This is a genomic window from Streptomyces tritici (genome assembly GCF_048500665.1).
GTDB classification, from domain to species: Bacteria; Actinomycetota; Actinomycetes; order Streptomycetales; family Streptomycetaceae; genus Streptomyces; species Streptomyces tritici.
The window spans coordinates 1-110,922 of record NZ_CP183183.1 but is presented as its reverse complement, the minus strand read 5'-3'; the positions used below and the strand labels follow the sequence as shown (position 1 = coordinate 110,922).

The 110,922-nt window shown below is 71.6% G+C and carries 105 protein-coding genes, 12 pseudogenes and 1 riboswitch (1 of these 118 only partly in view); of the genes and pseudogenes, 57 read left to right on the top strand and 60 right to left on the bottom strand.

All coding sequences use genetic code 11. From position 1 onward, the window contains the following. Together ACNJ93_RS00585 and ACNJ93_RS00580 are read right to left on the bottom strand one after the other, a co-directional pair. Positions 1–1,691, bottom strand: partial view of an HSP90 family protein gene (locus ACNJ93_RS00585; RefSeq protein ID WP_418955291.1) — the 5' portion only. 172 nt of this gene lie to the left of the window's left edge; 1,691 of the gene's 1,863 nt are visible here — the first part of the coding sequence; it begins with the start codon at positions 1,689–1,691; its stop codon lies off the left edge, out of view. 133 nt (positions 1,692–1,824) lie between these two features. After that, a complete protein-coding gene (locus ACNJ93_RS00580; protein WP_418955290.1) occupies positions 1,825–2,445 on the bottom strand; it encodes a hypothetical protein in 621 nt (206 codons plus the stop codon). Between the two features lie 527 nt (positions 2,446–2,972). On the opposite strand from ACNJ93_RS00580, the gene ACNJ93_RS00575 reads away from it, so the two are divergent. From ACNJ93_RS00575 to ACNJ93_RS00565, 3 genes are read left to right on the top strand one after another with little or no spacing between them, the layout of a single operon-like run. Further along, a complete protein-coding gene (locus tag ACNJ93_RS00575; protein WP_418955289.1) occupies positions 2,973–3,893 on the top strand; it encodes a squalene/phytoene synthase family protein in 921 nt (306 codons plus the stop codon). Positions 3,894–3,903: 10 nt separating this feature from the next. Beyond that, positions 3,904–4,641, top strand: coding sequence for a VOC family protein (locus ACNJ93_RS00570; protein WP_418955288.1), 738 nt, complete (start codon positions 3,904–3,906; stop codon positions 4,639–4,641). Between the two features lie 19 nt (positions 4,642–4,660). Continuing rightward, positions 4,661–5,101 carry a hypothetical protein gene (locus ACNJ93_RS00565; protein ID WP_418955287.1) on the top strand — a complete coding sequence of 147 codons (441 nt, stop codon included), beginning with the start codon at positions 4,661–4,663 and terminating at the stop codon, positions 5,099–5,101. A gap of 56 nt (positions 5,102–5,157) precedes the next feature. Here the strand turns inward: ACNJ93_RS00565 and ACNJ93_RS00560 are convergent, their stop codons facing one another. Both ACNJ93_RS00560 and ACNJ93_RS00555 read right to left on the bottom strand, forming a co-directional pair. Continuing rightward, entirely contained in the window at positions 5,158–5,964 is an 807-nt protein-coding gene (locus ACNJ93_RS00560) for a crotonase/enoyl-CoA hydratase family protein (RefSeq protein ID WP_418955286.1), read from the bottom strand. Positions 5,965–6,023: 59 nt separating this feature from the next. Further along, positions 6,024–7,277 (bottom strand): FUSC family protein, encoded by a 1,254-nt coding sequence (locus tag ACNJ93_RS00555; RefSeq protein WP_418955285.1) that lies wholly within the window; start codon positions 7,275–7,277, stop codon positions 6,024–6,026. A 332-nt stretch (positions 7,278–7,609) separates the two neighbouring features. Between ACNJ93_RS00555 and ACNJ93_RS00550 the strand changes: the two genes are divergently transcribed. Both ACNJ93_RS00550 and ACNJ93_RS00545 read left to right on the top strand, forming a co-directional pair. After that, a complete protein-coding gene (locus ACNJ93_RS00550) occupies positions 7,610–8,533 on the top strand; it encodes an NADP-dependent oxidoreductase (protein ID WP_418955284.1) in 924 nt (307 codons plus the stop codon). Positions 8,534–8,625: 92 nt separating this feature from the next. Next, complete coding sequence (locus ACNJ93_RS00545; RefSeq protein WP_418955283.1) at positions 8,626–9,270, top strand: dihydrofolate reductase family protein; 645 nt, start codon at positions 8,626–8,628, stop codon at positions 9,268–9,270. A gap of 106 nt (positions 9,271–9,376) precedes the next feature. Here the strand turns inward: ACNJ93_RS00545 and ACNJ93_RS00540 are convergent, their stop codons facing one another. Further along, on the bottom strand, positions 9,377–11,038 hold the full coding sequence (locus ACNJ93_RS00540) for an FAD-dependent oxidoreductase (RefSeq protein WP_418955282.1): 1,662 nt from the start codon (positions 11,036–11,038) through the stop codon (positions 9,377–9,379). Positions 11,039–11,337: 299 nt separating this feature from the next. Between ACNJ93_RS00540 and ACNJ93_RS00535 the strand changes: the two genes are divergently transcribed. From ACNJ93_RS00535 to ACNJ93_RS00505, 7 genes are all read left to right on the top strand, one after another. After that, complete coding sequence (locus ACNJ93_RS00535; protein ID WP_418955281.1) at positions 11,338–12,465, top strand: SchA/CurD-like domain-containing protein; 1,128 nt, start codon at positions 11,338–11,340, stop codon at positions 12,463–12,465. A 70-nt stretch (positions 12,466–12,535) separates the two neighbouring features. After that, positions 12,536–12,979, top strand: coding sequence for a cupin domain-containing protein (locus ACNJ93_RS00530; protein WP_418955280.1), 444 nt, complete (start codon positions 12,536–12,538; stop codon positions 12,977–12,979). Further along, positions 12,976–14,256 carry a beta-ketoacyl-[acyl-carrier-protein] synthase family protein gene (locus ACNJ93_RS00525; RefSeq protein ID WP_418955279.1) on the top strand — a complete coding sequence of 427 codons (1,281 nt, stop codon included), beginning with the start codon at positions 12,976–12,978 and terminating at the stop codon, positions 14,254–14,256. The genes ACNJ93_RS00530 and ACNJ93_RS00525 overlap by 4 nt, the downstream gene beginning before the upstream one ends. Further along, positions 14,253–15,533, top strand: a complete 1,281-nt coding sequence (locus tag ACNJ93_RS00520) for a ketosynthase chain-length factor (RefSeq protein WP_418955278.1) — start codon at positions 14,253–14,255, stop codon at positions 15,531–15,533. Before ACNJ93_RS00525 ends, ACNJ93_RS00520 begins: the two co-directional genes overlap by 4 nt. After that, positions 15,530–15,790: an acyl carrier protein gene (locus ACNJ93_RS00515; protein WP_418955277.1), complete on the top strand. Its 261-nt coding sequence runs from the start codon at positions 15,530–15,532 to the stop codon at positions 15,788–15,790. Before ACNJ93_RS00520 ends, ACNJ93_RS00515 begins: the two co-directional genes overlap by 4 nt. Position 15,791: 1 nt before the next feature. Beyond that, positions 15,792–16,274 (top strand): SRPBCC family protein, encoded by a 483-nt coding sequence (locus ACNJ93_RS00510; RefSeq protein WP_418955276.1) that lies wholly within the window; start codon positions 15,792–15,794, stop codon positions 16,272–16,274. A gap of 23 nt (positions 16,275–16,297) precedes the next feature. After that, complete coding sequence (locus ACNJ93_RS00505) at positions 16,298–16,630, top strand: TcmI family type II polyketide cyclase (RefSeq protein ID WP_418955275.1); 333 nt, start codon at positions 16,298–16,300, stop codon at positions 16,628–16,630. Between the two features lie 78 nt (positions 16,631–16,708). On the opposite strand, the gene ACNJ93_RS00500 is transcribed toward ACNJ93_RS00505, so the two are convergent. The 3 genes from ACNJ93_RS00500 to ACNJ93_RS00490 form a co-directional block, all read right to left on the bottom strand. Beyond that, a complete protein-coding gene (locus ACNJ93_RS00500; protein ID WP_418955274.1) occupies positions 16,709–17,737 on the bottom strand; it encodes a methyltransferase in 1,029 nt (342 codons plus the stop codon). A 50-nt stretch (positions 17,738–17,787) separates the two neighbouring features. Beyond that, positions 17,788–18,864 (bottom strand): right-handed parallel beta-helix repeat-containing protein, encoded by a 1,077-nt coding sequence (locus ACNJ93_RS00495; RefSeq protein WP_418955273.1) that lies wholly within the window; start codon positions 18,862–18,864, stop codon positions 17,788–17,790. Positions 18,865–19,035: 171 nt separating this feature from the next. Further along, positions 19,036–19,434, bottom strand: coding sequence for a hypothetical protein (locus ACNJ93_RS00490; protein ID WP_418955272.1), 399 nt, complete (start codon positions 19,432–19,434; stop codon positions 19,036–19,038). Between the two features lie 153 nt (positions 19,435–19,587). On the opposite strand from ACNJ93_RS00490, the gene ACNJ93_RS00485 reads away from it, so the two are divergent. Beyond that, positions 19,588–20,403, top strand: a complete 816-nt coding sequence (locus ACNJ93_RS00485) for a DUF4389 domain-containing protein (protein WP_418955271.1) — start codon at positions 19,588–19,590, stop codon at positions 20,401–20,403. Here the strand turns inward: ACNJ93_RS00485 and ACNJ93_RS00480 are convergent. Continuing rightward, on the bottom strand, positions 20,378–21,421 hold the full coding sequence (locus tag ACNJ93_RS00480; protein WP_418955270.1) for a hypothetical protein: 1,044 nt from the start codon (positions 21,419–21,421) through the stop codon (positions 20,378–20,380). The two genes, ACNJ93_RS00485 and ACNJ93_RS00480, sit on opposite strands and share 26 nt — an antisense overlap. A 114-nt stretch (positions 21,422–21,535) precedes the next feature. Next, a riboswitch (cobalamin riboswitch) is annotated at positions 21,536–21,623 on the top strand. 127 nt (positions 21,624–21,750) lie between these two features. Between ACNJ93_RS00480 and ACNJ93_RS00475 the strand changes: the two genes are divergently transcribed. The 3 genes from ACNJ93_RS00475 to ACNJ93_RS00465 are packed head-to-tail and all read left to right on the top strand — an operon-like array spanning position 21,751 to position 24,661. Continuing rightward, a complete protein-coding gene (locus ACNJ93_RS00475) occupies positions 21,751–22,848 on the top strand; it encodes a FecCD family ABC transporter permease (protein WP_418955269.1) in 1,098 nt (365 codons plus the stop codon). Continuing rightward, positions 22,848–23,642, top strand: coding sequence for an ABC transporter ATP-binding protein (locus tag ACNJ93_RS00470; protein ID WP_418955268.1), 795 nt, complete (start codon positions 22,848–22,850; stop codon positions 23,640–23,642). Before ACNJ93_RS00475 ends, ACNJ93_RS00470 begins: the two co-directional genes overlap by 1 nt. After that, positions 23,639–24,661, top strand: coding sequence for an ABC transporter substrate-binding protein (locus ACNJ93_RS00465; protein WP_418955267.1), 1,023 nt, complete (start codon positions 23,639–23,641; stop codon positions 24,659–24,661). The genes ACNJ93_RS00470 and ACNJ93_RS00465 overlap by 4 nt, the downstream gene beginning before the upstream one ends. Positions 24,662–24,732: 71 nt before the next feature. On the opposite strand, the gene ACNJ93_RS00460 is transcribed toward ACNJ93_RS00465, so the two are convergent. Beyond that, positions 24,733–25,074: a DUF190 domain-containing protein gene (locus ACNJ93_RS00460; RefSeq protein ID WP_418955266.1), complete on the bottom strand. Its 342-nt coding sequence runs from the start codon at positions 25,072–25,074 to the stop codon at positions 24,733–24,735. Between the two features lie 113 nt (positions 25,075–25,187). Further along, positions 25,188–25,793 carry a L,D-transpeptidase family protein gene (locus ACNJ93_RS00455; RefSeq protein WP_418955265.1) on the bottom strand — a complete coding sequence of 202 codons (606 nt, stop codon included), beginning with the start codon at positions 25,791–25,793 and terminating at the stop codon, positions 25,188–25,190. Between the two features lie 256 nt (positions 25,794–26,049). Between ACNJ93_RS00455 and ACNJ93_RS00450 the strand changes: the two genes are divergently transcribed. Further along, positions 26,050–26,961 (top strand): peptidoglycan-binding protein, encoded by a 912-nt coding sequence (locus ACNJ93_RS00450; protein ID WP_418955264.1) that lies wholly within the window; start codon positions 26,050–26,052, stop codon positions 26,959–26,961. A gap of 73 nt (positions 26,962–27,034) precedes the next feature. Here ACNJ93_RS00450 and ACNJ93_RS00445 read toward each other — a convergent pair whose 3' ends face one another. Next, entirely contained in the window at positions 27,035–27,667 is a 633-nt protein-coding gene (locus ACNJ93_RS00445) for a response regulator (protein ID WP_418961271.1), read from the bottom strand. After that, on the bottom strand, positions 27,667–28,887 hold the full coding sequence (locus ACNJ93_RS00440; RefSeq protein WP_418955263.1) for a sensor histidine kinase: 1,221 nt from the start codon (positions 28,885–28,887) through the stop codon (positions 27,667–27,669). The genes ACNJ93_RS00445 and ACNJ93_RS00440 overlap by 1 nt, the downstream gene beginning before the upstream one ends. Before the next feature lie 109 nt (positions 28,888–28,996). Between ACNJ93_RS00440 and ACNJ93_RS00435 the strand changes: the two genes are divergently transcribed. Both ACNJ93_RS00435 and ACNJ93_RS00430 read left to right on the top strand, forming a co-directional pair. Further along, the gene (locus ACNJ93_RS00435; protein WP_418955262.1) at positions 28,997–29,791 is read left to right on the top strand and encodes an ABC transporter ATP-binding protein; all 795 of its coding nucleotides are present in this window, start codon (positions 28,997–28,999) and stop codon (positions 29,789–29,791) included. Next, complete coding sequence (locus ACNJ93_RS00430; RefSeq protein ID WP_418955261.1) at positions 29,791–32,175, top strand: FtsX-like permease family protein; 2,385 nt, start codon at positions 29,791–29,793, stop codon at positions 32,173–32,175. The genes ACNJ93_RS00435 and ACNJ93_RS00430 overlap by 1 nt, the downstream gene beginning before the upstream one ends. Before the next feature lie 26 nt (positions 32,176–32,201). On the opposite strand, the gene ACNJ93_RS00425 is transcribed toward ACNJ93_RS00430, so the two are convergent. Then, the gene (locus tag ACNJ93_RS00425) at positions 32,202–33,074 is read right to left on the bottom strand and encodes a helix-turn-helix domain-containing protein (protein WP_418955260.1); all 873 of its coding nucleotides are present in this window, start codon (positions 33,072–33,074) and stop codon (positions 32,202–32,204) included. A 177-nt stretch (positions 33,075–33,251) separates the two neighbouring features. Between ACNJ93_RS00425 and ACNJ93_RS00420 the strand changes: the two genes are divergently transcribed. Beyond that, positions 33,252–34,049, top strand: a complete 798-nt coding sequence (locus ACNJ93_RS00420) for an SDR family oxidoreductase (protein WP_418955259.1) — start codon at positions 33,252–33,254, stop codon at positions 34,047–34,049. Between the two features lie 541 nt (positions 34,050–34,590). Beyond that, positions 34,591–35,427, top strand: coding sequence for a helix-turn-helix domain-containing protein (locus tag ACNJ93_RS00415; RefSeq protein ID WP_418961270.1), 837 nt, complete (start codon positions 34,591–34,593; stop codon positions 35,425–35,427). 39 nt (positions 35,428–35,466) lie between these two features. On the opposite strand, the gene ACNJ93_RS00410 is transcribed toward ACNJ93_RS00415, so the two are convergent. Together ACNJ93_RS00410 and ACNJ93_RS00405 are read right to left on the bottom strand one after the other, a co-directional pair. Continuing rightward, positions 35,467–35,949, bottom strand: coding sequence for a MarR family winged helix-turn-helix transcriptional regulator (locus tag ACNJ93_RS00410; protein WP_418955258.1), 483 nt, complete (start codon positions 35,947–35,949; stop codon positions 35,467–35,469). 115 nt (positions 35,950–36,064) lie between these two features. Then, positions 36,065–36,454: a VOC family protein gene (locus tag ACNJ93_RS00405; RefSeq protein WP_418955257.1), complete on the bottom strand. Its 390-nt coding sequence runs from the start codon at positions 36,452–36,454 to the stop codon at positions 36,065–36,067. Positions 36,455–36,844: 390 nt separating this feature from the next. On the opposite strand from ACNJ93_RS00405, the gene ACNJ93_RS00400 reads away from it, so the two are divergent. From ACNJ93_RS00400 to ACNJ93_RS00390, 3 genes are all read left to right on the top strand, one after another. Next, on the top strand, positions 36,845–37,381 hold the full coding sequence (locus ACNJ93_RS00400) for a hypothetical protein (RefSeq protein WP_418955256.1): 537 nt from the start codon (positions 36,845–36,847) through the stop codon (positions 37,379–37,381). 131 nt (positions 37,382–37,512) lie between these two features. Then, positions 37,513–38,049 carry a phosphoribosyltransferase family protein gene (locus ACNJ93_RS00395; protein WP_418955255.1) on the top strand — a complete coding sequence of 179 codons (537 nt, stop codon included), beginning with the start codon at positions 37,513–37,515 and terminating at the stop codon, positions 38,047–38,049. Positions 38,050–38,150: 101 nt separating this feature from the next. Next, complete coding sequence (locus tag ACNJ93_RS00390; RefSeq protein WP_418961617.1) at positions 38,151–38,285, top strand: hypothetical protein; 135 nt, start codon at positions 38,151–38,153, stop codon at positions 38,283–38,285. A gap of 23 nt (positions 38,286–38,308) precedes the next feature. Here the strand turns inward: ACNJ93_RS00390 and ACNJ93_RS00385 are convergent, their stop codons facing one another. Continuing rightward, a complete protein-coding gene (locus tag ACNJ93_RS00385) occupies positions 38,309–38,794 on the bottom strand; it encodes a hypothetical protein (protein ID WP_418955254.1) in 486 nt (161 codons plus the stop codon). A gap of 431 nt (positions 38,795–39,225) precedes the next feature. Between ACNJ93_RS00385 and ACNJ93_RS00380 the strand changes: the two are divergent. Further along, positions 39,226–39,399 (top strand): annotated as a pseudogene (locus ACNJ93_RS00380) (IS5/IS1182 family transposase); the annotation flags it as partial. Between the two features lie 15 nt (positions 39,400–39,414). Here ACNJ93_RS00380 and ACNJ93_RS00375 read toward each other — a convergent pair. After that, on the bottom strand, positions 39,415–39,879 hold the full coding sequence (locus ACNJ93_RS00375; RefSeq protein WP_418955253.1) for a hypothetical protein: 465 nt from the start codon (positions 39,877–39,879) through the stop codon (positions 39,415–39,417). Positions 39,880–39,953: 74 nt separating this feature from the next. Beyond that, the gene (locus tag ACNJ93_RS00370; RefSeq protein ID WP_418955252.1) at positions 39,954–40,199 is read right to left on the bottom strand and encodes a hypothetical protein; all 246 of its coding nucleotides are present in this window, start codon (positions 40,197–40,199) and stop codon (positions 39,954–39,956) included. Between the two features lie 338 nt (positions 40,200–40,537). Between ACNJ93_RS00370 and ACNJ93_RS00365 the strand changes: the two genes are divergently transcribed. Beyond that, positions 40,538–41,068, top strand: coding sequence for a GNAT family N-acetyltransferase (locus tag ACNJ93_RS00365; RefSeq protein WP_418955251.1), 531 nt, complete (start codon positions 40,538–40,540; stop codon positions 41,066–41,068). Between the two features lie 678 nt (positions 41,069–41,746). Beyond that, positions 41,747–42,034, top strand: a complete 288-nt coding sequence (locus ACNJ93_RS00360; RefSeq protein ID WP_418955250.1) for a hypothetical protein — start codon at positions 41,747–41,749, stop codon at positions 42,032–42,034. A 70-nt stretch (positions 42,035–42,104) separates the two neighbouring features. On the opposite strand, the gene ACNJ93_RS00355 is transcribed toward ACNJ93_RS00360, so the two are convergent. The 3 genes from ACNJ93_RS00355 to ACNJ93_RS00345 all read right to left on the bottom strand — a co-directional run bounded on the left by ACNJ93_RS00355 (position 42,105) and on the right by ACNJ93_RS00345 (position 43,642). Then, the gene (locus tag ACNJ93_RS00355; protein ID WP_418955249.1) at positions 42,105–42,647 is read right to left on the bottom strand and encodes a DapH/DapD/GlmU-related protein; all 543 of its coding nucleotides are present in this window, start codon (positions 42,645–42,647) and stop codon (positions 42,105–42,107) included. A 138-nt stretch (positions 42,648–42,785) separates the two neighbouring features. Then, positions 42,786–43,169 (bottom strand): hypothetical protein, encoded by a 384-nt coding sequence (locus ACNJ93_RS00350; protein WP_418955248.1) that lies wholly within the window; start codon positions 43,167–43,169, stop codon positions 42,786–42,788. 77 nt (positions 43,170–43,246) lie between these two features. After that, on the bottom strand, positions 43,247–43,642 hold the full coding sequence (locus tag ACNJ93_RS00345) for a YunG family protein (RefSeq protein WP_418955247.1): 396 nt from the start codon (positions 43,640–43,642) through the stop codon (positions 43,247–43,249). Between the two features lie 301 nt (positions 43,643–43,943). Between ACNJ93_RS00345 and ACNJ93_RS00340 the strand changes: the two genes are divergently transcribed. The 3 genes from ACNJ93_RS00340 (at position 43,944) to ACNJ93_RS00330 (ending at position 46,933) form a co-directional block, all read left to right on the top strand. Continuing rightward, positions 43,944–44,351: a hypothetical protein gene (locus ACNJ93_RS00340; RefSeq protein ID WP_418955246.1), complete on the top strand. Its 408-nt coding sequence runs from the start codon at positions 43,944–43,946 to the stop codon at positions 44,349–44,351. 78 nt (positions 44,352–44,429) lie between these two features. After that, complete coding sequence (locus ACNJ93_RS00335; protein WP_418955245.1) at positions 44,430–45,548, top strand: serine hydrolase domain-containing protein; 1,119 nt, start codon at positions 44,430–44,432, stop codon at positions 45,546–45,548. A 176-nt stretch (positions 45,549–45,724) separates the two neighbouring features. Further along, on the top strand, positions 45,725–46,933 hold the full coding sequence (locus tag ACNJ93_RS00330) for a hypothetical protein (RefSeq protein WP_418955244.1): 1,209 nt from the start codon (positions 45,725–45,727) through the stop codon (positions 46,931–46,933). Between the two features lie 53 nt (positions 46,934–46,986). Here ACNJ93_RS00330 and ACNJ93_RS00325 read toward each other — a convergent pair whose 3' ends face one another. Then, positions 46,987–48,669 (bottom strand): carboxylesterase/lipase family protein, encoded by a 1,683-nt coding sequence (locus ACNJ93_RS00325; protein ID WP_418955243.1) that lies wholly within the window; start codon positions 48,667–48,669, stop codon positions 46,987–46,989. Positions 48,670–48,801: 132 nt separating this feature from the next. Between ACNJ93_RS00325 and ACNJ93_RS00320 the strand changes: the two genes are divergently transcribed. Further along, positions 48,802–49,695 carry a GNAT family N-acetyltransferase gene (locus tag ACNJ93_RS00320; RefSeq protein WP_418955242.1) on the top strand — a complete coding sequence of 298 codons (894 nt, stop codon included), beginning with the start codon at positions 48,802–48,804 and terminating at the stop codon, positions 49,693–49,695. 68 nt (positions 49,696–49,763) lie between these two features. On the opposite strand, the gene xdhC is transcribed toward ACNJ93_RS00320, so the two are convergent. The 9 genes from xdhC to ACNJ93_RS00275 all read right to left on the bottom strand — a co-directional run bounded on the left by xdhC (position 49,764) and on the right by ACNJ93_RS00275 (position 60,727). Next, positions 49,764–50,579 (bottom strand): xanthine dehydrogenase accessory protein XdhC, encoded by an 816-nt coding sequence (xdhC, locus tag ACNJ93_RS00315; RefSeq protein WP_418961269.1) that lies wholly within the window; start codon positions 50,577–50,579, stop codon positions 49,764–49,766. Between the two features lies 1 nt (position 50,580). Beyond that, on the bottom strand, positions 50,581–52,959 hold the full coding sequence (gene xdhB / locus ACNJ93_RS00310) for a xanthine dehydrogenase molybdopterin binding subunit (RefSeq protein WP_418955241.1): 2,379 nt from the start codon (positions 52,957–52,959) through the stop codon (positions 50,581–50,583). Then, entirely contained in the window at positions 52,956–54,446 is a 1,491-nt protein-coding gene (locus ACNJ93_RS00305; protein WP_418955240.1) for a xanthine dehydrogenase small subunit, read from the bottom strand. Before ACNJ93_RS00305 ends, xdhB begins: the two co-directional genes overlap by 4 nt. A gap of 570 nt (positions 54,447–55,016) precedes the next feature. Next, a complete protein-coding gene (locus tag ACNJ93_RS00300; RefSeq protein WP_418955239.1) occupies positions 55,017–55,850 on the bottom strand; it encodes a pectate lyase in 834 nt (277 codons plus the stop codon). Positions 55,851–55,936: 86 nt separating this feature from the next. Then, positions 55,937–56,860: a hypothetical protein gene (locus ACNJ93_RS00295; protein ID WP_418955238.1), complete on the bottom strand. Its 924-nt coding sequence runs from the start codon at positions 56,858–56,860 to the stop codon at positions 55,937–55,939. After that, positions 56,857–57,423: a SigE family RNA polymerase sigma factor gene (locus tag ACNJ93_RS00290; protein WP_418955237.1), complete on the bottom strand. Its 567-nt coding sequence runs from the start codon at positions 57,421–57,423 to the stop codon at positions 56,857–56,859. Before ACNJ93_RS00290 ends, ACNJ93_RS00295 begins: the two co-directional genes overlap by 4 nt. Positions 57,424–57,633: 210 nt before the next feature. Then, positions 57,634–58,701 carry a type III polyketide synthase gene (locus tag ACNJ93_RS00285; RefSeq protein ID WP_418955236.1) on the bottom strand — a complete coding sequence of 356 codons (1,068 nt, stop codon included), beginning with the start codon at positions 58,699–58,701 and terminating at the stop codon, positions 57,634–57,636. Positions 58,702–58,794: 93 nt separating this feature from the next. Beyond that, complete coding sequence (locus ACNJ93_RS00280; protein WP_418955235.1) at positions 58,795–59,652, bottom strand: helix-turn-helix domain-containing protein; 858 nt, start codon at positions 59,650–59,652, stop codon at positions 58,795–58,797. A gap of 406 nt (positions 59,653–60,058) precedes the next feature. Continuing rightward, positions 60,059–60,727 carry a hypothetical protein gene (locus ACNJ93_RS00275; protein ID WP_418955234.1) on the bottom strand — a complete coding sequence of 223 codons (669 nt, stop codon included), beginning with the start codon at positions 60,725–60,727 and terminating at the stop codon, positions 60,059–60,061. 121 nt (positions 60,728–60,848) lie between these two features. On the opposite strand from ACNJ93_RS00275, the pseudogene ACNJ93_RS00270 reads away from it, so the two are divergent. Further along, a pseudogene (locus ACNJ93_RS00270) lies at positions 60,849–61,187 on the top strand (hypothetical protein); the annotation flags it as partial. 22 nt (positions 61,188–61,209) lie between these two features. Here ACNJ93_RS00270 and ACNJ93_RS00265 read toward each other — a convergent pair. The 3 genes from ACNJ93_RS00265 to ACNJ93_RS00255 all read right to left on the bottom strand — a co-directional run bounded on the left by ACNJ93_RS00265 (position 61,210) and on the right by ACNJ93_RS00255 (position 64,643). Then, positions 61,210–62,049 carry a DUF4253 domain-containing protein gene (locus ACNJ93_RS00265; RefSeq protein ID WP_418955233.1) on the bottom strand — a complete coding sequence of 280 codons (840 nt, stop codon included), beginning with the start codon at positions 62,047–62,049 and terminating at the stop codon, positions 61,210–61,212. Positions 62,050–62,176: 127 nt separating this feature from the next. Beyond that, positions 62,177–63,355 (bottom strand): Cmx/CmrA family chloramphenicol efflux MFS transporter, encoded by a 1,179-nt coding sequence (locus ACNJ93_RS00260; RefSeq protein WP_418955232.1) that lies wholly within the window; start codon positions 63,353–63,355, stop codon positions 62,177–62,179. Between the two features lie 286 nt (positions 63,356–63,641). After that, complete coding sequence (locus tag ACNJ93_RS00255) at positions 63,642–64,643, bottom strand: DUF5937 family protein (RefSeq protein WP_418955231.1); 1,002 nt, start codon at positions 64,641–64,643, stop codon at positions 63,642–63,644. A gap of 115 nt (positions 64,644–64,758) precedes the next feature. Between ACNJ93_RS00255 and ACNJ93_RS00250 the strand changes: the two genes are divergently transcribed. Then, positions 64,759–65,385 (top strand): isochorismatase family protein, encoded by a 627-nt coding sequence (locus ACNJ93_RS00250; RefSeq protein ID WP_418955230.1) that lies wholly within the window; start codon positions 64,759–64,761, stop codon positions 65,383–65,385. Between the two features lie 167 nt (positions 65,386–65,552). Beyond that, positions 65,553–66,758 carry an alpha/beta hydrolase family protein gene (locus ACNJ93_RS00245; protein WP_418955229.1) on the top strand — a complete coding sequence of 402 codons (1,206 nt, stop codon included), beginning with the start codon at positions 65,553–65,555 and terminating at the stop codon, positions 66,756–66,758. A gap of 36 nt (positions 66,759–66,794) precedes the next feature. Here the strand turns inward: ACNJ93_RS00245 and ACNJ93_RS00240 are convergent, their stop codons facing one another. From ACNJ93_RS00240 to ACNJ93_RS00230, 3 genes are all read right to left on the bottom strand, one after another. Continuing rightward, positions 66,795–68,072, bottom strand: coding sequence for an MFS transporter (locus tag ACNJ93_RS00240; RefSeq protein ID WP_418955228.1), 1,278 nt, complete (start codon positions 68,070–68,072; stop codon positions 66,795–66,797). Next, a complete protein-coding gene (locus ACNJ93_RS00235) occupies positions 68,069–69,448 on the bottom strand; it encodes an MBL fold metallo-hydrolase (RefSeq protein ID WP_418955227.1) in 1,380 nt (459 codons plus the stop codon). Before ACNJ93_RS00235 ends, ACNJ93_RS00240 begins: the two co-directional genes overlap by 4 nt. 140 nt (positions 69,449–69,588) lie before the next feature. Beyond that, the gene (locus ACNJ93_RS00230; protein ID WP_418955226.1) at positions 69,589–71,280 is read right to left on the bottom strand and encodes a protein kinase domain-containing protein; all 1,692 of its coding nucleotides are present in this window, start codon (positions 71,278–71,280) and stop codon (positions 69,589–69,591) included. A gap of 332 nt (positions 71,281–71,612) precedes the next feature. On the opposite strand from ACNJ93_RS00230, the gene ACNJ93_RS00225 reads away from it, so the two are divergent. After that, positions 71,613–72,287 (top strand): DUF5701 family protein, encoded by a 675-nt coding sequence (locus ACNJ93_RS00225; RefSeq protein WP_418955225.1) that lies wholly within the window; start codon positions 71,613–71,615, stop codon positions 72,285–72,287. A 226-nt stretch (positions 72,288–72,513) separates the two neighbouring features. Here the strand turns inward: ACNJ93_RS00225 and ACNJ93_RS00220 are convergent, their stop codons facing one another. Continuing rightward, positions 72,514–72,975: a hypothetical protein gene (locus tag ACNJ93_RS00220; protein ID WP_418955224.1), complete on the bottom strand. Its 462-nt coding sequence runs from the start codon at positions 72,973–72,975 to the stop codon at positions 72,514–72,516. Between the two features lie 391 nt (positions 72,976–73,366). On the opposite strand from ACNJ93_RS00220, the gene ACNJ93_RS00215 reads away from it, so the two are divergent. Both ACNJ93_RS00215 and ACNJ93_RS00210 read left to right on the top strand, forming a co-directional pair. Next, positions 73,367–74,929, top strand: a complete 1,563-nt coding sequence (locus tag ACNJ93_RS00215) for a globin domain-containing protein (RefSeq protein ID WP_418955223.1) — start codon at positions 73,367–73,369, stop codon at positions 74,927–74,929. Between the two features lie 110 nt (positions 74,930–75,039). Then, on the top strand, positions 75,040–75,753 hold the full coding sequence (locus ACNJ93_RS00210) for a pyridoxamine 5'-phosphate oxidase family protein (protein WP_418961268.1): 714 nt from the start codon (positions 75,040–75,042) through the stop codon (positions 75,751–75,753). 12 nt (positions 75,754–75,765) lie between these two features. Here the strand turns inward: ACNJ93_RS00210 and ACNJ93_RS00205 are convergent, their stop codons facing one another. The 4 genes from ACNJ93_RS00205 to ACNJ93_RS00190 form a co-directional block, all read right to left on the bottom strand. Beyond that, positions 75,766–76,812 carry a mechanosensitive ion channel family protein gene (locus tag ACNJ93_RS00205; RefSeq protein ID WP_418955222.1) on the bottom strand — a complete coding sequence of 349 codons (1,047 nt, stop codon included), beginning with the start codon at positions 76,810–76,812 and terminating at the stop codon, positions 75,766–75,768. A 308-nt stretch (positions 76,813–77,120) separates the two neighbouring features. Beyond that, positions 77,121–77,342 carry a hypothetical protein gene (locus ACNJ93_RS00200; RefSeq protein WP_418955221.1) on the bottom strand — a complete coding sequence of 74 codons (222 nt, stop codon included), beginning with the start codon at positions 77,340–77,342 and terminating at the stop codon, positions 77,121–77,123. A gap of 308 nt (positions 77,343–77,650) precedes the next feature. Next, a complete protein-coding gene (locus ACNJ93_RS00195; RefSeq protein WP_418955220.1) occupies positions 77,651–77,965 on the bottom strand; it encodes a hypothetical protein in 315 nt (104 codons plus the stop codon). Positions 77,966–78,016: 51 nt separating this feature from the next. Next, positions 78,017–78,592 (bottom strand): TetR/AcrR family transcriptional regulator, encoded by a 576-nt coding sequence (locus ACNJ93_RS00190; protein WP_418955219.1) that lies wholly within the window; start codon positions 78,590–78,592, stop codon positions 78,017–78,019. Positions 78,593–78,735: 143 nt separating this feature from the next. Here ACNJ93_RS00190 and ACNJ93_RS00185 point away from each other — a divergent pair, with 143 nt between their 5' ends. Further along, on the top strand, positions 78,736–79,554 hold the full coding sequence (locus ACNJ93_RS00185) for an SDR family NAD(P)-dependent oxidoreductase (protein WP_418955218.1): 819 nt from the start codon (positions 78,736–78,738) through the stop codon (positions 79,552–79,554). Beyond that, on the top strand, positions 79,551–80,699 hold the full coding sequence (locus tag ACNJ93_RS00180; RefSeq protein ID WP_418955217.1) for a DMT family transporter: 1,149 nt from the start codon (positions 79,551–79,553) through the stop codon (positions 80,697–80,699). The genes ACNJ93_RS00185 and ACNJ93_RS00180 overlap by 4 nt, the downstream gene beginning before the upstream one ends. 4 nt (positions 80,700–80,703) lie before the next feature. On the opposite strand, the gene ACNJ93_RS00175 is transcribed toward ACNJ93_RS00180, so the two are convergent. The 3 genes from ACNJ93_RS00175 to ACNJ93_RS00165 all read right to left on the bottom strand — a co-directional run bounded on the left by ACNJ93_RS00175 (position 80,704) and on the right by ACNJ93_RS00165 (position 81,814). Continuing rightward, positions 80,704–80,937, bottom strand: coding sequence for a DUF5133 domain-containing protein (locus ACNJ93_RS00175; protein WP_418955216.1), 234 nt, complete (start codon positions 80,935–80,937; stop codon positions 80,704–80,706). A gap of 44 nt (positions 80,938–80,981) precedes the next feature. After that, the gene (locus ACNJ93_RS00170; protein ID WP_418955215.1) at positions 80,982–81,209 is read right to left on the bottom strand and encodes a DUF6458 family protein; all 228 of its coding nucleotides are present in this window, start codon (positions 81,207–81,209) and stop codon (positions 80,982–80,984) included. 269 nt (positions 81,210–81,478) lie between these two features. Then, positions 81,479–81,814, bottom strand: a complete 336-nt coding sequence (locus ACNJ93_RS00165; RefSeq protein ID WP_418955214.1) for an alpha-amylase — start codon at positions 81,812–81,814, stop codon at positions 81,479–81,481. A 399-nt stretch (positions 81,815–82,213) separates the two neighbouring features. Here ACNJ93_RS00165 and ACNJ93_RS00160 point away from each other — a divergent pair, with 399 nt between their 5' ends. Further along, the gene (locus ACNJ93_RS00160) at positions 82,214–82,717 is read left to right on the top strand and encodes a hypothetical protein (RefSeq protein WP_418955213.1); all 504 of its coding nucleotides are present in this window, start codon (positions 82,214–82,216) and stop codon (positions 82,715–82,717) included. 33 nt (positions 82,718–82,750) lie between these two features. Here ACNJ93_RS00160 and ACNJ93_RS00155 read toward each other — a convergent pair whose 3' ends face one another. Continuing rightward, positions 82,751–83,197, bottom strand: coding sequence for a MarR family winged helix-turn-helix transcriptional regulator (locus ACNJ93_RS00155; protein WP_418955212.1), 447 nt, complete (start codon positions 83,195–83,197; stop codon positions 82,751–82,753). Positions 83,198–83,310: 113 nt separating this feature from the next. Between ACNJ93_RS00155 and ACNJ93_RS00150 the strand changes: the two genes are divergently transcribed. The 4 genes from ACNJ93_RS00150 (at position 83,311) to ACNJ93_RS00135 (ending at position 86,625) form a co-directional block, all read left to right on the top strand. Beyond that, positions 83,311–84,243, top strand: a complete 933-nt coding sequence (locus ACNJ93_RS00150; protein WP_418955211.1) for an alpha/beta hydrolase — start codon at positions 83,311–83,313, stop codon at positions 84,241–84,243. Positions 84,244–84,413: 170 nt separating this feature from the next. Continuing rightward, positions 84,414–85,181 (top strand): SDR family NAD(P)-dependent oxidoreductase, encoded by a 768-nt coding sequence (locus ACNJ93_RS00145; protein ID WP_418955210.1) that lies wholly within the window; start codon positions 84,414–84,416, stop codon positions 85,179–85,181. Positions 85,182–85,207: 26 nt separating this feature from the next. Next, positions 85,208–85,579 (top strand): MerR family transcriptional regulator, encoded by a 372-nt coding sequence (locus tag ACNJ93_RS00140; RefSeq protein ID WP_418961267.1) that lies wholly within the window; start codon positions 85,208–85,210, stop codon positions 85,577–85,579. Positions 85,580–85,800: 221 nt separating this feature from the next. Continuing rightward, the gene (locus ACNJ93_RS00135; RefSeq protein ID WP_418955209.1) at positions 85,801–86,625 is read left to right on the top strand and encodes a hypothetical protein; all 825 of its coding nucleotides are present in this window, start codon (positions 85,801–85,803) and stop codon (positions 86,623–86,625) included. Between the two features lie 60 nt (positions 86,626–86,685). Here the strand turns inward: ACNJ93_RS00135 and ACNJ93_RS00130 are convergent, their stop codons facing one another. Together ACNJ93_RS00130 and ACNJ93_RS00125 are read right to left on the bottom strand one after the other, a co-directional pair. Continuing rightward, positions 86,686–88,176 carry a pyridoxal phosphate-dependent decarboxylase family protein gene (locus ACNJ93_RS00130; protein WP_418955208.1) on the bottom strand — a complete coding sequence of 497 codons (1,491 nt, stop codon included), beginning with the start codon at positions 88,174–88,176 and terminating at the stop codon, positions 86,686–86,688. A 1,109-nt stretch (positions 88,177–89,285) separates the two neighbouring features. Next, complete coding sequence (locus ACNJ93_RS00125) at positions 89,286–90,182, bottom strand: transposase (protein ID WP_418955207.1); 897 nt, start codon at positions 90,180–90,182, stop codon at positions 89,286–89,288. A gap of 337 nt (positions 90,183–90,519) precedes the next feature. Between ACNJ93_RS00125 and ACNJ93_RS00120 the strand changes: the two are divergent. The 5 genes and pseudogenes from ACNJ93_RS00120 to ACNJ93_RS00100 form a co-directional block, all read left to right on the top strand. Next, a pseudogene (locus ACNJ93_RS00120) lies at positions 90,520–90,660 on the top strand (SUKH-4 family immunity protein); the annotation flags it as partial. 319 nt (positions 90,661–90,979) lie between these two features. Continuing rightward, positions 90,980–91,279: pseudogene (locus ACNJ93_RS00115) on the top strand (transposase); the annotation flags it as partial. 42 nt (positions 91,280–91,321) lie between these two features. Further along, positions 91,322–91,615, top strand: a complete 294-nt coding sequence (locus ACNJ93_RS00110) for a hypothetical protein (protein WP_418955206.1) — start codon at positions 91,322–91,324, stop codon at positions 91,613–91,615. Between the two features lie 168 nt (positions 91,616–91,783). Then, positions 91,784–92,056, top strand: coding sequence for a hypothetical protein (locus ACNJ93_RS00105; RefSeq protein ID WP_418955205.1), 273 nt, complete (start codon positions 91,784–91,786; stop codon positions 92,054–92,056). A gap of 152 nt (positions 92,057–92,208) precedes the next feature. Continuing rightward, positions 92,209–92,499, top strand: coding sequence for a hypothetical protein (locus ACNJ93_RS00100; RefSeq protein ID WP_418955204.1), 291 nt, complete (start codon positions 92,209–92,211; stop codon positions 92,497–92,499). A 251-nt stretch (positions 92,500–92,750) separates the two neighbouring features. Here ACNJ93_RS00100 and ACNJ93_RS00095 read toward each other — a convergent pair whose 3' ends face one another. The 3 genes from ACNJ93_RS00095 to ACNJ93_RS00085 all read right to left on the bottom strand — a co-directional run bounded on the left by ACNJ93_RS00095 (position 92,751) and on the right by ACNJ93_RS00085 (position 95,427). Continuing rightward, the gene (locus ACNJ93_RS00095; RefSeq protein ID WP_418955203.1) at positions 92,751–93,347 is read right to left on the bottom strand and encodes a hypothetical protein; all 597 of its coding nucleotides are present in this window, start codon (positions 93,345–93,347) and stop codon (positions 92,751–92,753) included. Positions 93,348–94,079: 732 nt separating this feature from the next. Further along, complete coding sequence (locus ACNJ93_RS00090; RefSeq protein ID WP_418955202.1) at positions 94,080–94,481, bottom strand: hypothetical protein; 402 nt, start codon at positions 94,479–94,481, stop codon at positions 94,080–94,082. Between the two features lie 49 nt (positions 94,482–94,530). After that, complete coding sequence (locus ACNJ93_RS00085) at positions 94,531–95,427, bottom strand: hypothetical protein (protein ID WP_418955201.1); 897 nt, start codon at positions 95,425–95,427, stop codon at positions 94,531–94,533. 438 nt (positions 95,428–95,865) lie between these two features. Here ACNJ93_RS00085 and ACNJ93_RS00080 point away from each other — a divergent pair. The 3 pseudogenes from ACNJ93_RS00080 to ACNJ93_RS00070 form a co-directional block, all read left to right on the top strand. After that, positions 95,866–96,252: pseudogene (locus ACNJ93_RS00080) on the top strand (transposase); the annotation flags it as partial. A gap of 25 nt (positions 96,253–96,277) precedes the next feature. Continuing rightward, positions 96,278–96,796, top strand: a pseudogene (locus tag ACNJ93_RS00075) (helix-turn-helix domain-containing protein); the annotation flags it as partial. An 87-nt stretch (positions 96,797–96,883) separates the two neighbouring features. After that, a pseudogene (locus ACNJ93_RS00070) lies at positions 96,884–98,120 on the top strand (IS110 family transposase). Here ACNJ93_RS00070 and ACNJ93_RS00065 read toward each other — a convergent pair. Beyond that, entirely contained in the window at positions 98,117–98,509 is a 393-nt protein-coding gene (locus tag ACNJ93_RS00065) for a hypothetical protein (protein WP_418955200.1), read from the bottom strand. The pseudogene ACNJ93_RS00070 and the gene ACNJ93_RS00065 overlap by 4 nt on opposite strands. A gap of 589 nt (positions 98,510–99,098) precedes the next feature. Next, a pseudogene (locus ACNJ93_RS00060) lies at positions 99,099–99,625 on the bottom strand (GNAT family N-acetyltransferase). A 182-nt stretch (positions 99,626–99,807) separates the two neighbouring features. On the opposite strand from ACNJ93_RS00060, the gene ACNJ93_RS00055 reads away from it, so the two are divergent. Next, positions 99,808–100,640 (top strand): IS5 family transposase gene (locus ACNJ93_RS00055; RefSeq protein WP_418955199.1). Its coding sequence is split into 2 segments (ribosomal slippage): positions 99,808–100,150 and positions 100,150–100,640, totalling 834 coding nucleotides; the frame shifts between segments, so codons are not numbered across the junction. Between the two features lie 64 nt (positions 100,641–100,704). Then, a complete protein-coding gene (locus tag ACNJ93_RS00050) occupies positions 100,705–101,580 on the top strand; it encodes an IS5 family transposase (RefSeq protein ID WP_418955198.1) in 876 nt (291 codons plus the stop codon). A 25-nt stretch (positions 101,581–101,605) separates the two neighbouring features. Here ACNJ93_RS00050 and ACNJ93_RS00045 read toward each other — a convergent pair whose 3' ends face one another. Together ACNJ93_RS00045 and ACNJ93_RS00040 are read right to left on the bottom strand one after the other, a co-directional pair. Continuing rightward, positions 101,606–101,947 (bottom strand): DUF5713 family protein, encoded by a 342-nt coding sequence (locus ACNJ93_RS00045; protein ID WP_418955197.1) that lies wholly within the window; start codon positions 101,945–101,947, stop codon positions 101,606–101,608. Between the two features lie 228 nt (positions 101,948–102,175). Next, positions 102,176–102,698: pseudogene (locus ACNJ93_RS00040) on the bottom strand (VOC family protein). Between the two features lie 243 nt (positions 102,699–102,941). On the opposite strand from ACNJ93_RS00040, the pseudogene ACNJ93_RS00035 reads away from it, so the two are divergent. Together ACNJ93_RS00035 and ACNJ93_RS00030 are read left to right on the top strand one after the other, a co-directional pair. Beyond that, positions 102,942–103,353, top strand: a pseudogene (locus ACNJ93_RS00035) (DNA helicase); the annotation flags it as partial. Between the two features lie 160 nt (positions 103,354–103,513). Continuing rightward, the gene (locus tag ACNJ93_RS00030) at positions 103,514–104,176 is read left to right on the top strand and encodes a hypothetical protein (protein WP_418961266.1); all 663 of its coding nucleotides are present in this window, start codon (positions 103,514–103,516) and stop codon (positions 104,174–104,176) included. 50 nt (positions 104,177–104,226) lie between these two features. Here ACNJ93_RS00030 and ACNJ93_RS00025 read toward each other — a convergent pair. After that, positions 104,227–105,061, bottom strand: a pseudogene (locus ACNJ93_RS00025) (IS5 family transposase). Between the two features lie 86 nt (positions 105,062–105,147). Here ACNJ93_RS00025 and ACNJ93_RS00020 point away from each other — a divergent pair. Continuing rightward, a pseudogene (locus tag ACNJ93_RS00020) lies at positions 105,148–105,983 on the top strand (IS5 family transposase). 897 nt (positions 105,984–106,880) lie between these two features. On the opposite strand, the gene ACNJ93_RS00015 reads toward ACNJ93_RS00020, so the two are convergent. From ACNJ93_RS00015 to ACNJ93_RS00005, 3 genes are all read right to left on the bottom strand, one after another. Beyond that, positions 106,881–109,595: a Helicase associated domain protein gene (locus tag ACNJ93_RS00015; protein ID WP_418955196.1), complete on the bottom strand. Its 2,715-nt coding sequence runs from the start codon at positions 109,593–109,595 to the stop codon at positions 106,881–106,883. Beyond that, positions 109,544–110,017, bottom strand: a complete 474-nt coding sequence (locus ACNJ93_RS00010; RefSeq protein WP_418955195.1) for a hypothetical protein — start codon at positions 110,015–110,017, stop codon at positions 109,544–109,546. Before ACNJ93_RS00010 ends, ACNJ93_RS00015 begins: the two co-directional genes overlap by 52 nt. A gap of 121 nt (positions 110,018–110,138) precedes the next feature. Next, positions 110,139–110,660, bottom strand: a complete 522-nt coding sequence (locus ACNJ93_RS00005; RefSeq protein WP_418955194.1) for a hypothetical protein — start codon at positions 110,658–110,660, stop codon at positions 110,139–110,141. Positions 110,661–110,922 lie beyond the last annotated feature (262 nt).

The window sequence follows — 110,922 nt, the reverse complement described above, 5'->3', positions numbered from 1 at the left end:
AGACCGCGCTCGGAGATCGTGATCGCCTGGCGGACCAGCGGGTTCAGGTGGTTGAGGACCAGCTGGGCGCGGGGCGTCTCGTGCCGCAGGGAGCCCAGGATGTCGGCCCACAGCCCGTCGCTCTCGGCGGCGAGGCTCGACCGGCTGCGCTCGTGCCGCGCCTCCCGGTTGTCGAGCAGCAGCGCCGGCGCGGTCACCGGCTGGAAGTCGCGCAGCACGACGTCGCAGTCGTGCACGCCGATCGTCTCCCGGGCCACGGCGAGGAACGCCGCCGCGCGCAGCTCGGCCGTCGGGTCCACCGCGTCGAGATGCGCGGTCACCGTGGCCGGGTCCAGGTCGGAGACGGTCGTGCCGGGGCGGATCTCCGGCAGCCGGTGCACCAGGTCGCGGTCGTACGTGTAGCCGCCGTTGACGACGCCCAGGCCGGCCGCCGCGGCGATCGGGGCGACCTGCCGGAACTCCTCGACGCTGCGGGTGACCAGCAGCGTCGGATGCGTCCGCGCGAACTCCTCCAGGGTGATGTTGCCGTCGGTGGTCTCGAACGGCAGCCACGGCAGCACCACGCGCAGCAGCTCGTCGTCGTACCGGGCGAGGGCCTTCACCGCGAGGTGGTGCGTGTCGATGAACCGGTGCAGCAGCGCCGGGTCGCTGGCCGCGAGCCCGGTGAGCCAGTCCCGGATCCGGTCGCCCAGGGCGTCCCGTACGGCGGACAGCGTGCCGTCCTCGTACAGCGACTCGCGCGAGGCCGTCGGCCGCAGGCTGGTGGTGTCGACCACGCAGCGCACGAAGAACGCCCAGTCGGGGAGCAGTTCGGGCGCCCGGTCGGTGAGCAGCATGCCCTTCAGGTGCACCCGGTGACCGGCGCGCTGCGCGGGGCTCACGGCCGTCGGCAGCACGTACGCGACACCGCGCAGCCCGGCCGCCGGCAGGTCCAGCTCGATGCTGTCCAGCGGGGTGAAGTCGAACAGCTCGCGGCAGTACGCGGTCAGCGCCTCGCGGCGGGCGAGCGGGGAGCGGTGCGTCCGCTCCCACGGCGGAGTGTCGTTGATCCGCACCTTCTCGCCCTGCGGGTCCACGACGGTGACCTCGTGCCGCAGCAGGCCGCCGTAGTGCCGGGCCAGCTCGACGACCTGCCGGGGAGACGTCCATTCGGCGTTGTCGGCGCGCGGGACGAGCCGCACGGTCGTGCCCGGCTCCGGCACGGCCGAGGACGGCAGCGTCCGGATGGTGTACCGGCCGTCGGAGTGGCCCCGCCACTCGACCGCGGGCGCCGCCGGGTCGCTCGCGGACCGGCTGAGCACGGTGATCTCGTCGGCGACGACGAAGCAGGCCAGCAGGCCGATGCCGAACTGGCCGATGAACTCGCCGCGGGCGGACTCCAGCCCGGCGCCGTCGAGGGCGCCCTCGGCGGTCCGCTTGGAGCTGCGGCCGATGGTGGCGAGGAAGCGGTGCACGTCGGCCTCGGTCAGACCGATGCCGGTGTCCGTGACGGTGAGCGTGTCACCGGTGCGCACGGTGATCGTGCCGGGCGCGCCGGGGGACGCGGCCTGGCGGGCGGTGATGGCGTCCACGGCGTTCTGCAGCAGCTCGCGCAGATAGACGCGGGGACTCGAATAGAGGTGGTGGGACAGCAGGTCGACCAGGCCGCGCAGGTCGACCTGGAAGGTGTGGGCGGTCTCGGAAGGGGACACCTGACGGAATCCTTCACTGGCGCGTCGGCGCCGGCGCGCGGCGCGGACGGGAAGTCGGACGGAGGAGTACGGGGGCGACGGGCGGGACTTCAGGGGCGGGCGGGACGCTCGTCGCGGCGCGCCGCCGCCCGGGTCAGCGCCCGGCGGCCGCGCGGTGCTTGCGGTAGGCGGCGACGGGATCGGAGCCGTTCAGGTAGTCCCACGGGGACTCCGTGACGCGCCCCTCCGTGGCCTGGAAGCACTCGCGGGCCGAGGCGCGGTCGCCGGCCAGCGAGAACGCCATCGCGAAGCTGTTCAGCAGGCCCAGCCAGGAGCCCTCCCGGACGAAGTCCGGGTGCCGGTACGAGTGGTCCGCCGCCTGCCGCAGGGACTCCACCACGTCGGGCCGGCGCATGTACGCCTCGTCCGGGCCGGCGTCGAGCGACAGCCACTCCTCGATGTGCGCGTCCGCGACGAGCTGACCGAGCGGCGTGCCGCCGGGAGCCTTGAACACGGACTCGCGGGCGAAGGCGTGCATCTCCTCGTGCGAGCCGCCCCACTTCTTGCAGATCTGCTGCAGCTGCTGCTCGTGCGCGCCCAGGTGGTACGGGTCGCGGCGCACGGTCGCCTCGAACCGGCGGCGTGCCGACACCTGGCCGACCTGCAGACCGCGGCCGGTGACCTGCAGCACGTACCAGGGGGAGGTCCAGCCCGGCTCGAGCTCCGCCGCGCGGTACAGCCACTCCTCGGCCTGGCGCAGCCGCTCGTGGAACACCTCGAACTGCTCGCGCGAGACGTCCTTCGCCCGCGCCGGGTCCGGGCCTCCCAGCCCCAGCTGACGTAGCGGATGCCGGCGACGGTCAGCGCCAGCGCCGACTCGGGCTCCGCCTTCAGGACCTCGCCGATCCAGCGCTCCACGCCGGCCGTGTCGGCCACGGCCCACAGCAGCCCGGTCCGGTCCCGGCTCTCCGGCCGCGCCTCCAGCACGGTCCGCACGGTCGCCCAGTCCGCCGCCTCGGCGGCCGCCCGGATCCGGGCCACGTCCGGATCGCTGGACCCCTTCTCCAGCCGCGCCTCCGGCCGGCTGGTCCATCGTCCCAGCGTGAGCCCCCAATCACGGAGCAACGCCATGTCCCCACCCCTTGGTGTTCTCGAACGGGGAGGCCAGTGATCACCCCCCTCGTGGAGGTAGTGACTATCACGCACGACTGACATTCGCACATCCGTTTACCGACGCCCCGCCTCGGCTCGGCGATGATGGTGCCGGCCGTCCGCAGGGGCGGCGGCGACAGGAGGTCGGACATGTGGAATCGGGTCCTCGACCGGGCCGGGGTACCGGATCCCGGGCTGCGGCGGGACTACACGCTGCAGCGCCGGGCGGTGCGGCGGTACAGGCCGGCCGAGTACACGGCCGCCCGACTGCTGCTGCCCGCCGCGCTGCTGCCGGACGTCGTGGCCGCCGTCGCCTTCATGCACGAGACCGACGACCGCGTCGACCGCGGCGCCCGTGACGAGCGGGCCGCCGCGCTGGCGGCGTGGGACGGGCACGTCCGCAAGGCGCTCGACGGCGGCGACGCCGAACTGCCGGTCCTGCGCTGCCTGGTCCGCACCGTGGAGCGGACCCCCGCCCTGCGCGCGCATGTCGAGGAGTTCCTGCGGGGGGCCGAGCGCGAGGCGGAGTGGCGCGGTGTGGCGGACGAGGACGACTTCGCCGCGTACGTACGCGCGTACTCCCTGCCCGGTCTGATGCTCACCGCCTGCCTGCTGGCCCCGGCCGACCCGGTGCGCCGGGCGGCCTTCACGGACGGCTGCCACCGGATCATCGCCGGCATGCAGCGCCTGGACTTCCTCGAGGACCTGTCCGAGGACCTGCGAGAGGGCCGCCCCGGCGTCCCGGCCGACGCCCTCGCCCGCCACGGCGCCGAACCCTCCCGCCCCGACGCGGCGCTCGGCCGGGTCGTCGCCGAGCAGGCGGACCGCGCGGCGGCGGAACTGGCGGGCGGGGAAGGGGTGGAAGCGGCGGTGGACGACGCGTTCCGTCCGTTCGTCCGCGCCCTGCTCGGCGTCCAGCGGCTCCGCCTGGACGCGGTGCGCCGCGCCGGGGCGTCCCTCGCGGTGCGGACCTCCGGGCCGGCACCGGCCGCGGCCGCCGCGCTGCTGCTGAGGGAGTGGAGAGCACGGCGGGCCGGGAAGGGGCCGAGGGCCCCCGACCGGCCCTTCTAGGATCTGCGGCATGGCAACAAGGCTTGTGCAGATCAACATGAAGGCGCAGGACGACTCCGCGCTCGGCCGGTTCTGGGCGGAGGCACTCGGCTGGGGCGTCGACAGCGAGGGGCCCGGCGTCACCAACGTCGAACCCGTGGGCTTCGACTACCCCGACCCCTCGGCCGTCTGCATCGACATCATCGCCCGCCCGGAGCCCAAGACGGTGAAGAACCGGGTGCACGTCGACCTGGCCACCACCTCCACCGCCCATCAGACGGAACTGGTCGCGCGCCTGAAGGACCTCGGCGCGACGCTCGCCGACATCGGCCAGGGCGACGTCCCCTGGACGGTCATGGCCGACCTGGAGGGCAACGAGTTCTGCGTCCTGGAGCCCCGCCCGGTCTACCGGGACACCGGACCGATCGCCGCGGTGGTGGTCGACTGCACCGACCCCCGCGAGATGGCCCGGTTCTGGGGCCGGGCGATGGACTGGACGGTGCACGAGGTCACCGACGACCAGGCGACCCTGCGCTCCGCCCAAGGTGTCGGCCCCTACCTGGAGTTCGTCCGCACCCCCGACACCAAGCGCGTCTGGAACCGCGTCCACCTCGACGTCAGCCCCTACCCCGGCGACGACCTGGAGACGGAGGCGGCCCGGCTGCGCGCCCTGGGCGCCACCGACCCCGGGATCGACCAGTCCCAGATCGCCTGGACGGTGCTGGCCGACCCGGAAGGCAACGAGTTCTGCCTCCTCACGCCTCGCTGACCTCGAGAAGGAGTTCTCCGTGAACCGTGACCTGCGTCGCCCGGCCGTCGTGGCGCTCGGCGCACTCGCGCGCGGCGACGACTGGCGCGACCGGGCGGATGCGGGTCACGGCCTGGCGGCGTTCGCCGAGATGCCGGAGGCCGTCGAGCCCCTGCTCGCACTCGTGCTCGATCCTCACGACACCTTCGTGACGCGACGGACCGCGGAGAGCCTGTTGCGGCGGAAGGACAGGGCGGGGCTGGCGATCGTCGCGTCCGCGCTGGCGGTCGCCGACGACAACCACGCCGACTGGATCCACACCGCCGTCGTCGATGTCTTCGGCTTCTTCTGGGCCGACCTGGCGCAGGCGCTGCGACTCTGCGAGGAGATGACGGGCGACGCCGACGACGATGTCGCGCGCGGGGCCCGCCGGCTGCACGAGAGCCTGGCAGCGATCGACCCCGTTCTCCGCCCCGCGTAGCACCGCGTCCGGTGGCGCTGCTTCCGCCGGCGGTACCTGGTCCGCCGGACAGGCCCCTAGTCGTCGAACGAGCCGTGCCGGCCCGCGCCGGAGGTGAAGCGGGTCGCGCCGGCGAGGGTTTCGCCGGTGGTCAGGGGGACCATGCCGTGGCGGAGTTCGGCGGCGAGGGCCTCGGGTTCGGGGAGGCCGTGCTGTTCGAGGACGGACAGCCGGTCGTGCCGGAGGCAGAGCTGCGGGAACGCGGCGATCTCGCGGGCCAGCTCCTCCGCCGCCCGCCGGGCCCGCCCGGTCGGGACGACGCGGTTCGCGAGCCCGATGGCGTGCGCCTCGGACGCGGGGACGGGGCGCCCGGTCAGGATCAGATCCATGGCGCGGCTCTCGCCGATCAGCCGGGGCAGACGGACGGTGCCGCCGTCGATGAGCGGCACGCCCCAGCGCCGGCAGAACACCCCCAGCACCGCGTCCTCCTCGACCACCCGCAGGTCGCACCAGAGGGCCAGTTCCAGACCGCCCGCCACCGCGTGGCCGGCGATCGCGGCGATGACGGGCTTGGTCAGGCGCAGCCGCGTCGGGCCCATCGGCCCGTCGCCGTCCGGCGCGACCCGGTTGCCGCGCCCGGTGCCGACGGCCTTCAGATCGGCGCCCGCGCAGAACGTGCCGCCCTCGCCCCACAGCACCGCCACCGACGCCGTCTCGTCGGCCTCGAACGCCCGGAACGCGTCCGCCAGTTGCCGCGCGGTCGGCCCGTCGACGGCGTTGCGCGCGGCGGGCCGCGCCAGCACCACGGTCGTCACGGGCCCGTCCCGCTCGACGCGGACGGTGGGGTCCTGGCATTCGCCGGTCGTCCCGGAGGTCACAGTCACCCCGGCATTCTCACGCCCCGACGCCCACCCGGCCAGAGCGCGACCGGTACGCCCGGCGGTCAGCGTTCCGCCGAGCGGCCCGTCAGGGAGAAGACACGGCGCCGGCGCTCCTCGCGGCTCCGCGTGGTGCGGTCCAGCTCCTCCATCAGACGGCGGCCCCGGTGGTCGGGGTCGAGTTCGTCCAGGACACGGTCGATCTCGGCGAGCAGCGCCCCGTACAGCTGCCACAGCTCCGGGTGCCGCGCGTCCTCCCGCAGCAGCACGGCGGCGCGGTCGCGGGCGGACCGCGCGGACGCCAGGTCGCTCGTGAGCCGGTGCTCCGCGGCCTCCGCGCCCTCGCTGACGTTCGAGGTGACGAGCACGGCGAAGCTCACCAGCGCGTCCCCGAGGTCGCGCAGCGTCTCCTCCAGCGCCGCGCTCGTGTCGGCGCGGAAGAGCGCCGCGCCCCGCCGGTGCTTGGCCAGGTCCGTCAGCGTGCGGGCGAGCACACGCAGCACGACGGCCGAGATCTCCAGCGTGTCGAGCCCGGTCCGCAGCACGATGCGGTGCAGCAGCCCCTCCTTCACCCGCGGGTTGAACCGCAGACTGTCCTCCGCCTGCCGCAGGGCCGCGTCCACGTCCGCCACGTCGTTGTCGAGCCGCCGCGCCTCGTGGAGCCGCGCGGCCGCGCGCTCGAAGGACGCGGTGGACGGCACCGGACCCGCGTCCGCCCGGTCGTCCTCCTCGGTCTCCGGCGAGGTCAGCTCCTCCCCGATGTCCAGCAGCAGCCGGCGCATCTGACGGGCCAGGTCCACGATCGACTCCCCGGCGGTGTCCACCCAGACGGGCGGCACGAGCACCACGTTGAACAGCAGCCCCACCACCGCGCCGATGACGGTCTCCAGCACGCGGTCCCAGGCGGTGTCGGCGACCTGCGTGACCCCGAGTACCAGCATCGCGCTGATCGCCACCTCCGGGACGAACTCCTCCACCCGGACGAACCGCCCCACGACCAGCGACGCCAGGATCACCAGCGCGAGGCTCCACCAGGTCAGTCCGACGAGCACGCTGAACGCGATCGCGATGAGGACGCCCACGACGACCGAGTTCACCCGTCGCAGGCTCGTCGTCAGCGTGGAGTACAGCGTCACCTGCACCACCAGGAGCGCGGTGAGCGGCGCGGTCAGCGGCACCGGCTCCGAGCTGAGGCCGAGCGCCACGACGTACGAGATCGTCGCCGCGGCGGTCGAACGCACCGTCTGCACCACCGCCGGGTCCCGCCGCCAGCGCTGCCATACGCGGACGGGCGAGAGCAGGGGCGAGCGCTCCGCCATGGGTACTCCTCCTCGGGTGAGCCGAAGTGCCGGACCGCCGGCGAGCCGGTGACCCCGGGAGCGGATCGCGGGCCGACGATCGGATGGGCGGCGTACCCGCACACGCCTTCCCGTCCCGCGCCCGGCCGAATCGTGCCGATCCGGGCATCACCCCGTTCCCCCGCCCGCCGGTCCCGCACACCCCCAGGCCCTGGCCGGCCCGCACACCACCCGGATGGCCCCGGTGCGTCGCCGCCCCGAACCGCCGGCCGTCCCGGGGGCCGCCCCCGGGGCCGTCCCCAACGACGGGCCCCTGGGAATGAACTCCCGCGGGTCCGTCGTTGGGCACGATCATGAAGGCAATCACCTATGACGCATACGGAACGACCGGCATTCTCAAGCTCGTTGAGCGTCCGGAACCCAAGGTCGCCCCCGGCGAGGTGCTCGTCCGCGTGAAGGCCGCGGGAGTCAATCCGGTCGACTGGAAGCTCGCCGCCGGCTACCTCGACCCGGTCTTCGAGGTCCGGTACCCCGTGGTGCCCGGCTGGGACGTGGCCGGCGTCGTCGAGGCCGTCGGGCCCGACACCCACGAGTTCGCCGTCGGCGACGAGGTGTTCGGCTACGTCCGCAAGGAGTGGGTCGAGCTCGGCACCTACGCCGAGTTCGTCAGCGCGCCCGTCCGCACCCTCGCCCACAAGCCCCGCGCCCTCAGCTTCGAGCAGGCCGCGGGCGTCCCGCTCGCCGGTCTGACCGCCTACCAGTCCCTGACCCGTCTGAACGTCTCCGCCGGCGAGACCGTGGTGATCCACGCGGCGGCCGGCGGCACCGGCTCGCTCGGCGTGCAGACGGCCGTGGCGCTCGGCGCCCGGGTGATCGGCACCGCGGGGGAGCACAACCACGACTTCCTGCGCGGCCTCGGCGCGGAGCCCGTGACGTACGGGGACGGCATGGCGGACCGGATCCGCGCGCTCGCCCCGGAGGGCGTCGACGCGGCCCTGGACTTCCACGGCGGCCCCGGCGCGGTCGAGACCCTGCGGTCCGTGGTCCGGCAGCAGGACCGGGTGCTCACCATCGCCGACCCGGAAGCCGCCGCCAAGGGCGTGCCGTTCCTCTGGGTGCGCCCCGACACCGCCGACCTCGCGCACCTGGCCGCCCTCGCGGACGCCGGGAAGCTGACGGTCGACATAGCCCACGCGCTGCCCCTCGCCGAGGCCGAACGGGCGTGGGAACTGAGCGCTTCCGGCCGTACCCGGGGAAAGATCGTCCTGACCGTCTGACGCCACCTTCGTGTCCGCCGATGAGTTCCGTCCGCCGCGACGGTCTCCACCTCGTCGGACACGACCCCGCGACTCAGGAGGAGTACCACCCCGTGGTTCAGCTACTGCGCGTCCAGAACTTCAATGTCTCGAGCGACGGCATCGCCGCCGGCGAGGACCAGACTTTCGAGCGGCCGTTCGGCCACGTCGACCCCGAGCGGCTGTTCTCCTGGGCCGGCGCCACGGCCAGCTGGCCGATGCGCACCGACCCCGGAGGCAGCCGGGGGCTCGACGACTACCTGACCCGCGACTTCGCGCACAACATCGGCGCCGAGATCATGGGCCGGAACAAGTTCGGACCGCAGCGCGGACCCTGGGAGAACGAGGAGTGGCGCGGCTGGTGGGGTGACGAACCGCCGTTCCGCACGCCGGTGTTCGTCATGACCCACCACCCGCGTCCCTCGTTCACCCTCTCCGACACGACGTTCCACTTCGTCGACGCCGACCCGGCCACCGTGCTCGCGCAGGCCCGGGAGGCGGCCGACGGCAAGGACGTACGGCTCGGCGGCGGGGTCACGACGATCCGCGAGTTCCTGGACGCGGACCTCGTGGACACCCTGCACGTCGCCGTGTCGCCGGTGAAGCTCGGCTCCGGGCTGAAGCTGTGGGACTCGCCGGAGGACCTGCTCGACCGCTTCCACCTGGACGTCGTGCCGAGCCCCAGCGGCGTCACGCACCACCTGTTCTGGCGCAAGTGATCCGAGGCGCCCCAGGGGCCCCTGACCCGCCCCGCCGCGCCCGCTGACGCGCCCCGGGGCAGCCGCGGATCCGTCTCCGCGCTGCCCCGGGGCCGGACGCCGGGCGTCAGGACCTGCTCAGGACCGCCTTCAGCACCTCGCCCAGCGCCGCCTCTGGATCCTCCGACGCGCCCTCCGACCGCCACGCGACGAACCCGTCCGGACGCACCAGCACCGCGCCGTCCCGCGTCACCCCGTACGTCTCCGCCCAGTCCTGGCCGTCGGCGGGGGAGAGGTCCGCCTCCGGCTCCGTGCCGATCCGGTACGCCTCCAGCGGCACCGACAGCCGCCGCGCGACCGCCTCCGCCGCTGTGTGCCAGGCCCGGCCGGCCGGCGACGCCGAACTCAGGAACACCAGGGACCGCTCGTACAGGTCCAGCGCCGACACCCGCGCGCCGGCCCGGTCCAGCCACAGGTGCGGCGCCCGCGTCCCCGGCTCGCCCGTCAGCCGCAGCCCGTCCGGCACCACCGGCACCGACCCGTCCGCGCCCACGACCGCGCCCCGCGGATAGCGGTAGCCCAGCACCACGTTGAGGATGCCGCCCTTCCGGCCCGTCGCAGCGCCCGTCCCCGGCGCGTACCCCGGGTGGCTGTGCTCCACCGAGCGGGCCGACGCCCGCTCGCTGGTCGCCTCCGCGACCGGCCGGCGCTCGGCGTCGTACGAGTCCAGCAGCGCCGGGCCCGCCCAGCCGCCGATCACCGCGGCCAGCTTCCAGGCCAGGTTGTGCGCGTCCTGGATGCCGGTGTTCGAGCCGAACGCGCCGGTCGGCGGCATCTCGTGCGCCGAGTCGCCGACGAGGAACACCCGGCCGTCCGCGTACCGCTCGGCGACCCGCTCGGCCGCGTGCCACGGCGCCCGGCCGGTGATCTCCACGTCCAGGTCCGGCACGCCGACCGCCCGCCGGATGTGCTCCCGGCACCGCTCGTCGGTGAACTCCTCCAGCGTCTCGCCCCGGTCCGGGTGCCACGGCGCGTGGAACACCCAGCGCTCCCGGTTGTCGACCGGCAGCAGGGCCCCGTCGGCCTCCGGGTTCGTCAGGTAGCAGACGATGAAGCGCCGGTCGCCGACGACGTCCCGGAGCCCGCGCGAGACGAACGTGACGCTCACGTTGTGGAACAGGTCGCCCGGACCGCTCTGCGCGACGCCGAGGCGTTCCCGGACGGGGCTGCGCGGGCCGTCCGCCGCCACCAGGTAGTCCGCGCGGATCGTTTGGTGCTCGCCCGTCTCACGGCTCTTGACCTGCGCGGTCACCCCGTCCGCGTCCTGCTCGAAGGACATCAGCTCCGTGGAGAACCGCAGGTCGCCGCCGAGCTGCCGGGCCCGCTCCAGGAGCACCGGCTCCAGGTCGTTCTGGCTGCACAGGCACCAGGAGGCCGGGCTGAAGCGGGAGAGCCCGCCGCCCGGGTCGATCTCCCGGAACAGCCACTCGTCGTCACCGCCGCCGCCCGCCAGGACGGACGTCTGCAGGATGCCGTCGTTGCCCGCCAGGACGGCCGCGGCCTGCTCGATGCGCTGCTGGACCCCGGCCGACCGGAACAGCTCCATCGTGCGCACGTTGTTCCCCCGGCCGCGCGGGTGGATCGACGTGCCCGCATGGCGCTCGACGAGCACGTGCGGGACTCCCAGGCGGCCCAGGAAGAGCGAGGTCGACAGGCCCACCAGTGAGCCGCCGACGATGAGGACGGGGGTGCGGTGACCGGCCTCGCCGGCCCGATCGAGTGGGTTCATTGCTTGCCTCCGGCGTCGTGCGCGACGCCACCTCGGGGGTGGGACGCCTATGCCTTCCCGTTCGAGGCGCCGTCCGCATGCCCGGAGCACCCGGTTGAGCCGCAGTTCACTCGTCCGCCCCGTGGGGCTCGCGCGCGGAAGCGCCTCATGTCGACCATCGGCACATGACGACCCCGGCCTCCCCGACGGGCAGCGCTCCCCTCCCGGACGGCCCGGTACCCCACGGACGGCCCGGTCCCCCAGGGACGGCGCGGTCGTCCACCCCCCGACTCTCCTGACCAAGAGAAGAGGTGCGCCGGATGACCAACTCGGGACGCGTGTCGCAGTCGGCGTTCGACGGAAGCAGGCTCCGGGTGATCCTGCTGCTCGACCTGTACGACGGAGCCCAGGAGCAGTTCCTGGAGGCGTACGAGACCATGCGCCGCCAGGTGGCCTCCGTGCCCGGCCACATCAGCGACCAGCTCTGCCAGTCCATCGAGAACCCGTCGCAGTGGCTCATCACCAGTGAGTGGGAGAGCGCCCCGCCGTTCCTCGCCTGGGTGAACAGCGAGGAGCACGTCGAGACCGTCAAGCCGATGCACGCCTGCGTCAGGGACACCCGGTCGATGCGCTACAGCATCCTCCGGGAGACCGGCGCGGACCACCGGCCCACGGCGGGGCGGGCGGGGAGCGCCACGGAGGCGGCCCCGCGCGTCGGCGACGGGGTGGCGCGCCACGCGCTCACCTTCACCGTCAAGCCCGGCTCCGAGTCCAAGGTCGCGGAGATCCTGGCCGGTTACCGGTCGCCCAAGGCCCAGGTCGACGAGAAGACGCGACTGCGCCGCACCTCCCTGTTCATGCACGGCAACCGCGTCGTGAGGGCCGTGGAGGTCGAGGGCGACCTCCTCGCCGCGCTGCGGCACGTCAGCCGCCAGCCGGAGGTCCGGGCGGTCGAGGAGGCCATCAACCCGTACCTGGAGCAGGACCGCGACCTCACCGACCCCGAGTCCGCGCGCGTCTTCTTCACCCGCGCCGCGCTCCCGGCCGTCCACCACGTGACGGCCGGCCGGCCCGCACCCGGCGGGGACCTGCGGCGGCACGCGCTGTACTACCCGGCCAAGCAGGGCCGCGGCACGGACCTGGCCCGGCTGCTCGCCGCCCAGGACGCGGCCGCCGCCGACGACCCGGACAGCCCGGTCCACGCCAGCACCGTCTTCCAGCGCGACGACATCGTCGTCCGCCTCATCGACGTCACCGGCGACCTCGACCTCGACCCGCTCGCCGCCCTCGGCCTCCACGGCCCCCGCAAGGCCGCCGTCCTCGAACGGCTGCTCGACGGCGCCTCGATCGGCGTCGAGGGCTCGCTGCAGACGGACCGCAACATCAACCGGCTCCTGTCGCACGCCGACATGCTGCCCATCACCGACCGCACCGCGGCGGACTCCTGACGGAGGGCCGCGGCTCCGGCCGCGGCCCTCCGCACCCCAGTACGCCCTGCCACACCCGGAGGTAACAAGCATGCTCAAGCAGCGTCCGCGCATCGTGAACCTGAGCGAGACCGAACCCAACCGCAGGCGGGGAGGCGACCTCAGAGCCATGCTCACGCCCGCCACCGTGGGTTCCACCAGCGGCTTCATGGGGCTGGCCATCATGCAGCCCGGCGAGCGCATCGGCGAGCACTACCACCCGTACTCCGAGGAGTTCGTGTACGTGGTCTCCGGCGACCTCGAGGTGGACCTGGACGGCGAGACCTTCGCGCTCCGGCCCGACCAGGGACTCCTCATCCCGATCGACATGCGCCACCGCTTCCGGAACGTCGGCGACGTGGAGGCCCGCATGGTGTTCCACCTCGGCCCGCTGGCCCCCCGGCCCAGCCTCGGCCACGTCGACACGGAGGAGACCGACACGGCCGCGACGGCAGCCGTCGGCGACCCCGTGCACGCCCCCGGGGCGCTGGAGTGACCCGCCGCGTCGCCGTGACCGGTGTCGGGGTGGTCGCCCCGGGCGGCACCGGAGCCGCGGCCTTCTGGGACCTGCTGGCCAACGGCCGCACCGCGACCCGCGGGATCACCCTGTTCGACCCCGCGGGCCTGCGGTCCCGCATCGCCGCCGAATGCGACTTCGACCCGCGCGCGCACGGCCTCGACCCCGATCTGTGCGAACACGCCGACCGGTACATCCAGTTCGCGGCCGTCGCCGCCGACGAGGCGGTCCGCGACTCCGGACTGGAGTCCGCGCTCCGGGACGGCACCCAGGATCCCTGGCGGGTCGCCGTCTCCCTCGGCAGCGCGGTCGGCGGCACCACCCGACTGGAGCACGACTACGTGCAGGTCAGCGAGAGTGGCCGGCGCTGGGACGTGGACCACCGGGCCGCCGACCCGAAGCTGCACCTGGCGTTCTCGCCGAGCACCCTCGCCTCGACGGTGGCCGAACGGTTCGGCGCGCGCGGACCCGTGCAGACCGTCTCCACCGGCTGCACCAGCGGCCTCGACGCGGTCGGCTACGCCTACCACACCCTCGCCGAGGGCCGCGCGGACGTGTGCATCGCCGGCGCCTCCGACTCCCCGATATCCCCCATCACCATGGCCTGCTTCGACGCCATCAAGGCGACGTCGCCGGACAACGACGACCCGGAGCACGCCTCCCGCCCCTTCGACGCGGACCGCAAGGGCTTCGTCATGGGGGAGGGCGCCGCGGTGCTGGTCCTGGAGGAGTACGAGCACGCCCGCGCCCGTGGCGCCACGGTCTACTGCGAGATCGGCGGCTACGCCACGTACGGCAACGCCTACCACATGACCGGACTGACCGCCGAGGGCCTGGAGATGGCCCGCTCCATCGACGCCGCGCTCGACCAGGCGCGGCTCGACCCCACCCTCGTCGACTACGTCAACGCGCACGGCTCCGGCACCCGCCAGAACGACCGGCACGAGACCGCCGCCGTCAAGCGCTCGCTGGGCGCCCACGCCTACGACACGCCGATGAGCTCCATCAAGTCCATGGTGGGGCACTCGCTCGGCGCGATCGGCGCCATCGAGGTCGCCGCCTGCGTCCTCGCGCTGCGGCACCAGGTCGTCCCGCCGACCGCCAACTACGAGACCCCCGACCCCGAATGCGACCTGGACTACGTCCCGCGCACGGCCCGCCCCCGGAAGCTGCGTCATGTGCTCTCCGTCGGCAGCGGCTTCGGCGGGTTCCAGTCCGCGGTGCTCCTCAGCGGGGCGGGCGGGAGGACACCATGAGCAGCACAGGGCACCCACCGAACGCGGTCGTCACCGGCATGGGGGTGATCGCCCCCAACGGCCAGAACGCCGACGCCTTCTGGAAGTCCGTCCGCGAGGGCCTCGGCGTCCTCGACCGGATCAGCCGCGAGGGCTGCGAGCACCTGCCCCTCAAGGTCGCCGGCGAGGTACGGGGCTTCGACGCCTCCGCCCTCATCGAGGAGCGCTTCCTCGTCCAGACCGACCGGTTCAGCCACTACGCCATGGCCGCGGCCTCCCTCGCCCTGAACGAGGCCGGCCTCGGCCCGGACTCCGCCCCCGAGGACCCGTACTCCATCGGCGTCGTCACGGCCGCCGGGTCCGGCGGCGGCGAGTTCGGCCAGCGGGAGCTGCAGAAACTGTGGGGCCAGGGCTCGAAGTTCGTCGGCCCGTACCAGTCCATCGCCTGGTTCTACGCGGCCTCCACCGGCCAGATCTCCATCCGCGGCGGCTTCAAGGGCCCCTGCGGCGTGGTCGCCAGCGACGAGGCCGGCGGCCTCGACTCGCTGGCCCACGCCGCCCGGGCCGTGCGCCGCGGCACCGCCACCATGCTGGTCGGGGCGGCCGAGGCGCCCCTCGCGCCGTACTCGATGGTGTGCCAGCTCGGCTACCCCGAGCTCAGCACCGTCGAGGACCCCAGCCGCGCCTACCGGCCCTTCACCTCCGCGGCCTGCGGCTTCGTCCCCGCCGAGGGCGGCGCCGTGCTCGTCGTGGAGGACGAGAACCGGGCCCGCGACCGAGGCGCCGCCGTCCGGGCCACCATCGCCGGCCACGGCGCCACGTTCACGGGCGGCTCCCGCTGGGACCGGTCCCGCGAAGGGCTCGCCCGTGCCATCCGGGTCGCCCTCGACGAGGCCGCGTGCGCCCCCGAGGAGATCGACGTCGTGTTCGCCGACGCCCTCGGCGTGCCCGAGGCGGACCGCGCCGAGGCGCTGGCCCTCGCCGACGCCCTCGGCGCCCACGCCGCGCGGGTGCCCGTCACGGCGCCCAAGACCGGCATCGGGCGCGGCTACTGCGCGGCGCCCGTGCTCGACACCGTGGCCGCGGTGCTCGCGATGGAGCACGGCCAGGTGCCCCCCACCCCCAACGTGTACGACATCTGCCACGACCTCGACCTGGTGATGTCCCGTGCTCGGCCCGCCGAGCTGCACACGGCCCTCGTCCTCAGCAGGGGACTGATGGGTTCCAACGCGGCGCTGGTCGTGCGCCGCGGCGGCGAGTCCGCCCGGCCGAGCCGGGCGGGAAGGAGAAACACATGATCACCACCGAAGTGACCTACGACGAACTGGCCACGCTGATGAAGCAGGCCGCCGGCGTCACCGTCGACCCGCGAGAACTGGAGGAGTCCGCGCAGACGCCGTTCTCGGTCCTCGGCATCGACTCGCTCGGCCTGCTCGGCATCGTGGGCGAGCTCGAGAACCGGTCCGGCCGCTCGCTCCCCAACGACGCCGAGCGCTGCAAGACCCCCGCCGAGTTCCTCGCCCTCGTCAACGACACCCTCAGGAACGGAAACTGACATGCCCGGCCACACCGACAACAGCATCACCATCGACGCCCCGCTCGACCTCGTCTGGGACATGACCAACGACATCGAGAACTGGCCCCGCCTCTTCAGCGAGTACGCCTCCGTCGAAGTGCTCGCCCGCGAGGGCGACTCCACGACCTTCCGGCTGACCATGCACCCGGACGAGTCCGGCAAGGTCTGGAGCTGGGTCTCCGAGCGCACCGTGGACCGCGCCGCCAGGACCGTGCGGGCCCGCCGCGTCGAGACCGGCCCCTTCGCCCACATGAACATCATGTGGACGTACGAGCAGCTGCCCGGCGGCGTCCAGATGCGCTGGGTGCAGGACTTCGCGATGAAGCCCGACGCCCCGGTCGACGACGAGTGGATGACCGACAACATCAACCGCAACTCGCGCACCCAGATGGCCCTCATCCGCGACCGCATCGAGCAGGCCGCCCGCGACCGCCGCCAGACGGCCCCGGTCGTCTCCGGCTGACCACGCCCCAGGAAGGACGCTCGATGCACCACACCCTCATCGTCGCCCGCATGGCGCCCGGCTCGGCGCCGGCGATCGCCGACGTGTTCGCCGAGTCCGACCGGGGCGAACTGCCGCACCTGGTCGGCGTCGACCGGCGCAGCCTGTTCCAGTTCGGCGACGTGTACCTGCACCTCATCGAGGCCCAGCAGGACCCGGGGCCCGCCATCGCGAAGCTGGCCGGCCACCCCGAGTTCCGCGGCGTCAGCGACCGGCTGGCCGCGTACGTCAGCGCCTACGACCCGCAGACCTGGCGCAGCCCCAAGGACGCGATGGCGCAGTGCTTCTACCGCTGGGAGCGCTCGCCCCGCGGCTGAACAGGCACCGAGAAGTCCCGAGGCCGCCGGCCCCGCGTCACACGCGGAACCGGCGGCCTCGGGACGTTCCCCCGGCGACTAACCGGGGACGGTGCACTCGAAGGCGTGCAGATACGCGTTGACCGGCCGGATCTCGCCGATGGCGAGCCCCGCCCCGGTCAGCCGCTCGACCAGGCTCTCCCGGGTGTGCTTCGCACCCCCGACGTTCAGGAGCAGCAGCAGGTCCATGGCGGTGGTGAACCGCATGGAGGGCGAGTCGTCCACGAGGTTCTCGATCACCACGACCCGCGCGCCCGGACGCGCCGCCCTGCGGACGTTGGCCAGCGCCCGGCGGGTGCTGTCGTCGTCCCACTCCAGGATGTTCTTGATGATGTACACGTCCGCCCGGACCGGGATGTCCTCACGGCAGTCCCCGGCCACCACCCGCACCCGGGAGGCGAGCGCCCCGCCGTCCCGCAGCCGCGGATCGGCGTTCTCCACCACGCCCGGCAGGTCGACCAGCGTGCCCTGCAGCGCCGGGTGCTTCTCCAGCAGGCTCGCCAGGACGTGCCCCTGCCCGCCGCCGATGTCCGCCACCGAGGACACGCCCCGCAGATCGAGCAGGTCGGCGACGTCCTGCGCCGACTGCCGGCTCGACGTCGTCATGGCCCGGTTGAACACGTGGGCCGACTGGGGCGCGTCCTCGTGGAGGTACGGGAAGAACTCCTTCCCGTACACGTCCTCGAAGACCGGGCGGCCGGACCGCACCGCCTCGTCCAGCTGCGGCCACACGTCCCACGTCCACGGCTCGGTGCACCACAGGGCGATGTACCGCAGACTCTGCGGATCGTCCTCGCGCAGCAGCCGGGACATCTCCGTGTGCCCGAACGCGCCGTCGGGCTGCTCCGCGAACACACCCTGGCAGGCCAGGGCGCGCAGCAGCCGGCGCAGGGTCCGCGGCTCGGTCTTCACCGCCGCCGCCAGATCCTCCGCCGTCATGGGCGAGTCGCCCAGGGCGTCCGCGACGCCCAGCCGGGCGGCCGCGCGTACGGCGGCGGCGCACGCCGCCCCGAAGACGAGCTCCCGCAGCCGCATGGGCGGCGGGGGAGCCGGATCGATCGTCGTCATCTGTGGCCTTGCCTTTGCTGTGCGCGGGGAGGGGTCGGTGGGGCGAGAGGTCAGCACATCCCGGCCGGCTCGGAGACCGCGCACCGGTTGCCGGTGAACGCGTTGCCCTTGCCGGTGTCGCGGTCGGCGAGGTCGGCGGTGCTGTTGCCGAGCACCACGTTGTCGCGGATCTGGTTCTGCTCGTTGACCGCGCCGACGAAGCTCTTGAACAGCACGATGCCGCCGGAGAGCGGGGACGCGCCCACGTTGTCCACGACCCGGTTCCGCTCCACCAGCGTCTCCTCGGCGCCGGTGAGCACGATCCCCGAGCCCTGCAGGAACGGGAGCCGCGGCGTCGCCGGGCAGTGCTTGTTGTTGGCGCGCACCTCGTTGCGGAGCACCTTCGCCGCCGCCCGGGGCCGCGACTCGTCGCCCACCACGAACACGCCGGCGCAGTTGCCGGTCACCACGTTGCGCTCGACGGTCACGTCGCGCAGCCGGCGCACGGTCACGCCGATCCGGTTGCCGGTGATGCGGTTGCGGCCGATCGTGGTGCCCTCGGCGTCGGTGGATCCGTGCTCCCGGTCGACGGTGTTGGCCACGAACAGCCCTGCGTCGCCGTTGTCCCGGGCCACGTTGTGGGTGAACGAGCCACGGACGGACCGCTCCTGGCCCAGGCCCCACTTGCCGTTCTTCTCGGCGACCACCTGCCGCACCTTCAGCCCGTCGGTCCGCGTGGCCCACAGGCCGCTGGCCGTGTAGCCGCGCAGCGTCAGCCCCCGCACGGTCACGCCCGTGACCGGCGCGCCCTCCTTCCCGGTCACGCAGATGCCGTTGCCGGCCTTGGCGCACGCGTCGTCCGCGGCCGCGCCGGTGGCGGGCACGAGGACGGTGGCCAGCGCACCGGAGCCGCGCAGGGTCAGGTTCGAGGTGGTGATGCGGACGCTCTGGCGGTACGTGCCGGGCGCGAGCAGGACGGTGTCGCCGGGCTGCGCCGCGTCCACGGCCTTCTGGATGGAGGCACCGGCCTTGACCAGGTGCACCTTCGGACCGGCGGGCAGGGCGACGGCGGTCGGGACGGCGGCGGCGAGCGCCGTGGCCACGACGGCCGTGGCGCAGGCCAGGCAGGAGATCTGTCGTTTCGTCATAGGGCCGAAGCTAAGAGCGCCGCAACCGCCCTGCCACCGCTGCTCGCCCAGCCGGGCCCACGGGTACGCCCCCGCGCGCGGGAAAGGGCGCCGCCCGGCCCCGTCCTCGGTGCGCGCGCCGCGCCGGCTCCCGCCGCCGGACCGTGCCGCGCCGCCGGCCGAAGCCGCCGGTCAGAGGGCGGCGAACACGTCCTCGGGAACGTCGCCGAGCACCAGACCGTTGTCCAGACGGACGCGGAGCGTCGATCCGGGACGCCTCCGCTCCTGGTACGCCTCCCACGCGGGCTTCAGCGACGCCAGCTCCTCCACGAGCCGCTGCCGGCTCGCCGGCGGCATCTGGGAGCCGTAGCCGTCCAGGAGCGAGGCGAGCCGCTCGTACTCGCGCACGTCGTGGCCCGGCTCCGCCTCCCTGGGCTCGTCCACGCGCTCGACCGTGCCCTCGGCCCCGGCCGCCAGGGACAGCGACCCGGCGAACGCGGCCGCCTCCGGCGCGTCCCCGGCCGGGACCACCGCCCCGGCCAGCCTGAGTTCCGCCACCAGCCGCACCCGTCGGCCCGCTTCCAGCGTCATCGGTCCCTCGCCCCTCCGTCGATCCGCCGTCATTATCCCGGCCGCCCGCGCTCCCACGGCACCGGCCGTGACCCCTGTGGCCCCCGCGGCGGTGCGGGCGGCGCCCGACCGGGCCAGCATCGAGGCAACCCCTGGACCCCTGCGGAGGCCGCCGTGACGACAGCTTGGGAACCGCGCTCCCCGGACGGCGCCGACAACGGCGAATGGCGCCCCGCGCTCGACGTGCCCGCCCCCGGCCGGCAGCGGCGCTGGACGATCCTGCTGCGCTGGCTGCTGCTCCTGCCCCAGTTCGTCGCCGTCGTCCTGCTGTCCCTGGCCGCCTTCTTCGTCACCGTCGCCGGCTGGTTCGCCGCCCTGGTCCTCGGCCGGCTGCCCGACCCGATCGCGCGCTTCCTCGGCGGATTCCTCGCCTACCAGACCCGCGTCTCGGCCAGTGCCGCCCTCCTCGTCGACCGCTACCCGCCGTTCGCCTTCGACGCCCCCGATCATCCGGTGCGGATCGAGCTGCGCCAGAGCCCGCTGAACCGGCTCGCGGTGTTCTTCCGGCTGATCCTCGTGATCCCCGCCGCGATCGTCAGCAGCCTCGCCTCGACCGGCTGGCTCACGATCTGCTGGGTGTTCTGGCTGATCGCCCTGGTCCTGGGCCGGTTGCCCGGCCCGGTGTTCGGCGCCACGGCCGCCGTCGTCCGGTACCGGATGCGGCTCTCCGCCTACCTGTCCCTGCTGACGCCCGTGTACCCCAAGGGCATCCTCGGCGACCCGCCCGCGCCCGCCGCCCACCGCGCCCCCTCCGCGACCCGGCCGCTCGTCCTCGGCACGGGCGCGCAGGCCCTGGTGTGGCTCCTGCTGCTGCTCGGCCTCGGCGGCCACCTCGCCTCGGGCACCGCCGACTACGACGCCGACCGGTACGACACCGGCTCCGCGAGCGCGCGTCGGGGGCCCGTCAGCCCAGCGGAACGACCGGCCTGACGAGCGTGCCCCGCGTGTGCGGACGCCCGCCGACGTACGCGCCCTGCTCGGGATCGCGGTACGCGCTCGCGAGGATCAGGAACTGCCCGAACTCCGTCTCCCCGCCGCAGGACGCCCCGCCGCCGGCCGCGCCGCGCACCTCGCGGCGGTCGGTGGTCAGCTCCCACTTGTACGAGCTCTGCGCCATGTACAGCGCCGGCGCGTCCGCCGCGAAGTGGACGCCGTCGGGCGTGACGAGGACGTTCTCGTCCTCCAGCCACTGCGTCGGCACCCGGTCCCCCCAGGGAAACAGACCGCGTGACCCGTACGCGTAGGCGTGCTCCCACTCGTCCGGGGTGGGCAGCCGCCGGCCGGCCTGGGCGAGCCCGTGGGTGACGCCCTCGTACGTCGTGTGGGCCGCCAGCCAGGCGGCCGTGGGACGGCCTTCGTCGTCGAACCGCACCCGCCCGCACGTGCGGGTGTCGTCCTCCGGCAACGCGAAGTCGCCGACGCGCTCCTGGAGTCCGGGCCGCCACTCCTCGACCAGCCGGGCGATCACCGGGTGGTCGAAGGGGGCCGGTGTCACTCCGGCCTCGTGCGCCCGGGGAGCGGCGAGGAACGCGTTCAGGGACACGACGCGCGGCGGCGACGTGAGGGCGGCGACATGGGCCCGCATCTCGTCGACCGTCCCGTCGTCCCACAGCGCCCGCGCCTCGTCCCGGTCGTCGACGGTCTCGTAGCCGTACGCCGGCAACGGGTCGAGGGCGCGGTAACTCCCCAGGTACGACAGGACCTCGTCGTCGGTCGGCGTCCAGGCGGCCGCGTCGAACCCGAGCCGCACCTCCCCGCCCGGGACGAAGACGAACGGCTCCCCGCCGACCTCGATCTCGGCCCGGAACGCGGCCCGGCCGGCCCACTCCCGGCGGCTCACGGACATCACCGTCCCGCCCACCCGCCGCGCGGCGGCCTTCGCGATGGTCAGGGCGGCACCGTGCTCGCAGCGGAGCCACTCGTCGAGGGACACGTCGGAGACGGACATGCGGGGCAGTATGCCGAAGCCCACCTGCGGGCGGCCCACGGGGGCGCTGTAGATCACACCGCGCTCGGACGGGTACCGCTCCCCGCCCTTGCTACGCTGCGAGCGCGTCCCGTGGGGGAAGTCCGGTGAGAATCCGGCGCTGACCCGCAACGGTGTGTACGAGCGGCCGCACGACGACCGCCCCGTACGAGCCCGATCGCCCGGGGGACGGCAGCATTTCCCACCACTCGCCGTGGACTGCGACCGGGGATGCCTCGCGGACCTCCCCGTCCCCACGGGCCGCGGGCCGCCTCGTACGTCCGGACGCGGCCCGAGACGAAGGACCGCCCGTGACGACGTCCGCGCCCCCCGAGGCCGGTCCCGCCCCTCCCGACCCGCCTGCCGCTCCTCTCCGGCGGTTCCGGACGGCGCCCCTGACGACGGGTCTGGCGGCGGCCCTGCTGCTCTCCGTGCTGTGCGCCGTCGCGCTGGGCGCGTCGGACGTGACCCCGGGAGAGGCCCTCGCGCTCCTCCGCGCCGGGCTGACCGGCGGGACGATCCGCGCCGACGAGGTGGCCGCGTACACGATCGTCTGGGAGATCCGGCTGCCCCGCACCGTCCTCGCCGCCGTCGTTGGCGCGGGCCTGGCCGTGGCCGGCGTCGCGGTGCAGGCCATGGTCCGCAACGCGCTCGCCGACCCCTTCGTGCTCGGCATCTCCTCCGGCGCGGCGGTCGGCGCGAACGCCGTGATCCTCCTCGGCGCCTTCGCGGCGCTCGGCGTCTGGGCCCTGTCTGTCGCGGCGTTCGGCTCCGCGCTCGCCGCCATGGCCCTGGTGTACGCCGCCGCGCGCACCGCACACGGCCTCACGCCCCTGCGTCTCGTCCTCACCGGCACGGCCATGAGCTACGGCTTCTCCGCGGTGACCACGCTCATGGTGTTCGGCGCGGAGCACGGCGAGGCGGCCCGCGCCGCGATGATGTGGCTCCTGGGCAGCCTCGGCGGCGCGACCTGGGGCTCGGTGCCGATCGCCGCCGCGACGGTGCTCGCCGGCACCACGTACCTCCTGCTCGCCGCCGGACGGCTGAACGCCCTCGCCATGGGCGACGAGACCGCGGCCGCGCTCGGCGTGGACGCCGGACGGCTGCGCCGCGAACTGTTCGTCGTCACCGCCGGCGTCACCGGGACGGTCGTGGCCGTCAGCGGCGCGATCGGCTTCGTCGGCCTGATGGTCCCCCACCTCGTCCGGATGCTCGTCGGCGCCGACCACCGGCGGGTCCTGGCCGTCGCACCCCTCGCCGGCGCGGTCCTGCTGGTCTGGGTGGACGTCGTCTCCCGGCTGCTGCTCGCCCCCGCCGAACTGCCGGTCGGCGTGATCACGGCGGTGATCGGCGTGCCGTGCTTCCTGCTGCTCCTGCGCCGCCGCGGCTACGCGTTCGGAGGCCGCTGATGCGGATCGACATCGACGACCTCTCCGTCGAGGTCGCGGGGGCGCGCCTCGTGCGGGACGTCACCCTGCACGCCGCCGCCGGACAGGTCGTGGGCCTCGTCGGGCCCAACGGCAGCGGCAAGTCCACACTCCTGCGCTGCGTGTACCGGGCGCTGCGCCCCGCCGCCGGCGCCGTCCGCCTCGACGGCGAGGACCTGCACGCGATGGACCCGCGGGAGGGCGCCCGGCGTCTCGCCGCGCTGCCGCAGGACTCCTCCTCCGAGTTCGACTTCTCGGTGGCCGAGGTGGTCGCCATGGGCCGGCTGCCGCACCGCCGAGGGGCCATGGGCCGCGCCGGCGCGGACGACGCGGTGATCTGCGGGCGGGCCCTGGAACGGGTCGGCGCCGCCCACCTGGCGGACCGCGGCTTCCTCACCCTCTCCGGCGGCGAGCGGCAACGCGTGCTCATCGCCCGCGCCCTCGCCCAGCAGCCCCGGGTCCTCGTCCTCGACGAGCCGACCAACCACCTCGACATCGCCCAGCAGCTGGAGGTCCTGACGCTCGTCCGCGGCCTCGGCCCGACGGTCCTGGTGGCCCTGCACGACCTCAACCTCGCGGCGCGGCACTGCGACCTCCTGTACGTGATCGCCGACGGGCGCCTCGTCGCCTCCGGCCCGCCGCACGACGTCCTCGGGCCGGAGCTGCTCGCCGAGGTGTTCGGCGTCCGCGCGCACCGCGTACGGCACCCGGAGACCGGCGCCGTCCAGCTCCTCTTCGACCGCCTCACCGACCACGAACAGGTGGAAACCCCATGACCCGTCCCGCTTTCCGGCCCACCGCGTGCGCGGCGGCGGCCCTCGCGCTCGCCCTCACCCTGACGGGCTGCGGCGCGCGGGTCGCACCCCCGGAAGGAGCCGCCCGCGACGACCGCCCGGCGGCGGTCACCCTCGAGAACTGCGGCCGCGCGGTCACGTACGCCAAGCGCCCCGAACGGGTCGTCACCAACGACGTCGGCATCACCGAGCTCATGTTCGCCCTCGGCCTGGAGGACCGGATGGCCGGCTACGTGATGCCGGACGACCGCGGCGACCTGTCGAAGGTGCCCTGGAAGGGCGGGTACGACCGGGCGAAGTGGCTGTCAAAGGACGCCATCACCAAGGAACTCGTCCTCGACGCCCGCGCCGACCTGGTGTTCGCCGGCTGGAACTACGGCTTCGGCGAGGACAACGGCCTCACCCCCGACTCCCTGCGCCGCCTCGGCGTCGACACGTACGTCCTGACGGAGTCCTGCCGCAACGGCCCGGGCGCGACGCGCGGCATCATGCCGCCCCTCGACGCGCTCTACACCGACCTGACCAACCTGGGGAAGCTCTTCGGCGTCGAACGGCGCGCCCAGAAGCTCGTCGCGGACTTCAAGCAGCAGGTCGCCCGCGCCCAGGCCGAGGCCCCGCGCGGCGCGGCCCGCCCCACCGTCTTCCTCTACGACAGCGGCCAGGACAAACCCTTCACCTCCGGCCGCTACGCCGCCCCCCACGACATCATCACCAAGGCCGGCGGCAACCACCTCATGGCCGACCTCGCCGACTCCTGGACGACGGTCGGCTGGGAGACGATCGTCGCCCGCGACCCGGACGTCATCGTCATCAACGACTACGGCGACACCACCGCCGCCCAGAAACGCGCCTTCCTCCTCTCCCACCCGCCCCTCGCCCAGGTCTCCGCCGTCAAACACCGCCGCATCGTCACCCTCGACTACGTCGACCTCGTCGAAAGCCCCCGCAACCCGGCGGCCATCACGACCCTGTCCGCGTACTTGTCGGGGGTCCGACGCTGAGGAGCCGTCAGAACGCCGCCGGCATGTCCGCGATCGGCCGCGGGCAGCCGGCCGCGTAGCCGGGCGGGTGGCTAGTCCTCGCGTGCGGTGTGGTGGACGACCTCGCAGGTGTCCAGCGTCACCAGGGCCCCGCCGACGAGTTCGTCCAGCTGGGGGAGGAACGCCCGTACCCGGCGCTCCTCGTCGACGATGACCACCGCCACCGGGAGGTTCTCGTTCAGCGACAGGAGGCGGGCGGTGTGGACCCGGGAGGAGGCGCCGAACCCCTCGACGCCCCGGAACACCGACGCGCCGGCGAGGCCCGCCTGATGGGCGCGGTGCACGATCTCGGTGTACAGCGGCCGGTGGTGCCAGAGGTCGTTGTCCCCGAGGAAGATCGTCACACGCAGCGCCCGCCCGCTCAGCCTCGTCACGCCGCACATCCTCCCAGAACCCCCGGCTCGAACCCGGGGCCTGGCGCGACCGGCGTGCCGCCACGCCCGAGGGGTGCGCCCGCCGCCGTACGGGCGCACCCCGGACCTCCGGCTCAGACCACCGTCAGCCGCGTGGGCGCCGGATAGCGGCTGAGGTTCCGGAACAGCTTCTTGATGTCGTTGGGGGCCAGCTTGATGCAGCCCGCGGACTTGTAGTCGCCGACCCCGTCCCAGCGCCGGCTCTCCGTACGGCCCTGCCCTCCGTCCCGGGTCATCTCGCTGTGGATGAACAGCTCGGTCCGCGGCGTGCGGCCGTCGTTGCACTTTTTGTCGCTCAGCGGGATCGCGTAGCCCTTGATGACGTTCCCGTTGTAACGCGTCTGCGCCCTGCCGACCTTGTACGTGCCGCGAGGCAGCCAGCCCTGGCCTCGCTTGCACTCCTTGCGGCCGTTCGCGTGCGCCTTGCCGAGACCGGACCCCGCCCGGAACTCGGCCACGGACCGGCCGCCCCGCACGACGTAGAGCCGGGAGTTCTGCGGGTCGCTCCCGTTCCTGACGAACTTCAGCGTCGTGACGACGCCGGCCGCCGCGGGCCGGCCCCGCTCCGCCGGCGCGGCGGCCTGCCCGCCGGGAGCCGCGGCGACGGCCGTGGTGACGAGGGCCAGGGCGCCGAGCCCGATCGCGGTGGCACGGACACGCAGAGGTGACGACACGGACATGGTGATCACTCCTTAGGGGGTTTGCGGGAGAGGCGACGCGCGCCGGCCACGGCAATTCCGACAGCACTTGCCACGGGCATATCGCCCTGTCGTCGGGCCTTCCGGACCGGTCGGTGCGAGCCGCCGAGGACAACCCTGCCCGCCGCGGACCGCCCTGCGGCGCGCCATGCGGCATGCGCCGATGCGTGATGATGCATGCACAGATGCAGGGCGCTGACGTGCGGTGATGCACGTACGGCGAAGCTCGGAGGAACCGATGGTCGAGGCACGGCCGCACCGCACGGCGGGCGGCGCGGGGCAGGAACTGGCACTGTTGTTACGCGCGTGGTGGGAGGCCGCCGCGGACGAGGGCGGCAGGAAGCCCACGCAGGAGTCCCTCGCCCGCAGGGCGGGCGTCAACCAGACGACCCTGTCCCGCTACCTGAACCCGGCGCACCCCTCGACCGCCCCCAAGGACGTCGTCCAGGCGCTGCACGCCTCACTGGCCGCGCCGCCCGACGAACTGCCCAGGGCCCTGGCGCTGGCCGAAGCGGCGTCCGGCGGGCACCTCACGTTGGAGCCGCCCGCGTTGGCGGAGCCCCCGTCCCCGCTGCCGCGCGTCTGGACCGCGCCGCACCACCTGTGGCGCGCGGCCCTGGTGACGGCCGTGACGGTGAGCATCGCCCTCGCCTCCTGGGCGGTCCTCAGCTACCGGCAGCCGCCCACCGGCCCGCATGACCGCCCCGTCGCCGCGGCCGCGGGACCGGCCGCTCTCTCCCGCTGGCCGCTGGTGAGACTGGGGGAGAAGGGCTCGCTCACCTGGACGGTCCAGCGCCTCCTCCGCGCCGACGGTCACCGCCTGGACGCCGACGGCATCTTCGGCCCGGAGACCCGCCGGCAGGTGATCGCCTTCCAGCGCACCCGGGGCCTGCAGCCGGACGGCAAGGTGGGGGAGCGGACCTGGCCCATGCTCGTACGCCCGGTCGCCCCGGGCGACAAGGGCCCCGCGGTCGAGGCGGTCCAGGACCTCCTGGCCCGGGCGGGTCTCCCCGCCGACATCACCGGCGTCTACACGACGGCCACCCACCGCGCCGTCTCCGACTTCCAGACCCGGAGCGGCCTGCCCGCCACCGGCACCGTCGACACCCCCACCTGGCGCGCCCTCACCGCGGCCGTACCCCGCCCCTGATCCGGCCCGCCTGGGAGGAGGTTGGCGCCCCGGTCCCGTCGGCAGGCAGGCAGGCGCGGTCGAGGAGGCCCCGTCACGCCCGCAGATAGGCGAGGACCGCGAGCACCCGCCGGTGGCCGTCCGTGTCCACCGGCAGGTCCAGCTTCGCGAAGATGTTGCCGATGTGCTTGTTCACGGCCGCCTCGCTGATGAACAACTGCGCCGCCAGGTTCGCGTTGGAGCGGCCCTCCGCGATCAGCCCGAGCACCTCGCGCTCCCGGGCGCTCAGCCGCTCCAGCGGGTCCTGGCGCAGCCGCACCAGCTGGAGGACGACCTCCGGGTCCACCGCCGTCCCCCCGGCGGCCACCCGCTCCACCGCGGCCATGAACTCGGCGACCGCGCCCACCCGTTCCTTCAGCAGATAGCCCACCCCGGCCCCGCCGCCCGAGTCGAGCAGCCGCAGGGCGTACGAGCGTTCCACGTACTGGCTGAGCACGAGCACCGGCAGTCCCGGGAACTCCTCGCGCAGCCCCACCGCGGCGCGCAGCCCGTCGTCGCCGAGCGACGGCGGCATCCGCACGTCGGTGACGATCAGATCCGGCCGCTCGGCGCGCACCGCCTCGACCAGCGCGTCCGCGTCCCCGACCGCCGCCACCACCCGGTGGCCGACCCGTTCGAGGAGTCCGACCAGGCCCTCGCGCAGCAGGACGGCGTCCTCGGCCACGATCAGACGAAGCGACACGGCACCTCCACGTGCAGCAGGGTGGGACCGCCCACCGGGCTCGACACCCGCATCCGCCCGTCGAGCGCCGTGACCCGGTCCGCGAGCCCGGTCACGCCCGTGCCGGATGCGGGATCCACGCCGCCGCGACCGTCGTCCGTGATGTCGAGGATCAGCAGGTCGGCATGGTGGCGACCGCGCACCTGGGCGCGGCTCGCCCCGCTGTGCCGGGCGATGTTCGTCAGGGCCTCGTTGATCAGGTAGTACATCGTCGTCTCGAGCTTCCTCGGCAGCCGCTCGGGCAGCTTCAGGTCCACCGTCACCGGGATCGGGAACCGTCCGGCGTAGTCCTCGACCGCCGCGACCAGCCCGTGGTCGGCGAGCACCGGCGGATTGAGCCCGCGGATCAGCGCCCGCAACTCCCGGTGCGCCGTGGACAGCTGGTCCTCCGCCCGGGTCAGCAGTTCCGCCTGCGGGGAGCCCTCGGCGACCTCCAGGCGCATCAGACCCAGTGTCATCCCCAATGACACAAGCCGCTGTTGCGCCCCGTCGTGCAGGTCCCGCTCGATGCGCACCCGTTCCGCGTCGAAGGAGTCCAGCAGCCGCGCCTGCGAGGCCCGCACCTCGCGCAGCTCCTCGCCGAGCTCCCTGTCGCGCGGGGCCAGGAACGTACGGGACATGGCGGCCCGCGCGCCGGCCCAGGAGGTCACCGTGTACGGCGAGGCGAGCAGCACGACCGCCCCGAACACCGTCCACGGCCAGGTGTGCCGGTCGGTCGCGGCGAACGTCACGGCGGGCACCCCGAAGGAGAAGAGCAGCACCAGCAGGTCCAGCCACCACAGCGCCGCAGCCGACAGCATCGTGAACATCAGCTCCCGCCACGTCGCCTGCTCCTTCAACCGCGTCGCCGCCCAGGCCCGCAGGCCCGGGCCGTTCGGCGTCCGGTGCGGGTCGGCCACCACGTCCAGGTCCACGAGGCGCAGCCGGTGGCGCTCCACCCGGGCCACCGCCGTGGACGCCAGCACCAGTCCGGCCAGCGGCGCGACGCCGATCAGCACGACGAGCAGGGCGACACCCGCGGCCAGCCCGAGACCGAAGACCAGCACCGCCGCCGCGCCGACCACGACGCCGCCGACCAGGTAGGCCAGCGACCGCCAGGGCCAGCTCGACGTGAGGAAGCTCAGGGGACGCTGAGCCATGGCCTGCCAGGCCGTTGTAGGACGCATGGGGTTCACCGTAGCCGGGCCGCTCCGGCGGCGCGGTAGAGCTGGCTCTACCTCCGAGGTGGAGTGCGGATCAGTGCGCCGGCCCGCCCCCGGGCCGTGGAATCGACCCATGACGACGACAACACGAACCCCCGAGCGGAACGCGGTCGAACTCCACGGCGTACGCAAGGTCCACGGCGCCGGCGACCACCGCGTGACCGCCCTCGACGACGTCTCCCTCGCCTTCCCCCGTGGCACCTTCACCGCCATCATGGGCCCCTCCGGCTCCGGCAAGTCGACCCTGCTGCAGTGCGCCGCCGGACTGGAGCGGCCGACCGAGGGCCGCGTGATCCTCGCCGGAGCGGACATCGGCCGGCAGAGCGAGACGCAGCGGACCCGGCTCCGCCGCGACCACGTCGGATTCGTCTTCCAGGCCTTCAACCTCGTCGAATCCCTCACCGCCGCGCAGAACGTCGAGCTGCCGTCCCGGTTCGCCGGCCGCAGGGTCGGCCGCGAACAGGTCGCGCGGGCGCTCGCCGCGGTGGGCCTGACCGAGCGCGCCGGGCACCGCCCCAGCGAGCTGTCCGGCGGTCAGCAGCAGCGCGTGGCCCTCGCCCGGGCCCTCGTCACCCGCCCCGACGTCCTGTTCGCGGACGAGCCGACCGGCGCCCTGGACACCGTCACCTCCCACGAGGTGCTGCGGATGATGCGGATGCTCGTCGACGAGGAGGGCCAGACCACCCTCATGGTCACCCACGATCCCGTGGCCGCGGCCACCGCCGACGTCGTGGTCTTCCTCAAGGACGGCCGCATCGCCGACCGCCTCCCGCTCGACCGCGGCGCGGACGGTGCGGGCGGCGCGGACGGCGCAGGCGGCGCGGACGCCGCCCGGATCGCCGCCCACATGGCCCGGCTGGAGGCGTGATGCTGATCCTCGCGAACGTACGCGAACGCCGCTCCGCGTTCCTCGGCGCCTTCGTCGCCGTCCTGGTCGGCGTCGCCCTCATCACCGCCACCCTCGTCGTTCACGACTCCGCCCGTCCCCGGGTCCAGCCGCGCCACGCCGGCACCGCCGCCCTGGCCCTGCCCCCGCAGGCCCGGGACCTCGACGGCAGCCCCGAGGACCGCATCCCGTGGAGCGCGGCCGAGGCCGGACCGCTGCTCACCGCGCTCGACCGGGTCCCGGGCGTCGCCGCCGCCGTACCGGACCGCGCCTTCTACGCCCAGGCGATCGTGGACGGCGAGCCCGTCGCCGACGACGGCGCCCTGGAGGCCGGCCACGGCTGGTCCGGCGTACGGACCGCGCCGTACGAACTGGTCGTCGGCCGGGCCCCGCGCGGCGAGCACGAGGTCGTCGTGGACCAGGCCCTCGGAGTGCCCGTCGGCGGCGCACTCACCGTCAACCTGGCGCAGGGCCGCACGCGGTTCACCGTCGTCGGCACCGTGGACGGCCCCGGCTACTACTTCAGCGAGACGTTCGCCGCCCGGCAGCAGCCCGGCGTCCGCGCCGTCGCCCTGATCGCCGAACCCGGCGCCGACACCGGCGCGCTCGCCGCCGCCGCCCGCAGGGCGCTCGGCGGGAGCGGCAGCCTCGTCGTCGGCGACGCCCGCGCCGAACTCCAGCCCGCGCACGTCGAGCACCGCCGCTTCCTGGGCACCCAGCTCATCGGCGCCATGGCCGTACTCGCCCTGTTCACCACGGTGTTCGTCGTCGCCTCCATGCTGGTGCTCGCGACCGGGCTGCGCCGCCGCGAACTCGGACTCCTGCGCACCCTCGGCGCCGCCCCGGGCCAGATCCACCGCATGATCCTCGGCGAGGCGGCGGTCGTCGGCCTGCTCGGCTCGCTCGCCGGCTGCGCGGCCGGCGTGGCCGGCGCCCCGCTTCTCCGGTCGATTCTCGACCGGTTGGACGTGATCCCGCCGGACATGCGGCTCACCGTCGCCGCCTGGCCGCTGCTCACCGCCTGCGCCATCGGCGTCGGGGTCAGCACGGCGGGGGCCTGGGCCGCCGGGCGGAGGGCCGCCCGCGTCGCCCCCGTCGAGGCGCTGTTCGAAAGCCCTGACGCGCAGCGGGGGATGGGACGCGGCCGGTGGATCGCCGGCCTCGGGGTCCTCGGCACCGGTGTCCTGCTGGCCCTCGGCACCGCCGTGGCCAGTGCCGAGAACCGCATCAGCGCGGCGCTCGCCGCCACCATGGCCCTCATCGTCGCGGCGGCCCTGCTCGCTCCCGTGCTCGTCGGGCCCCTCGGCCGTCTGCTGACCGCGCCGTTCCGGCGCTCCGGCGCCGCCGGGCCGGTCCTGATCCGGGCGGAGCCGACCGCCCACCCCGGCCGTGCCGCCTCCTTGGTGGCCCCCGTCGTCGCCGCCGTCGGCTTCGCGGTGCTGCTCAGCGGCATGGTCGAGACGATGCGGGTCGCCTACCCGGCGGGCGAGGCGCTCAAGGTCGCGGGGCAGACGATCGTCACCCCGGACGGCACCCCCGGCCACACCGACGAGGTGGTCGCCGCCCACCCGGTGGGCAAGGCCGCCCTGCCGACGCGCGCCTTCGTCCTCGGAGGGGCGGAGGGGGACGCGACCGTCCTGGACGTCCTGGGCAGCCGGGACCGCAGGTGGAGCAGGCCGGGCGAGGCCGTGCTCGGCGCACGCGTCGCCGGTCAACTGGGCTTGAAGCAGGGCCAGTACGTCTCCGTCCGCTTCGCCGACGGCGCCGTCGTCGGGCTGCGCGTCGGGGCGGTCCTGCCGGACGATCCGGCCCGCGGCGACTTCGTGGTCGCCCGCGACCTGGTCCGGGCCCACGACCCGGCCGCCCTCACCGACGACATCTTCGTCCCCGGCGACGCCGAGGCCACCGACTCCGTCCCCGGCACCGCGCTGCACGACGCCGCCGCGTACGCGCTGGCCGACTACGAGACCGACGCCCGGCTGACCGACAGCCTCGCCGCCCTGCTCATCGTGATCGCGGTCGGCTACGGCGTCATCGCCGTGGCCAACAGCATGGCCATGGCCGCCCACGGCCGGCGCCGCGACCTCGCCGTGATGAAGTCCGCGGGCGCCACCGACCGCCAACTCCTGCTGCTCTCCGCGGGCGAGACGGCCCTGATCGTCACCGTCGGCGCCGCCCTCGGCCTCCTCGTGCCGCTGGCCCCGTTGGCCGGCATGGCGTCCGGCCTCGCGGAGTCCACCTCCTCCGACGTGACCCTGCACCTGAACGCCGCCACCCTGGCGACCGCCGTCGCCGGCACCCTCCTCGCGGCGGTGACGGCGGGGCTGGCGGTCACGACGCGGACGCTGCGCCGGATGGTGTCGTGACGCCGGCGCGGGCGTGCGGTCCGGCGTCAGCCGGGCCGCGACGCGTCGGGCGCCGGGACCTCGGGGGCGGTCCAACTGGCCAGGACCTGCAGGGCCTGCGCGGTCTCGGAACCGGGCTCGACGCTGTACACGCACAGGGTCTGCTCCGCGTCGCCGGGCACCTGGAACGACTCGTACGCGAAGTGCAGGTCCCCGACCAGCGGGTGCCGGTAGTGCTTGGCGCCGTGCGTGCGGCGCAGCACCCGGTGGTCGTTCCACCAGCCGCTGAACTCCGGCGAACACAGGGTGAGTTCGCCGACCAGATCGGCGAGCTGCCGGTCCTGCGGATACCGGCCCGCCTCCAGCCGCAGGATGGCCACCGTCTCCGCGGCGATCCGCTCCCAGTCGCCCACCCGCTCGCGGGCCCCGGGGTCCAGGAGGTAGTAGCGGGCCAGGTTGCGGCGGTTGGCGGGCAGCGCGTCGAAGTCGGTGAGCACGGCGCGGGCGAGCCGGTTGGAGGCCAGGACGTCGGTGCGGCGCCCCAGGACGAAGGCCGGCACGTGCTGGAGGGTCTCCAGCATCAGGTGCAGGCCCGCCCGGACCCGCGGGGCCCTCGCGGGAGCACGGCGTACGGCGGCGGCGCCGGTCCGCAGCAGGTCGGTGAAGTGCTCGCGCTCGGTCTCGTCCATCCGCAGCGCGACGGCGATCGCCTCCACGACCTCGGGGGAGGGGTTGCGCGCCCGCCCCTGCTCCAGGCGCGTGTAGTACTCGGTGCTCACCCCGGCCAGGCGGGCCACCTCGTCCCGGCGCAGCCCGGGAACGCGGCGTACCCGCTCGTCGGCGGGCAGCCCGGCCTCTCCCGGGGTGATCGCCGCGCGCCGCGAGCGCAGGAAGCCGGAGATTTCCTTGGTGCGGTCCATGGCTCCAGTGTGCGCATGTCGGCGGGGCCGTGTCCGCTCCAGGGTGGCCCTGCCAGTACCAGCCCGACCAGGGCCAGTTACGCCGTCCCGAGGGGCCGCGGCGGGTGGTGTTCTGGATGTGCGGCCGGCGGGACCGACCGCGAACCCCCTTCTCCCCGCTTGTGAAAGGCACCCAGCATGTCCACGAACACCACCCTCTCCACCTCGACCTCCGCCTCCCAGCCCCTGGCGGGTCGCGTCGCGGTCGTCACCGGCGCCTCCAGCGGCATCGGCGAGGCCGCCGCCGAGCAACTGGCCGCCCTGGGCGCGCGCGTCGTCGTCCTCGCGCGCCGGGCCGAACGGCTGGCGGAACTGGTCGCCCGCATCGAGAAGATCGGCGGCAGCGCGGTGGCGATCGCCGCCGACGTGACCGACGCGGCGGCGCTGCAGGCCGCCGCCGACCGGGTGGAGGCCGAACTCGGCGGCGCCGACCTGCTCCTGAACAACGCCGGCGTCATGCTTCCCGCACCGATCGAGGAGCTCGCGACCGACCAGTGGAAGCGGCAGATCGACCTGAACATCACCGGACTGATGAACGCGATCGGCGCGTTCACCCCGCAGTTGGTCAAGGCCGCCGCGGAGCGAGGCGTCGCCGACCTGATCAACACCTCGTCGATCGCGGCGCAGAACATCTTCCCCCACTTCGCCGTCTACTCCGGCACGAAGGCGTACGTCACCCACCTCTCCCGTCACCTGCGGGCCGAGCTGGGCGCCAAGAACGTACGGGTCTCCGCAGTCGAACCGGGCATCGTCGGCACCGAGCTCCAGAGCCACGTCACCGACCAGGGCGCCCTCGACTGGCTGGCCGGCTCCAAGGAGACCATGGAGTGGCTCACGGCGCAGGACGTCGCCGAGACCATCGGCTTCATCGCGGCCCTGCCGCCACGGGTGAACCTGCAGCAGGTCACCATCATGCCGACCGGCCAGCCGAGCTGACCCCCGGCACGCCCCGTTGCGCGACACCGCGGGAAACGGGCCGGGCCCGGGCGGCAGGGGGATGCCGACCCGGGCCCGGCCTCGGGGTAACCGGAAGGCTGGGGAGCCGTACCGGTCGTTCAGGCGGCCGGCGTCCGAGGACGCTACGCGATGGCGATTGTCGACCGCCGGCCGCTGTACCTGGGGTTCGCCGAAGCCCGGCCGACGGGCGAAGCGGAATCGGCACCCTGCGCGAAAATCCATGCGGAGCACGGAATATGACACCGATCCTGCGACACCCCGCCAGAGCACCGACGAGAGCATCAGAACATTCCCGACCCGGGCGATTTGACGGATTCCCGCAGACTGCCCGGCCGTTCGGCCCCGATGTGCCACAGCGTGACCGCCGACCCGCTTCCCGGCAGGTCAGCAGCGCCACACCCACAGCTTCGCCCGTCGCCGGTTGGATATCTACGCATGGTTTCTAGTACGAATGACAGCGCCAGTATTTAGACTCCGAGGCGACCGATGCGTAGTACACGGGGGTTCCACCTGCATGGCCATGAACAAGAAGGCGCTCAAAGCTCTGTTGTCCGAGCGCCGGGAACTGATAGACCCCACCTCGCACGGTTTCGAACGCCCCCAGGGCCGCGGCCGCCGCGCCCGCGGCCTGTCCCAGCAACAGGTCGACGAACTCACCCGCCGCGCCACGCACACGTACAACCGGCTCGAGACCGGCGCGATGCCGAACCCGCCGACCGACTACCTCCGCCAGGTCGCCCGCCTCTTCGGCCTCAACGAGCAGGAGTGGGTGTCGCTGTGCCGGTACGCCGGCATCGGCGACCCGCCCGGCCCCCTCAACCAGGACTCCGGCCTCGAGGTACCCGGCGTCTGGCAGGAGGCCGTCGACGGCCTCTCCCACATGGCGTACGTCACCGACGCCTCCTGGAATGTCCTCGCCCACAACGAGCCCTTCGCCAGGCTCTTCCCCGGCGGCCGGATCCCGCCCAACACGATGCGGTGGATGCTCCTGGACCCGGACGCGCGCACCACCCTCATGGAGTGGAAGACCGTCTGGGCGCCGCTCGTCCTGCCCCAGCTGCGCGCCGCCCTCGCTGTACGCACCGATGACGAAACGCTTCACCAGATCGCCAAGGAAGTCCTCGCCGACCCGGACCTGGGCCCCATCTGGGAGGCCGGCGGCGCGAACATCCACCCCGACGGCGACGAACGCCCCCTCCTCCACGCGGTCGAAGGCCCCGGCCACGTCACCATGTGCGCCGCCCAGCCCCTGACCGCCCCCGGGGCACGCCTGATGATCCTGCTGTGGCACCCCGGCAAGAAGAAACAACACCGGCGCGTCCCCATGCTCCGCGCCTCCCGCCTCCCGGACGCGTGAGCGAGGGACGGCGGGAAACCGCCGACGGAGAACTCGGCCTCAGGAGGGGGCCACGTTGGCCAACATCCTGCGCAGCACCTTGAGCGCGGCGACGTACTCCTCGTCACTGATGCCCTGATGGACCACAGCACGCACCTCGCTCGCAAGCTCCCGGATCCGCACCCTGCCAGCCTCCCCGGCGTCAGTGAGCCATAGCCGCTCCTCGCCGTCGACCCGCAGCCACGCCCGATGCAACAACTGATCGACGGCCCGGCCGATTTCATGCGGCCCGTCGGCAAGATGCGACAGCTGCGCGACGACCTCGTCCCGACTCGGCGGTGTGGGGCCGCCGTTGACGCGGTTGAGCACCCAGTACTGCGGCTGCGTGACGTCGATCCTGGCCATGGCGTCCCGCAGCGGCCGAGTGACCGCCGCCTGCACCAGGCCACACCAGTAACCGATCGGCTGAGCGGCCAACATGTCGTCGGTGGCAGCCGGGTTCGCGGGCGCCTGATCGGTCGTGGTTCGGTTCAGCGAGTCCATGATCACGACGCTACCTTCCTGAAGCGCAGGACAGCGGTCAGTCGCTCGGCGTCATCGACATGCGGCCGAGGAACGCCGACCGCGCTCCGCCACATGATCCAGGGTGCTGCCTCGGTCACCTCTCGTGCTGGATGAGATCCCACCGATTCCCGTACAGGTCCCGGAAGACGGCAACGGTGCCGTACGGTTCCCGCCGCGGCGCCTCCTCGAACACGACGCCCGCCGCACGCATCCGCGCGTGGTCGCGCTCGAAGTCCTCGGTGTTCAGGATCCAGCCCACCCGGCCCCCGGTCTGGTCCCCGACGCGCCCCGCCTGCGCCTCGGTGGCCGCCCTGGCGAGAAGCAGACCGGTTTCCCGCGCTCCCGGGGGAGCGACGACCACCCACCGCTTCTCGTCGTCGATCCGGGTGTCCTCCCGGAGCTCGAACCCCAGCACGTCCCGATAGAAGGCAATGGCCTCGTCGTAGTCCCGCACGACAAGGGCAACCAGTCCGAGATGAGTCACAGGACGATGATGCCGGATAGGCCCCGGACGCCTGTGCCGATCAGCTCCTTCGGGCGTTCGGGCACCATGCGAGCGTGACGAGGACCGCCGAAGCAATCCTGCACAGTCCGGCCTGCACAGTGGCCGCCCTCGTGACCGAGGCCCGGCGGCAGGCCCAGGGCGCGTACTGCTGGGTGCGCTGAGGCCATGCTCGTCCGGTACGGTCAGCCGCCGTCCTGGTTCTCGCTGAGCGGGCGGTGACGCAGCAGCGGCACCTCGCACAACATGGGGCCGCCTGCTGCGTGGCTGGTTCGAGTGCTCGGCGGCACATTCGCCGGACTCGGACCCGCGCCGACCTCTACCGTACGGACCGAGCCGCGGCACCCGTCGCGGTCACGGAGGAGGAAGCCTGTGTCATCGCCCTGCGATCCCCGGTACGCGCCCGCCGGCGATGTCGGTGCGGCACTCATGGTGATCGACTCGCGGCTCAAGGCCATCTACGCCGGAAAGACGGAGGCCGACCCCGAACAGGAAGAACTGGTCGACCAGTTCATCGCGTCCCTCGGCCCCGAGGGCGCCGCCGATGTGCTGGACGGGGTGTGCACGCTCATCTTCATGTTCATGAAGTGGCTGCGCTGCGCGTACGAGGACCACGACCGCGACGTCATCGAGTACGTGGTGCCCAACCTCGTGGCCTCGATGCGCATGATGCCCAGGAGCGTACGCCCCGAGGCCATCCCGACGATGGCGGGACTGGTCGTCGCCGCCGGCACCGGCCTGAGCCCGAGTCTGTGGCGCAGGCAGTACGGCGACTGGACCAAGGAGGAGATGAACCCCCTGGAAGCGACGGCGTTCCTCCTCGCGGAGCACATCAACCGCATCACCGACGACAACGACTTCGCCACCCGCCTGGTCACCGAAGCCCTGACCAGCGCCGAAGAGCTCTAGGTTCTGTCTCTTCGGTCAGCGTCGGACCCAGGGGGCCCGGTGAAGGTGGAGTGCCGGTGGCCAGTAGGCATTCCCCGTACGGAGAATGCGGTTGCCTGGGCTGCCGGTTCGTCTGCAGACTCGCGATCGCGATGTCTCACGGGCGCGGTCTGGTCCTCGAACGCTTCCGCTGGATCGGCGGCCATGCTGACGTCTGGCAGGTCTTCCGTGACCCCGAGGCTCTTGCTGCCGCGGTCCGTGTACTGGCCCGGCCGTTCCGGGATGACGGCGTCACGGCCGTCTGCGGCATCGAGTCTCGTGGATTCCTGCTCGGCGCCGCAGTGGCCGTCGAGCCCGGCGTCGGCTTCGTCGCGGTACGCAAGAGCGAGGGGATCTTGCCCGGGAAGAAGGTCACATGGCGCAGCGACCCCGACTACCGGGGTACTCGCCAGGAGCTGCGTCTGCAGCGGACGGCGGTGGGCCCCGCGGACCGAGTGCTGCTGGTCGACGACTGGATCGAGACAGGCAGCCAGGCGTCGGCTGTGCGGTCGATGGTCGAGGAATGCGGCGGGCAGTGGGTCGGCTGCTCCGTCGTCGTTGACCAGACGACCCCGGCCCGGCGGGCGGACCTGGCCGTCCGCAGCATTGTCACCGCCGCCGAACTTACGGCTTGGGGTGGGCAGTACTGACACGTGTCCGCCTGACCGGTTGCTCAGTTGACTGGGCGTGTCCGCCCGACTAGGACCTGTCCGGCCGATCATAGGTGCGGGCTGTCGGGCACGATGCCCGGGTGAGCTGGGCTGCTGCCCACAGCCAGTACGCTGCACAGCCCACTCCGGACCGGCCCGACGGGGCGATCATCGCCACCACCGCCCCGGAGCGTTGGGGCGGCGAGGCGGTCCGCATCCTGGACCTCACGCCTTGACGGACCCACGGTCGCGGAGTCGATCAGTTCGCCGGGTGGGTCAGGGTGCAGTGGGGGTAGTCGTTGTCCGGGTCGCCTACGCGGGTCCAGAACTTCAGGAGCTTGCCGTACTTCAAGGCGGCGTAGGAGTCGATGTGGGTTGCCTCGTCGACCGGGTAGGGCGCGCCGTCGAACTGGTCGGTGAAGGGTGAGGTGCCGTTCTTGTCGACGTCGAAGTCCAGGGACAGGACGCTGAACCCCCTGGCGGTGCCGTGCTTCCAGGTCCCTGTTCCGGATCCGGTCACGCGGTCCCAACTGATGGCGAGGCAGATGTCGTGGGCGACGAACGTCCCGTCCGGCTTCAGTGTGACGGTGCCGCCGTCGGCATCGGTCCACGTGGTCGCAAGCTCGGCCGGCTTCAGCAGGACCGGTTCGCCCTGGGGCGGCGGCAGCTCGTAGAGCCGGCCGCAGGCGGTGAGGGCAAGGGTTAGGACGGCGAGCCAGATCGGCGCGGTACGGCGGGAACTCAAGACACTCCACCCCTAGCGGGTACGGCGAGCCGCGTGCGCGACGGCCGATGGGATCAAGGACGCACGCCGTACCCTGACACGTATCTTGAACGTGTTCAAGTCGCAGCTTGAGGCGGCCATCGGGGAACGGGAGGCGGTCGTGGTGAGCCTGGTCCGGGTGAGGCGTGGGTGGACCGCCCTCTTTCCGAGAGTCGCACCTTCCGGCGGTGCGTCAACGGCGCTCCTTCGTCGCGTCGCTTCGCGATTCCGCTGTCGCTCCACCCTTGACCCACCACCGGAAGCCGCGAAGAACCTCTCGGAGAGCGGTCCGGGGGCCGGGGTCCACGCGGGCGCGCCGCAGGTGCCTGGGCGCCGTGCGCGGCCGCCGGGCCGGTGGGTGGGGTTGCGCGGCAGTTGCATGGGGTGCCCCATCCCGTCTCGGCGACTCACTCGGAGGCCGCCCGCCAGGCTTCGATAGCGCGGCGTACAAGCAGCGAAACGCCGTCGAGCGGTGCATCGACCACCTCAAGCAGTGGCGTGGTCTGGCCACACGAACCGACAAGCTCGCGATCGCCTACCAGGCATCCCTGCACCTCGCGGGCACCCTCATCTGGGCCCGACGCTGACCGAAGAGACAGACCCTATTCGGCCATGGCGTTCACCGGACGGAGAAGTTCCTCAGCGGAGCAGTCCGAGTCGGGATCTTCCACCAGACAGAGGTTCAACCCCTGCCCGTCCCGTCGAACCATGGCCGACAGAGCGCACGGAGTGTCGAGTTCGTCGACCATCAGGGCGACGTGGTCGCCGCTCGTGGTGCGACCATCGGCGAGCGACGAGCCCGCGTGGTCCGGAGCACTGAAGAAGGTCCACCGCCCGGCTACCGTCTCGGGGCACGACGTCCCTTCCGCCAGGGCGTCATGCAGCCCTTCCCCCTGCATGCGCCACTCGGGCTTGAGGTCGAGGCGGGCGCCCGCCGCGTTGGTCCACGTGCCCATGAGAGCTGATCCGTCCACACGCGCGGCTTCGCCTCCCGCGCCGGCGTAACCCGTGCAGGCCCAGGCCGCAAAGGCGGCCAGCGCGGAGAACCGTCTCACCGAAGCTCTCATCCTGTGCACGATAGCTGCGAACATCCGCACAGGGAGCGCCCGAACAGCGCGAGAAGTGGTCGACGTGGGGGCTGTCAGTTCCGGGGCCACAGCCGTCGGCGTTTGGCGGAGCCCACGGCAGCGTCCTGCGGTTCGGGCTCGTACGGGGCCAACGCGAACCTCCGCTCGAGAACCAGCTCGGCAACGCTTATCCGACACAGGATCTTCCTGTGGATGCCTCCGCCGACCTCGACGAGCCACGAACCGTCAGCCAGCCGGAAAACCTTGCGCGCGAGCGTGTCACGGGCCGGCGCGTCGATTTCGTCGGGGACGTGCTCCATGGCGAGCGTCCGAGCCAGTTCGTCGGCTGCTGCGCGGTCTCCTGCCTCGACATGGTGCGTCTGGGCCAGATGCCAGCGATGGTCGTCGTAGCCAGGGCGTCTCGGCCTCTACGGGGACAACCCATCGAGGTTCCTGCTCTGCAACCGCGTCAGTGCTCACCCCCGAAAACATAGCGTCCTCATGCGATGGCTGGAGATCACAGGAGAGTCCCGGACGCGTGACGAGGCCCGGTGGGGAGCTGGTCGGCGGCGTTGCGACGACCTTTGGTCAGTGGTCCCAGGGGCTCGGCCGGGTTATTCAGTGGTTGCCGCTTGTCGGTGGTGGTCATACTGCCGCGATGGATCCGGTGACTCTTGAGACCGACCGCCTGGTGCTGCGGGCCTTCGCAGCTGCCGACGTGGACGCGGTGTACGAAGCCTGCCAGGACGAGGACATCCAGTTCTATACGCCCGTGCCGGTGCCGTACCGGCGTGCCGATGCGGAAGAGCTCGTCGGCGAGAAGTTGCCCGCCCAGTGGGCCGAGGACAGGGACTACACGCTCGGTGCGTTCCGCAAGGACACCGGTGCCCTGGTCGGCTCGTACTGCTTGACGCTCATCAGCCGTGGCGTCTGGGAGCTCGGCTACTGGGCGGTCAAGGAACAGCGCGGACGCGGGTACTCGGTGGAGGCCGCTCGGGCCCTGTGCGACTGGGGCTGGGCCACGCTCGACGTGCACCGCATCGAGTGGTGGGCCATGGTCGGGAACACCGGATCGCGTGCCGTCGCCGAGAAACTCGGCTTCACCGTCGAAGGGACGCTGCGCAATCGGAGCATCGCCAACGACGGCAAACCGCACGACTGGTGGGTGGGCGGACTGCTGAGGCCCTGATGTTGAAGGGCAGTGCTTCGCGCGGCTGCGCTTGGTGCGCCTCGGCGGCGGCTCGGGCTCAGCTGGCCCAGAGGTGACGGCCGAGGTCGACGCGGGCTCCTGCGGGCCGGCCAACGGGATCCCTGACGCCGGCGCACGTTCCAGCGCCACGCCGGCCGACGCGAGGGCCACGTCGAGCCCCACCGGCGATCGCCTCGCTCGTTTCGGACCGGTCGGCTCGCCGACCCACCGCCGCAAGCGAAGACCGGCATCGTGCTTGCCGGGCGCGTGCGCAGGACTGGGACGAAATTGCGACGACCTGCGGTGATGGCCCGTGTCACAGTCCTTTCATGTCCAACGACATCGCCTACCCCGTCTTCCGTAGCCCCGACCCTGTTACTCGCCCTCGGCGTCGCGCGTCGCCTCGTGGAGTTCGGCCGCAGCGAGTACACCGACGTCTCGCTCTACGCAGAGCTTCGCTCCGTCGACGAGGTGCGGCATGGGGCGAAGCATCTGCCCGAGGGCTGGTTTCGGGGGCGGGAACACGTCGGGGAGTTCGGCGACAGGTGCCGTTCGAGGACCTCCCCGCGTGGCTCGTAGGCGTCCCGTGGGCAGGTCTGCCGACCGACCCGAAGGCGTACGAAGGGCGGCTACCGGTGGACTACGAGTTGCTCGACCAGCCGGTCGGCAGCGTCGAGGATGCCTTCACGGCGGCGATCGGTCCGAGCGGGCGAGATCAACTGGCAGAACCTGCGCCGGCCGGACGCGCCCGATGCGGGTCTTCACGGCGAGTCCAAGCACGCAGAGGGGACGCTCCTCCTCAACACCGGCACCCGCGAGTACGACGAGACCGACCCTGACCACCACACCGTCCTCGTCCACGTGCGCAGCGTCAACATCGACGGCCGTCAGATGAGGGAGCCGTACGCACACTGGCTCGCCGGGCAGGTGGGGCTCGCTGTCATCGGGCCCGGGCAGCGGTGCTGAAGTGCATGCGCTGCACGAGGGCTCCTGAGCTCCTGGCGGAGATGCGCGATCTCGCTGCTCGCAGAGCTCGTCACCACTGTCGGCGTACGGTGGCCTTGGTGCCGGTCACCAGGCTCGCCGGTGGGACATCGTCGGCCACGACCGCGCCGGCGGCGATCACGGCATCACGGCCGATGCTGACGCCGGGCAGGATCGTGGCACCGGCACCGATCCACACGTTCTCCGCGACGTCGATGGGCGCTCCGGTGAGGTACAGCCGCCGCTCCTCCGGATCGACAGGGTGGCCGCTGGTGATGAACGTGACCTTGGGGCCGACCATCACGCGCTCGCCGAGCCGGATGCCGGCGTAGTCCAGGAACGTGCAGTTCTGGTTGATGAACACGCGCTCGGAGAGGTCGAGGTTGAGACCGTGGTCCGTGTAGAAGGGCGGATAGATCGTGACTCTCGGCGGCAGCGGCCTGCCGAGGATCTGTTCCAGCAGTTCCGCCTTGCCCGCTTCGTCCTCGAAGGGCAGGACGTTCAGGCGGGACGTGAGTTCGGTGACCCGTAGGACCCTCTCGGCCATGGCCTGGAACTCGGCGCTGTGGATGCGCATGAGGCGATCGCTGGGCATGCTCCGATCCTTTCGCGGGCGGTCGCGACGGGGCAAGGAGCCACGGCAAGACCTTCCTCTTGGCGCTTCATCCCGGCTCGGCCCCCGAAACCGACCGCCTCCAGGTGCCGGCGGTCGCCGCCGTCCACCGAGGTCATCTCATCGGGTCAGGTGCCGTCGGAGGAACGGCGCGGTGGCGAGGACGAGTGCGGCGAAGGCGGTGAGTCGTTGCAGTCCTGGTTGGGCGTGAAGGCTGCTGTGCTGAATGCCGTAGACCGCGTACCAGTTGGCGGCGATGTCGGTCGCCATGATGACGCAGGCGAGGTCCGCGCCCCGCCGCTTGCCTGCGAGAAGAAGCGCGGCTGCGAGCAGGTCGAAGAGGGCGAGTGAGGACCAGTAGAGGTTGAGCCAGCTCGGGGCCCAGGCGTAGGGGCGCAGGCCGTACCGGAACAGGTCCATCGTGTGCGAGACGGCGCCGACGCACAGCAGGCCGGCGGCGATGACCAGCGAGAGCGCCACCGCCCATCGCGGCGCGTGACTCATCCATCCGATCATGCCGAGGCCACTCCCGATTCCCCGCCCGAGGTCGTCCGCGTCCGGCGCTGCTCCGACGCGGTCCCTTACGCCTGCTGATGCGTGAGCTTCTCCAGGACGCGGGCGCGGAGGAGTTCGTACTCCTGGCGGAGCCGGCGCCATTCGGATGTCGGGGGTCGGGGGATCACCACGCCTCCGGTGACGGTCTCCTCCGGGGCGAACTGCTCGCGGGTGAGGTCTGTCTCGATGCCCATGCCGAGGCGGTTCCACCAGTGATAGTCCACGTGCTTGCCGTCCACGTGGACCTCTCCCCGGATCAGCTCGCCGCCCAGCAGGTCGTTGAGCACCATGGCGGTCACTCCGCACTGATCGCGCGCCGGGTTGTCCTTCGTCCAGCGCGCTCGGGATTCGGGCGGGCACGTCTCGGCACCCCAACTGCTGCGGACGGCGCGTTCGATGTCGGTGAGAAGCAAGGGATTCATGCCGACGAGTCTGCCAGCGGGGACTGACAACGGGTCCTCCGTCAGGGCGTGAGGCTGAACCTGGCCTCCGCAGGTTCACCGGCGACCCCCTTGTTCGGTGAGTGGTGCCAGCGTGGCTACCCGCTTTGACCAGCGGTTTCGTGATTCAACGCCGGCAACTGAGCCGACCGGCGCCACGCGTGGTGCCGCAGATGGCTCGCGCATGGTGCCATTGTGTGCCAACATGGTGTCACGCGGAGGTCGTGGCGTCACGGCCTCGCGAACAGCCCGTATTCCGCCCGGACTTGAAGGAGCGCACGTCATGGCCCAGACCCTCACCGCCCAGGACAAGAACACCCTCCGCACCGCCGCCTACGGCGCCGTCTCGCTGTTGGCTGCCGCCGACGCGGCCGGTTCGCCGCACAAGGCCGCCACGCACGGCAGCATCGCGCTGGCCTCCGCGACCGGGCTCGTCGGGCATGTGCTCGCCGAGAAGTCGAAGGTCGAGAACCTGGACGGCAAGTCCGTGGCGGCCCTCGCCGACCACGTGCTTCCGGCCCTCACCGCCGCGATGGCGCTGCTCAAGAAGCAGCAGCCCGCCGAGGCCGCCAACTTCCGCGACACCGTCCTCGTCGCCCTCGAAGCCGCCACCCGTGCGCGCAAGGGCGAGCCCGGCCTCGCCCTCGTCGCGATGAGCCGAAAGATCACCGGCGCCCTCGACGCCGCCTGACAAGGCGGCGCGCCCAGCCGCCCCCCCACACCCGCAACGCACGTGCCACCCCTCACCCACCCGCGAAGGAGCACCACCATGTCCGGCACCTCCACCGTCCACGACCGTCCCGAACTGCAGAAGGCCATCCAGGAGCTCGCCGAGTCCGGCTGGGCCGGAGTGCAGCTGCGCGTCAACGACGAGCGCGGTGAATGGGTGGGCAGCGCCGGCGTCGCCAAGCTCGGCGAGAGCGCCGAACCTCCGACCGACGGCCGGTTCCGGATCGGCAGCAACACCAAGACGTTCACCGCGACCCTCGTGCTGCAACTCGTCGCCGACGGCCTCATCGAGCTCGACGGCCCCGTGGCCGACCACCTGCCCGACTACGACCTCGACCCGCGGATCACCGTGCGGATGCTGCTTCAGCACACGAGCGGGCTGTTCAGCCACACCGGCGAGTACTACGACGACGGCACCACCGCCCCGGGAATCCCCTGGCAGGGCCAGGAGTGGGTGGACAACCTCTTCCGCACCTACCAGCCCGAAGAGCTCGTACGACTCGCCCTCTCCAAGCCCGCCCGCTTCGAGCCGGGATCCGACTGGAGCTACTCCAACACCAACTACGTTCTCGCCCGCCTCCTGGTCGAGAAGGTCTCCGGCCGTCCCTTCGCCGAGGAGATGCGACGACGGATACTGAGCCCTCTCGGCCTCTCCGGCACCGTGGTGCCCGACGCCTCGCCCGACATCCCCGAGCCGCACGCCCACGGCTACTACACCTACGAGGCCGACGGCGAGTGGAGGACGGTCGACGTCACCCGCGCCAACGCCTCCTGGATCTCCGCCGCCGGCGACATGATCTCGACCACCCAGGACCTGCACACGTTCTTCTCGGCCCTCATGAGCGGCAAGCTCCTGCCGGCCCCGCTGCTCGCCGAGATGCGCACGCCGCACCCCAAGCTCGGCTACGGCCTGGGCCTCTTCGTGCAGGAGACGGAGAACGGCGACACCATCTTCACCCACAACGGTGGTTTCTGGGGTTGGGCGGCGCTGATGTACAGCTCGCCCGACGGCCGTACGACGCTGACGGCGTCCCTCACCACCGGCGACGCCCGCCTCGACATGGCGCAGGCGGCGCAGCTCTTCGGCGCCGCGCAGCAGAGGCTCGTCGCCGAGGTGTTCCGAGGCGGGGCTGCCGCGGCGGCCGGGTCCCAGAGCTGAACAGCGACACCATGACCGGCAGGCGCCGCGTCTCGCCCATGGAGTCACCCTCCGTGCGGCGAGACCGGCGCCCGCCCGCCCCCGTCACGGCCCTCTGCTGGACGGCACGATCCACCTCTGAGCCGTACCGCAAAATCCGGCGGACGCACCCCGCGCCCGCGACATAACATCCCCGGATGTCTGACATAGAGACGCTGATCCCCTCGGCCGGGCAGGCCGACACCGACGCGCTGCGCGCGTACGACGCCGAGGCACTGGCCCGCTACGTGGCCGACCCCTCCCACCCGTGGTGGCGCCGCCGGGCCTGCGCGCGGGCGCTCGCCGGCCGTGTGCCGCCCGCATGGGTGGGCGCGCTGCTCGACCGCGTACGCGACGTGAAGGACGTGGGCGAGGTACGCCGCGAGCTCCTCGAAATCGTCGGCGACAGACCGGAGTTGCTGCCCTGGCTGCGCCACGAGGATCGCCGCCACGAGGAGTCGTACGGGATGCCCGAGGCGTTCCTGCGCACCCGCGGCCTCGTCGGCGACCTCACGGCTGCCCGGGAACTGGCCGTCCTCGCCGCCGATCCCTGGAAGCGATCCCAGGACGCCGGCGAGGAGGCCCTGGACGCCCTGGTCGAACGGCACGGAGTCGACGCCGTTTTGGGTCAGTTGGGCGAGGACCGGCCCGAGGACCGCCTCTTCCGGCTGCGGATGCGGTACCGGGCCGACGAGGACGTCACGTACGCGCTCGCCGACCCGGACCGCATGGTGGCCCACCTCGCGCACAGACTGGCGCAGGGCGACGTCGACGCGCTGCGCTCGTTCCTCACCCGCGCGCCCACCGTCGAGTCGAAGCTCTGGGCCGTCCTCGCGCTCCACGAACTGACCGAGGACCTGGACGAGACCCGCCGGCTGTACGCGGAACTCGGCAGCCCGCGTGTCGAAGTCCCGGGCCTGGACGAGGAGTTGCGTCGACCGATCGTCCACGAGTACGTCGCATGGAGCCAACGCCTCACCGACCCCCGCTGGCGCGTCGAGGCCCTGTGCACCGAACCGCCCGCCCCGCACGACGTCGAGGGCTGGCTGCACCGCGCCACGGAAGCGCTCACCGCGGCCGGTCTCGCCCCGAGCCCGCCCGTCCACTGTGGGCCCCACAACCAGCAGGGCGACGGGACGTACCACGTCATCGAGTTCGGCGACAGCGAGGTCCGGATCAGCACCCTCGGCCGGTTCGCGTTCGCCTACGAAGGCGGCCGGACGGCCCGCCCGGCACTGGAGGCGGCGGGCTTCCGCTGGATCGACGAGGAGCTCGAGGCCATCACCGTCACCGACCTGTACGTCTACTACTTCGGCAGCCGCACCCCCCTCACCGTCGACATGCTCCTCTTCTACTGGCAGGACTGAGGAACCGAGGAACCGAGGAACCGAGGATGTGAGGAACTGAGAAACGCCGGCGGTCAGCGCGGCGACTTCCCGAACAGGGACTTCCAGAAGTCGTCGTGGTGGTCCTTCGCGAAGTCCACGGGACGGATGCCGCCCGGCCCCGAGGCGAGGGACCGCACGTTCGGCGACGCCGGAGTGGCGGATCTCCAATCCGCCCTCCCCGTACGGGCGAACTCCGCCCAGATGCGGATCATCTCGTCGGACAGTGTCCGTTGCGCCGGGGTGAGCGGCGTGTAGGCGTCGAGTTCGAAGAGGTAGGGCAGTTCGAAGGTGTGCGCGGCGCCGACCTCGAAGCGGGGCTTGCGGTAGTTCGCGTCGGAGTACCAGGGCACCTCATGGTCGGCGAACTCGTAGCCGTACGTCCGGACATGCCGGGACAGCGCCCGGCCGGTGTCGACGGAGTGCCGCGCCCACAGCCCGTCCGTCAGGGCCGCCGCGAGGGCCAGCGCCGGAGAGCCGTCGTACGCGCTGACGGGGTACCGCGCGGCGACGGCGGCGGCCCGCTCCGCACCGAACTCCCTCTCCAGGTGGGTGTGGTAGTCGGCCCGGTCGATCTGCGCGTCCGGGTCGCCCGTGTCGGCCTGCTTGGCGAGCTCCAGGCCGTAGACCCGGGCCCGCTCCTCGTGGCGGTTGACGCCGTGCAGCACCGGGACCTTGTTGAACCGCCCGGCGGCGAAGGCCTCCCGAGGGGTACGGGGGAGCAGCGCGCCGCCGTAGACAGGCGTGTACGTGGGGCCCGCGCCGAAGGGATGCACCAACTGCCGCGGGGAGGCCCTGCGCCAGTCGTCAAGGCCGTGCCGCTTCTCGATGCCGGCGGCGGCCGCCACGCCCTCCTTCAGGGCTTCCTCGCGGTCACGCGCGCCCATGTCGGCCGTGCACGGGGCGCTCTGCAGGATGACCCGGTCGAACAGGCCGGCCGACGACGGGGCGACCAGATGGGCGCAGGCGCTGTAGCCGCCGGCGGACTCGCCGAAGAGCGTGACCGACCTCGGGTCGCCCCCGAAGGCGGCCGCGTTGCGCCGCACCCAGCGCAGTGCCGCCTGTTGGTCGAGGAAGCCGTAGTTGCCGGACTCACCTCGCGCTTCGAGGTCCGGATGGGCGAGGTAACCCAGGGCGGCGAGCCGGTAGTTGACCGTCACCACGATCACGTCGCCCCGGGCGGCGAGCCGCCGGGCCCCGTGCATGGCGCCCTCGCCGTCCGTGTGGTCACCGCCGTGCAGGTACACCATCACGGGCCGGGGCTTGGCGGAAGGGGTGCGCGGAGCGGTGACGTTGACGAAGAGGCAGTCCTCGTCGTCCGACGCGGGCCCGACCGGCGGGACGAGGCCCGTCTGGGGGCAGGCGGCGCCCCGCTCGGTGGCGTCCCGGACGCCGCGCCACCGCTGGACGGGCCCGGGCGGCGCCCAGCGGCGCTCGCCGACGGGCGGGGCGGCGTAGGGGATGCCCTGGAAGACGCGTACGGCGTCGGTCACCGTGCCGCGTACGGCGCCCTTGTCGGTCACGACCCGCGAGGCGTCGCCAGAATCCCTGGCGGTTCCGACCCGCGAGCCGGCGTCGCCACGGGCCTCGGCTCCGGCGGCGTCGCCGCGGTCCACGGCCGAGCCGGGGCCGGCCCCCGTACCCGCGGCGCCCAAGGTGGCCGCAGTAGCCAGGGCGAGCGCACCGGCGATGACTGCGTGTGCTGTCCGCTTCACCATGGAGCCGAGCGTAGGAGCTTGGCGTGCGCAGAAGCAGCCGGGCAGCCACCACCCCCGGACGGGGGCTGTCCCTACCCTTCCCGCCCGGATAACCGGATGCGGCCGCCTCCGCCCGCTCCCTACGCTGAAGCGATGCATCCCGTACATGTGAGGCCGATGCGCGAGGACGACCTCGGTTCCGCCGAACGGACATCGGCGGCGACGTTCCTCGACGCGGACAGGACGACCAGGAGGGTCAGTTACCCGGAGCCGCAGCCCCGGACCCCGGCCGCGTCGAAGCAGTGGATCGACCGCATGCGCTTCTACCTGGACGTCGACCCGGAGGGCTGCTGGGTCGCGGTCACCGAAGGGCCCGGCGGCGAGGAGGACGTGGTCGGGTTCGCCGTCTCCCAGAACCGCGGCCCCCTGTGGTACCTCGCGACGTACGGCGTACTGCCCTCCCACCAGGGCCGGGGCATCGGGAAGCGGCTGATCGACGCCGCACTGCGCCATGCCGACGGCCGCCCGGGCATCTTCTCCGCGAGCGTCCACCCGGGCGCCACACGCCGGTACCGGCTCGCCGGCTTCGCGTTGCATCCGCAGATGCACATGGTGGGCACGGTCGACCGGTCCACGCTGCCCGCAGTGCGAGGGCTGAGGGAGGGCACGGCCGACGACCTGGCGTGGATGGACCGGCTCGACCGGCGGATCCGCGTCGCGGGCCACGGCCCGGACCACGGCTACATGCTGAACGCCATGCGGCTCGTCGTGTCCCGGGACATCGCCACGCCGGGGTACGTCTACATCGACGAGCACGGGCAGGCGTCGCTCCTGGCCGCCGCCGACCCGGCGACCGCGCAGAAGCTGCTGTGGGAGACCCTGGCCTCGTCGCGCGGACACACCCTGGTCAACTGCATCACCACGCCCAACGACTGGGCGCTCGACGTCGGCCTCGCCGCACGCCTCGACATCGGCCAGGAGGGCTACATCGCGGTCCGCGGCATGCCCGTGCCGCGGCCGTACCTCGCCAGCGGAAAGTTCCTCTGACCTCTCCGGGTACGTAGCGATCCGCAGGCGAGGCGCCCCCCAGCTGCGCGACCCCACCCCCCCAGCAGTCAGCCGACCCGGCCCCGCTCGAAGGTCAGGAGCAGGTCCGCCGCGACGCTCACCGCGATCGTCGCCGGCTCCTTGCCGGCGATCTCCGGCAGCCCGATCGGCGTCTTGATCCGGTCGATGGTGGCGGCGTCGTGACCGCCCTCGGTGGCCAGCCGGTGCCGGAATCGCGTCCACTTCGCGGCCGAGCCGATCAGCCCGATCGAACCGAGCTCCGGGAGGCGCAGGGCCGCGTCGCACAGTGCCGCGTCCTCGGCGTGGTCGTGCGTCATGATCAGGACATGGGTGCCGGGGGCCAGCTTCTCCAGCACCTCCTCCGGAAGCAGCGGCGTGTGGTGCACCTCGACCTGCGCCACCGCGTCCGCGCGCAGCACGCCGAGCCGTTCGTCGGTGAGCATGTCCGCGCGGGAGTCGATCAGGTGGAGATCGAGGTCGTGCCGGGCCAGGATGCGCGCCAGCTCCAGGCCCACGTGCCCGATGCCGAAGATCGCCACCGCCGGCACGACCGGCAGCGGTTCGAGCAGGACGGACACGGCCCCGCCGCAGCACTGCACCCCGTGCCGGCCGGAGACCTTGTCGTTCAGGGCGAAGTCCATCAGCTCCGGCTCCGGATCCGGCGTACCGATCAGCTCACGGGCCCGGTCGATCGCCACGGCCTCGATGTTGCCGCCGCCGATGGAACCCCAGGACTCGGTGCGCCCCACGACGAGTTTGGCGCCGGCCTTGCGTGGTGCGTGGCCGCGCACGGTCGCGACGGTCACCAGCACGCCGGTCTCCCGGCGTGCTCGCAACCGCGCGACCGCGGCGACCCAGGTCATGTCAGGCATGACTGAGAGCAGTCGCGGCGACAGCAGGGTCGCCGCCCTTCGCGTCGCGGGCCGCCTCGACGGCCCAGAACACCGCCTCCGGCGTCGCGGGCGAGGCGAGGTCCACGCTGAGCCCGGCCGGCCCGAACGCCGCGGCGGCCTGCCGCAGCGCCTCGCGCACCGAGAAGGCCAGCATCAGCGGAGGCTCGCCCACCGCCTTCGACCCGTACACCGCGCCCTCTTCGGTGGCGTTCTCGAGGAGCGTGACGTTGAACTCCTCGGGCATCTCCGAGAAGCTCGGCAGCTTGTACGTGCTCGCCGCCTGCGTCAGGAACCGGCCGCGGTTCGGGCCGTCGCTGGTGTCCCAGCGCAGGTCCTCCAGCGTCAGCCAGCCCGCGCCCTGCACGAAGCCGCCCTCGACCTGACCGATGTCGATCATCGGGGAGAGGCTCTCGCCGACGTCGTGGACGATGTCCACCCGCCGGATGCGGTACGCGCCGGTGAAGCCGTCGACCTCCACCTCGGTCGCCGCGGCGCCGTAGGCGAAGTACTTGAACGGCGAGCCACGGAACGACTTCGCGTCCCAGTGCAGGCCCTCGGTCCGGTAGAAACCGGACGCCGAGAGCTGGACGCGCTGGAAGTACGCGGTGCGCACCAGGTCGTCCCAGTCCAGCTCCTTGTCGCTGCCCAGAGCGCGTGCCACGCCCTCGACGATGCGCACGTCCGAGGCGTTGGCGCCCAGCTGCGTGGCGGCGACCTGCAGCAGCCGCTCGCGCAACTGCTCACAGGCGTTCTTGATCGCCCCGCCGTTCAGGTCCGCACCCGAACTGGCCGCGGTGGCCGAGGTGTTGGGCACCTTGTCGGTACGCGTCGGGGCGAGCCGCACCTTGTGCAGCGGGATGCCCAGCGTGGTCGCGGCCACCTGCATCATCTTGGTGTGCAGGCCCTGGCCCATCTCGGTGCCGCCGTGGTTGATCAGGACGGAGCCGTCCTTGTAGATCAGCACCAGCGCGCCGCCCTGGTTGAAGGCGGTGAGGTTGAACGAGATGCCGAACTTGATGCCGGTGATCGCGAGCGCCCGCTTGGTGTGCGGGTGCGCGGCGTTGAAGGCCGCGATCTCGCGCTTGCGGTCGGCGATGCCACCGTTCTCCTTCACCTGCTGCCAGACCGTGGCGATCCGCTCGGGCTGCGTGACCGGCTGCCCGTACGGCGTCGTCTGGCCCTGGCCCGGCTGGTAGAAGTTGCGCTCGCGCAGCTCCATGGGGTCCAGGCCCAGCTGCGGCGCGCAGCGGCCGAGGATGTCCTCGATCACCAGCATGCCCTGCGGGCCGCCGAAGCCGCGGAACGCGGTGTTGGAGACCGTGTTGGTCTTGGCGATGCGGCCGGCGACACGCGCGTTGGGGATCCAGTACGTGTTGTCGATGTGGCACAGCGCGCGGGCGAGGACCGGCTCGGACAGGTCCAGGCTCCAGCCGCCGTCCGCGACGAGGGTCGCGTCGAGGGCCTGGATCCGGCCCTCGGCGTCAAAGCCGATCTTCCACTTGGCGTGGAAACCGTGCCGCTTGCCGGACATGGTCATGTCCTGGGTCCGGTTCAGCCGGAACCGGACCGGCCGGCCCGTCAGCTTCGCGCCGAGCGCGGCGACGGCCGCGAACCCGTGCGGCTGCATCTCCTTGCCGCCGAAGCCGCCACCCATCCGCAGGCACTGAACCGTCACCTCGTGCGCGGGCACGCCGAGCACGTGGGAGACGATCTCCTGGGTCTCCGACGGGTGCTGGGTGCTGCTCTGGATGAACACCTGCCCGTTCTCGTCGATCTGCGCCAGGGCGGCGTGCGTCTCCAGGTAGAAGTGCTCCTGGCCGGCGAACTGGAACTCGCCGGTGAACACGTGCGCCGAGTCGGCGAAGCCGGCGTCGACGTCACCCTGCACCATCAGGGGCTGGGCGCCGTGGTAGCTGCCCGCCTCGATCGCGTCCTGCAGCGTGACCAGGGACGGCAGCTCCTCGAGCTCCACCTCGACGGCCGCCGCACCGAGCCGCGCCGCCTCCAGGGTCTCGCCGAGCACCCAGGCCACCGCGTGGCCGTGGAACATGACCTCGTCGGGGAAGAGCGGCTCGTCGTGCTTCATGCCGGCGTCGTTGACGCCGGGCACGTCGGCGCCGGTCAGCACGCGGACCACACCGGGCACGGCGAGCGCGGGCTCGGTGCGCAGCGCGGTGATCCGGCCGTGGGCCTTCATGACCTGCACCGGGTAGGCGTGCAGGACGTCCTTGGTCCGGTGGACCAGGTCGTCGGTGTAGAGCGCGGTGCCCGTGACGTGCTGGAACGCGCTCTCGTGGGGCATGGAGACGCCGACGACCGGCTTCTCGGGGCGCTCGGACAGATGACTCATGACGACACCGCCTCGGTGGTCTGTGCGTGCAGCTTCAGCAGGCTCTGGCCGAGCATCGCGGAACGGTAGAGGGAGCTGGCGCGATGGTCGTCCATCGGCGTGCCCTCACCCCGCAGGATCCGGGCCGCGGCCTCGACGGTCTCCGCCGTCCAGGCCTTGCCCTCCAGGGCGGCCTCGGTGTCGAGGGCGCGGATCGGGGTGGCGGCCACACCGCCCAGACCGATGCGCGCCTTGCGGACGACCCCGTCCTCGATCTCGAGGGCGAAGCCGACGGCGACGCTGGAGATGTCGTCGAAACGCCGCTTGGCGATCTTGTGGAAGGCCGTGACCGGCGCCAGCGGCAGCGGGATCCGCACCGCGCGGATCAGCTCGCCGGGACGGCGCACGCTCTGCCGGTAGCCGGTGAAGTACTCCGCCAGCGGGACGACGCGCTCGCCGTCCGCGTCGGCGAGCACCAGCGACGCCTCCAGCGCGAGCAGCACCGGCGGGCTGTCACCGATCGGGGAGCCGGTACCCAGGTTGCCGCCGAGGGTGGCGCTGTTGCGGATGAGCCGGGAGGCGAACTGCGGGAACAGCTCGGCCAGCAGCGGCACCTCGCCGTCGAGACGGCGCTCGATCTCGGTGAGCGTCAGCGCCGCGCCGATCTCGATGTGATCGGACTCGACGCGCAGCTCCCGGAGTTCGGCCAGCCGGTCGATGGCGACCACGCAATCGGCCCTGCGGGAGCGGATGTTGACCTCGACGCCCCAGTCGGTGGAGCCGGCGACCACGACGGCCTCCGGGCGCTCGCGCAGCAGACGCGTCGCCTCGGCCAGGGTGCCCGGCCGCAGGAACTCGCTGCCGTCCTGGGCGTACGTGGTGGCGACCGGCTCCGGTGCGGCCTGCTCGCGACGCTGCGCCAGCGGGTCGTCCTCGGCCGGCTCGCCCACGGCGAACGCGGCGTCGCGGATCGGGCGGTAGCCGGTGCAGCGGCACAGGTTGCCGCTGAGCGCGTGCAGGTCGAAACCGTTCGGGCCGTGCTCGGGGTCGGCGTGGTCGGCGACGGAGTCCGCACCCGGCTCCGCGTCCGCGGCCGCGTGCTCGCAGCGGCCCGGCCGGTAGTACTCGGCCGCCATGCTGCAGACGAAGCCCGGCGTGCAGTACCCGCACTGGGATCCGCCGCGGACCGCCATCTCCTCCTGCACGGGGTGCAGGGTGGGCGGAGTGCCGTCCTCGCCGACGGTGGCGAGACCCTCGGAGGTGACGATCTCCTGACCGTCGAGCGCCGCGACCGGCACCAGGCAGGCGTTGACCGCCACCCAGTCCGTGGGCTTGTCCACACCGGGGCGGGCCACCAGCACCGAACAGGCCCCGCACTCACCCTCGGCGCAGCCCTCCTTGGTGCCGGTGAGACCGCGCTCGCGCAGGAAATCCAGCACCGTGGTGTGGGGCGCAGCGGGGGAAATCGGTGCATCTTTCCCGTTGACCGTGATACGGGCCGCTACCACGACATGTCCTCATTTCGGTGCATGGTCGATCTGATCATCCTAGTCGCCATTTCAGGAGCTTTCTGTTTCGGTGGCGGGGTTTCTGGAACCCAAGCGCGAAACGGCACACGACACACGCGACGACATGTCGCAGTCGGTGACAGAAATCAAGGAAAAGCCGGGGCCGCAAAAGGGCACGCCGGAGAAAAGAGGCTGGTCAGCAGCCGTGTGCTACACGACCCGGAACCCAGGCGGCGCGGTGGGTGAGGCGACTGAGATCGGAGAAGAGAGCCATCCGACGTCGCCTCCTTTCAGCAGCCCAACGAGGTCGGTATGGACGAAGCTACGATGCCGCGCGGCCTTCGGTCAAGAGTGCGCGCCAAGACCGTGACCTGCTTTTTTGCGGCTCAGGGGACGCGGAGGGTGACGTCCCATAGACCTTCGGTCACGGCCTCGCTCCCGGTGCCCGTCGTCGGCTGCGCAACGCGCGGGTAGGGTCACGATCCGTACGGAAACGCCCCCGCCGGGGTCGCCGACGGGGACGTCTCACGCACAGGACATATTCGTCGCGGGACCTACTTGTCGCAGGACCTACTTGTAACCGAGGTCCGTCTGCGCGTACCGGCAGTGCGTGCCGTCGGGGCCGGTGCCCAGCTCCTTCGGCTCGGCGCCGGAGTCGTTGCCCTGGAAGCGGGTGCAGGGCTTGATCTTCTTGCCGCCGTCGCCGTGGATGCGCACCTTGCGCAGGGCCGCGGTGTCGCCGTAATTGGCGTTGATCCCGACGATCGACCTGCCAGGGGCCGTCACGTCCACGTCGTTGATGATCACCTGGCGGTTCTTGTACTGCTTGGAGCAGTTGCCGCAGGTGCGCACCAGCTTGCCGAAGTCCGACACCTGGAACTTGGTCACCACGAGCTTGCCCGCGCCGTTGAACTGGAACACCTTGTCGCCGGCGTGCCGCGCGCCGCCGCCGTGGACCGTGTAGACGGCCGTGGGCGACGTGCCCTTGAAGGTGGCGGCGTCCTCGCCGACGTCCTCCCACCAGACGTTCTGCAGCGTGCAGCTGCCCAGGCAGTGGACGCCGTCGGCGGCGGGGGAGCCGAGGATGACGTTCTTCAGGACGGCGCCGTCCGCGAGCTGGAACAAAGGCGCCTGCCCCTCGTTCTGCCCGCCGCCGCCCAGCGCGCCGCTGCCCTGGAAGCGCTGGTACGTGCCGTCGTACGTGCCCGTGACCTTGATCGTGCTGCTGACGGGCTTCTTGCCGGTGGCCGTGGGCCACGAGGACGCGGCGCCGGCCGACGACAGCGTCGTCGTGGTGAGCACCGCCGTCGCGGTGATGCCGAGGGCGGCGGCGGAGCCGATGACCGCGCGCCGCTTCGTGAGGCTGCGGCGGTGACGCACACGCTGTTCGGGTCGTGCTGTCATACCCATTCCTTGCGTGGTGGGGGATCCTTGCGCCCAGTTGTCGCCACCGCTGCGGAATAGGTTGCCGTGCCGTTCCGAATCCTTTTCTACGAGCCTGGATCCGAACCCGAAGCCGAGCCCTCCGCGTTGTCGCCGCGGGGCGCGAAGTCGCCCGCGACGGACAGGCTCGTGGCGTCCGCCGTCGTCGCCGTCGCCGCGTAGCGGTCCGCCCCGGCGTCGCGGTCGCCGCGCCGATGGTCGTACTGCCCGGCGAACACCCACGTGCCGGCCGGAACCGTACGGCCCTGCCTGAGCACCCACGTGTAGACCAGGACGCCGTCCCGCTCCCGGACCGTGAGGGCGAAGTCCTCCTCCGGCAGCGAGCGCCAGGCGCCCGTCGAGGCCACACCGCCGGTCTGGGCGATCTCCAGCCGGACCGTGAGCGCGGTGAGCGCCGAGGTCGTCTTCAGGGTGACGTTGCTCTGCGCCCAGTACGCGTTGCTGTGCGGGTCCACCGAGCCGTCCGACCACAGCGGGCCGTCCGCGACGCCGGACGCTGGGGCCGAGGGAACGGCGGGGGAGGAGGGCCGTCGCGCCGGGGTGCCCGCAGGCGTGGGGCGGGTGGGGTCGGCGGTACGTCGCGGGGCGTCCTTCGCGCCGGGTGTCGGCTTCCCCGACGGAACCGGCGGGCGTCCCGTCGCCTCCGGCGACGGCGTGGGCGTCGGGGAGACGGCGACCGCGTCCCTGGCCGGCCGCGTGTCCTGCTGCAGCGCCGCCGCGACCGCGTAGCCGCCGGCCACCAGGACGCCCGCGACCGCCGCCGTGGCGCCGGCGACCCGCAGCCAGCCGGGCGCCGGGCGCCGTACGGCGTGGCGGTCCCCGACGCCCGGCGGCGCGTGGCGGTCCGCGGCGCCGGCCTGCCCGGACATGCCGCGCTCGACCCTGGCCCAGATCCGCGCGCGGTCCGGCTGATGCGCCTCGGCCGCCTCGCGCAGCCGGGCACGCAGCTCGTCGTCCACGTCCCGCCTCATCGGTCCCTTCCTCCGGCCCCGGCGCTCCGCGCCATCGCCGCCTGCACCTGCTGCGGTGCTCCCTGCGCCCCGAGCAGCCGCTGCAGCTCGGCCATCCCCTTCGAGGTCTGGCTCTTCACCGTACCCACCGACACGCCCAGGGCCAGGGCGGTGTCCTTCTCCGAGAGGTCGAAGGCGTGCCGCAGCACCACGCAGGCCCGTTTGCGGAACGGCAGCCGCCGCAGCGCGGCCTGGACGTCGACCGCTCCCGCGACGTCCGGGTTCTCCGTCCTCTCCTCGCGCTGCGACCAGAACAGCGCGATCCTGCGCCGCTCACGCACCGCGCCCCGGATCCGGGAGCGGGCGAGGTTGGCGACCACCCCTCGCGCGTACGCCAGCGGGTGGTCGGCCGCGCGGACGCGGTCCCAGCGGTGCCACAGGGCGAGCAGCGCGTCCGCCGCCAGGTCGTCGGCGGCGTCCGGCTCTCCGGTCAGGAGGTGGGCGAGACGGGCCAGCTCGGCGTAGTGACGCTCGAAGAAGGCATGGAACTCCACGGAGGCGGCGTCGTCGACGACTGTCCCCACGAACGGTCTCTCCTCGCTGTGACTCCCTGGGCGTCGAACAGCCGTACGCCGGAACGAGATCCGGAACTGTATCAACGATTCGCACGGTGTTCCGAACGCCGTAGGCGGGGGAGAGACGGCACGAGGAGGTGCGTCGACCGGCAACACAGGCCGGAACGGCAGAGGATGGGCGACCAGGGTACGGCCGACCGCGGCCGTCCGGCGTCGCGCTCAGGACCTGGGGTCGTTCCACCGGCCGTGCGCCGCGGCCAGGATGAAGCCGGGACCGAACCCGATGAGCAGCCCCTCACTGTCGTGGGCGGGCGGGCTGTCGAAGGTGCGGGCCAGCACGTCGAGGACCGCCGAACCGCCCAGATTGCCGCACTCGGCGAGGCTGGCCCAGGAGTGCGCGAGGTCGCCCGTGACCGGGTCAGGGTCCAGCCCGAGGCCCGTGGCGGCGTCGCTGATGATGCGCGGCCCGCCGGGGTGGACGACCGCGAAGTCGACCGGGCGGCCGGCCAGCCAGTTGTGGATCTCGGGAAAGCAGTCCGACAGGGCTCGGGTGGCGGCCTCGGTGGAGTCGAAGTGCAGCCCGGCCGCCGAGAGCCGGCCCCGGTACCGGTCGACGCTCTGCGGGAGCGCGTACGCGAAGGTGTCCTGGATCTCGACTCCGGGGCCGTCCCACCGGGGGGCGTCGGCCACGACCACCGCGCCCGACCCGTCGCCGAACAGCGCCTTGTAGATCATCGACTCGCGCGAGGTGTCGGCGTGGTTGTACGTCGCGGTCGACAGGCATTCGGCGACCACGATCAGCACGTTCGAGCCCGGGTGAGCGGCGATGTCGGCCTGCGCGTGCACGATCGCCTGGGCGCCGCCCGCGCAGCCGAGGGTGGCCATCGGGATCCGGCGCACGTCGGGCCTCAGGCCCAGCGCGTTGAGGAGGGAGATGTCGAGCGAGGGCACGGCCCAGGAGGTGGTGTGGCTGGTGATGACGCAGTCCACGTCGGCGGGCTCGATGCCGGCGTTCGCGAGGGCGTCGCGGCCCGCGTCGACGGCGAGCCGGAGGGAGTCGTCGTAGGCGGCCCGGTTGCGCTCCGCGACCGGGGCGGATCCGGAGACGGTGGGCGAGGACAACGGCCGGGTGAAGTACCGGGTCTTGACCCTGGTCGCGCGTGCGATCCGCAGGTGCGCCTCGATGCGGGGCAGGTCGGGATGGGCGCGGCGTATGTCGTCGCACAGCTCGTCGGTGGAGACGGCGTTCGGGGGCAGGGCTATGGCGGGACGGGCGATGTGAGCCACGGGAGACTCCTCGAAGAGGCGGGGTGGTGATCAGGTCGGGGTGGCACGGGGGCCACGGCAGCAGCGGGCCGCGGCTCCGGAGCGCGGGTTCCGTCAGGACGTCAGGGGCGCCGTGAGGACGGGGTGGCGTTCGGCGAGCGAGGCGCCGGGCGTGAACAGCAGGAGCATGACGCGGGCACCGGGAGACGTGACGGGCTCGGCGACGCACGTGGTGACCCACCCGGGGCCGTGGACGGCGTGACGGACGGGCCGTTCCGAACCGTCGGGGTACGGGATCGGGGCCGTCGAGGCCTCGCGGTAGAGCGGGCCGGCGACGGGATCGTCCAGGACGTCGGCCTCGAGACGGGCCAGGGCCGCGTTGTGGGGCCGTAGCTTCACGGCGTGCCGCAGCTGCGGCATCACGACCGGGGCCCAGCGGGTCCCCCAGTCGATCAGGACCTCCGTACGGGCCTCGGGGTCGAGGAGCATCCAGCGCATCGTGTTGCCCGGCGGCTCGCTGCGGGGGAACAGCCGGCGGTACTCCTCGTTGTGCGCGAGCACGTTCCACTCGGCGTCGTTGATGTACGCCATGGCGCCGGTGACCTGGTCGACCACCCGCTGCCAGACACCGGGGACCGACATCCCGGAGTCCCGGTGCAGGGCGTGCGGGGGACTCTCCTTACGGGCGAGTCGCCACAGGACCGCCCATTCCTGCTCGGTCAGGCGCAGCACCCGGGCCACGTCGGTGAGCAGCGCGTTGCCCGGGTTGGCCAACTTGCCGTTCTCGAACCGGTTGTACGTGCCCGGCGCGCGGTCCAGCAGCTCGTCCATCTGCTCCTGGCTCAGCCCCGCGGCACGCCGCCCCGGACCGGGCACCCGCCTCGGGAGGCCGGCGGACTGGGGGTCGATCGCCGCCCGGCGCTCTTGGAGGAGCTGCTTCAGTGAGTGTCGGTCACTGGCGGCGAGTCGCACGGGCACACCTATCGGTCGGGCTGGGCGGGGGAGCGGGTCCTACGGGACGGCCGCTCGGCAATTATCTGCAACTTCACTCCCTGGAAAGACGGCAGGGCGGGCGGAAGACTTCCGGGCACGGAAACCTCTCACCTCCCGCCCCTCGCATCCCGAGGGGCGGCGCGCCGGTGTCCGCCCCCGCTGCCCACGCGGAGGACGGCAGGGGGACCGTCACAGCTGCGGTCGGTGTCGACAACCGCCATTGCGTAGCGTCCTCGACGCCGACCGCCCGCGGCGACCGGCATGGCTCCCTCGCCATGCCGGTTACCCAGAGGCCGGGCCCGGGTGGCCTTTCCCGTCCACCCGGGCCCGGCCGCCTCAGGCCACGGCGGCGCCGGTGCCGGCACGCCGGCGAGACGGCGGCCCCTCAACGAAGCCGCGGGTAACCGATCTCGCGGATGTCGCGCTCCAGTTCCGCGACGGTGATGTCGGCGTTCAAGGCGGACACGAGCTCCTGGTCCAGCGGCCGGAGCGCGTACACCTCGCTCACGCGCGCCAGATCGACCGGAACCTCGTAGTAGTCCTCGGCGAAGCGCTGGAACGCCACGGGCGAAGGGTCGACCAGGAGCCGGAACAGATGGCCCGCCCCGTCGGGGTCGTCGTACCCGGAGGGGAACGCGACCTCGCCGTGCTGCCACCGCTCGTCGCCCGATCCGCGCCACAGGAAGGCGGTCACGACGGGCACCCCCTCCTCGTCGGTGAACGCAGGTTCCTCGACGAAGTGCCGGAACACCTCGGGCACGGCGTCGACGACCCCCGGCCAGGGCTCGCCGTCATTGGCGTACGGACTCATCGGCGCTTCGTGGTCGAGCCCGCGTATGCAGGCCCCGTGCGCCGAGAACAGGATGGCGTACTCGTCCCCCGACCCGTTCCGCATCGACGCCAGCTCCTCGCCCTCGCCCCACGCGGCGTCGAACGAGTGGTACCGGCTCTCCCACTCCGGGCTGAGGATCGCGTCGAGCATGGCGAGCGCGCGGCACAGGTCCCGGAGGGCTGCGATGCGGGGCAGTCGGCGAGCGACGTCGGCAACGGTCATGGGCCCATGCAAGCGGACGCCTCTGACAGGAGCCCAGGCCGCCGCCCACGTCCGACCCTGCGCGCGTCCGCCCCTGTGCGCGGGGGCCCTCGCTGTCGGACCCGCCTGGAACACTCCCCGCATGTCTCTCGCTCGCCTCACCCTCGACCAGTGGCTCTCCTACGACCTGTCCGGCGCACGCCGCGTCGCGGAGTTGGCGGCCGAGCGCGTGCACGGGCGCGTCACGTCCGTCGCACCGACGGAGCACCGCGGCGCCGTGCTGCACCGGGTCGCCATCGAGCGCCACGGCACGGAGTTCGCCCTGATACCCGGAGGCACCGTGACCCTCGGGTTCGACCCCGACGCGTGGCAGCCCACCTCGGAACAGGCGGCGTCCTACGCCGAGAGCGAGGCACAGGGCTACGGCTTCGGCCCCGATCTGCGGGCGCACCTCACGCAGATCCTCAGCCCCCGCCGGACCGGCACCCCCTCGGGCTCGCCGCTCAGTCCCACCAGAAGGTCCAGTGGTGATTGCCCACGAGAGCCTCCTCCGCGTAGGTGAGCAGCGTCTCGTACCCCTGCCATACGTTGTCGGGACAGAACGCGAAATGCTCCGCAGCGACGGCGAGAGCCTCCTCCACGGTGCGGGGCGGTGCCGCCACGGACAGGTCGAGCCGGTCGAGGGAGAGGGCGACCACCCGTACACCGAAGCGATCCTCCCAGGATCGGAGTACGGCACAGAGACGGGCGGTGTCGTTCTCGTGATTCAGGGGGCCTGCCCAGCCGATCGCCGCCGGAAGATCCGCAGAGCGCGCCACGGGGACGAGCGCGAGCCGGGGGCCACTGAACCGATGCTCCGAGAGCTCGCCGACCACCTCCGCAGCCACGGCGTCCGCGTCAGCGGAAACGGGGCGCGACGGTGCAATCCCCGGCCAACTACCGGTATAGGGAGCCAGTATCCCGCCCCCACCCTCGTCACCGTCGTCATCCTCTTCGTCCTCGTGGTCCAAAGCCGCATCGTCCCAGAGCCCCTTGAGGACGGCTTCAGCGTCGTGATCAGCCGGCCGCGACGTCAAGGCAGGGTCCAGTGCACCGCGCCACCACTCCGCCACGTGCGTATCAGGCTCGAGCAACACAGGCCGAAGCCCCGTCCCGGCCGATGCGGCCGCGTACCGGGCCCAAGCCGCAGGCGTGGCGGTGTCATCGGCCACCCAGAGCAGAGGCTCGGCCCAGGGGCCGGAGTAGGTTTCGGCCACGAGCGAGCCCGGTGGCAGGTCGAGCCCCAAGGCGCTTCCGGTGGGACCCGTCGACAGCAGAGTCAGAGGGTTCGAATGCATCGGCATACCTGCGAAGCTAGCTCCCCCCACTGACAGCCGGGCCGCCGCGCCTGCAGCGGTCCAGCGGATGGCAACAGTCCATGGAGTGCGTCCGGATGGCCGGCGCTCCACGTTCACGGGGCGTTCGTGTGCGTCATTGAAGTACCTCTGCCCGACGGCCGCCCGCGAGCGTGGCGCGGAAGGGGAACGCGAGGAGCAAGGTGGTCGCGACCAGGAAGCCGCTGGCCCACAGGGGCCCGAGGTCGCCGGCCGTTGTGTCCAGGGTGGTCGCGGCGATGAGGGGGCCGGCGGTCGCGCCGATGTTGAGGGCTGCGGTGGCGTACGAACCCGCCATGGTCGGGGCTCCCGCGGCTTCGTGGAGGACGCGTGCGATCAGCGTGCTGCCCAGCGCGAACGACAGGGCGCCCTGCACGAACACGAGGGCGAGCAGGGCGGACGGATCGTCCGCCAGCACCGCCGTCGCGGGCCAGCCGACGAGCAGCAACGGGCCGCCGACCGCCAGGACCAGTCCCGGACGCCGGTCGGACAGCCGGCCCGCAACGGTGACCCCCGCGAAGGAACCGGCGCCGAAGAGCACCAGCGCGACCGGGATCCACAGGCCGCCGAGCCCGGCGGTGCCGGTCACGACCGGAGCGAGGAAGGTGAAGCTGCCGAACGTGGCCGCGTTCACCAGAGCGCCGAGCAGCATCACCAGGATCAGCGGCGGCCTGGTCAGCTGAGCGAGCTCCGCGCGCAGAACCGGCCCACCCGTCGCCCCACTCGACGCCACGCCCGCCGGGATCGCCCTCAGGATGCCGAGAGCCGCAGGCAGGCAGAGAACCGCGACGGCCCAGAACGTGGCCCGCCAGCCGAGCACCGTGCCGAGTACCGACCCACCGGGGACGCCGGCGATCGTGGCCACCGTCGTCCCCGACAGCAGCACCGCCAGCGCACGCCCTTTCCGCTCCGGGGGAACCAGCGCGGTCGCAGCCGTCAGGGCGACCGCGAGAAACCCCGCGTTCGCGAGCGCGGCGACCACGCGGGTCGCGAACAGCACCGCGAAGCTCGTGGTGACGGCCCCCACGGCATGCGCCGCCGCGAAGGCGAGGACGAAGGCGAGAAGCGTGGCGCGCCTCGGCCACGTGCGGGCGAGCGCGGCCACAAGGGGAGCGCCCATGACCATGCCCACCGCGAAGGCCGAGGTGAGAGCGCCTGCCGTCCCGACCGTGACGTCGAGATCCGAGGCGATGTCCGGCAGGAGGCCGGCGAGCATGAACTCCGAGGTGCCCATGGCGAAGACCGCCACGGCAAGCAGATACAGCGGAAGAGGCATCGAGTGGCTCCGAGGTGAGAGAAGTACGAGACGGTCATCTCGTCACCGCGGCCAGCCCAAGGCGGCCCGCTCGCCCGGCCGCAGAACGCGGCGCGCGACGGCAGAAGCAGGGCTACGGACTCAGTGGTTCAGGGGGCTGACGGCGTGACCGAAAGCCCCCACCGTGTCCGACTCAGGACTCGACATGCCCCGCACCCTACCGGCCCCCGCTACTGGCGACCATCGACATTTCGCGGCGGCGGGACCGGCGTCCCGGTCCCCACCGCAAGGACCGACCGTCGACGCCTCATCCCACCGCGCGCGTACACAGCGCAAGCCCCAGCGGCGAGCCGCTGTAGAAGACCTCGCGGCCGTTGCGGTGCCGGTCCAGCAGGCCGGCGGCGTGCAGGACCTTCAGATGCTGACTGACCGCGCCCGGGGCCATGCCCAGTCGGCGGGCCAGGATGACCGTCGTCACCGGTTCGGTCAGCGAGACGAGGATCTTCGCCCGGGTACGTCCGATGAGCGCGTCCAAGGCGTCCGGTGTCGGCACCGCCGCCTGCTGCCACACCGTCGCGACCCCCGGCGCCGGATAGATGAGCGTCGGCTGGTACGGCTCGGCCATCACCAGGGTGTCCGGCCAGTGGAAGACGCTCGGGACCAGGATGATGCCGTCGCCGATCATCGGGCCGCTCCGCCGCCACGCGAGCGTGCGCACGCGCAGTACGCCGTCGTCCCACCAGATGTTCTCGTGCAGGTCGTTGAACATCACGGCCGCGCCCTCGCGGGCGAGTTGGCGCGAGCGGCGCAGCACCTCGGACTCCAACAGGCCCCGGATCTGCGGCCAGTACGGCGCGAGGGCCGTGTCCCAGTAGAGGCGCAGCTGCGCGGCGACCCGGGCCGTCCCGGCGGCGGGATCGGCCAGGAACTCCCGTACCGGCGCCGTGTCGGCGGCCGGGACGCGCGCGACCTCGCCGGCGGTGGCCTCGGCGTCCGCCGACGCCACGGCGTCGAGTTCGGCGGCGATGTCCGGCAGCGGACCGACCGGCGGCGGCGTGAGGAAGTCCGGGACGTACGGCCCGAGGGGGCAGAGGGCGAAGAGCAGCCGCAGGTCCAGTGGGCGCAGCCGGGGTCGTACCGCACGGATCCACGGAAGGTGCAGGGCATGCCGGCCGGGGTCCTGGAGCAGACGCAGGCTCGCCACGGCCTCCGACACGGGGGAGAAGGCGAACCGCAGCCGCGCGAGATCGGCGGACGTGAAGGTGAACTCGGCGCAGCGCACCGGTGGTCGGGGCGAGGATTCAGGCACGGATGAAACATTCCTCCAGTTCGCGACGCGCGGTCAATCATCGTTCTCACGCAGCCCCCGGCCACCGGCCCGGAGGGGGCGTCTCCCCGTCCACGACCAGCGCAGAGGAACCGCCGTGACGAACACCAACCCCTTCCACACCCCGCTCACCGCCGACAACGCCGCCCTGCTCCTCGTCGACCACCAGATCGGTCTGTTCACGGGAGTCCGTGACATCGGCGTCGCCGAACTGAAGCACAACGTCACCGCACTCGCCCGCGCCGCGCAGCGACTCGGCGTGCCCGTGGTGGCGACGACGACATCGGCGGACGGCATGTGGGGTCCGCTCGTACCGGAACTCCGGGCCGTACTTCCCGCGGACCTGGAGGTGATCGACCGGTCGACGGTCAACGCCTGGCACGACGACCGGGTTCGCACCGCCGTCGAATCGCTCGGCCGCGACCGGCTCGTCGTGGCGGGCACGTCGTTGGAGGTGTGCGCGGCGCTCCCTGCCATCTCCGCCACCGCCGCCGGGTACACGGCGTACGTGGCCGTGGACGCCTGCGGAACCTTCTCGGCGACCAAGCGGGAGACGGGCCTGCTGCGCCTGCAGCAGGCGGGCGTGGTCGTGAGCGACTACGCGAGCCTCATGGTCGAGATGCTCGCCGACAACGACCACCCCGTCGCGCCCCATCTCTACGGCGACCTGGACATGCCCTTCGGGACCTTGGTGGGCCAGTTCGTGGCCGCGCGAGCACGCTGACCCCGCCGCTCAAGCCGGGCTGCCGCCGATCGGCGCGGCGGCGGCCCGACGAGGAGCACGGTTGCCCCGCGGGCCTGCGACCCGCACATCGCCCCGCCCCACGCCAGCCTTTCGGCTCCCGCCGAAAGCTTCGCCCCGGCCCGGCGCGCGCTCCCAAGATGCCGTCCATGACCTCGTACTCCACACCCGAACGACCCGAACGACCCGAACGACCCGAACGACCCGAACGACCCGAGCGCCCCGCAGCCCCCCGACGCCGTTCCCTCGCCAAGGGCGCTCTCGCCGGAGCCGCCGCCCTCCTCCTCCCCGCCGGCACCCCCACCTCTGCCGCCCCCGCCTCCGCCACCCCCCGCGACGGCCTTCGCCTGCGCCTCCCCGCACCCCGAGGCCCCCACCGCGTCGGCGCCCGCACGCTCCACCTCGTCGACCCCTCCCGCAACGACCCGTGGCAGCCGGAGATCGGCGTACGCGAAGTCATGGTCACCGTCCTGCGCCCGGCCGCCCCCGGCCATGGACACCGCCGTGCCCCGCAGCTCACCCCCGACGCCGCCGCACTCTTCACCGACGTCTGCTGGCGCATCCACCCGCACCTGCCGCAGTCCGGAGTCGACTGGGCGGCGACCCTGACCCACGCCCGGACCGGCGCCCCCGCCCAGCCGCCCGGCCGCCGTCCCGTGCTGCTGTACAGCCCCGGCGGCGGTGACGCCCGTACGACGGGCAGCTCCCTCGCCGTGGACCTCGCCTCCCACGGCTGGACCGTCGTCACGGTCGACCACCCCGGGGACGCGAGCGAGGTCGAGTTCCCGAACGAGCGGCCGGGCCGCGACCGCGTCCGGCCCACCGACCTGGCGGGCCCGCCCGACGCGGCCACCTTCCGCACGATGATCGACACCCGGGTCGCCGACCTGCGCTTCGTCCTCGACGCGCTCGGCCTGGACCGGGTCGGCGTCTACGGCCACTCCGCGGGCGGCACCGCGGCCGCCCAGGCGCTCCACGAGGACCGGCGGATCGCCGCCGCCGTCAACCTGGAGGGCTACCTCGACTGGGCGGACGGCGAACTGCTCCCGGTGGCCCGCCGGGGCACGGACCGTCCCCTGCTCCTGGCCGGCACCGACGGCTTCCGCGACGCGCGTCTCGACCGGTCCTGGGCGGCGCTCCTCGCCCACGCGGGCCCCGTCGCCCGGCGCCGACTCGACGACGCGCACCACTGGGTCTTCACCGACTATGCGGCCGTCGTGCCCCAGCTCCACAAGGCGGGTCTGATGACCGCCGAAGGGCGCGAGGCCATGGTCGGCCGGGCCGACCCCCGCGTCACCGTGCCGGCCGTGCGCGACCTCGTACGCTCGTTCTTCGCCCGCCACCTCCCCGAGTGACGGCGGCCGCCGGCCGGCGGCCCGCACACCGGACGCTCAGGACGCCCTCGGGACCTCCGTCATCCACCGCGCGGCAAGGAGCCCCGAACCGGCGGTGAGCACGGCGGCCGCGACGACGGTGGCGTTCAGCCCGAGGGCGTCCGCGAGGACACCGGCGACGAGGGCGCCCACGGCGTACCCGATGTCGCGCCAGAACCGGTACGTCCCGAGGGCATTGGCCCGCCACGACGGGTGGGCGTGATCGGAGACCGAGGCGATGAGCGCCGGGTACACCATGGCCGTGCCGAGGCCGAGCGCGACGGCGGAGAGGACCCCCGCGAGCAGGGGCCGGTCGAGCAGGACCAGCGCGAGGACGAAGCCCAGGGCCTGCAGCAGCATCCCGTACACGACGAGGGGTCTGCGGCCGATGCGGTCGGCGAGGTGGCCGGTGGGAATCTGACCGATGCCCCACAGGACGGGGTACAGGCCCTTGATCACCCCGACGGCCGCGAGCCCGAGACCGTGGTCGGTGAAGAGGAGCGGGAACACGCCCCAGGTCAGGCCGTCGTTCAGGTTGTTGATCAGCCCGGCCTGACTGGCCCCGCGCAGCGACCGGTCGCGCCACGAAGTACGCACGAAGGTGGCCTTCAGACCTCCGTCCTCGGGGGCCGCCCGAGGCCCGGCGGCGTGCTGGGCGAGTTCGAGGGCGACGTGGCCGGCGGTGTCGCGCACGACGAGCGCGAGCGCGAGCCCGGCGGCCACGAACACGACGCCGACGAGCTCGGGCACGGGCCGCAGGCCGTACGCGGTGGCGAGGTAGCCGGTGAGGAGCGCGGTGACGCCGACGGCGGTGTACCCGGCGGCCTCGTTCAGTCCCGTCGCGAGTCCCCGGCGCGAGGGTCCGACGAGGTCGATCTTCATGTTGACGGTCATCGACCAGGTGAGGCCCTGGTTGAGCCCGAGCAGCACGTTGGCCGCGACGATCCAGCCCCAGGACGGCGCGTACGCGAGGGCGAAGGGGACCGGTACGCCGACGATCCAGCCGGCGACCAGGAGCTGCTTGCGCCGGAAGCGCGCGGTCAGCGCGCCGGCGGCGAGATTCGTCAGGGCCTTGGTGAGGCCGAAGGCGATGATGAACGAGAACACCGCCAGGTCGCTGGTCAGCCCGAACGTCTCGGTGCCGATGAGCGGGACTGTGGTGCGTTCCAGCCCGACCAGGCCGCCCACGCAGACGTTGACGACGACCAGCAGGGCGAACTGGACCAGGTTCGCGCGCAGGCCGAGGCGTACGGGGCGGCCGCCCGCGCCGCCCGGCGTCGACGCCCCGGCCCTCACGCGCGCGAGTCCTCCGCGCCCTCCACGAGCCGCGTACCCTGCGCGGCGGCGTAGTCCGCGGGCCCGCCGGCCAGCACCGCGAGGTCGGTGTGTCCGGCGCGTTCGAGGAGGCTGGCGGCGGTCATGGCGCGCTCGCCGTGGCCGCAGGCCACGAGCGTGCCCCGAGGGGCGTCGGCGGCCCGGTGGGCGAGGTCGCCGAGTTCGATGTGGACCGCGCCCGGCACGTGCCCGCCGGCGAACTCCGCTTCCTGCCGCACGTCGGTGTACGCGCGGCCCCCGGCCCGGTCGGGTGCGACGAACGCCGTCGTGGCCTGCGGACCGCCGTCCGCGAGCCAGGCGGGCATGCCGCCCGCGAGACGGCCGGCGAGCCGCTCGTAACCGATCTTGTACGCCTGCCAGACGAGCTCGCTCACACTCTGGCCGTCGGCCGTCACGAAGGCGAGGGGCACGGTGTCGGGCACGAGCCACCCCAGCCAGGTGGCGAACTGCCCGCGCAGGGGAATGGAGACGGAGCCGGGGATGTGCCCGGCGGCGTACTCGGCGGCCGGGCGTACGTCGACGACGACACCGCCCTCGGCCACGAGCGCACGCACCCGGCCGGCCGTCAGCTCCGGGAGCGGCGGGGTGCCGACGACGACGGCGGGGCCGCGCCGGTTGGCCTCGGCGAGCCGGTCGAAGTAGGCGGGATACGTGCCCAGGCCCGCGACCAGCCGCCGTACGAAGGCGCCCTCGTCGGGGGCCGCGAGCAACGGATTGGCGCGCTTCTCCGCACCGATCGTGGTCGTGCGCTCCGCCCCCTGCGGGGCGGAACAGAACGAACCGGCGCCGTGCGTGGGCCATACCGCGGTGTCGTCGGGCAGCGCGGCGAGCCGGTGCAGCGAGCGGAACTGGGCGCGGGCCAGCTCCTCGGTGCGGTCGGCGCCGAGGAGGTCGGTGCGCGCGGCGGAGCGCACCAGCAGCGAGCCGCCGGTGAACACCCCCAGCTCCCGGCCGCCGTCGAGGAGCAGGAAGGACAGGTGCTCGTCCGTATGGCCCGGCGTGGCCAGCGCCCGCAGGGTCAGTCCGCCGAGATCCACCTCGTCGCCGTCGACCAGGCCGCGGTGGGCGAAGGCGCGCCCGCCGGCGGCCGAGGCCAGCACCGTGGCACCGTGGTCGTGGCCCAGCTGCACGGCGCCGGAGAGGAAGTCGGCGTGCAGATGGGTGTCGGCCGCGTACGCCACGGTCAGGCCGCGCCGCGCGACGGCGGCGCGCAGGGCACGCAGATCGCGGCTCGCGTCCACGGCGAGGGCGCGGCCGTCGCCGAGGTCGACGAGGTACGCGCTGTTGCCGAGTCCTTCGTCGACCAGCGGAATCAGATGCTCGTCGGGGAAGCCCATGGCTGCTCTCCTCGGGGCGGGACGTGCGGCCGGGGCGCGGCAGACCGGTGCACCACCGGACCTCGCTTTCCATCATCCATGGACAGGTGACGGAACGGAGGCGGAAGGCGCCCAAGAGGGGCACGAAGGGCCCTCGGCGGCTACCGCGGCTCCCAGAGGGTGAGCCGAGTGGTGTAGTCGGGCAGGCCGTCCTGGCTGCCGGTGATGCCGGTGACCTCCAGCATGGCCAGCCGGTCGTCCGTGGTGACCGTGCACAGGAGCGTCCCCACGGGGATGGTGGTGCGCAGCTCCTCCGCCTCGATCTCGTTGGGCAGGACGTCCGCCCGGGCCCCCTGCAGGCACTGCTCAGGCGTCTTGCCCGCGCTCTTGCCCATCGGCGTGTAGAACTCCCACCTGCCGCCCGAGATCTCGCTGAGCATGATCTCCCGGCCCGAGGTGTCCTGCACGACCTGCGGGATGTCGAGGTCGACCCGCATGATGTTGACCCCGCTGGGCGCACGGAGGCTGAGCGGCCGGTCCCGGAAGACGACGACGTAACCGGGACCGCCGGAACCGTCGGGACCGTCGGAACCGGAGCCGGCGTCGGTGCCGGAATCAGAACCGGATTCCGAGGCGGAAGGCGAAGCCGCCGCGCCCGGACCCGCGGACCGGGTCGGCTGAGCCGCCTCCCTGTCGTCGCCCCGCCCCCGGCCGTCGTCCAGCGTGCTGTCGCTGCGGGTGACCGTCCAGGTCAGAACGCCCGCCAGGACGAGGGCCACGGCGGTCGCGGCGACGATGGCGCGGCTCGGGGCGCTCCGCGGGCCGTGCGGGTCGGACGAGCCCTCCGGCGCGGACGGCGCCACGGTCGGTGCCCCGGCGAAGGTCGGGCTGTGCGGCGGGGGAGGCGGCGGCGCGTCCGCGACCGTCGGCTCGGGTGCGGCGGAGTCCACGGCGCTCCGGCGGGCGGACAGTCGCGCGGACAACGGCCGCGGCAGCCAGTCGGTGAAGTCGTTCAGCGGCCGGCCGGCGGCCTGCTCGCACAGCGCCGCCAGCTCGTCGGTGCCGACACGGGCGTCCGGGTCGGCGGCCAGGCAGCGCTCGAGCAGCGGGCGGAGCCGGTCGTCGTACGCGTCCAGGCGGGGCGGTCGTACGGCCGCGTTGGCGATCTGCACGGCGAGGGTGAGCGCGCCGCCGTCGCCGAAGGGGTGCCGGCCGGTCGCGGCGACGGCGGCGATCAGCCCGAGCGAGAACACGTCCGCGGCCGGCCCCACGGCCTCGCCCAGCGCGTGTTCGGGGGACATGAACTGCGGGGTGCCGACGACGCCGCCGGACGCGGTGAGCTGTGTGGCGTCGGCGGCGCGGGCGATGCCGAAGTCGATGACGTACGGGCCCTGGTCGCTCAGCAGGATGTTGCTGGGCTTGAGGTCCCGGTGCACGACGCCGGCGGTGTGGATCGCTCCCAGCGCCCGCGCCGTACAGCCGACGAGCTGCAGGACGGAGGTGAGCGGCAGCGGCCCGTACGCCGCGAGCGCCTCGTGCAGGGCCAGGCCGGGGACGAACTCGGAGGCCAGCCAGGGCTGTTCGCCGGTCGTGTCGTGGTCGAGCACCGGGACGACGTGGTAGCCCGCGACCCGTCGGGCCGCCCGTACCTCCTGCTCGAAGCGGCGGCGGAAGTCGGGATCGCCCCCGTACTCGCGCCGGATCACCTTCAGCGCGACGGGCTGCCCGCCGCGGGTGCGCGAGAGGTACACGGTCCCCATGCCGCCCTCGCCGATGCGGCCCAGCAGCCGGTAGCCGGCGATCTCGCGCGGGTCGTCGGCCCGCAACCGCTCCCTGGCGCTGTCCGTCGTCATGCCCGCATCCCCCGATCCATGATCACCTGCGTGCCCGCCACCCTAGCGGCTCCGCTCGCGGCCGCAGGGCTGCGCGCCCGGCCGCCCGCGCAGGTCCGCGGCCGACCGGTCACGGCCGGGCGCGAGCCGTCCCCGTCGGCGCGAGCGCGCCGATCACGGGAACGATCCGCCAACTCCCGGCGTTCCCCATGGGCTTGCGTCGCTTCACACAGAGCGGCGCACGGCCGGACCATCAGACCGCCGATCGTTTCATGGCCCGCCCGAGCGGGCGCCCGGCCGATCACCACCCGACCCCGCGCCACGGCGCGCCGACCGTGAACCGAAGGACCCACGTGCCCGAAAGCCCCACCACGCCAACTACGCCCACCACGGCCAACGCCCTCCCGACGCTCGCCGCGCAGGCCGAGCGTCTGATCGAGCTGGGCGTGCACGAAATGGCCGGAATCCTCGCCGACGAACTGCGCGCCTTCGCCGCGCGCGCCGGCGAGGCCGCGAACGACACGTTGCTCGCCGTCCACCCCGACCGCGTTCCCGCGTCCGCCCTCGCGCCCCTGCTGAACCGCGACGGCAAGCCCGGCTTCGTCGTGGTCGACATGCCGGACGTGGACGACTTCAGGCCGACCGACAGTGCTGTGGTGCCCGACGCGCCTCTCTACCTCGTCACCGGCATCGACCGCGGCGACCGCATGGCCAACTGGAGCCCCGAGGAGGCGCTGCCCGCGCTCACCAAGGAGGAGCGCACGCCACTGATCCTCACCGAGGGCATCCACTGGGTGCTCCAGCAGCCCGAGGCCCTGGAGCGCAACCGCTGCTTCATGACGATCGGCGCCCGGCTGCGCAAGCCGAACGGCACGTTCGACGCCCGTACTCCGGCGATCTGGATCAGCAACGGCACGGGCCGCGACGGCCGCGAGCGCCGCAACGCTCCCAAGGTCGGCTGGTGTTGGTGGGGCAACCGGCACACCTGGCTCGGCTTCGGCTCCGCCACCGGTCGCACGACACCGTAGAAGCAGTACGGAGCAGGGCACGGCTCGACCCGGCCCGGCCACGAGGGGGTGCCGTCTGCGACAGCGTGCGACGCTGCTCGCGGACGGCACCGACATCCGACCCCCGTCACAGGGCAGCGATCCGCGCGTCCATCTCCATCGCGATCTTCATGCAGGGGTCCGATCGACCGCACGCCTGGCGCAAGAACGACCCCGAACCCCCTGGTCGCCTACCTCCTGGCCACCGTCAGCCGGCATCCCCCGCACGCAGCGCCGCACGAACCAGCGTGACATCCGCGGCGGGGACGGCCAGTTCCCAGTCACGGTCAGCCGCTTGCAGGGACACGAGACGGAACATCCCCCTGGCGACCGCCCCACTTCCCGGGCCGGTGACAGGGCCCGTCCCATGAACATGGAACGGAGCCACCAGGGCGACACCGCCGCCTGAGCCGCCCCCGAGCACACGAAACGGCCGCCACACCACCGGCGACGTCGCGGCAGGATCCAGGATCAGCGACCCCTGCCGGAACCGGCGGCCGTCACGCACGAACGCCGAGACCTCCCGCGCCTCCCCGGCGTTCCACGCCACGAGATCCGCCTCGGCGCGCTGCCGGGCGTCCCCGACGAGTTGCTCGACGAGGCGGCTCGGATGCCGGATCAGGTCCGTGAAGGACTGCGATCCCGCAGCCCGCCGTGCTGTGCGTCCCACCGTGGGCCCCCTGTGAAGAAGTCGCGTGCACCGTGTGAGGGGTTGGAGCCCTCGCGCATGTTTTCCGTCAGTGAATTCCTCATATTCGCATGGCGTATCCCTCGCCGTATCGTTCGAACTCGTCAGTAACTCATGACGAAGTCTGGGCCCCTGACTTCCAGACAGCGCTGACCTGCTGAAACGCGATCACTTTGTAAGGATCGAAGATCCCGTTCATGGATTCACGTCGGCGGGGTATGGTCGTCCCCGTTCGAACGCCGAGGCATGCCCTGGCACGCAAGTGCGGTGTATGCCGCCGGATTTCAAGGGATGGGGGAAATCCCGGGGATTTCCGATAGGGAGAGGAAAATCCGGGCACACCCGGACCCTGCGTACGAAGACCGACCGAAAGATGTTTAGGCGAGGCAGACCGATGGATGACAGCACCGGCGGCACCAGTCGGGACGCGGGCTGGTTCGGTCGAAGCCCGCAGCGTCACCAGCAGGACAATGGGGGCGAGGAGCGGGCTGCGGAGGACCGCGTACCGAGCCGCCCCGTGGCGCCGATACGTCCGGTGGGCAGCGGTGCGGACAGAACCCGTACGGCACCCCAGCAACCGGCCCCCACCCAGCCCCAGGCTCCGACACCGACTCAGGCCCCGGCGCACCCGCGCGTCCCGGCCCAGGCCCAGCCCCCGGCAGCGGACCCCCGAGTCCCGGCCCAGGCCCCGGCCCCCGCACACGCACTTACACCGCCCCCGGCGGCCCAGCCGGCGCCCCACCCCACGCCACACCCGGTCGCGGCCCCCACCCCGACCCCCGCCGCGACTCCGCCCCCGCCCCCCGAGGACACCTCGGACGCCGCGCTCCTCCGACGCACCATGGCCGAGATCGAGCCCATCGCCGACAAGGTCACCTCGTACTTCTACGCGCTGCTCTTCCTCAAGCACCCCGACCTGCGCGACCTCTTCCCCGTGGCGATGGACACCCAGCGCGACCGCCTCTTCCGGGCGCTGCTCACCGCCGCGACCCACGCCGACGACGCGCCGACACTGACCACGTACCTCACCCACCTCGGCCGAGGGCACCGCAAGTACGGCACACGCCCCGAGCACTACCCGGCCGTCGGCGAGTGCCTCATCGGCGCCCTCTCCCAGCACGCCCCGCGCAGTTGGGACGCACGTACCGAGGCGGCCTGGGTGGCCGCCTACACCACCATCTCCCAGATCATGATCGACGCGGCGGCGGAGGACGAGCTGCGCGCACCGGCCTGGTGGGACGCGGAAGTGGTCGCCCACGAGATGCGGACCCGCGACATCGCGGTCGTGACGGTCCGCCCGGACCAGCCGTACCCCTTCCTCGCCGGACAGTACGCGGCGCTGGAGACCCCCTGGTGGCCACGGGTCTGGCGGCACTACTCCTTCGCCTCCGCGCCGCGCTCCGACGGCCTGCTCTCCTTCCACGTCAAGGCGGTGCCGGCCGGCTGGGTCTCCAACGCCCTCGTGCACCGCGCCCGCCCGGGCCACGTGATCCGCCTCGGTCCGCCCGCCGGCTCGATGACCGTGGACCACAGCACCGACAACGGGCTGCTCTGCCTCGGCGGCGGCACCGGCATCGCGCCCATCAAGGCCCTGGTCGAGGACGTGGCCCAGCACGGCCACCGCCGTACCGTCCAGGTGTTCTACGGGGCCCGGTACGACCACGACCTGTACGACATCGAGACGATGCTGCGCCTGCAGCAGTCGCACCCGTGGCTCTCGGTCCGCCCGGTCGTCGACGAGGGCCCCGGCGGCACCCTGGGCTGCCGGCTCCCCGAGGCCGTGTGCGAGTACGGCCCCTGGCACACCTACGACGCGTACCTGTCCGGCCCGCCCGGCATGATCCGCCGCGGCGTCGACACGCTGGTGGGCATCGGCATCCCCTCGCACCGGATACGGCACGACTCCATCGAGGAACTGGTCGGAGCAAGGAATTGAGCACATTCGAACAGGCCGGTCGGCACCGGAACGCGACGACGCCGTCGCCACCGCCCACGCTGCGCACCACGCGCCCGGGAAGCGACGGCGAACACCTCCTCCAGCAGCGCATGGGCACAGCCGAGCGCGCCGACAGGTTCTACGCCGAGCAGGTGCTCGACCGGCTCAACGCCCGGATGCGCCAGTTCGCCGCGCGCCAGGAGATGTTCTTCCTCGCCACCGCCGACCGGCACGGCGAGTGCGACAATACGTTCCGCGCCGGCCCGCCCGGGTTCCTCCACGTCCTGGACGACCGGACCCTCGCCTACCCCGAGTACCGGGGCAACGGCGTCCAGGCCAGCCTCGGCAACATCGAGGAGAACCCGCACGTCGGCCTGCTGATGATGGACTTCCTCCAGGACCGCATCGGCCTCCACGTCAACGGCCGGGCCCGCATCGTCCCCGACGACGAGATGCGCCGCGCCCACCCGGGGCTCGCCGTCGACCCCGTACCGGGGCGCCGCGCCCAGGTGTGGGTGGAGGTCTCCGTCGAGGAGGCGTACATCCACTGCGCCAAGCACATTCCGCATCTGCAGAAGGTGCCGCGCGACGGCGCCGGACGCTCGTGGGGAACCGACGACGTCCGGCGCAAGGGCGGCGACTTCTTCGGCGCCGCCGCCGAGGCCCCGGAGCGCGGCCCGTTCCTTCCCCCGCCCCGCGCCAGCGCCGCGACCTGGCGCGCGGCGGCAGAGAAGGCCCTGGAACGGGCCGAGAGGCGGCCCGCCGAGGCCGAGGCGGAGGCGCAGGCGTTCCGCGGCTGGTTCCACAGAGACGTGACCGCCTGAACGGGCGCGGCCTCACACGTCCTGCCGCGACGGGGCCGCCCGCTCGGTGACGATCCGGGGCAGAGCCCCCGGATGCTCGCGCACGAGCCAGGCGACGAGTTCCTCGCGCACGGCGCAGCGGGTGGTCCACAGGTCGTCGGCGTCCTTGGCGGTCACGATCGCCCGGACGGTGATGCCGGTGGGCGAGGTGTCCGTCACCGACAGGTCCCACCCACGGCGGTCCCACGTCGGACAGGTCTCCAGGAACTCCCGCAAGTGGGCCCGCATGAGAGGCACAGGCGTGGAGTGATCGCAATGGACCATGACGGTCCCGGTCATCTCCGAGCCGCCGCGCGACCAGTTCTCGAACGGCCGCGAGGTGAAATAGGAAACGGGCAAGGTGACCCGCCGCTCGTCCCACGTCCGCACGGTGAGGAACGTCAGCGTCACCTCCTCCACCACGCCCCACTCTCCGTCGACGACGACGGTGTCGCCGATGCGGACCATGTCGCCGAACGCTATCTGGAAGCCCGCGAAGACGTTGCCGAGCGTCGACTGCGCGGCGACGCCGGCCACGATGCCGATGATCCCGGCCGAGGCGAGCAGGGACGTGCCGAGCGTCCGGAAACTGGGGAAGGTCACGAGCGCGAGCGCGCCCGCGAGCACCCCGACGGCCACCGACACGACCCTCATGAACAGCGTGACCTGTGTACGGACCCGGCGCACGCGCGCAGGGTCCCGGGACCTCCCGGCGTAACGGGCGTACGAGGACTCCACCACGGCGGACGCGACCCGCACCATCAGCCAGGCGCCCCCACCGATCAGGCACAGCAGCAGCACATGATCCAGCACCTCGGAACGCCGCCCGGACGACCCGGCGACGGGGTAGGCCCACCGCACCAACACAGTGAGCAACACGACGTACAAGGGGCTGCGACACCGCCGCAAGAGCCCCCACAGCGGCGTCCCGGGATGACGGGCGTCGGCATACCGCGCCAGATACTCCGCCGCCCGCACGACGGCGAACGCCACCAGCGCGCAGACGCCGAGGACGACGGCCAGCCGAAGGATGTACTCCATGTCTCCCCAGTCGACGAATCGAACACCATCGCCCTTCGCCTCACCACCCCACCGCCCCGCAAACGCCGTATGCGCCCCCACCGGCAGAAATGCGCTCGACCGACCCGAGCCGTCCCCCTACCGTGAGGGCATCGGGAATGCGCGCGTTCCCGCAGGCTGCGGTGCCGTGGCAGAGCGGCCCATTGCGATCGACGTGAGCGAGGTCCCGCCCACGTCGACTGGCGGTCACGGGGCGGCCCTGCCCCCAACTGCCCGCGGGTTCGAATCCCGCCGACACCGCAGCCGCCCCCGCACTCACGCCCCGGCGATCACACCGGCGGTCGGTTCCACCGGCCGGCGAGGTGGTCCTGAAGCTCGAGGTGCCGGAACTGGTACGCGGCTCCGGCCGTGCGCAGGATGCCGGCCCGGTGGCACACGTCCAGGAACCGGCCGAATCTCCAGGGCAGCACGTTCCGGGCGAGCACCAGGAACACCACGTACCGGAAGAACAGCGAGTGGAGGACGAGCGTGCCGAAGAGCGCGAGAGGCACGAACGCCGCGGCGGTCCCTTCCTCCAGGGCGCCGCCGGTCCACGAGGTGGCGGCCGTGCGCAGGGCGACGGCCTGGCCGGGCTGCCTCTCGCGCGCGAGTCGAGCACCAACGCCAGGGCCGCCAGGGACTTTCCGGTCCCGGCGTCGTCCGTCCTGCCGCTGCCCGTGATGACGAGGCGCTGCGGAGACAACCGTGCGTGCAGCGCCGGCAGATCGCCGAGCCACCTCTCGGCCGGCGCGCCTTCCACCTGACCGTGGACGTGCACGGTGCAGGCGAGGTCGATCCGCCCCCGCGCAGGGGCACTTGATCAGATGGCCGGGTCGGTGCCTCGGAGGAGGTCCCCGCGCTCGACGTGAACGTCGCCCGCGCGTGCGCCGCTCAGGAGGAGCCGGGCGCCGTGAGGCGGATCCACCTCGTCGACGGTCACTTCGCGGTAGCGCCGGATCTCCGTCAGGACCAGGTCGACGGCGCGTCCGTCCCGACCGGTGCAGCGGAAACGCGTTCCCAGCCGCGTGGTCGCCAGGCAGCGCACGATGACCGCGAGTTGATCGGCGCCGACGGCGTCCACGCACACGACCTGGACCTCGGGCCGGGCGGCTGGTGGCGGGGGAGTGGTGGTCACCCGATCCATGATCCCAGAAACCGCGTCGGCCGACCTGCCGTTGACGGCGGCTCAGGTGCGGGGCCCCGCGCCGTGCAGCAGGGTGTCGATGATGCGCGCGGCGAGGGTGTCGGGGTCGCCGCCGTCCGTGTCGCCGTGCAGCGATTCCCCGAGGAGCGCGTAGTAGACCCGGCGCACCCAGTCGAGGTCGGCCGCCTCGTCGATGAGCTTCTCGTCCTGGGCCCGCTTCAGGACGGCGATGCAGCGGCGGTCGATGTCCTCGTGGAGACGGGCGGCCTCGCTGTCCGGGTCCGCCGGCAGCTCCAGCGCGAACGTCCAGGCGCTCTTGACCTGGAGCACATTGGCCGTGATCCGGTGCATCGCCACCAGCGGCGGCGCGGTGTCGGGTCTGCCGTCGTCCACGGCCTCGGCGAGCTGGCGGGCCGCGGACGAGGCCAGGGCGTCGACCAGAGCCTGCCGGTTGGCGAACCGCCGGTGGATCGTCGTACGCGCCACTCCCGCGGCCGCGGCGATCTGCTCCATGGAGGCCCCGGGCTCCTCGGCGAGGACCCGCTCGGCCGCCTCCAGGATGACGCGCACACTCCGCTCCGCGTCCGCCCGCAGCGGTCGCCCCGCAGTCCCAGTCATGACGCCTCCTACCAGCCCGCTTATCCAAGGGAACAGTACACCGAAGACGCATCAAGGTGAGAACCTGCAACAGGACTGTTGCAGCTATAGCAATTACTGCTACCTTAAACGCACAGTTTTGATTGGACTGAAGGGGGATCTCCATGCCCAGCACCGCCCTTGTCACCGGAGCCTCGTCGGGTCTCGGCGCGGAGTTCGCCGCGCAGCTCGCCGCCCGTGGACACAACGTGATCCTGGTGGCCCGCTCCGGCGACCGGCTCGCCGCGCTCGCCGAGCGCCTGACCGCCGAACACGGCGTCCGCGCCCACGTACTGGTCCAGGACCTCGCCGAACCGGACGCGGCCCGCCGCGTCGCCGAGGAGCTGACGGCCCGCGGGCTGAGCGTGGACCTGCTGGTCAACAACGCCGGCTTCGGCACCTGCGGCCGCTTCGAGGAGATTTCCGGCGCCCGCGACCACGACCAGCTGATGGTCAACGTCGTCGCACTCGTCGACCTGACCCACGCACTCCTGCCCGGCATGCTCGGGCGCGGCGGCGGCGCGGTGGTCAACGTCGCCTCCACCGCGGGCTTCCAGCCCTCCCCGTACTTCGCGGTGTACGGCGCGGCCAAGGCGTTCGTGCTGAACTTCGGCCTCGCCCTGCGCGAGGAGTACCGCCGACGCGGCGTCCGCGTGCTCACGGTGTGTCCCGGCCCGGTCGAGACCGCCTTCTTCGACACCATCGGCACCCGCCGCGCGGCCGTCACCGGCTCCTTCACGACCCCGGAGCCCGTCGTACGCGCCGCGCTGCGCGCACTGGACCGCGACCGCGGCTACGTCGTCCCCGGATTCGGCAACGCCCTGGCCGCGCACCTCACACCCCGCCGCCCGCGCACCCTGGTCGCCGCCCTCGCCGAACGCATCACCCGCAAGGTCCTCGACCCGACACCCGCCGCCACGACACCGCCGGTGCATGCCGCATGAACGCCGCAACCGCCCCCGCCGGTGCGGCCGCCGCGATGCTGCTCGTCGGCACCTCGACAGCCGTCTCCGCCACCATCGCCGACTACCCGGTCCTCGCCGGACAGGCCCTGCGCTACGGGTTCGCCGCCGCGATCCTGCTCGCGGTCGTACGCCACCGCCGCCCGCCCCGCGTCCGCCTGACGGCACGCGACGTACTGCTCCTGGTCGCCCTCGCCGCGACGGGCCTGGCCGGATTCAACCTCTTCCTCGTCGAAGCCACCCGCCACGCAGGCCCCGCGATGATCGGCACCGTGGTCGGAGCCGTCCCCCTCGTCCTCGCCCTAGCCGGGCCCCTCATGGAAGGCCGCCGCCCGGCACCACATACGGTCGCCGCCGCGCTCGTGGTGGCACTCGGCGCAGCCGTCGCCGCCGGCCTCGGCTCGGGCAGCCTCACCGGCCTCCTGCTCTCCCTGGGTGCACTCGCCTGCGAGGTGGCCTTCTCCCTGCTCGCCGTCCCGCTCCTGCCCAGACTCGGTCCCCTGAGGGTCGCCGCCTACCCGGCCGCACTCTCCGTCCCCCTGCTGCTGATCGCGACCCTGGCCCTGGACGGCCCGACGGCGCTTCAACTCCCCACACCCACCGAGGCGACCGCCTTCGCCTACCTCGGCGTCATCGTCACGGCAGCGGCCTTCTTCCTCTGGTACGACGCGCTGCGCCACCTCGGCGCCGACCGCGCGGGCCTCTTCGCCGGCCTCGTACCGGTCGGTGCCCTGCTCACCACCGTCGCCCTCGACCTCGGCACCGCAGGCCCCGCCGACATCACCGGCGCCCTGCTCGTAGCAACAGGCGTAGCCCTCGGCCTACACAGCAAGGCCCCGGCCCCGGCGCGGCAGCAGGGCACGCCCTCCGGTACGCAGCAGCCGCCGCGCCACGAGGCGCCCACCCCACACGATCACCGGCAACGCCCACACCACCGTGCGCACAACCACCCGCCGCACCACCGCACTGGGCGTCCACCGAGCAAGCCTCCAGCGCCGCCGCCGCACCAAACCCCACCGACGCCTCCGCTTCACGACTCTCATGACCGCCTCACCACCACCGCAGGCATTCCTGCACCTGCGCCTGCGCCACCCGGCGGGTTCCAAACCTCGGATCGCCGGCGGTGACGGCTCAGACGCGGCGGGGCAGGATCGAGTCGTCGTGGGCCCGCGCACCAGGGAGTCGGTAGCGGCCCGCGACGAGCGCCGTGTCGACGTCCCGCGTCCCGGTGGCGATGCACAGGGAGTACCCGAGGTCGTCCAACCGCCGACGCACCTCGGGACTCCCGTTCTCGGCGCGCAACAGCAGCAGCGTCTCGTACTGCTCGATCAGATTCCCCAGCACCACGGGATGCGCCATCAACATTCCTGAAACTCCCTCCATGCCCAGTTCAGCCCGCCGCGCGGCCCTCACCGCAGATCGTCGCGACGCTCGTCCTCGGTCAGCGTGGGCGCGACCGGAGGCACGACCATGCGCCGCCGACGCAGGATGCTGGTGTACACCGCCGTACCGATGAGGCCCACGGCCATGAAGATCAGCCCCACCAGATCGAGGTTGACGCCGTCGAGCTGCCAGTCGGACGCGAACGTCAGGATGGCTCCCACGGCGATCAGAATGATGCAGACTCCGAGACCCATTGCTCCTCGTTCCTCCCAATTGCGGGTCGGACCACCTCCGCGTACCCCGTCCCGCACGCCTCATCCCCGAAAGGCGTCGGCGTCGCGCAACACGCGCCAACAAGCCGAAGAGAACAGAGACTTCAGGCACTGCGACCGATCAAGGTCGAGGTGTATGGACGAGGTCGCGGACGGCCCCTCGGAAAGGAGAACGGGTCTGGGCGTGGGTGTGGGTGTGGCGTAGGACCACTGCCTGCTCGCAGTCCTACGCCACACCCGCCGTGCCCGGGTCAGGAAGCGCCGCTGGTCGCGACGGGCTCGCACGTGCGCAGCCCAGTGACGTAGTTGCCATCCGTTCCGTAACCGGCGAACGTCGCCCTCTCGCCGGGCTGGATGACCCGGCACGGTGCCCACTGACCGTTCGTGTACTCGACCGTGACGGCGACGGCCTCGCCGCAACCGTTGAAGACGTCGGTGTAGCGCCAACTCTGGAAGTACTGCACACACTCCGGAGCCGGAGTGCCCGCCGCAGCCGACGGCCCGGCAAACAGGGTCATCACAAGGCTCCCCGCGGCCGCGGCAGAGAGCGCGGCCGGACGCGACATGCGCTGGATGAGGTTCGTCATGCCCCGAATCCTTGTGGCGGGCAGCTTCTTGCGCAAGCAGGTGCAATAACTTTCAGCCAGCGACTGTGCCCAGCGGTTAACTTGCAGGTCAACAGCGATTTCAGGTTCTGAAAATTCTTCCAAGTCGCTCACGGACTCACGCCAGGGAATCGGAGTACCGACACGCCATCAGGCCCCTCCGTCACGACGGCCGTAGACCGCCCCGCGTGAAGCATCGTGCAGACAGTGACTGAGATTGGACGCCCCGGAGCCCGACCGTCCGGCAACGTGGGCCCGCCCCTTTGGCGGCGAGACAGTTGCGGTCCTCATCTTGTGAAGACCGCTGGCCTTCTGTCACCGAGGCGGTACTCGAGGCAGCCCGGCGCCAGGCGGGGCCTCGGCGGTGTCTACGGTGCGGGCATGACTATCCCTGAGATCATTCCTATCGCCCATGAGCCGGACTATCGAACGAGCACCATCGGCCGGTTCAGCGGCGGCCAGTTTCTGGCCTCGGTCACCTACGCGTTCCCGGACGGGTTCGAGATGGAGGGCGGCTGGGAGGAGCAGAAGCGGCTGTTCGTCGTGCTGCACAAGTTCGGCCACGACGGCCACCACCAGGAATCCGACATCTGGTGCGCCGGTACGTGGGCGGAGCAGATGAAACGCCCCTACGGCGAGCAATCCGTCGTTGCCCGCGCGGAAGCGCGATTGGCTGTCGTTCTCGCCGGCCTGGAGGGCCGTGAGTACTGCGACATCGCGATCCGGCCCTTCCAGCTCACCGTTGACGGTGTGGTCTTCGGCCTCATCACGGAGTGCCGTGGCGAGGCCGAGCCCGAGGGCGGGGCGGGCGAGCACGACTGGGCTGAGCTCCATCCGGATGGGTTGGGCTTCTCGGCTCCGTGGAACGGCGAGTACGACACCTGACAGACCCGACCGGCCGGGCCGATCGCCCTCAATTCATTGAGGTTGGCCGTGTCGGCCGGTTTCGAGGGCGGCGCGGAGAGCGGCGAGGGTGGTGGCGAGACGAGCCAGATCGTCGGGAGTGATCGCGGCGGTGAGCGTGGCGAGTTCGCGTTCGACGAGTGGGCGAGCGGCGGTAAGGAGTTCTGCGCCCTCGGGTGTGAGGTCGAGCAGGGACGAGCGCCGGTCGTGGGGGTGTGCGGTTCGTCGGCACCAGCCCGCAGCGACGAGGCGGTCGACGGCCTTGCTCACCGCTCCGACGGTGATCGCCACTTCGGAGGCGATGTCGAGGACGCGGCACTCCGGTGTGCGGTGGATGATCTCCAGCAGCTCGAACTGCCCGAGCGCGAGGTCGCATTCGGCGCGAAGCCGGGCGCCGACGGCGTTGTAGAGCCGGGTCTCGACACGGACGAGATCGGTGAAGATCGGCGTGATGTGGCTCACAAACCCCTCCAGTGGATTCCTGGGAATCATCTTCCTCGGAATCCGGTTGGACTGGATGTCAGATGGATTCCCAGGAATCCATCCTCGCATCCCGACCGAGGAAAGGCTCACTGATGTCCCGTCAGCAGCGCGACGCCCTGGACGCCATGCTCCGCTCCGCCCCGCGCAGTCAGACACCGCCCACGGTCGAAGAGCAGCGCAGCGGTTTCGCCGCTGCCTTCGCCGGCCCCGCCCCGCAGGGGATCGTCACCCGTCGGACCGTTCTGGGTGGCCGGCCGGCCCTGGAGCTGGAGCCGGCGGAGGCCGTCGGGCCCGGCCGACTGCTCTACCTCCACGGTGGCGGCTACGTCATCGGCTCACCGGACACCCATGCGGCACTGGCCGGTGAGCTGGCCCGCCGCGCCGGGCTGCGTGCGGTGTCGGTTGATTACCGGCTGGCGCCCGAGCACCCCTTCCCCGCGGCCGTCGACGACGGACTCGCGGCCTATCGCGAGCTGCTGGAGAGGGGCACCGGCCCTGAGGATCTGGTGCTGGCCGGTGATTCCGCCGGTGGCGGCCTCACCCTTGCCACCCTGCTGGCGGCCCGGGAGGCCGGACTGCCGCAACCGGCCGCCGCGGTCCTCTTCTCTCCCTGGACCGACCTCACCCTCGCAGGGGAAAGCATGCGCTCCAAGGCTGAGGCCGACCCGATCTTCACCGAGGCCGACATACGCGCCTACGCCGATCTCTACATCGGTGCCGGTGACCGGGCGAATTGTCTGGCCAGCCCGGTGCTCGCCGACCTGACGGGACTGCCTCCGCTGCTCGTGCAGGTCGGGGCGAACGAGGTGCTGCTCGACGACGCGGTCCGGCTGGCCGGCCGCGCGGGCGCCGCCGACGTGGAGGTCACTCTCGAGGTCGGTCCCAGCCTGCCTCACGTCTTCCAGCACTTCTACGACCGCCTCGACGAGGCGGACGCCGCGCTCGATCGGGCCGCCCGCTTCCTCGACGCCCACCTGAGCACCGCCGGCCGCCGGGCCGCCGACCATCTCGAACCGGCCCACTGACACCGGCGCCGGTGCCTCCCCGAGATACCGGCAACGCTCGAATCACGGTCACCGACGCCACGAGTGCACGCGACAACAGACGCACCAGACAAAGGAGATACCAGGGGAAGAGAAGGCACTGTCCCCCGTCAGGCGCTGCTTGACCTTGACGCTGGCGGCAGGGTTGCACGATGACCGGCATGAACAGCACCGCACCGCAGAACAGCAGGATCGTCGCCGTCACCGGAGCCGGCACCGGGATCGGCCGGGCCACCGCCCGTGCCTTCGCCGCTGAGGGCGCCCACGTGGTCGCGATCGGGCGGCGGGCCGAGCCCCTCGAGGAGACCGGGGCCGGATACGACCGGATCACGCCGCTGGCCGCCGACATCACCGCCGAGGGCGAGCCGGATCGGATCGTCCGGGAGGTGCTGGAGACACACGGCCGGCTGGACGTGCTGGTCAACAACGCAGGCATCGTGCGCAGCGGCGCCCTCGGCACGCTGACGTCGGAGATGATCACAGCTCAGCTTGCCACCAACCTCGTCGCCCCCATCCTTCTGTCCCAGGTCGCGCTGCCACTCCTGGAGAAGTCGGGCGGGGTGATCGTCAATGTCAGTACGTCGGTGGGGCAGCGGGCCTGGCCCGGCAGCTCGGTCTATGCGGCTACCAAGACGGCTCTGGAGCTGCTGACCCGCAGCTGGGCGGTGGAGCTGGCACCACGCGGGATCCGGGTGGTGGCGGTCGCCCCCGGCGCGATCGACACCCCCATCGGCGAGCACCAGGGCCTGACGCCGGAGCGGATGGCAGCGGTGCGGGAGTGGCAGCTGGCGCACACCCCACTGGCCCGGATCGGCCGAGCCGAGGAGGTGGCCTGGGCAGTCACCCAGCTTGCCGCACCGGCCGCGTCGTTCGTCACCGGAGTGGTACTCCCGGTCGACGGCGGAGCGGTCGTGGCGTGATAGGAGTAACCCGGGAGGTGGAATGGGTGCGGATCGGTGAGCTGGCCGGGGCGACCGGGACAACCGCCCGTGCGCTGCGGCACTACGAGCAGGCCGGACTGATCTCCTCGCAGCGGGCCCCCAACGGCTACCGCGTCTACGACGAGCGGGCGGTGGTGCGGGTCCGCAATATCCGCCACCTGCTGGCCGCCGGGCTCACCCTGGACGACGTGCGGGTGTTCCTGCCGTGCCTGGACGGCGATGTGGCCGCCGCACCGCCCGCAGAGAAGGGCCTGCGGGTCGCGTTGGAACGGCTGGCGATCCTCAACGAACGGATCGCTGCCCAGACCGAGGCCCGCGACCGGCTGGAAACCGCGTTGCGACAGGCAACCGGTGGCCGGATCCACCCAGTGGCCTGAACGCCCGCCTCGTCGCAGAAGCCGGAGGAACCCGGAGTCACGACGCTACCCACGGCCGCAGCCATGGAACTCCGTGGTCGTCGAGGGCCATGTCAACCGGATCAAGATGCTGAAGCGCCAGATGTTCGGGCGAGCTGGCTTCGAGCTCCTCCGCAAGCGCGTCCTGTTACCCAGGTTCACCCGGGCACAACTCTGGCTCCCCGACGGCATAGCCTCAGCCTGTGACCCGCAGCCGCAGCCAGACCAAGCAGCCTCGCCCCGCCGCTCTCCCTCCCTTTCAGGAACTGCTGGACAGTACAGACTGGGCGTCGCTCGCCACGGCACGCGGCACGGGTGAATCCCTGCCGGCGGCGCTGGCACTCCTGACCAGCTCGGACCCGGTCATCAGGCAGTCCGCTCTCCAGGATGCGCTGGGACCGGTGACTCACCAGAACAGCATCTACGAGGCCACGATGCCCGTGGCTCTCTACGTCGCGGCGATCCTCAACCATCCGGCCGTCACGGCAGGCGACGACAGCCAGGACGCCAAGACGTCCCCGAACCGTCCAACTCTCGTGCGGCTGCTCCAGTGGCTCGGCGACACCGCCTACGACGCAAACGACGAGTGCGTGGCCATGGGCGAACGTCTCTACGGTGAGGAATTTCTCGATGAGTACGAGGAGATGCGCGCGTTCCGGGACGCGCGCCCGGCGATCTTCTCCGCTGTTCATCCCTTCCTCAGTCACCCCAACGCCGATGTGCGCCACACTGCCCTTGTCGCTGCCATCCCCCTCATCGAGCACCCCCTCCTCACCCAGCATCAGGCCGCTCTGGCCAGCCATGCCCGACATCTCCTGGCAACCAGCACTGACCGGCGTCACCGAGGCCGCGTCCTCGACGCGCTGAAGGCTTGGGGTCACGACACCAGCGGCCTGGAGGACGCGTCCGACATCGCAGCCCGTGAGCACTACACCCTCCTCAAAGCTGCACGTACTTCACGGGAAGGCGGCTACAGCGAAGACCCGCCGTTCTGGCTCAAGGCCAAACCATTCCGCACCATCCGCTGATCACCCCGCGTGGTGGCACCACAAGAAATAGAGCAGAGCCCGAGTTTCAGCCGCAGATGTTCACTCAGTTCTGACAGCATCGTCCGATTGAACGGGATGGCCCGCCGTGGCTGATGGCCGATCACGCGGGGGTGCATCGGGTGGTTCTGCGCAGTCGGAGTCCGCGGCCTGAAGGACTTCGCGAAGGAGCAGGTCGAGGTCGCTCTCGTGGGTGCGGTAGTTGCACAGGCAGGCGCGCAGGACCGTCCGGTCGTCAACGGTGACGGTGGCGAGGTAGGCCCGTCCGGCGGTCTGGACGCGGCGGGCGACGCGGGTGTGAAGGGCGCCGGGGTCGGGTGTGGTGGTGCCGGTGAGGCGGAAGCAGGCCACCGGCCAAGGGCCGCCGGCCACAAGTTCCAGGCGAGGGCTGGCGGTGATCTTCTCGCGCAGGCGGTCGGCGAGGGTCAGGTAGTGCTGGAGCAAGGCTGCGACGCCGTCGCCTCCGAGGTGGTGCAGCGTGGCCCACAGGGCGAGGGCGCGGGTGCCGGGGCGGGTGAGTTCGATGGTGGAGTGGGAGAGCCAGGGGAGGGTGTCGGGTTCGCCCGGGGTGAGATAGGAGGCGCGGTGGGAGAAGGCCGTGTGGAGGTACTCGGGGTCGGTGACCAGGAGAGCGCCGCAGCCGACCGGCACGCTGAGGGTCTTGTGCGGGTCCACGGTCATGGAGTCCACATCGGCCACGCCCTGGTAGAGGTGTGCCAGAGCAGGCACCATCGCACCGAGTCCGCCCCAAGCTCCGTCGGCGTGGTGCCACATCCCGGTGCTCCGGCACAGAGCGGTGACGGGTTCGAGGGGGTCGACGGCGCCGGTGGCGGTGGTACCGAGTGTGGTGACGGTGCAGAACGGCAGGAGTCCGGCGGCCTGGTCCGCGGTCACGGCTGCGCGCAGTGCGGCAGGGTCCAGGCGGTGCTGTGTGTCGCTGGGGATGGGGCGCAGGCGGTGGGCGGGGATGCCGATGCAGGCTGCGGCCTTGGCGACGGACATGTGAGCTTGGGCGTTGTAGTAGAGGGTGAGGCGGGCGTGGTCGCGGTCGTAGGCGGGACCGTCAGCCGAGCCGCGGCGGGTGAGGAACCAGGTGCGGGCGGTGGCCAGGGCGAGCAGGTTGGCCATGGAGCCGCCGCTGGTCAGGACGCCTCCGGCGGTCGAGGGCAGGCCCGCCAGGTCGGCCAGGGTGCGCACGGTGCCGCGTTCGAGGTCCATCAGGGCGTTCTCGCCCATGCCGCAGGTCGCGTTGATGGCGGAGGCGAGGAGTTCTGCGATCAAGCCGGCAGGGGCGGGCGGGGAGTTGATCCAGGCGAAGAAGGCCGGGTGCCCGTTGCCGGTGGGGAACGGTGCGATCTCCTCGCGCACGAAGTCCAGGATCTGCCACAGCTCACCACCGGTACGGTCGAGCGGGGCATCACGCAGGCGGGCGCGCCGGCGTGCGGGCATCGGACGGCTCACCGGGGTTTCCGGCAGCTGGCCCAGGTACTGGCAGACCCACTCCGCGGCCGCGACGAGCTCGTCCCGCAGCACCTTCGGATGCGCCGTTAGAGGCCCCTCGCCCAATGACGGCGGAGGCTCGCTGAAACGGGTCGGAGCGTGGTCGTGCGGAAAGCGGTTCATGACGGCGCGTGGGGCCTTTCATCACACAAGAAGGCCCAGGCCGGCGCACCGGGGCCGTGATCGTAACGAGCAACCCGGCCCGCCGTCACGTCCAGGCGCGAAGACTTTCTCCAGCGCGTCAAGCGCCCCGGCGCCTCCTGCGGCCGGACGCCCTCCGTTATCGAACAGAGCGTCCTGGCAGTGCTGTCGGAACTGGGTTCTGGCACAGATCTTGGGGAGCAATCACGGACGGTGACAGGTTCGTTCGATTGCAGGGAGGGGAGGCGGCCTCGGGGATCGTCAGCGTTCACGCATTCTGGTCCACCACCAGCACGTCGTCGCCCACTCGTTGTAGTTGGGCTCTGGCAAGGTGCGGCGCTCGAATTCCTCATCGATACGCATGATCAATCGGCCCAAGTCCCTTTTGGCTCCGGGCGGAAGGTGCAGCATCGCCCACTCCAGGTCATCACGGGCATCTGCCACCCCGGGCGAATCAAACGCGGAGGCGTCCAGGTAGCGTCCGGGCTGCTTGAAAGTCCACTCGATACACGAGAGTGCTTTGGCGACCGCGTTGGGCCACGTCTGCTGGTCTTCGATCCGGCGGATCGCTGCACGAGTCCGCGCGGAGACACCGGGGACCTTCAGGACCGGATCCTGCCATCGTGGCCGCCACCGCTCTGCGCGGACGGCCTTGGGACGCCTACGCGGCATCGCCCCTTCGGATCAGCATGAGGCCATCCTGCCACGGCTGGGCACCTGCATCCACTGGCTATACGCCGGCCGCGACAGGTATTGCCACTACCCGGTTCTCTTGGGGAAACGTTGCGAAGTGTTACTGGAGAAGGATGATCTTGCGGAGCAGTTCGAATCCGGCTCGGCCGTAGAGCTGCCGCTTGATCTTCTTGATGCGGTTGCCGGCGCCCTCGATGCTGCCGGAACTCCGGTCGAGGGAGCCCTGCTGTCACGGCGTCGAGGTCTCGGAGCAGGTGGAGTGCGAAGCCGGTGAGGCCGGGTAGCTGGCTGGCGTCGACTGCGTCGATTCAGGTGGAGAGTGTGGAGCCGAGGCGGTCGGTGAGGATCTCGCCGAAGTCGCGGACGTGTCCGGCGGCGGTGTCCAGTTCGGGGCAGTGGGCCAGAACCTCCTTCAGGCCGGCGCGGTCCTCCTCCTTCAGGGTCGCGGGGTGTCGGGTGAGCCAGCCCGTCACCTGCCGCACTGTCGGCGGTCGCGGCCGCGCGCCAGCCGGAGTCCCCCGGAGGGTGGCGATGTGGGCACGGACCATCTGACAGGTAACGGGGGCGTTGTCGGCAACCTGTTCGCTGTGGAGCTGGGTGACGCTCGTACATCCCGCGGCGAAGCGTCGCTCCAGATAGGGCTTGTAGGGGTCCAGTCTGCTGGACCGGGGGCGGTTCTCGCGGAAGGTGTCCCGCCAGCGTGCGGCGTTCGCGTACCGGAGGACGGTGTTGAGGCCCCAGCCCAGGTGTCGGGCGATCGCCCGGCGTGAGTGGCCGGGGGCCAGGAGCTCGTGGACCAGGGCGTGTGCGGCCTTCTTGCGCTCGGCCCGCCGGCCGACGGGTTCCGAGTCGTCCTGCGGTTGGCCGGAAATCAGTCCGGTGGCCTCCGGCAGCATGCCGCTGGGCGATGGGCTGCGCAGGCAGTCGCCATGGGCGGCGACGCAGGTCTCCACGGCCCGGCCGAGGCCCTGCCACAGATGGAACCGGTCAGCGACCTGCAGAGCGTCAGGAGCACCACGCCGGGCGCCTTCGGCGTAGGCACCCGCCCGATCCCGGCAGATGATCTCCACGCCGGGGTGGCGGACCAGCCACGCAGCCAGCGGCCCGGCCTCACGCGTCGGCAGCACATCGACCACCCGGTGGTCTTCAATACTGGTCAAGACGGTGGAGTAGGTCTGGCCGCGACGGATCGCGAAATCATCCACGCCCAGCACACGCGGCGGCTGAACGCGGGATCGGGCAGTGCCATGACCCTGCGCAGCAAGGTCATCCTTCCCGCGCTGAAGCCCAGCTGGGCTGCCAGCCGCGCGCCGGCCCGACCGGCCAGCGCGAGCCCCACCCGCTCCAGGGCATGGTCGAGCCGAGTGGTGAACCGTGCGTACGGGGCAGTCAGCCGCGAGAACCTCTCAGCAAACGTCCGACGCGGACAGTCCGCCGCCCCACAGATGAAATGCCGGACCACGTCGTCCCCGATGGGGCCGCGTGCTTGTCAGCCCTGCTCGATAGGGTCCGCATCGCAGCCAGCCGCGGAAGGACTCTCACATGACAACGTTTGACGAGCTCACTGCCTGGGCCGGCACAGGGAACGTCACAAGGGCAGACTCGGCGGTCGTGTCGCGCTGGCAGATCCCCGAGGATCAGAAGGCACTACTGGTTGATGTCGGGATCCCCATCGTCGATCAGTTGATCGAGTACGTATCGTTCCAGGTGGAGGCGGCTCCAGCACTCCAGACGTCAGATGGTAGGTCGCTCTACCGCCTCACCCAGAGCAAGGAGTCAGAGCTGGCCTTGCGCATGCTGATGGACCACTTGCTGTTCGTTGAGTGCCAGCCCGAGGCATTGGCCGAGCAGCAGCGGGTCTGGGAAGAGTGCGGCGCCGGGTCCAAGACCGGCGTCGCGGGCGTGTCACGCGGCGACCGCCGAGGAAGCATCGCGAGCATCGGCTACATCGAAAGCGCCGACAAGAACGGCTTCGCCTTCATCCCCAGCCCTGGCTGGTACAGCAAACCCCGCCCACCTCGCCGCCTGCCGGACTCGCCCCGGCGACCCGGAGCTCGGGCTCCTCGATCCGCGGCGAACAGCCCTCCAGGAAAGGAAACAAGCAGCTCCACGGGCCTTTTCCCTCTCCGCGTTCGCCGCCCTGGCTGACCGGGCATCACGGGCCCACTACGACAGGAAGATCGGTCAGGGCAAGCACTACGCCCAGGCCCTGCTCTGACTCGCCAGACGCCTAGCCGACGTCCTCTTCGCCATGCTCCGCGAGGGAACCTTCTACGAACCCCAACCCGGCCGAGCGGTCTGAGACTTGCTTGCACTCCGTCCAATCCCGTGGTCAGCTTCGGGCATGGGGGACGAGCGTTCCGAGCACCTGGTACTCATCCGTCGGTGGCTCGCGGGTGAAATCGTCAACAACACCGTCGGCATCGAGATCGTCGACGGACCCTTCACCGGGCGGACCAAAATCGTCGAACTCGACCAGACAGGACTGCCGCCCGCAGGCTTCCGAGGCCGCCCCGGCCGAGCACCAGGCCCGTGGAACCCTGCCACCAAACACGCCTACAAGGCAGTCCGAGACCCCGACACGTCTGCGGGCTGGATCTACGAATACGTCGGCGTCGACGCGGCCCCGGAAGACTGACACCGCCAGGGCCTCCACCGCCCCGCAGAGACTTGCCCAAACCCATAGGGGCACCCCGCTGGACGGGGTCCAGGGGGCGGGGAGTTGGCCGGACCAGCGCGTCATGTTCTCGGGGGCGAGTAAGACGGACGCGAGGCGGGTGGTGCGGTCGTTGAGCCGGCGGGTGCCGTGGCTCTGGAGGACGTAGCCGCGGGTGACCGCGTCGAGCCCGGTCGCGGTGGCCAGGGTGTCGTGGAACTGGTCGTCGTCGAGCGGGTCGGGCAGGAGGCGTGCGTCGACGAAGAGGGCGTGGACGTGGGGGATGTCGCCGTGGTCGGTGCCGAAGCTGGTGACGACGCACTGGACGACGCGGTCGGTGTTGAGGTCGGACAGGTCGTCCGGGAACCCGGGTGTCGGGGCTCTTTCGTGCGTGCGGAGCCAGCTGCGTTCGTGGCAGGATGACGGCATGTTGATCAGAAAGGGCGATGCCGCGTAGGCGCCCGAAGGCCGTCCGTGATGAGCGGTGGCGTCCTCGCAGACACGTTGTGGTTCGGCGGATCCGGGGTGTTTCCGCGAGGACTCGTGCTGCTGTCCGCCGCGTCGAGGATGAGCGGATGTGGCCTGGTGCAGTTGCTGACGCGCTCGCCCGTTTCGAGTGGGCTTTCAAGCAACCCGGCCGTTATCTGAACGCCTCCCAGGTCTGGCAGCCCGGACTCGAGGTGGAGTATGCCCGCGATGATCTGGAAGAGGTCCTGCTTCACCTCCCTCGCGGCGCCCGGCGCGATCTCGGCCGGCTGGTTGCTCGTATCGACGATGAGTTCGAGCGTCGCACTCTGCCGAATCCTGGTCCGGTGAACGCCTTCACGGTGGGGGGCTGGTGGTGGTCGAGGATCCGTGAGCACTGAGGAGGATCACGGAGCCTCGTGCGCCAAGTCAGCTCGTGGCCGGCTGCTGTTCGGCGCGGGCGCGGGTGGTGGCGGGGCGGTAGGAGTCGGTTCCTGTCTCGAGGCGCAGGGACCATCGCTGCGGGTGCAGGGAGCAGGTGGTCCGCTTGCCTGGTCCTCCAGCGTCACCATGAGACGTGCCGACCTACTCCTGTGAGTGCTCCGTCGAGTACAGAGATACCTGCACCGGTAAGAGGTCGGGGCAGTCGGAGTCAGTTCGTGGGCGTGACGGTGGCGGGGAGGTGAACTTCCAGCACGACTGCGGTGCCGGCCACGGTCCGGTCCTCGTGCATGCTGATCCGTTGGCCGGTTGCGACGTGTGTCCAGTGAGAGGGCGTGAGGGGAACGAGGCGAACAGTGGCCCGCCCGCCGGGCTCCAGAACGGGCATGCCCTCGACCCAGAACCTGGCGATGCTCACTGGAGAACCTCCGGCGGGTGAGAGGTTTCCGATGCCCCACATGGGCCGCAGAACACCGTGACCGGAGATTGACGTCTTGCGTCGCGCCTCCATGGCCGGACGGAGCGTCAGATCGGCCCGGATCACCCCGTTTCGGATTTCGGAGCACCGCCAGTGGAACCACGCCGCGCTCCGTTCAAGGCGGAGCTGTTCGGCCGCCTCGGCAAGCTGCTCCCAGAACGTCAACGGCAGCAGATGTTCATCACCGAGCTCCTCCAACAGGCCCAGCGCGGTTTCCCACTCGTCGTGGGCAAGGTAGTCCCAGACGTCTCGCACCGTGACGTCGTTCTCGGTAGCGGTCTCTTCCGGGATCAGGAGGGAAGCCGATTCGAGCAGTTCGGTGACATCCATGTGGTCATTGTCGACCACGGTGTCAGGCTGTGTCGTTCTGTTCCGACCTGCGTCCGCTGCACCTACGACCGCTCGCCGCACCCCGCGGGGAAGGCCGTGGTGCCGAGTGTGCGCGGCACCTGACACCTCATGAACGCCTGGGTGCACGGCCCTACGGGGCCGGGGTGCAGTGGACGACGGTCGGCGCGCACGCCTCCGCGTACACGATCAGCGCGTCGACCTCGGCCTGGTCCGCGGACAGCCCCAGCACAGCTTCGTGTGGGCCCACTCGCCGACGTACCTGCAGTGCGCGTCCGGGAGCGGCGGCATCCACTCCCGCGGGTCCTGGTCCGCCTCGCTGCGGTCCGACCGCGCCGTGACCGCGACGAGCGACGTCGAGGCGTCCTCGTCGTTCGCGTACGCCTCCCGCCGCGCCGGCGTCCACGCCAACGCGCCGACTGGCGGGGAGCGTCATTGCGAGTATGCGATATTCCTGCATGGCCGACCGGGCTGCCAGGCGGGATGGGGAAGGCCCGGCGGCTGGGGCCTGCCGACCGTCACCCATCGGCAGGCGGCCAGCGGAGTGCTCTTGGGGAGGCTGGTCTGCAGCTGCGGGAAGCCCGCCCGCCGCCGCACCGCATCCTGGTGGCTGCCGAGCCGAGGGGCAGCGGCGTGTGGGGCTGCTGGACCAACGGCCGAATCCTGTACGACTGCCACCTCACCGTCCGGCCGTTCTCTGGTCCCGGGCGGCTGTCAGATGCCGGCTTCGGCGAGGATCCGGTCCATCCGGGCCCGTGGAAGCACGAGGTTGGCCGCCGCGTCGTCGGCAACCTTGGGTTCCGGGTCCGCCAGCAGCCGCTCCAGCAGTTCCGCAGTGACGTTGGGGTGCCGGGCCACGCCCGCGCGCAGGAACGACTCCTCGCAGGCCGCAAGCCGCCGCAGCTCCGAAACGGGCAGATCGGGGTCCTCCAGAGCGAGGACGCGCACCCGCGGATCCGGCTCGTCCACGAAGCCGCGCAGCGCCTGGCGCGGAAAGTTGGGGTGGTCCACCAGCAGCGGTCGGATGTGGAAGACCTCGCCGTGGCCGCGGAGCAGCCGCAGCAGGACCTGTGGCGGTGTGTCGGGCCGACGGGCAGCGGCGCGGCGGACGGACACGTCCGGGTCGTCGTCCAGCCTCTGCCAGGCCTGATCCGGCAGGTCCCGGCTAGCCGCCAGCCGCGTGCGGGCAGTCCAGGTAGGTCAGCCGCTCGGCGAGCGGCGCGTCCCGCAGCCACCTCGGCTCGTAGGGCGACCAGCGGAGAGCGACATTGGCGTCGATGCTGCCGGCCGCGTCCTCGGCCTCCACCAGCGCGAGCAGCCGGTCTCGGGTCTCGGGGGTGACATGGCGGCTGTAGGCCACCGCGATGCGCACGGACGGGTCTGGACTGTTCTGCAGGCGGGCCACCATGCCGGCGGTCAAGTGCGGGTTGGCAGCCACCGCGCGCAGCACTGTCGTGTCCCCGGTCGTCAGCAGCTGGTCGAACTGCTCGGGCGTCAGAGGGAGACGAAGCGCGACGTTGGCCTGGACGGCCGGATCAGCGAGGCAGCGCTCGTAGTGCTCCGGAGGGACGCCCGGCTGCTCTGTCCTCGTGGCCGCGCCACGCACTCCCGGGTCCGGATCGTCGAGCAGCGCCACCTGCACGGCCATCGGCCGGTCCCGCCAGGTCTCCGCGACCATCGCGCGTAGCTTGGGATCAGAGCCGGCCGCGAGTTCCGCCGGCGGCCGGCCGTAGGCCTCGACCAGGGCCTCGATGCCCATTGGCACCCCGCGCTCCACCATGCTCCGTACGAAGTCCGCGTAGGCGTCGCGGATCGCCGGGTCTGGATGCTCCGCAATCCGGCGGCGCATCGCCGAGGAGACCCGGCGCCCGTGCAGGAGTACTGCCGAATCGCTGCCGCCGTGCGTCAGCAGGGCTTCGGCCACTGCGTCCGGCAGCTGCCCCTTGCGCATCGTCAGCCCATGCCTGCCGGCCGCATGCGTGGCCAGGCGCACCATGACGTCCCCCGGGGCGGCTGCATTCCGCCCCAGCCCTGACAGTTGCGGCTGCTTGAGATGGACCATGCGCCCACGCTAACCCGGCTGCGGCAGCGACCATCGCCCGACTGCCCTAACGTCACGTCAGCCAGCGCTGTTCGCTGGGCTGATGACCACTCAACCGGACAGCTCTGCCGGCAGTATTCGATGCCTACAGCTTCGGCTCCGTGCCTGTGTGGGACCAGCGTCGAGGTCGATTCTGCCGTGTTGGGAGCGGGCACCGGCTTCGCGGCTAGTATCCAGCCGGGTCAATGACTCGGCGAAAGCGCGGCACGCTTGCGCTCGTCCTGGTTCTCGGACTGTTCCGTTCGTCTGTGTGGGAGAAGCCCCGTTGAGCGCTGTTCTGCCTGCCCGTTCTGGTGACCCTGCCCGGGTCGGGCCCCTACCGGATCATCGGTCGCCTGGGGGCAGGGGGCATGGGCACGGTCTATGCCGGGCTCGGCACGGGCGGAATGCTTCGTCCTCACGCCCGGCCAGGCAGGTGATGCACCCGCGTTCCCCCAGGTCATGGCAGGTCTGCGGGTACCTCGACCGGTCGGTCGGCCCAGAACCACGCCAGACATGGTCCTGGCCGACAAGGCGTATTCGTCCCGAGCGATCCGGACCCACCTTCGTCAGCGCGGAATCCGAGCAGTAATTCCGCAGCCGGCCGATCAGGTCGCGAACCGTAAGCGGCGCGGCAAGCTGGGAGGCCGTCGGCCAGCCTTCGACCGCGAGTCGTACAAGCGGCGCCACACGGTCGAGCGGTGCATCAACAAGCTCAAGCAGTGGCGCGGTCTGGCCACCCGATATGACAAGACCGCCACCATCTACCTCGCCGGACTCCACATCGCCGCCATCTTCATCTGGTCAGCCCGGCTGATCCGAACGAGACGGCCTAGTCCAGGCGGACGAGGACACCGTCCGGGACGTGATCCACCGCTTCAACGAGATCGGCCTTGCATGCCTCAACCCTCAATGGGCGGGTGGTGGCCGTCCCCGCCTGCTGAGCGGTGACGAGGACTTCGTCATCCAGACGGCCACCACCCGCCCGACCGCGCTGGGCAAGCCCTTCACCCGCTGATCGGTCCGCAAACTTGCCGACCACCTGCTCCGGAACATGACCAGACCCGTCCGGATCGGCCGCGAGGCACTGCGGTGCTTACTGGCCCGCCGGGGAATCACTTTCCAGTGAACGAAGACCTGGAAGGAGTCCCCTGACCTGGCCTTTGATGACAAGCTGGAGAGAATCGAGTACGCGGTCAACGAGCGTCCTGACCGCACATTCGCCTTCGACGAGTTCGGGCCACTGGGCATCCGCTCCACTGCCGGCTCCTGCTGGGCCGAACAGAGCCGCCCCGACCGGCTGCCTGCCACCTACCGCCGCACCGACGGCATCACCTACTTCCACGGTTGCTAGCCCTGAGCACTTCTATTAGAGCGCCGCGTGCTCCGCATCGAACCGACCAGCACCGCGAAACAACGCAGGAACGGGAGAACGAGGTTGAGCAAGGTCTTCTGCGGCATCGACTGGGCCGAGAAGCACCACGACATCGCACTGGTCGACCAGGACGGCACCCCACTGGCAAAGCTGAGCATCAGCGACGACAGCGCCGGCTTCAACGCTTCGCTGGAGCTGCTGGCCCGCCACGGCGAGAGCCCGGAGGAGCCCATACCGGTGGCGAACGAGACCCCGCGCGGCCTGCTGGTCGCCGGCCTACGGGCCACCGGCCGGAAGGTCTACGCGATCAATCCGCTGGCCGCCGCCCGCTACCGGGACCGCAGCAGCGTCGCCCGGGCCAAGCCGGATGCGACCGATGCCCGCGTCCTGGCCAACATCCTCCGCACCGACATGGCCGCCCACCGGCCGCTGCCCTCTGACAGCGAACTCGTCCAGGCTGTCGCCGTCCTGGCCCGCGCGCATCAGGACGCGGTCTGGGACAAGACCCAGATGGTCAACAGACTCCGCTCCCATCTGCGCGAGTACTACCTGGCCGCTCTCCAGGCGTTTCACGGTTCCGGCACGCTGGGCCTCGATTCCAAGCACGCCCGCGTGGTCCTGGCCGCGGCGCCTACCCCCGCGGCAGCAGCCCGGCTCACCCGCAGCCAACTGCGTGCTCTGCTCAATCGCGCCGGTCGGCTCCGACGCGGGACCGACGCCGAGGTCGAACGGCTCCGGGAGATCTCCGGATGGACCGCTTGCACCAGCTGCCGCAGGTGGAGCAGGCTATGGGCAAGCAAGCAAGGCCCTGATCCAGCAACTCGAAGCCACCTGCTGCCGCAGCGTCGACGACCTCGCGACGGCCACCGAGGAAGCGTTCCTCTCCCACCCCGACTCGGAGATCATCACCAGCTTCCCCGGCCTCTCGGTGATGTCCGGAGCCCGCGTCATCGCCGAGGTCGGTGACGACCGGGAGCGATTCGCCGACGCCCGGGCCTTGAAGGCATACGCCGGCGCCGCCCCGGTGACCCGGGCTTCAGGCCGCAGCCGCGTCGTGGTCGCCCGAGCAGTCAAGAACCAGAGGCTGGCCTCCGTCGGCTACATGTGGGCCTTCGCAGCCCTACGCTCGCACGAACCCCGCGAGCACTACGGCAGCCGACGTGCCACCGGTGAACGCCACACCGCCGCTCTGCGGAACCTGTTCAACAAGCTCCTCGGCTGCCTCTACCACTGCCTGCAGAACCACATGCCCTACGACCCCCAACGGGCCTTCGCTACACCCGTTGCGCTCGCTGCCTAGAGGCGCGGGCCAACGGAGATGTCGACTGCGACCGCATTCCAGCCAGGCTCGTCGACGGCGACACGGATCCGCCGCCTGCCCCCTTCGCCAATGAGGCTCACGAAGCGCGTCTCACCCATGACATCACCGATGACCAGCCGTCCGTCAGCCAACGAGATCGGCCCCTCGAAGACAGTCGTGAAGGACGGATCCGGCCCCGGCTCTTCGTCGAGCGGCTCGATGAAGAGCCGGACCTCGATGAGCCGAACCTGAGCCTGAACTCGGACCGCCACATGGGTGTCGCACCCGACCGCGGCCTCGCCCTCCAGAGCCAACGCCGGCAGCCAGTCGGTCGACCCCAGCGCTAGAACCGGGTGATTCACCTGAAAATCAACGCCAGCGACCTGCATTCGGCCCCCTCCGAGTCCCACCTCATGACGCGCGGCGATGTTATCGGGTGGCTCCGACATGCCAGGCACATCACCCCCGACCGCTGGGGCTGGACGTGACGCCGCACCCATCGAGTTGACCTCCGGCGACATGAGATGTCTTGCTGGTCAACCCGCCTCGGGAATGCCCCAGCTCAGCGCCCTTCAAGCGGGCTCGGCGTCGTCGGAGGACCCGTCGCCGCTCGACGCGCGAGTTACCCTCGGCCTGTCCGTCTTGCGGCTGTTATTCCTTCGTCTCGACCCTATTTTCGGTCTCGACGGCAGCCTCCAGGGCTACCAACTGCTCGGAGTCCAAACGCCCTGCTTCGCCCAGATTCGGAACCGGCCGTACGCGCTCTGCCAGGGCCCGAACTCGGTCACGTCAGGGGCTGCCGACGCGGAAGCGCCACATCACCGCGTTGAAGTGTTTCCGCAGGGCAGGGATAGGCCTGACCGCGGCGATCGAGGGATGGGGCTCGATCAGGGTCCACTGCTCGTCGGTGAGATCGCCTCGGGCCATGACTGACGGCTTATCAAAACCGAGGCTCCGCGTGCAGGCGATCCGCCGGCCCTAGTTGCCGAGGAGCCGCTCCCACAGCAGCGCGTCGCGCCAGCGCCCGTCGAGAAAGATCGAGGAGTGCGCGACGTCGTACGGGTGAACCCGTTGCGGCGCAGCACCCGCTGCGACGGCAGATTCTCCAGATTGGTGGACGCCTCGGCGCGGTGCAACCCGAGTTCGTCGGCCATCACTTGGAGTACGAGCCCGACGGCGCACCCGGCGTGGCCTTGATTCCGGGCGACACTGGCGATCCAGTATCCGACGGTGCCGCGGCGCAGGTGCGGCTGTGGCAGGATGCCTCCGATGGTGACCTGCCCGATCACCTGGTCGTCGGCAAGTACCACGCCCGGCCACACCGTGCCGGCCCGGTATCCGGCCAGCAGCCTGTCGATCCGCTCCGTCTGGCCCTCCGGGGTGAAGAAGTCGTCCGGCTGGACCGATTCCCATGGCCGAAAGGCCTCGACGTCCCGCACCCGATGCGCTGCGATCGGAGCGGCGTCGGTGGGCTCGATCAGGCGGATCCTGGTGCTGCTGTGCATGCTGATCCTCGTCGCGGTGCGTCGGATGAGACAGCCAGCCTATGCAACGGTCACGCGGCTGCGCCCCGCCCGCCGGCCGGTCTCACACGAGCTGGCTTCGCGGCATCGCACCGCGTTCATGATCTGGACTACAGACAGGACCTAGGCCGTGTCCGTAAAGTCGGTGGCTCGTTGCTCCGTTCGTGGTGCGTAGGCATGAACTGACGGATGAGTCGTGGGCGTTGATCGCTCCGTTGCTGGCGCCGGGCCGGATGGGCAGGCCGGTGCGGGACCGGCGCCAGGTCGTGAAGGGGATCCTGTGGAAGCTGTCCACCGGGGCAGCCTGGCGTGACCTGCCCGAGCGGTACGGGCCGTGGAAGACGGTCTACGAACGCTTTCGCCGCTGGTCCGCCGACGGCACCTGGGACCGGCTGCTGGCCCACGTCCAGCAGCACTCCGACGCCGTCGGACAGGTCGACTGGACGATCGTCTGCGTGGACTCGACCACGGTCCGGGCCCATCAGCATGCGGCCGGCGCCCGAAAAGGGGGCCCTGGGAGGGCGAAGCGCTCGGCCGCTCGCGCGGCGGGCTGACCAGCAAGATCCACCTCGCCTGCGACGGCCACGGCCGGCCCCTGGCCTTCACGGTCACGGGCGGGAACGTGAACGACTGCACCCAGTTCGAACCGGTCATGGACCGGATCCGGATCGCCCGGCCGGGGCCGGGCCGGCCCAGGACCCGGCCCGACCGCGTCGTCGCGGACAAGGGCTACTCGGCCCGCAAGATCCGCGCCTACCTGCGACGACGCGGAATCGCGGCGGCGATTCCGGAGCGGATCGACCAGATCAACGGACGTATCCGCCGCGGCGAGACCCTGTGCCGGCTCGACAAAGCCGCCTACCGGCGCCGCAACGTCGTCGAACGCTGCTTCAACCGGCTCAAGCAGAACCGAGCCCTGGCCACCCGCTACGACAAACGAGCCCGCCACTTCCATGCCATGGCCGCCCTCGCCTGCCTCCGACTCTGGCTCCCATGACTTTCCGGACAGGACCTAGGCCGTGTGTCGAAAGTGGATCTTGGGCTGTAAATGATCGCGGTTCATGGGGCGGGCAGATCTGACGGACAAGCAGTGGGCGGTGCTGGAGCCGCTGTTACCGAAGGGCACCAGGGCGGGGCGGCCGCCCCTCTGGCCTCGGCGACAGCTGATCGACGGCATACGGTTCCGGGTCCGGACCGGAGTTCCGTGGCGGGACATCCCCGTCGAGTACGGACCGTGGAACCGGGTCTACGACCTGTTCCGGCGGTGGCAGTGCAACGGCACCTGGCAGCGGATCCTCACCCGGCTCCAGTCCCTGGCCGACGCGAAGGGCGCGATCGTCTGGGACCTGAGCGTCGACTCCACGGTGTGCCGTGCCCATCAGCACGCGGCCGGGGCTCGTAAGCGGGGTGACCTGCAGTATGAACCACCGAGTGGCATCTTCACCGAGCCGGATGATCACGGGCTGGGACGGTCGCGAGGCGGCTTCACCACCAAGCTCCACCTGACAGTGGAGCAGGGTCAGAAGCCCATGGCGATCGTGATCACAGCCGGGCAGCGCGGGGACTCGCCCCAGTTCGAGCCCGTGCTGGCAAAGGTCCGCGTGCCCCGCATCGGGCCGGGCCGGCCACGCGTCCGCCCCAACCGGGTGCGGGCCGACAAAGCGTACGCCTCCCGCAAGAACCGCGCCTATCTGCGCCGACGCGGAATTCGCTGCACCATCCCGGACAAGGCCGGCCAGGCACGCAAACCGTTGGAAGCGCGGCTCCCGCGGCGGTCGGCCCCGCATTTCGACCTGGCCGACTACCGTCAGCGTCACGCGGTCGAGTGCGGCATCAACCGCCTCAAGCGCCACCGGGCAGTGGCCACCCGCTACGACAAGCTCGCCGTCCGCTTTGAAGCCACAGTCCTCGTCGCGGCCATCAACGAGTGGCTTTGAACGGAGGTAGTTCTCCTGTCTTGGTTCACCAGTCCCGGCCAGCGGTCAGCTTCTCGGCATCTGCTTCCGTGAACTCGTATGCCGACGCGACGAAGCAGAACTCGTCACAGATCCACTCCCGCGCCACCGTATCGATCTCACTCCCGGCCGCCACGAACTCCCTGTCCAGCAGGTTGGACTCCTCCGTTGCAGCCTGGGTGAGTGCATACAAGCTCTCCAGGTCCGACGGCCGCTCGTCCTCGATGCGCTCGCACAGCCGCAGCAGGATCGCCTTTCCCCGGTCGACCACGTGATCAGGGAAGTACGAGTCGTCGTACATCTGCCGCAGGAACGCGTGTCCTGCTACCTGCCGGCTTGTGATCGGCATGACACTTCCCTACCTCCGCCAAAACTGACGCGCCGATCATGCACAGCACCACTGACAACGATGCCCCCAGGACGCCGAACCTCAACGCGACCAGGGCTTTCACAACAGGCCCTAGTACCCTGTCGGGATCTGGACGACCGAACTCTGACCTCTCACGTGCCGGCCGGCGACGGACCGACACGGTCGCGAAAGCTGTTGAAGCAGTCAGCACCACGAGGCTGGAAGGGCTCACTCGGTGGGGCGCTGTGGGGCGCTCGCCATCCCTGTGTCCCGGCCGCTCAGTGCGGCGTCCAGTGTCTCCTGGGCCATGCGCATCGCCTCGGCGTACTTGGGCTCGAGCATGCGCTCCCAGGCCTGGTCCGGTGCGACGTCCTCGACCCGGCTCACCACCCACCAGATGTTGCCGAACGGATCCCGCACCCGGCCACCGCGATCTCCCCACGCGCTGTCAGCGGTCTCGGTGATCACCTGCGCCCCGTGCGCGACGGCAGCGGCCATGGCGGCGTCCGCGTCCGGGACGTAGACCCGCAGCTGCGAGGGCATCACCGGCCAGTCGGGCCGTCGGTCGAAGGCCAGCACCACCGTGTCGCCGACTCGGATCTCCCTGGCCGATGGTGCCGTCCTCGACCGGCACACGGGCGAGTTCCTCGCCGTCGAACGCGGCGGCAATGAAGTCGAGCAGCGCACCGGTGTCGTCTGTGACCACCCATGGTGCAACGCTGGTGTAACCCTCGGGTGCAGTGTGCGTCATCGGTCTCGTCCCCTCGTGTCGTCCCTCGCGATGTGACGACCGTAGGACTCGACTAGGACAGCTGCGGACCTAGATCAGTCACGAGACCAGCACCATCTGTACCAGCTCCCTCCTCGTGGCCCTTCTCTCGCGAACCTCGGAGATTCGGCGTCGCCGCGTCACAGGTACGACCGGTACCCCTTGGGGAGGGGGAGCGGCTGTACCCGCTGCCCCCTCCGATTCACCGGCCGACGGGGAGGGGCTGACACCAGCCCCGTCGTCGAGCACATCCTCAACAATCAGCGCAGCCACGCGCAGCTCGTCATGGTCGGCGACTCCGCCCAGGCCACCTACCACTGGCGCGGCGCCAAAGACGTCATGACCGGCTTCGACGGCACGAGGCTCTTTCTGTCCCGCTCGTTCCGCTTCGGCCCACGCCTGGCTGACGAAGCCAACCGCTGGCTGGCCATTGCCGGCGCCCCTATCCGTTATCCGTCTGACCGGCACCGACACCATGCCCACCGAACTCGGCCCCGTCACCCGCCCCGGCGCAGTCCTGTGCCGCACCAACGTCGGCACCATGGAACACGTCATGGAACACCTTGCCGCTGGCACCCCCGTCGCACTCGTCGGCGGCGGCCTCCGCGCCCTGGCCCTGGCGGCGCGCGACCTTAAGACGTCGTTTCCTATGGCGGTCCCTGGGCCACGGTTGGCTGAACGTGAAAGTTGACTCTTGAGGACACTTGTTGGTGGGGTGCAGGTCCCGGGCCGCAACCGAGCGGGCGGGCTTCCGCCCGAGGCGGTACCGAACCTCGCCAGTAGACTCCGGCAGCATGATGGCTGCCGCTCCCGCATCGCCGGTCCCGGTCGCGCCGACCGGTTTGACCCGCAGGGCCAAGTTGTTCGTCGAGGTGGAGGGCATCCGCGTTCGTCAGCCAGACATCGAGGGTTACCGCAGCGCCTGGGTCGAGCATGGTGTCCCGGCTACGGAGATCGATCGCGCGGTGGCCTTCGAGGACCGTTGGGGCGGTCTCGCGCTGCCGCCGGCGCCGTTCTACGAGAGCGGCCCGCGCGTCCTGGGCGCGGACGTTCCCGAGGGCTCGGCCGCCGAGGGCTGGTGGATCCCGGCCGGGGACTGTCGGGTGTCCCTGGCCTACGGATTCATGATCGGCCCCGGTGACGAGTTCGGTATCCACGGCTACCACTGGGCGCCGCTGCATGCCAGTACCGAAGGCTGGGTGGAATCGTTGGCACTGGCCAGCCACGCGAGACGCTGGGCCAAAACCATCACGAGAATCACCGGCGAGGCCGTCGACTCCCTGGACCTCGAAGGATACGAGCCGGTACCCGAAGTACGGGGCGTGACCGACACCTGGTGGCGGGGCGAGGACTCACTCATCGCCCTGTACCGGGGCGAGGCCGTCGCCATGGACGCCCCAGGATGCCTTGAAGCCCATGTCTACGGTGGCCTTGACGAGTGGGGTCTCCGCGGTGGCTGACCGTCAGCCGGCGTCGCCAAACCTCCCCGATCGGCCGGACGAGCCAACTATCACGACGCTGACCGATTGTGCATGTCCGCACGGATGAGGCGGCGATGGCAGATGAGGGCCGCGGAAATTCCCGCGAAGGCGAGGAAGTGCTCGGCCTTGCGTTCGTACCGCCGATGCAGGCGACGGCAGCCGGCAAGCCAGGACATCGTGCGTTCCACGACCCAGCGATGGCTGCCCAGGCGTTGGGAGGACTCGATGCCACGGCGGGCGATCCGCGGCACGATGCCGCGCTCGCGCAGCCATCGGCGCAGACGGTCGTAGTCGTAGCCCTTGTCGCCGTGCAGTTTGGCGGGGCGACACCGACGCGGTCCACGGCGCGAGCGGATCGGCGGGATGCCGCCGACCAGGGGCTCGAGGGCCTGGCTGTCGTGCAGGTTGGCGCCTGAGATCGGGAGTGAGATCGGCAGACCGGCGCGGTCGCAGATCAGATGGATCTTCGATCCTCTTTTGCCGCGGTCGGTCGGACTCGGTCCCGTCAGATGCCCCCTTTGAGGGCACGAACGCTCACCGAGTCAATCGCGCACCTGGACCAGTCGAGCTGCCCGCGTGCGCCGAGCTCATCCAGGATGACCCGGTAGAGACGGGCCCACACACGCTCACGGCTCCACCGCGCGAACCCTTATACACCGTTTGCCAGCAAGCCCCGAAGACCGGCGGGAGCTGGCGCCAGGTGCAGCCCGACGTCGCCACGAAGACGATCGCAGCCAGCATCCCACGGTCCCCGGCCCGCCGGCGTCCCCCGCCCTGCGGCCGCTGTACCACGGCCAGTGGCACTACCCGCCGAAACAGCTCCCACAGCTCGTCCGGCACCAACTGCTCAATAAGGCGATCCACATCCCGTCAACGATCGCCGAAGACCAAAGGAAACGACGTCTAAGAGGCCCTAACAGAAGTTGATGATCATGTGACTTTCGGTTCGGATGGTCGTTGGTCTGGTCGTGGGGAAGCGTCAGTCGCGGCCGTGGATCGTGTCGGATGAACTGTGGTCGCTGATCGAGCCGTTGCTGCCTGAGCCGGCACCGAAGCAGGTGGAGGGTAGGCCGCGGGTGCCGGACCGGCAGGCCCTGTGCGGGATCCTGTTCGTCCTGCATACCGGGATCCAGTGGGAGTACCTGCCTCAGGAACTGGGCTTCGGGTCCGGAATGACCTGCTGGCGGCGTCTGGCCGCGTGGAACGAGGCCGGTGTCTGGGACCAGTTGCACCTGGTGCTGCTGAAGAAGCTGCGGGTCGCGAAGAAGCTGGATTGGTCGCGGGCGGTGATCGACTCCTCCCACGTCAGGGCCGCTCGGCGGGGCCCAAAAGCGGTCCCAGCCCGGTCGACCGAGCACGGCCGGGCAGCAAGCACCACCTCATCGTCGATGGCCAAGGCATCCCGCTCGCCGTGTCGCTGACCGGCGGCAATCGCAACGACGTCACCCAGCTGATGCCCCTGCTCGCGAAGATCCCGTCCGTCGCCGGCCTGGTCGGACGACCGAGGCGGCGACCGGACGTGCTGCTGGCCGACCGGGGCTACGACCACGACAAGTACCGCCGCCTGGTCTGCGCCCAGGGCATCAAGCCGATGATCGCCAGACGCGGAGTCCCGCACGGCTCCGGCCTCGGCGTCCACCGGTGGGTCGTCGAACGCACGATTGCCTGGCTGCACGGCTTCCGGCGTCTACGCGTCCGCTGGGAACGACGCGACGACATCCACGAAGCCTTCCTCGGCCTCGCCACCTGCCTCATCACCCACCGACACGTCCAACGCCTTTGTTAGGACCTCTAAGCACGTAGACCACCTGATGCACGCCGAGGGCGCCATCGGCTTCGCACTTGTGGAGGTGGCGTACGACGTGGCTGACCAGTTCGTGATCCACCACCCGCAGCACGATCCCTGGAAGCATTGGAAGCCGAACAGCCCAAGTCAGCCCAAGCCTTGGGAGGGGCAGACACATTCCGCTCCTCAGTACATCTTGAAGTACGCCGCTTTCCCGCCCAGCCTGAACATCGGGCGTCGCTGGACCGTGGAGCATCCACCGCCTCGCTCCCCAGACGTGGCGCATGCCTGACCCGCGAGACGCTGCCAACTACCTGGCCCGAGCAGTCTGGCGCCTGAGCGACTGCCGGGGGGCGTAGAAGGTGCACGTGCTGCGCGCTAGCCTCCCGGCATGGATCCTCGAGCGCCCTTCCACCCGGGCGATGGCCGTCAGCGCTATGCGGGCCCTGCTGTTGTTGTCATGCCTGACGGTCGCGAAGTCGCGGTCACCGCGTCCCTCGTTCTGCGCTACGACCCGCGCCGGAGCGACAACCGGGAGTCGGACCGGGACAGCACCTGGGCCGGCAGCATCACACTGGCAGATCCAGGAAGCTGCGTGGACCTCTTTGACGCGGACCCGGGAGTGCTCCGCCTGCCCGATGGCCGTGAGAGCGAATTCATGGCGACAAGCGGCCACACCGAGGTCGGCGTTGCAGGGCTTGGCCCAGCGCCCTTCGCTTTGCAGTGAAGTCTGTTCCCCCACAGACGCGGGGCCGCACAGCGCGCAACACCGTGGGTGCAGCAGAGTCCGCGTTGCACGTATTCGGTGTCGAAAGGCAAGGCGAAGGCCCCGGTGCCACGACGTTCCAGGTCTCCTCTTTACTGACCTCCCAGCTCAACGACGGCCGAAATGACATCTCATGCCCACTGCATGCCTAGCTTTGCGAGGGCGGCGCGCTGCCCCTCGTCGAGTTTGTCGCGTCGGCTCTTGGTGTTGGAGATCCATACGCCTAGCTTGATGATCACCGGGTCTGCTTCACCGTCGACTGCGATCTCTTCGGCGTGGCCGCGGGGCACTGGCCGGTGGGCGCCCTCCCGTTCGACCCACTGGGCCAGGGCTGCTAGGCCGCGCTGGAATGCCTGCTGCGCCTTGCTCGGGCCCTTCCCCGCCGCACGGGGTGCCGCCGGGGCGGGAGACGGGGCCTGGTCGGGCTGCATGCCCAGCGTGGTCAGTCGTTCCTGTTGTTCGGTGGACAGCAGTTTCCAGGTGCCTGGCTTGCGCTGCTGCTGGAGCCATCGCCCGATGTCGTCGCCGTCCATGAGTACGCCGGGTGCGATGTCGGGCAGGTGGCCGCCGGGTTCGTCCTGCGCGAGGTGGGCGAGGTGGCGGTAGTGGCGTTGCCAGTCGAGGGGCCAGGGGCAGTTCCAGTCTTCATCGATGGCGGTGAGCTGTGCCGCGCGTGTGGCGGCTCGTTCCGGGTCTTTGCCGAGGCCGCCCTCGCGGCGGAGGTTGGCGAGCAGCTGTCCGATGGCCAGCTGCTCTCCGTCTGCCTCGCCTTCGCCCCACATCGCGTCCTGGCGGGGTGCGAGGTGCCCATGCGCACGGTGGTAGGAGCGGAGTGCGGCGAGTTTGTTCTCCCACGCCTCGTCGCCGGGTTCCCACACCATCCCGGCGTCGTCGAGGAGCTCTTTGCGGTGGGAGTCGAGTTCGCCGGCGCGCAGCGCTTTTCGCTGTTGATGCACCCACCGGCCAAGGGGATAGTCCTTGGTCGTGCCGACCTCGGTCTCGACGTCATAGGGGACGGCGTGCAGGCCGGTGATGCCGTTCTCGGTACGCCACCGGACCAGGGCTTGGTAGCCCTCGAGCCAGACCAGGGACTGGGGGCGGATGACGCGGCAGCGGGTGAGGGCGGCGATGTCGGCGGCGTCACGGGGCTGGGCGAAGTTGACCACGATCGAGGTGACCCGGTCGACCTCCTGCTGCGCCTGGCTGGTCTCATCACCGTCACCGCCTTCGGTTCCCGCTGCGGGGGCGGGGCGGACGTGGAGGCGCCGGCGCTCGGTGCCGCGGGTCAGGGCACGGGAGGCGAGCTGGTCGACCATGCGCTCGGAGTGCGAGCGCAGCGCCTGGAGGATGTCGACGAGGGGCTGGTAGCTGGCGGAGGCGACCATGTCCTTCGGGTCCTCCCCGTGCTGCAGTAAGACCGGGATGATGATCCGCGCCGTCTTCACCGTGCCGTCCGGATTCGGGCGCAGCGCCCGCCCGATGTTCTGCACGACGTCGACCTGGGAGCTGCGGGAACCGACGATGCACACCGCCTCCACCCCGCGCAGTCCGGTGATGTCGACGCCGACGCCCAGGGCCCGTACCGATGCGAGGAACGCCCGGTGTACGCGCCGGTTCTGGGCGTTGATGCCGTTGGCGAACCGCTGGATCACGGCACGCCGGTGTGCGACGGGGTGATCCCCGCACAGCCAGTCCGCCCACACCCGCTCCGGGGGCACGTGGCGCCCGTCCTCGAGCTCGTACAGCCGCGCGTCGATCGACGACGCGGGCAGCTCCTCCGCCTCGGCCAGCGCCGCCGCGGAGGCCTGAGCGGCATACAGCTCGGCGGCGGTCGCCGGCATCTGCTCGGCGAACGCGCGGGCTTCCTCGACCCGCTGGTGGAAGGTCATGACGGTGTGCAGGTTCATCTGCGCCGCGTGTTCCAGCAGCGCGGCCTGGAGCAGCGCGAGCCGCCGGCCGCGCAGCGCGTCCTCCGACAACCCCAGGACCGGGTCGGGGTCCCGGATCTCCAGCACATCGATCTCGAAGCCCGCAAGGATCGAGCGTTCCACCGCCTCCGCCAGCCCGAGGTCGAAGATCCTGGTGCCGTAGGTGGCGCTGTCGTCCTGCATCGATGCGATCACCAGCTCTCGTCCGTCCTGGCCACGCTGCGGGCTGGGTGCGGCGAGGATGCGGGGGGTGGCGGTCAGGTAGAGCCGGAAGTCGATGGGGATGCGGGCGTTGTCGTGGATCGCTGCCCACGGCCGGCCCATGTCCCCGGCCGTCATGTGCGCCTCGTCCAGAATGGCCAGGTCGAACGGTGCCATCCCCTGGCCGTACAGCCGCTCTCCGCCCGCCAGGGCGGCCTCAAGCGGCCCCCGCACCGTCCGCCGGCCCGAAGGGTCCTCCGGGTCCTCGCGGTCCACCAGGGAGGCGTACGTGGCGAAGACGACCACCGGTCCGGACGCCGCCCACAGCGCGAGCTGGATCGGATTGGTCGTGGTGCGCACCCCAAGCTGCTCCAGGACCTCGTCCTTGTCCACGGAGCAGACCGCGATCATGGGCGCGCGGTGCCCGACTCGGCGCCAGGACTGGGCGCTCTGCACGATCAGATCCAAGGTGGGCACCATGACGAGGATCCGTCCGCCTGGGAAGCATTCCAGAGCGCTCGCGGCGGCCGTGATCGTCTTCCCGGACCCGGTCGCAGACACCCCCAGGGCCCGGGCCCCTTCAGCGGGCACAAATGACCTTGCAGGAAATCCCACCCATTTTCTAAAAGCCGCTTTCTGGTCCACCTGGTGTTTTCGGAGCTGAATCACACCGATTTCCTTTTCCTCTTCCCACCGCGCGCCAGCAGGCTTCGCCATCGGCCCGTTCTTGCATGCGGCAGGCTCCCCGAGGGGGACGGCAGGGGGTAGCGATCCCTGCCCCCGTGAGCCGGCAGCTCGTCCTCGAAGTCGCACGCCGCCACAGCGTTCCACCCTCCACGCCACAGCGTCTCCAGCACAGCCGTGACCGCGGCCACCATCGCACCGGGCGCCGCCCTCGCAACCGCTTCGCACTCCACCACCGTGGGCCACTCAAGGAACTCGAAAGGGTGCGCCTTCCTGCCCGTGGAGTAGTCATTGCAAGCACTGCTCACCCCCAGCGGCCCCACCACCAGGCCGCGGCCCTCCCCACCGGCGCCGAGACGCTCCTTCAGCCAGGTGATGACCATCGAGCTATCCGCGGCATCCACATAGATCGAGCAGCCCTCGTACGAGACTCCGGCGTTTTCCGACACAGCCACCCACCCTCTCCTGCCCGTCCTCAGCACACTGCGGACGGGCCGCCCTACCGCTCAGACCCCGTTCCTTATCCAGCCGCCCGTCACCAGCCGTGCTCGCTGGGCCCTATGACGCCGTATCCGATCATCCGGGCAAGGTGCTGCGCCCGTTCGTCCTCCCCGGGCCGGACGTGGACGTACACGGTGTTGCCGGGGCCGGCTCATGGTTGGCGTCCATCCCGAAGCACGCTTGTACCCCGGTCCGCGCATGTTCCGGACCGAGGCCGAGTTCGGGCACTGCCGGCCAACTGAGTGCCATCCACGCGATCTGCCCCCACCCGGCCTGACGCAGCACCTCCGGTGCTCTGCCCAGCAGATCACCCTCCACCGGCTCCACGACCGAGAGCGTCATCGGCAGCAGGCGAGCCAGCACCGGGGCGTCATCCGGAAGATCTACCCCACAGAAATGCTCGCCGCCTCCCGAGAACCAGCCCTGCGGGAACACCTCGCGGGCCCTCACGACGTCCTCCACCCGAAGCAACTCGGCATCCAGGTCGACACTCGCCCCCTCCCACAGCTCCCCACACCTCACCAGAGACACGGCCACGGCGATCACCGCCGCCACATCCCCGCCCTGATAGACCGGATAAGCCCTTGCATTACCCACAGAGCCCCCACCCTCCACACACGACACCAGAAGGGGTATCCCTCTCTTCTACCAACTCTACATGCTGCATCACCTTGGCCGCCCGCAGCCGCCCCCACCCTCTAGCCAGCCAGGACCGCGATAGCGGGCCAGACGGTCCTGGAGGCGCAGCCGGAAGGACTGTTGAGACGGGGGAGCGTAGCGGACCCGTCTCCCTGGGCCAGAGCGAAGCGAAGGCCCAGCAGCAGGACGCAGTCCTACTGCTTCGGAAGCGCAGCGGACG

Bases quoted from the DNA above. Each gene is read 5' to 3' on its own strand.
- ACNJ93_RS00495 (WP_418955273.1), bottom strand. From the start codon at position 18,864: ATGACGAAACGACAGATCTCCTGCCTGGCCTGCGCCACGGCCGTCGTG.
- ACNJ93_RS00520 (WP_418955278.1), top strand. From the start codon at position 14,253: ATGAGCAGCACAGGGCACCCACCGAACGCGGTCGTCACCGGCATGGGG.
- ACNJ93_RS00440 (WP_418955263.1), bottom strand. From the start codon at position 28,887: ATGCGTCCTACAACGGCCTGGCAGGCCATGGCTCAGCGTCCCCTGAGC.
- ACNJ93_RS00340 (WP_418955246.1), top strand. From the start codon at position 43,944: ATGGCCCAGACCCTCACCGCCCAGGACAAGAACACCCTCCGCACCGCC.
- ACNJ93_RS00375 (WP_418955253.1), bottom strand. From the start codon at position 39,879: ATGAGAGCTTCGGTGAGACGGTTCTCCGCGCTGGCCGCCTTTGCGGCC.
- ACNJ93_RS00395 (WP_418955255.1), top strand. From the start codon at position 37,513: ATGTCTCACGGGCGCGGTCTGGTCCTCGAACGCTTCCGCTGGATCGGC.
- ACNJ93_RS00415 (WP_418961270.1), top strand. From the start codon at position 34,591: ATGAACAAGAAGGCGCTCAAAGCTCTGTTGTCCGAGCGCCGGGAACTG.
- ACNJ93_RS00330 (WP_418955244.1), top strand. From the start codon at position 45,725: ATGTCTGACATAGAGACGCTGATCCCCTCGGCCGGGCAGGCCGACACC.
- ACNJ93_RS00165 (WP_418955214.1), bottom strand. From the start codon at position 81,814: ATGACGAACCTCATCCAGCGCATGTCGCGTCCGGCCGCGCTCTCTGCC.
- ACNJ93_RS00540 (WP_418955282.1), bottom strand. From the start codon at position 11,038: ATGAACCCACTCGATCGGGCCGGCGAGGCCGGTCACCGCACCCCCGTC.
- ACNJ93_RS00500 (WP_418955274.1), bottom strand. From the start codon at position 17,737: ATGACGACGATCGATCCGGCTCCCCCGCCGCCCATGCGGCTGCGGGAG.
- ACNJ93_RS00505 (WP_418955275.1), top strand. From the start codon at position 16,298: ATGCACCACACCCTCATCGTCGCCCGCATGGCGCCCGGCTCGGCGCCG.
- ACNJ93_RS00570 (WP_418955288.1), top strand. From the start codon at position 3,904: ATGGCAACAAGGCTTGTGCAGATCAACATGAAGGCGCAGGACGACTCC.
- ACNJ93_RS00235 (WP_418955227.1), bottom strand. From the start codon at position 69,448: ATGGGCTTCCCCGACGAGCATCTGATTCCGCTGGTCGACGAAGGACTC.
- ACNJ93_RS00510 (WP_418955276.1), top strand. From the start codon at position 15,792: ATGCCCGGCCACACCGACAACAGCATCACCATCGACGCCCCGCTCGAC.
- ACNJ93_RS00530 (WP_418955280.1), top strand. From the start codon at position 12,536: ATGCTCAAGCAGCGTCCGCGCATCGTGAACCTGAGCGAGACCGAACCC.
- ACNJ93_RS00185 (WP_418955218.1), top strand. From the start codon at position 78,736: ATGCCCAGCACCGCCCTTGTCACCGGAGCCTCGTCGGGTCTCGGCGCG.
- ACNJ93_RS00455 (WP_418955265.1), bottom strand. From the start codon at position 25,793: ATGTCCGTGTCGTCACCTCTGCGTGTCCGTGCCACCGCGATCGGGCTC.
- ACNJ93_RS00260 (WP_418955232.1), bottom strand. From the start codon at position 63,355: ATGCCTCTTCCGCTGTATCTGCTTGCCGTGGCGGTCTTCGCCATGGGC.
- ACNJ93_RS00430 (WP_418955261.1), top strand. From the start codon at position 29,791: ATGCTGATCCTCGCGAACGTACGCGAACGCCGCTCCGCGTTCCTCGGC.
- ACNJ93_RS00045 (WP_418955197.1), bottom strand. From the start codon at position 101,947: ATGCCGATCACAAGCCGGCAGGTAGCAGGACACGCGTTCCTGCGGCAG.
- ACNJ93_RS00335 (WP_418955245.1), top strand. From the start codon at position 44,430: ATGTCCGGCACCTCCACCGTCCACGACCGTCCCGAACTGCAGAAGGCC.
- ACNJ93_RS00360 (WP_418955250.1), top strand. From the start codon at position 41,747: ATGCCTTCACGGCGGCGATCGGTCCGAGCGGGCGAGATCAACTGGCAG.
- ACNJ93_RS00275 (WP_418955234.1), bottom strand. From the start codon at position 60,727: ATGACCGTTGCCGACGTCGCTCGCCGACTGCCCCGCATCGCAGCCCTC.
- xdhB (WP_418955241.1), bottom strand. From the start codon at position 52,959: ATGAGTCATCTGTCCGAGCGCCCCGAGAAGCCGGTCGTCGGCGTCTCC.
- ACNJ93_RS00085 (WP_418955201.1), bottom strand. From the start codon at position 95,427: ATGGTCCATCTCAAGCAGCCGCAACTGTCAGGGCTGGGGCGGAATGCA.
- ACNJ93_RS00350 (WP_418955248.1), bottom strand. From the start codon at position 43,169: ATGAGTCACGCGCCGCGATGGGCGGTGGCGCTCTCGCTGGTCATCGCC.
- ACNJ93_RS00050 (WP_418955198.1), top strand. From the start codon at position 100,705: ATGGGGCGGGCAGATCTGACGGACAAGCAGTGGGCGGTGCTGGAGCCG.
- ACNJ93_RS00030 (WP_418961266.1), top strand. From the start codon at position 103,514: ATGGCTGCCGCTCCCGCATCGCCGGTCCCGGTCGCGCCGACCGGTTTG.
- ACNJ93_RS00420 (WP_418955259.1), top strand. From the start codon at position 33,252: ATGTCCACGAACACCACCCTCTCCACCTCGACCTCCGCCTCCCAGCCC.
- ACNJ93_RS00300 (WP_418955239.1), bottom strand. From the start codon at position 55,850: ATGACAGCACGACCCGAACAGCGTGTGCGTCACCGCCGCAGCCTCACG.
- ACNJ93_RS00145 (WP_418955210.1), top strand. From the start codon at position 84,414: ATGACCGGCATGAACAGCACCGCACCGCAGAACAGCAGGATCGTCGCC.
- ACNJ93_RS00515 (WP_418955277.1), top strand. From the start codon at position 15,530: ATGATCACCACCGAAGTGACCTACGACGAACTGGCCACGCTGATGAAG.
- ACNJ93_RS00535 (WP_418955281.1), top strand. From the start codon at position 11,338: ATGACCAACTCGGGACGCGTGTCGCAGTCGGCGTTCGACGGAAGCAGG.
- ACNJ93_RS00265 (WP_418955233.1), bottom strand. From the start codon at position 62,049: ATGCCGATGCATTCGAACCCTCTGACTCTGCTGTCGACGGGTCCCACC.
- ACNJ93_RS00470 (WP_418955268.1), top strand. From the start codon at position 22,848: ATGCGGATCGACATCGACGACCTCTCCGTCGAGGTCGCGGGGGCGCGC.
- ACNJ93_RS00245 (WP_418955229.1), top strand. From the start codon at position 65,553: ATGACCTCGTACTCCACACCCGAACGACCCGAACGACCCGAACGACCC.
- ACNJ93_RS00365 (WP_418955251.1), top strand. From the start codon at position 40,538: ATGGATCCGGTGACTCTTGAGACCGACCGCCTGGTGCTGCGGGCCTTC.
- ACNJ93_RS00175 (WP_418955216.1), bottom strand. From the start codon at position 80,937: ATGTTGATGGCGCATCCCGTGGTGCTGGGGAATCTGATCGAGCAGTAC.
- ACNJ93_RS00180 (WP_418955217.1), top strand. From the start codon at position 79,551: ATGAACGCCGCAACCGCCCCCGCCGGTGCGGCCGCCGCGATGCTGCTC.
- ACNJ93_RS00205 (WP_418955222.1), bottom strand. From the start codon at position 76,812: ATGGAGTACATCCTTCGGCTGGCCGTCGTCCTCGGCGTCTGCGCGCTG.
- ACNJ93_RS00100 (WP_418955204.1), top strand. From the start codon at position 92,209: ATGTGGCCTGGTGCAGTTGCTGACGCGCTCGCCCGTTTCGAGTGGGCT.
- ACNJ93_RS00295 (WP_418955238.1), bottom strand. From the start codon at position 56,860: ATGAGGCGGGACGTGGACGACGAGCTGCGTGCCCGGCTGCGCGAGGCG.
- ACNJ93_RS00550 (WP_418955284.1), top strand. From the start codon at position 7,610: ATGAAGGCAATCACCTATGACGCATACGGAACGACCGGCATTCTCAAG.
- xdhC (WP_418961269.1), bottom strand. From the start codon at position 50,579: ATGACCTGGGTCGCCGCGGTCGCGCGGTTGCGAGCACGCCGGGAGACC.
- ACNJ93_RS00320 (WP_418955242.1), top strand. From the start codon at position 48,802: ATGCATCCCGTACATGTGAGGCCGATGCGCGAGGACGACCTCGGTTCC.
- ACNJ93_RS00015 (WP_418955196.1), bottom strand. From the start codon at position 109,595: ATGGCGAAGCCTGCTGGCGCGCGGTGGGAAGAGGAAAAGGAAATCGGT.
- ACNJ93_RS00230 (WP_418955226.1), bottom strand. From the start codon at position 71,280: ATGACGACGGACAGCGCCAGGGAGCGGTTGCGGGCCGACGACCCGCGC.
- ACNJ93_RS00325 (WP_418955243.1), bottom strand. From the start codon at position 48,669: ATGGTGAAGCGGACAGCACACGCAGTCATCGCCGGTGCGCTCGCCCTG.
- ACNJ93_RS00215 (WP_418955223.1), top strand. From the start codon at position 73,367: ATGTTTAGGCGAGGCAGACCGATGGATGACAGCACCGGCGGCACCAGT.
- ACNJ93_RS00345 (WP_418955247.1), bottom strand. From the start codon at position 43,642: ATGAATCCCTTGCTTCTCACCGACATCGAACGCGCCGTCCGCAGCAGT.
- ACNJ93_RS00555 (WP_418955285.1), bottom strand. From the start codon at position 7,277: ATGGCGGAGCGCTCGCCCCTGCTCTCGCCCGTCCGCGTATGGCAGCGC.
- ACNJ93_RS00450 (WP_418955264.1), top strand. From the start codon at position 26,050: ATGGTCGAGGCACGGCCGCACCGCACGGCGGGCGGCGCGGGGCAGGAA.
- ACNJ93_RS00170 (WP_418955215.1), bottom strand. From the start codon at position 81,209: ATGGGTCTCGGAGTCTGCATCATTCTGATCGCCGTGGGAGCCATCCTG.
- ACNJ93_RS00435 (WP_418955262.1), top strand. From the start codon at position 28,997: ATGACGACGACAACACGAACCCCCGAGCGGAACGCGGTCGAACTCCAC.
- ACNJ93_RS00110 (WP_418955206.1), top strand. From the start codon at position 91,322: ATGGGGGACGAGCGTTCCGAGCACCTGGTACTCATCCGTCGGTGGCTC.
- ACNJ93_RS00410 (WP_418955258.1), bottom strand. From the start codon at position 35,949: ATGGACTCGCTGAACCGAACCACGACCGATCAGGCGCCCGCGAACCCG.
- ACNJ93_RS00190 (WP_418955219.1), bottom strand. From the start codon at position 78,592: ATGACTGGGACTGCGGGGCGACCGCTGCGGGCGGACGCGGAGCGGAGT.
- ACNJ93_RS00425 (WP_418955260.1), bottom strand. From the start codon at position 33,074: ATGGACCGCACCAAGGAAATCTCCGGCTTCCTGCGCTCGCGGCGCGCG.
- ACNJ93_RS00465 (WP_418955267.1), top strand. From the start codon at position 23,639: ATGACCCGTCCCGCTTTCCGGCCCACCGCGTGCGCGGCGGCGGCCCTC.
- ACNJ93_RS00480 (WP_418955270.1), bottom strand. From the start codon at position 21,421: ATGTCCGTCTCCGACGTGTCCCTCGACGAGTGGCTCCGCTGCGAGCAC.
- ACNJ93_RS00150 (WP_418955211.1), top strand. From the start codon at position 83,311: ATGTCCCGTCAGCAGCGCGACGCCCTGGACGCCATGCTCCGCTCCGCC.
- ACNJ93_RS00160 (WP_418955213.1), top strand. From the start codon at position 82,214: ATGACTATCCCTGAGATCATTCCTATCGCCCATGAGCCGGACTATCGA.
- ACNJ93_RS00370 (WP_418955252.1), bottom strand. From the start codon at position 40,199: ATGGAGCACGTCCCCGACGAAATCGACGCGCCGGCCCGTGACACGCTC.
- ACNJ93_RS00095 (WP_418955203.1), bottom strand. From the start codon at position 93,347: ATGGATGTCACCGAACTGCTCGAATCGGCTTCCCTCCTGATCCCGGAA.
- ACNJ93_RS00575 (WP_418955289.1), top strand. From the start codon at position 2,973: ATGTGGAATCGGGTCCTCGACCGGGCCGGGGTACCGGATCCCGGGCTG.
- ACNJ93_RS00210 (WP_418961268.1), top strand. From the start codon at position 75,040: ATGGGCACAGCCGAGCGCGCCGACAGGTTCTACGCCGAGCAGGTGCTC.
- ACNJ93_RS00490 (WP_418955272.1), bottom strand. From the start codon at position 19,434: ATGACGCTGGAAGCGGGCCGACGGGTGCGGCTGGTGGCGGAACTCAGG.
- ACNJ93_RS00355 (WP_418955249.1), bottom strand. From the start codon at position 42,647: ATGCCCAGCGATCGCCTCATGCGCATCCACAGCGCCGAGTTCCAGGCC.
- ACNJ93_RS00065 (WP_418955200.1), bottom strand. From the start codon at position 98,509: ATGCAGGTCGCTGGCGTTGATTTTCAGGTGAATCACCCGGTTCTAGCG.